The organism is Tsukamurella sputi, assembly GCF_007858445.1.
Taxonomy (GTDB): domain Bacteria; phylum Actinomycetota; class Actinomycetes; order Mycobacteriales; family Mycobacteriaceae; genus Tsukamurella; species Tsukamurella sputi.
This window is the reverse complement of record NZ_VIGV01000005.1, coordinates 1-111,398: the sequence shown is the minus strand read 5'-3', so window position 1 is coordinate 111,398 and position 111,398 is coordinate 1. Positions and strand designations below refer to the sequence as shown.

General features: G+C 70.8%; 110 protein-coding genes, 3 pseudogenes and 1 riboswitch (1 of these 114 running past the window's edge). Of the genes and pseudogenes, 67 read left to right on the top strand and 46 right to left on the bottom strand.

The features are described from left to right. The 5 genes and pseudogenes from rplL to FK268_RS16690 all read left to right on the top strand — a co-directional run. On the top strand, positions 1-333 hold the 3' portion of the coding sequence (rplL, locus tag FK268_RS16710) for a 50S ribosomal protein L7/L12 (protein WP_146436117.1). The gene continues 60 nt to the left of window position 1, outside the view; 333 of the gene's 393 nt are visible here — the last part of the coding sequence; the start codon falls outside the window, past its left edge; the stop codon is at positions 331-333. A 242-nt stretch (positions 334-575) separates the two neighbouring features. Next, the gene (locus tag FK268_RS16705; protein ID WP_231707117.1) at positions 576-1,736 is read left to right on the top strand and encodes an ABC transporter ATP-binding protein; all 1,161 of its coding nucleotides are present in this window, start codon (positions 576-578) and stop codon (positions 1,734-1,736) included. A 436-nt stretch (positions 1,737-2,172) separates the two neighbouring features. Then, a pseudogene (rpoB, locus tag FK268_RS16700) lies at positions 2,173-5,723 on the top strand (DNA-directed RNA polymerase subunit beta). 27 nt (positions 5,724-5,750) lie between these two features. Next, on the top strand, positions 5,751-9,707 hold the full coding sequence (locus FK268_RS16695) for a DNA-directed RNA polymerase subunit beta' (protein ID WP_146436111.1): 3,957 nt from the start codon (positions 5,751-5,753) through the stop codon (positions 9,705-9,707). Positions 9,708-10,112: 405 nt separating this feature from the next. Beyond that, positions 10,113-10,526, top strand: coding sequence for a DoxX family protein (locus FK268_RS16690; protein ID WP_146436109.1), 414 nt, complete (start codon positions 10,113-10,115; stop codon positions 10,524-10,526). Between the two features lie 13 nt (positions 10,527-10,539). On the opposite strand, the gene FK268_RS16685 is transcribed toward FK268_RS16690, so the two are convergent. Further along, complete coding sequence (locus FK268_RS16685; RefSeq protein WP_146436107.1) at positions 10,540-10,911, bottom strand: YccF domain-containing protein; 372 nt, start codon at positions 10,909-10,911, stop codon at positions 10,540-10,542. Between the two features lie 34 nt (positions 10,912-10,945). Between FK268_RS16685 and FK268_RS16680 the strand changes: the two genes are divergently transcribed. Further along, positions 10,946-11,281, top strand: coding sequence for a PNPOx family protein (locus tag FK268_RS16680; RefSeq protein ID WP_146436105.1), 336 nt, complete (start codon positions 10,946-10,948; stop codon positions 11,279-11,281). A gap of 16 nt (positions 11,282-11,297) precedes the next feature. After that, positions 11,298-12,014 carry a hypothetical protein gene (locus tag FK268_RS16675; RefSeq protein WP_146436103.1) on the top strand — a complete coding sequence of 239 codons (717 nt, stop codon included), beginning with the start codon at positions 11,298-11,300 and terminating at the stop codon, positions 12,012-12,014. 1 nt (position 12,015) lies between these two features. Here FK268_RS16675 and FK268_RS16670 read toward each other — a convergent pair whose 3' ends face one another. Beyond that, positions 12,016-12,930 carry a helix-turn-helix transcriptional regulator gene (locus tag FK268_RS16670; RefSeq protein WP_146436101.1) on the bottom strand — a complete coding sequence of 305 codons (915 nt, stop codon included), beginning with the start codon at positions 12,928-12,930 and terminating at the stop codon, positions 12,016-12,018. A gap of 62 nt (positions 12,931-12,992) precedes the next feature. Between FK268_RS16670 and FK268_RS16665 the strand changes: the two genes are divergently transcribed. The 3 genes from FK268_RS16665 to FK268_RS16655 are packed head-to-tail and all read left to right on the top strand — an operon-like array spanning position 12,993 to position 14,580. Further along, positions 12,993-13,577 (top strand): TIGR03086 family metal-binding protein, encoded by a 585-nt coding sequence (locus tag FK268_RS16665; protein WP_146436099.1) that lies wholly within the window; start codon positions 12,993-12,995, stop codon positions 13,575-13,577. Positions 13,578-13,579: 2 nt separating this feature from the next. After that, a complete protein-coding gene (locus tag FK268_RS16660; protein ID WP_205124495.1) occupies positions 13,580-14,158 on the top strand; it encodes a dienelactone hydrolase family protein in 579 nt (192 codons plus the stop codon). Positions 14,159-14,205: 47 nt separating this feature from the next. Next, positions 14,206-14,580 carry a VOC family protein gene (locus tag FK268_RS16655; protein ID WP_146436097.1) on the top strand — a complete coding sequence of 125 codons (375 nt, stop codon included), beginning with the start codon at positions 14,206-14,208 and terminating at the stop codon, positions 14,578-14,580. Positions 14,581-14,662: 82 nt separating this feature from the next. On the opposite strand, the gene FK268_RS16650 is transcribed toward FK268_RS16655, so the two are convergent. Together FK268_RS16650 and FK268_RS16645 are read right to left on the bottom strand one after the other, a co-directional pair. Beyond that, positions 14,663-17,905 (bottom strand): DEAD/DEAH box helicase, encoded by a 3,243-nt coding sequence (locus tag FK268_RS16650; protein ID WP_146436095.1) that lies wholly within the window; start codon positions 17,903-17,905, stop codon positions 14,663-14,665. A gap of 15 nt (positions 17,906-17,920) precedes the next feature. Beyond that, positions 17,921-18,862 carry a LysR family transcriptional regulator gene (locus FK268_RS16645; protein WP_146436093.1) on the bottom strand — a complete coding sequence of 314 codons (942 nt, stop codon included), beginning with the start codon at positions 18,860-18,862 and terminating at the stop codon, positions 17,921-17,923. A 121-nt stretch (positions 18,863-18,983) separates the two neighbouring features. Here FK268_RS16645 and FK268_RS16640 point away from each other — a divergent pair, with 121 nt between their 5' ends. From FK268_RS16640 to FK268_RS16630, 3 genes are all read left to right on the top strand, one after another. Beyond that, positions 18,984-20,354 (top strand): MFS transporter, encoded by a 1,371-nt coding sequence (locus tag FK268_RS16640; RefSeq protein WP_146436091.1) that lies wholly within the window; start codon positions 18,984-18,986, stop codon positions 20,352-20,354. A gap of 5 nt (positions 20,355-20,359) precedes the next feature. After that, positions 20,360-21,079, top strand: coding sequence for an SDR family oxidoreductase (locus FK268_RS16635; RefSeq protein ID WP_146436314.1), 720 nt, complete (start codon positions 20,360-20,362; stop codon positions 21,077-21,079). 183 nt (positions 21,080-21,262) lie between these two features. Next, positions 21,263-22,699 (top strand): acyltransferase, encoded by a 1,437-nt coding sequence (locus tag FK268_RS16630; protein ID WP_146436089.1) that lies wholly within the window; start codon positions 21,263-21,265, stop codon positions 22,697-22,699. An 11-nt stretch (positions 22,700-22,710) separates the two neighbouring features. On the opposite strand, the gene FK268_RS16625 is transcribed toward FK268_RS16630, so the two are convergent. From FK268_RS16625 to FK268_RS16615, 3 genes are read right to left on the bottom strand one after another with little or no spacing between them, the layout of a single operon-like run. Continuing rightward, positions 22,711-24,147 carry a phytoene desaturase family protein gene (locus tag FK268_RS16625; protein ID WP_146436087.1) on the bottom strand — a complete coding sequence of 479 codons (1,437 nt, stop codon included), beginning with the start codon at positions 24,145-24,147 and terminating at the stop codon, positions 22,711-22,713. Beyond that, complete coding sequence (locus FK268_RS16620; RefSeq protein WP_146436085.1) at positions 24,144-25,973, bottom strand: DUF3556 domain-containing protein; 1,830 nt, start codon at positions 25,971-25,973, stop codon at positions 24,144-24,146. Before FK268_RS16620 ends, FK268_RS16625 begins: the two co-directional genes overlap by 4 nt. Positions 25,974-26,018: 45 nt before the next feature. Beyond that, positions 26,019-27,494 (bottom strand): class I adenylate-forming enzyme family protein, encoded by a 1,476-nt coding sequence (locus FK268_RS16615; RefSeq protein WP_146436084.1) that lies wholly within the window; start codon positions 27,492-27,494, stop codon positions 26,019-26,021. A 176-nt stretch (positions 27,495-27,670) separates the two neighbouring features. Here FK268_RS16615 and FK268_RS16610 point away from each other — a divergent pair, with 176 nt between their 5' ends. Both FK268_RS16610 and FK268_RS16605 read left to right on the top strand, forming a co-directional pair. Continuing rightward, a complete protein-coding gene (locus FK268_RS16610; protein WP_146436082.1) occupies positions 27,671-28,948 on the top strand; it encodes a PucR family transcriptional regulator in 1,278 nt (425 codons plus the stop codon). A gap of 118 nt (positions 28,949-29,066) precedes the next feature. Further along, positions 29,067-29,930 carry an SDR family oxidoreductase gene (locus FK268_RS16605; protein ID WP_146436080.1) on the top strand — a complete coding sequence of 288 codons (864 nt, stop codon included), beginning with the start codon at positions 29,067-29,069 and terminating at the stop codon, positions 29,928-29,930. Between the two features lie 13 nt (positions 29,931-29,943). On the opposite strand, the gene FK268_RS16600 is transcribed toward FK268_RS16605, so the two are convergent. Then, the gene (locus FK268_RS16600) at positions 29,944-30,318 is read right to left on the bottom strand and encodes a DUF2255 family protein (RefSeq protein ID WP_146436078.1); all 375 of its coding nucleotides are present in this window, start codon (positions 30,316-30,318) and stop codon (positions 29,944-29,946) included. Positions 30,319-30,364: 46 nt separating this feature from the next. Then, the gene (locus tag FK268_RS16595; RefSeq protein ID WP_146436076.1) at positions 30,365-31,213 is read right to left on the bottom strand and encodes a helix-turn-helix domain-containing protein; all 849 of its coding nucleotides are present in this window, start codon (positions 31,211-31,213) and stop codon (positions 30,365-30,367) included. A 133-nt stretch (positions 31,214-31,346) separates the two neighbouring features. Here FK268_RS16595 and FK268_RS16590 point away from each other — a divergent pair, with 133 nt between their 5' ends. After that, positions 31,347-32,282: an alpha/beta hydrolase gene (locus FK268_RS16590; protein WP_146436074.1), complete on the top strand. Its 936-nt coding sequence runs from the start codon at positions 31,347-31,349 to the stop codon at positions 32,280-32,282. Here FK268_RS16590 and FK268_RS16585 read toward each other — a convergent pair. Genes FK268_RS16585 through FK268_RS16570 form a run of 4 tightly spaced genes read right to left on the bottom strand, consistent with a single transcriptional unit; the run spans position 32,279 to position 35,993 of the window. Continuing rightward, on the bottom strand, positions 32,279-33,457 hold the full coding sequence (locus FK268_RS16585; RefSeq protein ID WP_146436072.1) for an acyl-CoA dehydrogenase family protein: 1,179 nt from the start codon (positions 33,455-33,457) through the stop codon (positions 32,279-32,281). The genes FK268_RS16590 and FK268_RS16585 overlap by 4 nt on opposite strands. Beyond that, positions 33,454-35,088 (bottom strand): dihydroxyacetone kinase family protein, encoded by a 1,635-nt coding sequence (locus FK268_RS16580; RefSeq protein WP_146436071.1) that lies wholly within the window; start codon positions 35,086-35,088, stop codon positions 33,454-33,456. The genes FK268_RS16585 and FK268_RS16580 overlap by 4 nt, the downstream gene beginning before the upstream one ends. A 9-nt stretch (positions 35,089-35,097) precedes the next feature. Continuing rightward, positions 35,098-35,529 (bottom strand): SixA phosphatase family protein, encoded by a 432-nt coding sequence (locus FK268_RS16575; protein WP_146436069.1) that lies wholly within the window; start codon positions 35,527-35,529, stop codon positions 35,098-35,100. Between the two features lie 11 nt (positions 35,530-35,540). Beyond that, a complete protein-coding gene (locus tag FK268_RS16570) occupies positions 35,541-35,993 on the bottom strand; it encodes a SixA phosphatase family protein (protein WP_158636134.1) in 453 nt (150 codons plus the stop codon). Between the two features lie 40 nt (positions 35,994-36,033). On the opposite strand from FK268_RS16570, the gene FK268_RS16565 reads away from it, so the two are divergent. The 3 genes and pseudogenes from FK268_RS16565 to FK268_RS16555 all read left to right on the top strand — a co-directional run bounded on the left by FK268_RS16565 (position 36,034) and on the right by FK268_RS16555 (position 37,142). Continuing rightward, positions 36,034-36,246 (top strand): hypothetical protein, encoded by a 213-nt coding sequence (locus FK268_RS16565; protein WP_146436066.1) that lies wholly within the window; start codon positions 36,034-36,036, stop codon positions 36,244-36,246. Positions 36,247-36,249: 3 nt separating this feature from the next. Further along, positions 36,250-36,594 (top strand): annotated as a pseudogene (locus tag FK268_RS16560) (RNA-binding S4 domain-containing protein); the annotation flags it as partial. An 8-nt stretch (positions 36,595-36,602) separates the two neighbouring features. Then, positions 36,603-37,142, top strand: coding sequence for a GNAT family N-acetyltransferase (locus FK268_RS16555; RefSeq protein WP_146436062.1), 540 nt, complete (start codon positions 36,603-36,605; stop codon positions 37,140-37,142). On the opposite strand, the gene FK268_RS16550 is transcribed toward FK268_RS16555, so the two are convergent. Genes FK268_RS16550 through FK268_RS16535 form a run of 4 tightly spaced genes read right to left on the bottom strand, consistent with a single transcriptional unit; the run spans position 37,037 to position 40,314 of the window. Continuing rightward, positions 37,037-38,662 (bottom strand): adenylate/guanylate cyclase domain-containing protein, encoded by a 1,626-nt coding sequence (locus FK268_RS16550; protein ID WP_146436060.1) that lies wholly within the window; start codon positions 38,660-38,662, stop codon positions 37,037-37,039. The two genes, FK268_RS16555 and FK268_RS16550, sit on opposite strands and share 106 nt — an antisense overlap. Positions 38,663-38,679: 17 nt before the next feature. Next, positions 38,680-39,456 (bottom strand): enoyl-CoA hydratase, encoded by a 777-nt coding sequence (locus tag FK268_RS16545; protein ID WP_146436058.1) that lies wholly within the window; start codon positions 39,454-39,456, stop codon positions 38,680-38,682. 16 nt (positions 39,457-39,472) lie between these two features. Beyond that, positions 39,473-39,958, bottom strand: a complete 486-nt coding sequence (locus FK268_RS16540) for an SRPBCC family protein (RefSeq protein WP_146436056.1) — start codon at positions 39,956-39,958, stop codon at positions 39,473-39,475. Continuing rightward, positions 39,955-40,314, bottom strand: coding sequence for an ArsR/SmtB family transcription factor (locus FK268_RS16535; protein ID WP_146436054.1), 360 nt, complete (start codon positions 40,312-40,314; stop codon positions 39,955-39,957). Before FK268_RS16535 ends, FK268_RS16540 begins: the two co-directional genes overlap by 4 nt. A 222-nt stretch (positions 40,315-40,536) precedes the next feature. Here FK268_RS16535 and FK268_RS16530 point away from each other — a divergent pair, with 222 nt between their 5' ends. The 4 genes and pseudogenes from FK268_RS16530 to FK268_RS16515 all read left to right on the top strand — a co-directional run bounded on the left by FK268_RS16530 (position 40,537) and on the right by FK268_RS16515 (position 44,204). Beyond that, complete coding sequence (locus tag FK268_RS16530; protein ID WP_146436052.1) at positions 40,537-41,973, top strand: ABC transporter substrate-binding protein/permease; 1,437 nt, start codon at positions 40,537-40,539, stop codon at positions 41,971-41,973. Continuing rightward, positions 41,970-42,726: pseudogene (locus FK268_RS16525) on the top strand (amino acid ABC transporter ATP-binding protein). Before FK268_RS16530 ends, FK268_RS16525 begins: the two are co-directional and overlap by 4 nt. A 10-nt stretch (positions 42,727-42,736) precedes the next feature. Next, complete coding sequence (locus FK268_RS16520) at positions 42,737-43,369, top strand: MSMEG_1061 family FMN-dependent PPOX-type flavoprotein (RefSeq protein ID WP_146436050.1); 633 nt, start codon at positions 42,737-42,739, stop codon at positions 43,367-43,369. Positions 43,370-43,373: 4 nt separating this feature from the next. Further along, complete coding sequence (locus tag FK268_RS16515; protein WP_146436048.1) at positions 43,374-44,204, top strand: PhzF family phenazine biosynthesis protein; 831 nt, start codon at positions 43,374-43,376, stop codon at positions 44,202-44,204. Positions 44,205-44,214: 10 nt separating this feature from the next. On the opposite strand, the gene FK268_RS16510 is transcribed toward FK268_RS16515, so the two are convergent. Both FK268_RS16510 and FK268_RS16505 read right to left on the bottom strand, forming a co-directional pair. Continuing rightward, entirely contained in the window at positions 44,215-45,372 is a 1,158-nt protein-coding gene (locus FK268_RS16510; protein ID WP_146436046.1) for an N-acetylglucosamine-6-phosphate deacetylase, read from the bottom strand. Beyond that, positions 45,369-46,604, bottom strand: coding sequence for a PTS transporter subunit EIIC (locus FK268_RS16505; protein ID WP_146436043.1), 1,236 nt, complete (start codon positions 46,602-46,604; stop codon positions 45,369-45,371). Before FK268_RS16505 ends, FK268_RS16510 begins: the two co-directional genes overlap by 4 nt. A gap of 105 nt (positions 46,605-46,709) precedes the next feature. Between FK268_RS16505 and FK268_RS16500 the strand changes: the two genes are divergently transcribed. From FK268_RS16500 to murQ, 5 genes are all read left to right on the top strand, one after another. Then, positions 46,710-46,937: a PTS sugar transporter subunit IIB gene (locus FK268_RS16500; protein WP_146436041.1), complete on the top strand. Its 228-nt coding sequence runs from the start codon at positions 46,710-46,712 to the stop codon at positions 46,935-46,937. Continuing rightward, positions 46,934-47,389: a PTS sugar transporter subunit IIA gene (locus tag FK268_RS16495; RefSeq protein WP_146436039.1), complete on the top strand. Its 456-nt coding sequence runs from the start codon at positions 46,934-46,936 to the stop codon at positions 47,387-47,389. Before FK268_RS16500 ends, FK268_RS16495 begins: the two co-directional genes overlap by 4 nt. A gap of 205 nt (positions 47,390-47,594) precedes the next feature. Further along, positions 47,595-48,869: a DUF445 domain-containing protein gene (locus tag FK268_RS16490; protein WP_146436037.1), complete on the top strand. Its 1,275-nt coding sequence runs from the start codon at positions 47,595-47,597 to the stop codon at positions 48,867-48,869. Between the two features lie 5 nt (positions 48,870-48,874). After that, the gene (locus FK268_RS25055) at positions 48,875-49,699 is read left to right on the top strand and encodes an Abi-alpha family protein (protein WP_231707116.1); all 825 of its coding nucleotides are present in this window, start codon (positions 48,875-48,877) and stop codon (positions 49,697-49,699) included. Then, positions 49,696-50,607: an N-acetylmuramic acid 6-phosphate etherase gene (gene murQ / locus FK268_RS16480; RefSeq protein WP_146436036.1), complete on the top strand. Its 912-nt coding sequence runs from the start codon at positions 49,696-49,698 to the stop codon at positions 50,605-50,607. Before FK268_RS25055 ends, murQ begins: the two co-directional genes overlap by 4 nt. 32 nt (positions 50,608-50,639) lie before the next feature. On the opposite strand, the gene FK268_RS16475 is transcribed toward murQ, so the two are convergent. Next, positions 50,640-51,851: a DUF418 domain-containing protein gene (locus FK268_RS16475; protein WP_146436034.1), complete on the bottom strand. Its 1,212-nt coding sequence runs from the start codon at positions 51,849-51,851 to the stop codon at positions 50,640-50,642. 54 nt (positions 51,852-51,905) lie between these two features. On the opposite strand from FK268_RS16475, the gene FK268_RS16470 reads away from it, so the two are divergent. Together FK268_RS16470 and FK268_RS16465 are read left to right on the top strand one after the other, a co-directional pair. After that, entirely contained in the window at positions 51,906-52,613 is a 708-nt protein-coding gene (locus tag FK268_RS16470; RefSeq protein ID WP_146436033.1) for a MerR family transcriptional regulator, read from the top strand. A gap of 59 nt (positions 52,614-52,672) precedes the next feature. Further along, positions 52,673-53,677, top strand: a complete 1,005-nt coding sequence (locus FK268_RS16465; RefSeq protein ID WP_146436031.1) for an AurF N-oxygenase family protein — start codon at positions 52,673-52,675, stop codon at positions 53,675-53,677. A gap of 12 nt (positions 53,678-53,689) precedes the next feature. Here FK268_RS16465 and FK268_RS16460 read toward each other — a convergent pair whose 3' ends face one another. Both FK268_RS16460 and FK268_RS16455 read right to left on the bottom strand, forming a co-directional pair. Continuing rightward, positions 53,690-54,415 carry a GntR family transcriptional regulator gene (locus FK268_RS16460; protein ID WP_146436029.1) on the bottom strand — a complete coding sequence of 242 codons (726 nt, stop codon included), beginning with the start codon at positions 54,413-54,415 and terminating at the stop codon, positions 53,690-53,692. 67 nt (positions 54,416-54,482) lie between these two features. Then, a complete protein-coding gene (locus FK268_RS16455) occupies positions 54,483-55,076 on the bottom strand; it encodes an alpha-ketoglutarate-dependent dioxygenase AlkB (protein WP_146436027.1) in 594 nt (197 codons plus the stop codon). A 60-nt stretch (positions 55,077-55,136) separates the two neighbouring features. On the opposite strand from FK268_RS16455, the gene FK268_RS16450 reads away from it, so the two are divergent. Continuing rightward, positions 55,137-56,123 (top strand): LLM class F420-dependent oxidoreductase, encoded by a 987-nt coding sequence (locus FK268_RS16450; protein WP_146436025.1) that lies wholly within the window; start codon positions 55,137-55,139, stop codon positions 56,121-56,123. Here FK268_RS16450 and FK268_RS16445 read toward each other — a convergent pair. Next, positions 56,066-57,286, bottom strand: a complete 1,221-nt coding sequence (locus tag FK268_RS16445; RefSeq protein ID WP_146436023.1) for a pyridoxal phosphate-dependent aminotransferase — start codon at positions 57,284-57,286, stop codon at positions 56,066-56,068. The genes FK268_RS16450 and FK268_RS16445 overlap by 58 nt on opposite strands. A 38-nt stretch (positions 57,287-57,324) precedes the next feature. On the opposite strand from FK268_RS16445, the gene FK268_RS16440 reads away from it, so the two are divergent. Next, complete coding sequence (locus FK268_RS16440) at positions 57,325-58,632, top strand: phytoene desaturase family protein (RefSeq protein ID WP_146436021.1); 1,308 nt, start codon at positions 57,325-57,327, stop codon at positions 58,630-58,632. 1 nt (position 58,633) lies between these two features. Here the strand turns inward: FK268_RS16440 and FK268_RS16435 are convergent, their stop codons facing one another. Continuing rightward, positions 58,634-59,011, bottom strand: coding sequence for a hypothetical protein (locus FK268_RS16435; protein WP_146436019.1), 378 nt, complete (start codon positions 59,009-59,011; stop codon positions 58,634-58,636). Between the two features lie 173 nt (positions 59,012-59,184). Here FK268_RS16435 and FK268_RS16430 point away from each other — a divergent pair, with 173 nt between their 5' ends. The 4 genes from FK268_RS16430 to FK268_RS16415 all read left to right on the top strand — a co-directional run bounded on the left by FK268_RS16430 (position 59,185) and on the right by FK268_RS16415 (position 62,734). Further along, on the top strand, positions 59,185-59,457 hold the full coding sequence (locus tag FK268_RS16430; protein ID WP_146436017.1) for a hypothetical protein: 273 nt from the start codon (positions 59,185-59,187) through the stop codon (positions 59,455-59,457). A gap of 39 nt (positions 59,458-59,496) precedes the next feature. Next, the gene (locus tag FK268_RS16425; protein WP_231707115.1) at positions 59,497-60,096 is read left to right on the top strand and encodes a TetR/AcrR family transcriptional regulator; all 600 of its coding nucleotides are present in this window, start codon (positions 59,497-59,499) and stop codon (positions 60,094-60,096) included. Further along, positions 60,093-61,439 carry an MFS transporter gene (locus tag FK268_RS16420; RefSeq protein ID WP_146436015.1) on the top strand — a complete coding sequence of 449 codons (1,347 nt, stop codon included), beginning with the start codon at positions 60,093-60,095 and terminating at the stop codon, positions 61,437-61,439. The genes FK268_RS16425 and FK268_RS16420 overlap by 4 nt, the downstream gene beginning before the upstream one ends. Positions 61,440-61,513: 74 nt before the next feature. After that, positions 61,514-62,734: an HNH endonuclease gene (locus FK268_RS16415; RefSeq protein WP_146436013.1), complete on the top strand. Its 1,221-nt coding sequence runs from the start codon at positions 61,514-61,516 to the stop codon at positions 62,732-62,734. A 4-nt stretch (positions 62,735-62,738) separates the two neighbouring features. Here FK268_RS16415 and FK268_RS16410 read toward each other — a convergent pair whose 3' ends face one another. Further along, positions 62,739-64,406, bottom strand: coding sequence for a DNA repair helicase XPB (locus FK268_RS16410; protein WP_146436011.1), 1,668 nt, complete (start codon positions 64,404-64,406; stop codon positions 62,739-62,741). Positions 64,407-64,500: 94 nt separating this feature from the next. Next, positions 64,501-65,040, bottom strand: a complete 540-nt coding sequence (locus FK268_RS16405; protein ID WP_146436009.1) for a GNAT family N-acetyltransferase — start codon at positions 65,038-65,040, stop codon at positions 64,501-64,503. 78 nt (positions 65,041-65,118) lie between these two features. Between FK268_RS16405 and FK268_RS16400 the strand changes: the two genes are divergently transcribed. Beyond that, the gene (locus FK268_RS16400) at positions 65,119-65,397 is read left to right on the top strand and encodes a hypothetical protein (RefSeq protein ID WP_146436007.1); all 279 of its coding nucleotides are present in this window, start codon (positions 65,119-65,121) and stop codon (positions 65,395-65,397) included. A gap of 21 nt (positions 65,398-65,418) precedes the next feature. Here FK268_RS16400 and FK268_RS16395 read toward each other — a convergent pair whose 3' ends face one another. Continuing rightward, positions 65,419-65,838: a DUF6069 family protein gene (locus tag FK268_RS16395; RefSeq protein ID WP_146436005.1), complete on the bottom strand. Its 420-nt coding sequence runs from the start codon at positions 65,836-65,838 to the stop codon at positions 65,419-65,421. 189 nt (positions 65,839-66,027) lie between these two features. Between FK268_RS16395 and FK268_RS16390 the strand changes: the two genes are divergently transcribed. Together FK268_RS16390 and FK268_RS16385 are read left to right on the top strand one after the other, a co-directional pair. Then, on the top strand, positions 66,028-66,390 hold the full coding sequence (locus FK268_RS16390) for a YciI family protein (RefSeq protein WP_146436004.1): 363 nt from the start codon (positions 66,028-66,030) through the stop codon (positions 66,388-66,390). Next, positions 66,387-67,598 (top strand): RNA polymerase sigma factor, encoded by a 1,212-nt coding sequence (locus FK268_RS16385; protein ID WP_146436002.1) that lies wholly within the window; start codon positions 66,387-66,389, stop codon positions 67,596-67,598. The genes FK268_RS16390 and FK268_RS16385 overlap by 4 nt, the downstream gene beginning before the upstream one ends. A 1-nt stretch (position 67,599) precedes the next feature. Here the strand turns inward: FK268_RS16385 and FK268_RS16380 are convergent, their stop codons facing one another. Next, positions 67,600-69,777, bottom strand: a complete 2,178-nt coding sequence (locus FK268_RS16380) for a helicase-associated domain-containing protein (protein WP_146436000.1) — start codon at positions 69,775-69,777, stop codon at positions 67,600-67,602. A gap of 39 nt (positions 69,778-69,816) precedes the next feature. Here FK268_RS16380 and FK268_RS16375 point away from each other — a divergent pair, with 39 nt between their 5' ends. The 4 genes from FK268_RS16375 to FK268_RS16360 all read left to right on the top strand — a co-directional run bounded on the left by FK268_RS16375 (position 69,817) and on the right by FK268_RS16360 (position 71,452). Continuing rightward, positions 69,817-70,011 (top strand): hypothetical protein, encoded by a 195-nt coding sequence (locus FK268_RS16375; RefSeq protein ID WP_146435998.1) that lies wholly within the window; start codon positions 69,817-69,819, stop codon positions 70,009-70,011. Positions 70,012-70,109: 98 nt separating this feature from the next. Continuing rightward, positions 70,110-70,541 (top strand): cyclic pyranopterin monophosphate synthase MoaC, encoded by a 432-nt coding sequence (gene moaC / locus FK268_RS16370; RefSeq protein WP_205124496.1) that lies wholly within the window; start codon positions 70,110-70,112, stop codon positions 70,539-70,541. Next, positions 70,534-71,034 (top strand): MogA/MoaB family molybdenum cofactor biosynthesis protein, encoded by a 501-nt coding sequence (locus FK268_RS16365; RefSeq protein ID WP_146435995.1) that lies wholly within the window; start codon positions 70,534-70,536, stop codon positions 71,032-71,034. The genes moaC and FK268_RS16365 overlap by 8 nt, the downstream gene beginning before the upstream one ends. After that, entirely contained in the window at positions 71,027-71,452 is a 426-nt protein-coding gene (locus FK268_RS16360) for a molybdenum cofactor biosynthesis protein MoaE (protein WP_146435993.1), read from the top strand. Before FK268_RS16365 ends, FK268_RS16360 begins: the two co-directional genes overlap by 8 nt. 45 nt (positions 71,453-71,497) lie before the next feature. On the opposite strand, the gene FK268_RS16355 is transcribed toward FK268_RS16360, so the two are convergent. The 5 genes from FK268_RS16355 to FK268_RS16335 all read right to left on the bottom strand — a co-directional run bounded on the left by FK268_RS16355 (position 71,498) and on the right by FK268_RS16335 (position 75,134). Continuing rightward, on the bottom strand, positions 71,498-72,493 hold the full coding sequence (locus FK268_RS16355; RefSeq protein ID WP_146435991.1) for a hypothetical protein: 996 nt from the start codon (positions 72,491-72,493) through the stop codon (positions 71,498-71,500). 212 nt (positions 72,494-72,705) lie between these two features. Then, positions 72,706-73,368, bottom strand: coding sequence for a transglycosylase family protein (locus FK268_RS16350; protein WP_146435989.1), 663 nt, complete (start codon positions 73,366-73,368; stop codon positions 72,706-72,708). Between the two features lie 12 nt (positions 73,369-73,380). Beyond that, positions 73,381-73,542: riboswitch (cyclic di-AMP (ydaO/yuaA leader) on the bottom strand. A 141-nt stretch (positions 73,543-73,683) separates the two neighbouring features. Continuing rightward, positions 73,684-73,923, bottom strand: coding sequence for a MoaD/ThiS family protein (locus FK268_RS16345; RefSeq protein ID WP_146435987.1), 240 nt, complete (start codon positions 73,921-73,923; stop codon positions 73,684-73,686). Positions 73,924-73,926: 3 nt separating this feature from the next. After that, positions 73,927-74,916, bottom strand: coding sequence for a GTP 3',8-cyclase MoaA (gene moaA, locus FK268_RS16340; protein WP_146435986.1), 990 nt, complete (start codon positions 74,914-74,916; stop codon positions 73,927-73,929). Beyond that, positions 74,913-75,134, bottom strand: a complete 222-nt coding sequence (locus FK268_RS16335) for a hypothetical protein (protein ID WP_146435984.1) — start codon at positions 75,132-75,134, stop codon at positions 74,913-74,915. The genes moaA and FK268_RS16335 overlap by 4 nt, the downstream gene beginning before the upstream one ends. A 79-nt stretch (positions 75,135-75,213) precedes the next feature. Between FK268_RS16335 and FK268_RS25230 the strand changes: the two genes are divergently transcribed. Continuing rightward, the gene (locus tag FK268_RS25230) at positions 75,214-75,633 is read left to right on the top strand and encodes a cold-shock protein (protein ID WP_146435982.1); all 420 of its coding nucleotides are present in this window, start codon (positions 75,214-75,216) and stop codon (positions 75,631-75,633) included. A 123-nt stretch (positions 75,634-75,756) separates the two neighbouring features. On the opposite strand, the gene FK268_RS16325 is transcribed toward FK268_RS25230, so the two are convergent. The 3 genes from FK268_RS16325 to FK268_RS16315 form a co-directional block, all read right to left on the bottom strand. Continuing rightward, positions 75,757-76,677, bottom strand: coding sequence for a hypothetical protein (locus FK268_RS16325; RefSeq protein ID WP_146435980.1), 921 nt, complete (start codon positions 76,675-76,677; stop codon positions 75,757-75,759). A gap of 175 nt (positions 76,678-76,852) precedes the next feature. Next, positions 76,853-77,383 carry a DUF2771 family protein gene (locus FK268_RS16320; RefSeq protein WP_146435978.1) on the bottom strand — a complete coding sequence of 177 codons (531 nt, stop codon included), beginning with the start codon at positions 77,381-77,383 and terminating at the stop codon, positions 76,853-76,855. A 13-nt stretch (positions 77,384-77,396) separates the two neighbouring features. Continuing rightward, on the bottom strand, positions 77,397-79,112 hold the full coding sequence (locus FK268_RS16315) for an MFS transporter (protein WP_438695998.1): 1,716 nt from the start codon (positions 79,110-79,112) through the stop codon (positions 77,397-77,399). A gap of 96 nt (positions 79,113-79,208) precedes the next feature. On the opposite strand from FK268_RS16315, the gene FK268_RS16310 reads away from it, so the two are divergent. The 3 genes from FK268_RS16310 to FK268_RS16300 are packed head-to-tail and all read left to right on the top strand — an operon-like array spanning position 79,209 to position 83,084. After that, entirely contained in the window at positions 79,209-79,937 is a 729-nt protein-coding gene (locus tag FK268_RS16310; protein ID WP_146435974.1) for a DUF3027 domain-containing protein, read from the top strand. Position 79,938: 1 nt separating this feature from the next. Next, complete coding sequence (locus FK268_RS16305; protein WP_146435972.1) at positions 79,939-82,461, top strand: sacsin N-terminal ATP-binding-like domain-containing protein; 2,523 nt, start codon at positions 79,939-79,941, stop codon at positions 82,459-82,461. Then, positions 82,455-83,084, top strand: coding sequence for a phosphatase PAP2 family protein (locus FK268_RS16300; RefSeq protein ID WP_146435970.1), 630 nt, complete (start codon positions 82,455-82,457; stop codon positions 83,082-83,084). Before FK268_RS16305 ends, FK268_RS16300 begins: the two co-directional genes overlap by 7 nt. On the opposite strand, the gene FK268_RS16295 is transcribed toward FK268_RS16300, so the two are convergent. Continuing rightward, positions 83,023-83,292 carry a DUF2530 domain-containing protein gene (locus tag FK268_RS16295; protein ID WP_146435968.1) on the bottom strand — a complete coding sequence of 90 codons (270 nt, stop codon included), beginning with the start codon at positions 83,290-83,292 and terminating at the stop codon, positions 83,023-83,025. The two genes, FK268_RS16300 and FK268_RS16295, sit on opposite strands and share 62 nt — an antisense overlap. A 55-nt stretch (positions 83,293-83,347) precedes the next feature. Between FK268_RS16295 and FK268_RS16290 the strand changes: the two genes are divergently transcribed. Continuing rightward, the gene (locus FK268_RS16290) at positions 83,348-83,782 is read left to right on the top strand and encodes a MarR family winged helix-turn-helix transcriptional regulator (RefSeq protein ID WP_146435966.1); all 435 of its coding nucleotides are present in this window, start codon (positions 83,348-83,350) and stop codon (positions 83,780-83,782) included. Positions 83,783-83,892: 110 nt separating this feature from the next. Here the strand turns inward: FK268_RS16290 and FK268_RS16285 are convergent, their stop codons facing one another. Next, on the bottom strand, positions 83,893-85,044 hold the full coding sequence (locus FK268_RS16285) for a GNAT family N-acetyltransferase (RefSeq protein WP_146435964.1): 1,152 nt from the start codon (positions 85,042-85,044) through the stop codon (positions 83,893-83,895). 24 nt (positions 85,045-85,068) lie between these two features. On the opposite strand from FK268_RS16285, the gene FK268_RS16280 reads away from it, so the two are divergent. From FK268_RS16280 to FK268_RS16270, 3 genes are read left to right on the top strand one after another with little or no spacing between them, the layout of a single operon-like run. After that, on the top strand, positions 85,069-85,875 hold the full coding sequence (locus FK268_RS16280) for a TrmH family RNA methyltransferase (protein ID WP_193560297.1): 807 nt from the start codon (positions 85,069-85,071) through the stop codon (positions 85,873-85,875). After that, positions 85,872-86,153, top strand: a complete 282-nt coding sequence (locus FK268_RS16275; RefSeq protein ID WP_146435962.1) for a DUF2537 domain-containing protein — start codon at positions 85,872-85,874, stop codon at positions 86,151-86,153. Before FK268_RS16280 ends, FK268_RS16275 begins: the two co-directional genes overlap by 4 nt. Before the next feature lie 35 nt (positions 86,154-86,188). Further along, on the top strand, positions 86,189-87,475 hold the full coding sequence (locus tag FK268_RS16270; protein WP_146435960.1) for an MFS transporter: 1,287 nt from the start codon (positions 86,189-86,191) through the stop codon (positions 87,473-87,475). Positions 87,476-87,682: 207 nt separating this feature from the next. Here FK268_RS16270 and FK268_RS16265 read toward each other — a convergent pair whose 3' ends face one another. The 4 genes from FK268_RS16265 to FK268_RS16250 are packed head-to-tail and all read right to left on the bottom strand — an operon-like array spanning position 87,683 to position 91,496. Further along, positions 87,683-88,435: a DUF6928 family protein gene (locus tag FK268_RS16265; protein WP_146435958.1), complete on the bottom strand. Its 753-nt coding sequence runs from the start codon at positions 88,433-88,435 to the stop codon at positions 87,683-87,685. 3 nt (positions 88,436-88,438) lie between these two features. After that, a complete protein-coding gene (gene sepH / locus FK268_RS16260; RefSeq protein WP_146435956.1) occupies positions 88,439-89,239 on the bottom strand; it encodes a septation protein SepH in 801 nt (266 codons plus the stop codon). A gap of 25 nt (positions 89,240-89,264) precedes the next feature. After that, positions 89,265-90,389, bottom strand: a complete 1,125-nt coding sequence (serC, locus tag FK268_RS16255; protein ID WP_146435954.1) for a phosphoserine transaminase — start codon at positions 90,387-90,389, stop codon at positions 89,265-89,267. Positions 90,390-90,392: 3 nt separating this feature from the next. Further along, entirely contained in the window at positions 90,393-91,496 is a 1,104-nt protein-coding gene (locus FK268_RS16250; protein ID WP_146435952.1) for a citrate synthase 2, read from the bottom strand. A gap of 33 nt (positions 91,497-91,529) precedes the next feature. Between FK268_RS16250 and pdxH the strand changes: the two genes are divergently transcribed. From pdxH to FK268_RS16235, 3 genes are read left to right on the top strand one after another with little or no spacing between them, the layout of a single operon-like run. Further along, positions 91,530-92,162 (top strand): pyridoxamine 5'-phosphate oxidase, encoded by a 633-nt coding sequence (gene pdxH, locus FK268_RS16245; protein WP_146436307.1) that lies wholly within the window; start codon positions 91,530-91,532, stop codon positions 92,160-92,162. 55 nt (positions 92,163-92,217) lie between these two features. Further along, entirely contained in the window at positions 92,218-93,444 is a 1,227-nt protein-coding gene (locus FK268_RS16240) for an MFS transporter (protein ID WP_146435950.1), read from the top strand. A 20-nt stretch (positions 93,445-93,464) separates the two neighbouring features. Continuing rightward, entirely contained in the window at positions 93,465-94,130 is a 666-nt protein-coding gene (locus tag FK268_RS16235) for a DsbA family protein (protein WP_146435948.1), read from the top strand. A gap of 18 nt (positions 94,131-94,148) precedes the next feature. Here the strand turns inward: FK268_RS16235 and FK268_RS16230 are convergent, their stop codons facing one another. After that, complete coding sequence (locus tag FK268_RS16230; RefSeq protein ID WP_146435946.1) at positions 94,149-95,063, bottom strand: SDR family NAD(P)-dependent oxidoreductase; 915 nt, start codon at positions 95,061-95,063, stop codon at positions 94,149-94,151. A gap of 111 nt (positions 95,064-95,174) precedes the next feature. Here FK268_RS16230 and FK268_RS16225 point away from each other — a divergent pair, with 111 nt between their 5' ends. The 5 genes from FK268_RS16225 (at position 95,175) to FK268_RS16205 (ending at position 100,440) form a co-directional block, all read left to right on the top strand. Further along, entirely contained in the window at positions 95,175-95,837 is a 663-nt protein-coding gene (locus FK268_RS16225) for a TetR/AcrR family transcriptional regulator (RefSeq protein WP_146435944.1), read from the top strand. A 78-nt stretch (positions 95,838-95,915) separates the two neighbouring features. Then, positions 95,916-96,803 (top strand): aldose 1-epimerase family protein, encoded by an 888-nt coding sequence (locus FK268_RS16220; protein ID WP_146435942.1) that lies wholly within the window; start codon positions 95,916-95,918, stop codon positions 96,801-96,803. A gap of 87 nt (positions 96,804-96,890) precedes the next feature. Then, on the top strand, positions 96,891-98,183 hold the full coding sequence (locus FK268_RS16215; protein WP_146435940.1) for a citrate synthase: 1,293 nt from the start codon (positions 96,891-96,893) through the stop codon (positions 98,181-98,183). 51 nt (positions 98,184-98,234) lie between these two features. Then, entirely contained in the window at positions 98,235-98,594 is a 360-nt protein-coding gene (locus FK268_RS16210; protein WP_068574637.1) for an FKBP-type peptidyl-prolyl cis-trans isomerase, read from the top strand. 205 nt (positions 98,595-98,799) lie between these two features. After that, positions 98,800-100,440, top strand: a complete 1,641-nt coding sequence (locus FK268_RS16205) for a hypothetical protein (RefSeq protein ID WP_146435938.1) — start codon at positions 98,800-98,802, stop codon at positions 100,438-100,440. Between the two features lie 4 nt (positions 100,441-100,444). Here FK268_RS16205 and FK268_RS16200 read toward each other — a convergent pair whose 3' ends face one another. Next, the gene (locus FK268_RS16200; protein ID WP_146435937.1) at positions 100,445-101,248 is read right to left on the bottom strand and encodes a HugZ family pyridoxamine 5'-phosphate oxidase; all 804 of its coding nucleotides are present in this window, start codon (positions 101,246-101,248) and stop codon (positions 100,445-100,447) included. A 139-nt stretch (positions 101,249-101,387) separates the two neighbouring features. Between FK268_RS16200 and FK268_RS16195 the strand changes: the two genes are divergently transcribed. Continuing rightward, positions 101,388-102,584 carry an Nramp family divalent metal transporter gene (locus FK268_RS16195; RefSeq protein ID WP_146436305.1) on the top strand — a complete coding sequence of 399 codons (1,197 nt, stop codon included), beginning with the start codon at positions 101,388-101,390 and terminating at the stop codon, positions 102,582-102,584. Positions 102,585-102,711: 127 nt separating this feature from the next. Next, positions 102,712-103,236: a DUF4333 domain-containing protein gene (locus tag FK268_RS16190; protein WP_146435935.1), complete on the top strand. Its 525-nt coding sequence runs from the start codon at positions 102,712-102,714 to the stop codon at positions 103,234-103,236. Between the two features lie 3 nt (positions 103,237-103,239). On the opposite strand, the gene FK268_RS16185 is transcribed toward FK268_RS16190, so the two are convergent. Further along, positions 103,240-104,751: a carboxyl transferase domain-containing protein gene (locus FK268_RS16185; RefSeq protein WP_146435933.1), complete on the bottom strand. Its 1,512-nt coding sequence runs from the start codon at positions 104,749-104,751 to the stop codon at positions 103,240-103,242. 66 nt (positions 104,752-104,817) lie between these two features. On the opposite strand from FK268_RS16185, the gene FK268_RS16180 reads away from it, so the two are divergent. Then, the gene (locus FK268_RS16180; protein WP_146435932.1) at positions 104,818-105,627 is read left to right on the top strand and encodes an aldo/keto reductase; all 810 of its coding nucleotides are present in this window, start codon (positions 104,818-104,820) and stop codon (positions 105,625-105,627) included. Positions 105,628-105,691: 64 nt separating this feature from the next. On the opposite strand, the gene FK268_RS16175 is transcribed toward FK268_RS16180, so the two are convergent. Further along, positions 105,692-106,789, bottom strand: a complete 1,098-nt coding sequence (locus FK268_RS16175; RefSeq protein ID WP_146435930.1) for an NAD(P)-binding domain-containing protein — start codon at positions 106,787-106,789, stop codon at positions 105,692-105,694. 23 nt (positions 106,790-106,812) lie between these two features. On the opposite strand from FK268_RS16175, the gene FK268_RS16170 reads away from it, so the two are divergent. From FK268_RS16170 to FK268_RS16150, 5 genes are all read left to right on the top strand, one after another. Next, on the top strand, positions 106,813-107,547 hold the full coding sequence (locus FK268_RS16170) for an enoyl-CoA hydratase (protein WP_146435928.1): 735 nt from the start codon (positions 106,813-106,815) through the stop codon (positions 107,545-107,547). 1 nt (position 107,548) lies between these two features. Continuing rightward, positions 107,549-108,649 (top strand): MBL fold metallo-hydrolase, encoded by a 1,101-nt coding sequence (locus FK268_RS16165; protein WP_146435926.1) that lies wholly within the window; start codon positions 107,549-107,551, stop codon positions 108,647-108,649. Between the two features lie 9 nt (positions 108,650-108,658). Next, on the top strand, positions 108,659-108,874 hold the full coding sequence (locus FK268_RS16160) for an antitoxin (protein ID WP_146435924.1): 216 nt from the start codon (positions 108,659-108,661) through the stop codon (positions 108,872-108,874). Positions 108,875-108,904: 30 nt separating this feature from the next. Further along, a complete protein-coding gene (locus tag FK268_RS16155) occupies positions 108,905-110,482 on the top strand; it encodes a VWA domain-containing protein (protein WP_146435922.1) in 1,578 nt (525 codons plus the stop codon). A 217-nt stretch (positions 110,483-110,699) separates the two neighbouring features. Beyond that, positions 110,700-111,080 carry a hypothetical protein gene (locus FK268_RS16150; protein ID WP_146435920.1) on the top strand — a complete coding sequence of 127 codons (381 nt, stop codon included), beginning with the start codon at positions 110,700-110,702 and terminating at the stop codon, positions 111,078-111,080. Positions 111,081-111,398: the final 318 nt, after the last annotated feature.

Below are 111,398 nucleotides of genomic sequence, written 5' to 3'. Positions count from 1 at the left end.
CTCAGCGAGTTCGTGAAGGCTTTCGAGGAGACCTTCGAGGTCACCGCTGCTGCTCCGGTCGCCGTCGCGGCTGCCGGTGCCGCCCCCGCGGCCGGCGGCGCTGACGCCGCTGCCGAGCAGGACGAGTTCGATGTCATCATCGAGGCCGCCGGCGACAAGAAGATCCAGGTCATCAAGGTCGTCCGCGAGCTGGTTTCGGGCCTCGGCCTGAAGGAGGCCAAGGACCTCGTCGAGGGCGCCCCCAAGGCGATCCTGGAGAAGGTCGACAAGGAGGCCGCTGACGCCGCCAAGGCCAAGCTCGAGGAGGCCGGCGCCTCGGTTTCGGTCAAGTAAGACCGTTTCCTCACGCCCGAACGGCCCCGTCGCCCTGTGCGACGGGGCCGTTCGTCGTCCGCGGCACGCGTCGGGCCGGCGTGCGCAGGCGTTCGTCGCCGGGGCGGACCGTCGACGATGACCGGAGTGACCCGTCAGTAGTGACTACCGGGTCCGGTACCGCGACCAGCATGTACTGAGGTACTGTCCATGAAGCGGTCTGTGGTGCGAGCCACATCTCGATGCGACGAAAGGTCCCGACAGTGGGTGTCGAAGTAACTACCAAGAACCTGACGAAGTCGTTCGGCTCCCAGAACATCTGGTCCGACGTCTCGCTGACCCTGCCCGCGGGCGAGGTCTCGGTTCTGCTCGGCCCGTCGGGTACCGGTAAGTCGGTGTTCCTGAAGTCGCTGATCGGTCTGCTGCGCCCCGAGGAGGGCGAGATCATCATCGACGGCACGGACATCCTCACGTGTACGTCCTCGGAGCTGTACGAGATCCGCAAGATGTTCGGCGTGCTGTTCCAGGACGGCGCGCTGTTCGGCTCGATGAACCTGTACGACAACACGGCCTTCCCGCTTCGTGAGCACACGAAGAAGAAGGAGAGCGAGATCCGTCAGATCACGATGGAGAAGCTCGAGATGGTGGGTCTGATCGGCGCGGAGGACAAGCTCCCCGGTGAGATCTCCGGCGGTATGCGTAAGCGCGCCGGCCTGGCCCGCGCGCTGGTGATGGACCCGCAGATCATGCTCGTCGACGAGCCGGACTCGGGCCTGGATCCCGTGCGTACCACCTACACCAGCCAGCTGCTGATGGACATCAACGCGCAGATCGACTGCACCACGCTGATCGTCTCGCACAACATCAACATCGCCCGCACCGTGCCGGACAACATGGGCATGCTCTTCCTCAAGCACCTGGTCATGTTCGGCCCGCGCGAGGTGCTGCTCACCTCCGAGGAGCCGGTGGTCAAGCAGTTCCTCTCCGGTTCGATGATCGGCCCGATCGGTATGTCGGAGGAGAAGGACTCGGCGCAGATGGAGGCGGAGCTCGCCCGCGTCGCCGCCGGCCATTCCGACGGTGGCGTCGACGTGCCGGACGAGATCGCCCCGCAGATGCAGCCCACGCCCGGTATGCCGCCCCGTAAGGGTGAGGCCCGTCGTAAGGCGCGCGTCCGCCAGATCCTGCCGACGCTGCCGCCGAAGGCGCAGATCGCCATCCGCCGTGACCTGGGTGACGACGTGGACGAGTTCGCCACCACGGCGCCGGCCCCCGCCGCGCAGCAGGTCCAGGCGCCCGAGACGGCCCCCGTGGCGGTCCAGCAGGGCTACTCGGGCGATGAGGCCCCGACGGCCGCCTACGAGGTGACCCACGTCGACGAGAACCCCACCGACCACCTGCCGAAGGTGGACGACGGCCACTGACGCGCACCGTCGACGACACGCTCCGACACCGGCCCGGGATGCCCTCCCGGGCCGGTGTCGTCGTCTCCGACGGCCCGCGGCGCCCGGTATTCGAAGGAAATCGGCGGTTTCGCTTGACGTTCGCGCGGTTTCGGGCCAGAGTAATCGGCAGGACGCGGCAGGTGCTCGTGTCCACGTGAGAGCATCCTCGGGTGCCCGCGGACCGCACGGCAGCCAGCCCGCGGCCGGGGCGAACGGCAGAGCCGACCGGGATGCCGGTGTTCGAAGAACGGCGCGCGTCATGCTTGCGCGCAAGCCCGGTGGGGCTTAGTGTGGACTGCCCCTTGCGGGGTGGTCGTTCCTCTGTTAATGTTGGACGTTGCGCTGGCTGCCTCCTGCCCATCTGAATATTCGCCCTCAATGGGGCCGTACTCTGCGGGTTGCCGTCAGCACAGTTTTGGCAACGTTACTAGTCACAGCAGAGGACGCATCTTGGCAGTCTCCGTCTCCAGCCAGACTCAGAACGATCAGAACGACGCCGTGGTGCCCGGAGCGCCCAAGCGTGTGTCGTTCGCGAAGATCTCCGAGCCCCTTCCCGTTCCGGGCCTGCTCGACCTGCAGATCGATTCGTTCGACTGGCTCGTCGGCACGCCCGCTTGGCGGGAGAAGGCCGCTGCGCGCGGCGAGGCACAGCCCACCGGCGGTCTGGAGGACATCCTCGCTGAGCTGTCTCCGATCGAGGACTTCTCGGGCTCGATGTCTCTCTCCTTCTCCGATCCGCGCTTCGACGAGGTCAAGGCCTCGATCGAGGAGTGCAAGGACAAGGACATGACGTACGCGGCCCCGCTGTTCGTCACGGCTGAGTTCATCAACAACAACACCGGCGAGATCAAGTCGCAGACCGTCTTCATGGGGGATTTCCCGATGATGACGGACAAGGGCACGTTCATCATCAACGGCACCGAGCGCGTGGTCGTCTCGCAGCTGGTCCGTAGCCCGGGCGTGTACTTCGACGAGACCATCGACAAGTCGACCGAGAAGCCGCTGCACAGCGTCAAGGTCATCCCGGCCCGCGGCGCGTGGCTCGAGTTCGACGTGGACAAGCGCGACACCGTCGGCGTCCGCATCGATCGCAAGCGTCGCCAGCCCGTCACCGTGCTGCTCAAGGCCCTCGGTTGGACCAGCGAGCAGATCCTCGAGCGCTTCGGCTTCTCGGAGATCATGCGCTCCACCCTGGAGAAGGACAACACGGCCGGCACCGACGAGGCGCTGCTCGACATCTACCGCAAGCTGCGCCCGGGCGAGCCGCCCACGAAGGAGTCGGCGCAGACCCTGCTGGAGAACCTGTTCTTCAAGGAGAAGCGCTACGACCTGGCCCGCGTCGGCCGGTACAAGCTGAACAAGAAGCTCGGTCTCCCGGCGAACTCCGACGGCACGCAGCCGCTGGTGCTCACCGAGGAGGACATCGTCGCGACGATCGAGTACCTCGTGCGCCTGCACGAGGCACCGTCGGAGCAGCTGACCTACATGACGGTGCCGGACGGCGTCGAGGTCCCCGTCGAGGTCGACGACATCGACCACTTCGGCAACCGTCGCCTGCGCACCGTCGGCGAGCTGATCCAGAACCAGCTGCGTGTGGGCCTGTCCCGTATGGAGCGCGTCGTGCGTGAGCGCATGACCACGCAGGACGTCGAGGCGATCACCCCGCAGACCCTGATCAACATCCGCCCGGTCTCGGCGGCGATCAAGGAGTTCTTCGGAACCTCTCAGCTCTCGCAGTTCATGGATCAGAACAACCCGCTGTCGGGCCTGACCCACAAGCGTCGCCTCTCGGCGCTCGGCCCCGGCGGCCTGAGCCGTGAGCGCGCGGGCCTCGAGGTCCGCGACGTCCACCCGTCGCACTACGGCCGCATGTGCCCGATCGAGACCCCTGAGGGCCCGAACATCGGCCTGATCGGCTCGCTGTCGGTGTACGCGCGGGTCAACCCGTTCGGCTTCATCGAGACGCCGTACCGCAAGGTCGAGAACGGTCAGACCACCGACGAGATCGTCTACATGACGGCCGACGAGGAGGACCGCTACTACATCGCGCAGGCCAACGCGGCCACCGATGCGAGCGGTCGCCTCACCGACGAGAAGGTGCTCGTGCGTAAGCGCGGCTCCGAGGTGGAGTTCGTCCCCGTCTCCGCCGTGGAGTACATGGACATCTCGCCGCGCCAGATGGTCTCGGTCGCGACCGCGATGATCCCGTTCCTCGAGCACGACGACGCCAACCGCGCCCTCATGGGCGCGAACATGCAGCGTCAGGCCGTGCCGCTGGTCCGTTCCGAGTCGCCGCTGGTCGGCACCGGTATGGAGCTGCGCGCCGCGGTCGACGCCGGCGACGTCGTCATCACCGAGAAGCCGGGCGTCGTGGAGGAGGTCTCGGCCGACTTCATCACGGTCATGGCCGACGAGGGCACGCGCAAGACCTACAAGCTGCGCAAGTTCGCGCGCAGCAACCAGGGCACCTGCGCCAACCAGCGTCCGATCGTGAACGCCGGGCAGCGCGTCGAGGCGGGCCAGGTCCTGGCCGACGGCCCCTGCACCGACAACGGTGAGATGGCGCTCGGCAAGAACCTGCTCGTGGCGATCATGCCGTGGGAGGGCCACAACTACGAGGACGCGATCATCCTCTCGCAGCGCCTGGTGGAGGAGGACGTGCTCACGTCCATCCACATCGAGGAGCACGAGATCGATGCGCGTGACACGAAGCTGGGCGCCGAGGAGATCACCCGGGACATCCCGAACGTCTCCGACGAGGTGCTGGCCGATCTCGACGAGCGCGGCATCATCCGCATCGGCGCCGAGGTCCGCGACGGCGACATCCTGGTCGGCAAGGTCACGCCGAAGGGCGAGACCGAGCTGACCCCGGAGGAGCGGCTGCTCCGCGCGATCTTCGGTGAGAAGGCGCGCGAGGTCCGCGACACCTCGCTCAAGGTGCCCCACGGCGAGACCGGCAAGGTCATCGGCGTCCGCGTCTTCTCGCGCGACGACGACGACGAGCTGGCCCCCGGCGTGAACGAGCTGGTCCGCGTGTACGTGGCCCAGAAGCGCAAGGTCCAGGACGGCGACAAGCTCGCCGGCCGCCACGGCAACAAGGGCGTCATCGGCAAGATCCTGCCCGCCGAGGACATGCCCTTCCTGCCCGACGGCACCCCGGTCGACATCATCCTCAACACGCACGGCGTGCCCCGTCGTATGAACATCGGCCAGATCCTGGAGACCCACCTCGGGTGGGTCGCCAAGACCGGCTGGGACGTGCGCGACGAGAACGGGAACATCCCGGACTGGGCCTCGGCGCTGCCCGAGGAGATGTACAGCCAGCCCAAGGACACCAACACCGCCACCCCCGTCTTCGACGGTGCGCGGGACGAGGAGCTGGCCGGCCTGCTCGGCTCGACCCTCCCCAACCGCGACGGTGACGTGATGGTCCAGGCCGACGGCAAGGCGACGCTGTTCGACGGCCGCTCGGGCGAGCCCTTCCCGTACCCGGTGGCCATCGGCTACATGTACATCCTCAAGCTGCACCACCTGGTCGACGAGAAGATCCACGCTCGTTCCACCGGCCCGTACTCGATGATCACGCAGCAGCCGCTGGGTGGTAAGGCGCAGTTCGGTGGCCAGCGCTTCGGTGAGATGGAGTGCTGGGCCATGCAGGCCTACGGCGCCGCCTACACCCTGCAGGAGCTGCTCACCATCAAGTCGGACGACGTGGTCGGCCGCGTGAAGGTGTACGAGGCGATCGTCAAGGGCGAGAACATCCCCGAGCCGGGCATCCCCGAGTCGTTCAAGGTGCTCCTCAAGGAGCTCCAGTCGCTCTGCCTCAACGTGGAGGTGCTGTCGTCCGACGGTGCCGCCATCGAGATGGCCGACGGCGACGACGAGGACCTCGAGCGCGCTGCTGCCAACCTCGGCATCAACCTCTCGCGCAACGAGAACGCCTCCGCCGAAGACCTCGCCAACTAATCCGCCGACCGAACAACAAGGAGACAAGTGCTCGACGTCAACTTCTTCGACGAACTGAAGATCGGTCTGGCGACCGCCGATGACATCCGTAACTGGAGCTACGGCGAGGTCAAGAAGCCCGAGACCATCAACTACCGCACGCTCAAGCCCGAGAAGGACGGCCTGTTCTGCGAGAAGATCTTCGGACCTACTCGCGACTGGGAGTGCTACTGCGGTAAGTACAAGCGCGTCCGCTTCAAGGGCATCATCTGCGAGCGCTGCGGCGTCGAGGTCACTCGCGCCAAGGTGCGTCGTGAGCGGATGGGCCACATCGAGCTGGCCGCTCCCGTCACCCACATCTGGTACTTCAAGGGCGTCCCGTCGCGCCTGGGCTACCTGCTGGACCTGGCGCCCAAGGATCTCGAGAAGATCATCTACTTCGCGGCCTACGTGATCACCGAGGTCGACGAGGAGCAGCGCCACAACGAGCAGTCCACGCTCGAGGCCGAGATCACCTCCGAGAAGAAGGTCCTCGCCGATCAGCGCGACGTGGACCTGGAGAACCGCGCCAAGAAGCTCGAGGACGACCTGGCGGTCCTCGAGGCCGAGGGTGCCAAGGCCGACCAGCGCCGCAAGGTCAAGGACGGCGGCGAGCGGGAGATGCGGCAGATCCGCGACCGTGCGCAGCGCGCCATCGACGAGCTGGACGAGATCTGGACGACCTTCGTCAAGCTCGCTCCGAAGGACATGATCGTCGACGAGAAGCTCTACCGTGAGCTGCAGGATCGGTACGGCGAGTACTTCAAGGGCGCCATGGGTGCCGAGGCGATCAAGAAGCTCATCGAGAACTTCGACATCGACGCCGAGGCCGAGTCGCTCCGCGAGACCATCCGCTCGGGCAAGGGGCAGAAGAAGCTCCGCGCCCTCAAGCGGCTCAAGGTCGTCGCGGCGTTCCAGCAGTCGGGCAACTCGCCGCTGGGCATGGTCCTCGACGCGGTGCCGGTGATCCCGCCGGAGCTGCGACCGATGGTCCAGCTCGACGGTGGCCGTTTCGCCACGTCCGACCTGAACGACCTGTACCGCCGCGTGATCAACCGCAACAACCGCCTCAAGCGACTGATCGACCTCGGCGCGCCCGAGATCATCGTCAACAACGAGAAGCGGATGCTGCAGGAGTCGGTCGACGCGCTGTTCGACAACGGCCGTCGCGGCCGTCCGGTCACCGGACCGGGCAACCGCCCGCTCAAGTCGCTGTCCGATCTGCTCAAGGGCAAGCAGGGCCGCTTCCGTCAGAACCTGCTCGGCAAGCGCGTCGACTACTCGGGCCGTTCGGTCATCGTCGTGGGCCCGCAGCTCAAGCTGCACCAGTGCGGTCTGCCGAAGCTGATGGCGCTCGAGCTGTTCAAGCCCTTCGTGATGAAGCGCCTGGTGGATCTCAACCACGCGCAGAACATCAAGTCGGCCAAGCGCATGGTCGAGCGGCAGCGCCCGCAGGTGTGGGACGTCCTCGAAGAGGTCATCGCCGAGCACCCCGTGCTGCTCAACCGTGCTCCCACGCTGCACCGTCTGGGTATTCAGGCGTTCGAGCCGCAGCTCGTGGAGGGCAAGGCCATCCAGCTGCACCCGCTCGTCTGTGAGGCCTTCAACGCCGACTTCGACGGTGACCAGATGGCCGTGCACCTCCCGCTGTCCGCGGAGGCGCAGGCCGAGGCCCGCATCCTGATGCTGTCCTCGAACAACATCCTGTCGCCGGCGTCGGGCCGCCCGCTCGCCATGCCCCGTCTGGACATGGTGACCGGTCTGTTCCACCTGACCACGCTCAAGCCCGAGGCGAAGGGCGCGTACGCGCCCGCCGCCAAGGACCAGCCCGAGACCGGCGTGTACTCGTCCCCGGCCGAGGCCATCATGGCCGTCGACCTGGGCGAGCTGTCGATCCAGGCGCCGATCAAGGTGCGGCTCACGCAGCAGCGCCCGTCGGCCGAGGTCGAGGCGGAGCTCTTCGACGGTGCGTGGACCCGCGGTCAGGCCTGGACGGCCGAGACCACCCTGGGCCGTGTGCTGTTCAACGAGCTGCTGCCGGTGGACTACCCGTTCATCGACGAGCAGATGCCGAAGAAGCGCCAGGCCGTGATCATCAACGATCTGGCCGAGCGCTACCCGATGATCGTGGTCGCGCAGACCGTCGACAAGCTCAAGGACGCCGGCTTCTACTGGGCCACGCGTTCGGGCGTCACGGTCTCGATGTCCGACGTGCTCGTTCCGCCGAGCAAGAAGGGCATCCTCGATCACTACGAGGAGCGCGCCGACGGCATCGAGCGCAAGTACGCCCGCGGTGCCCTCACCTCCGGTGAGCGTCGCGACGCGCTGGTCGAGATCTGGAAGCAGGCCACGGACGAGGTCGGTAAGGCCATCGAGGACTTCTACCCCGATGACAACCCGATCACGATGATCCCGAAGTCGGGTGCTACCGGCAACATGACCCAGGTGCGGAACCTGGCCGGCATGAAGGGCCTGGTGACGAACCCGAAGGGTGAGTTCATCCCGCGCCCGATCAAGTCGTCCTTCCGCGAGGGCCTGACGGTGCTCGAGTACTTCATCAACACCCACGGTGCTCGTAAGGGTCTGGCCGATACCGCGCTGCGTACCGCCGACTCGGGTTACCTGACCCGTCGTCTGGTGGACGTCTCGCAGGACGTCATCGTCCGCGAGACCGACTGTGGCACCAGCCGCGGCATCGTCGTGCCGCTGGCCGAGGTGCAGGCCGATGGCTCGCTCATCCGCGATGCGCACGTCGAGACCTCGGCGTACGCCCGCACCCTGGCCGAGGACGCGAAGGACTCCGGCGGCAACGTCATCGTCGAGCGTGGTCACGACCTGGGCGATCCGCAGATCGAGGCGCTGCTCGCCGCCGGCGTCGCCGAGGTGAAGGTGCGCTCCGTGCTCACCTGCACCACCGGCACCGGCGTCTGCGCCACCTGCTACGGCCGTTCGATGGCGACGGGCCAGCTCGTCGACATCGGCGAGGCCGTCGGTATCGTCGCCGCGCAGTCGATCGGTGAGCCCGGTACCCAGCTGACCATGCGTACCTTCCACCAGGGTGGCGTCGGTGACGACATCACCGGCGGTCTGCCGCGAGTCACCGAGCTGTTCGAGGCCCGTGTCCCCAAGGGCAAGGCCCCGATCGCCGAGGTCTCCGGCCGCATCCGCCTGGAGGACGACGACCGGTTCTACACGATCACCATCACGCCGGACGACGGCGGCGAAGAGGTCGTGTACGACAAGATCAGCAAGCGCCAGCGTCTCCGCGTGTTCAAGCACGAGGACGGCAGCGAGCGTCTGCTGGCCGACGGTGACCACGTGCAGGTGGGCCAGCAGCTCCTCGAGGGCGCTGCCGATCCGCACGAGGTGCTGCGCGTCATGGGCCCGCGTCAGGTGCAGGTGCACCTGGTCAACGAGGTCCAGGAGGTGTACCGGTCGCAGGGTGTGTCGATCCACGACAAGCACATCGAGACGATCGTCCGTCAGATGCTGCGTCGCGTGACGATCATCGACTCGGGTTCGACGGAGTTCCTGCCCGGCTCGCTCACCGAGCGCGCCGAGTTCGAGGCCGCGAACCGTCGTGTCGTGGCCGAGGGCGGCGAGCCCGCGGCCGGCCGTCCGGTGCTCATGGGCATCACCAAGGCCTCGCTCGCGACCGATTCGTGGCTGTCGGCGGCCTCCTTCCAGGAGACCACCCGCGTGCTCACGGACGCCGCGATCAACACCCGCTCCGACAAGCTGGTGGGCCTCAAGGAGAACGTCATCATCGGTAAGCTCATCCCGGCCGGTACGGGCATCAACAAGTACCGGAACATCCAGGTGCAGCCGACCGAGGAGGCCCGCGCGGCCGCGTACTCGGTGCCGACCTTCGACGACCAGTACTACGGTCCGGAGGGTGCCTTCGGCGCCCCGTCCGGTGCCGCGGTGCCGCTCGACGACTACGGCTTCTCCGACGGTTACCGGTGAGCTGAGTAGCTGACAACGGCCCCCGCCCTGCGCAAGCAGGTCGGGGGCCGTTCTCATGTCCGACGGTGACTGCAACCGGGCCGGGCAGTCGGGGCGCTGCCGCCGAACAGGTCGCAGCGACGGCCTGCCCGCCCCACACCCGCGCTTCGTCCCGCGCGCCGCACCGATCCGCGGCCTTCGCGTTCGAGCCCCCATGAGACGCCGGTCGTGGGGTGGGGGAGGCGCCGTCCCCCACGCGGCGCCGTTCCCGCACGAGACGACGAGCTCTCCCACGCCGAACGCCGACTCCCTCACGGAGACGCCGTCCGCAGCGCTGATCCTTACCTGTTGACGTGCCCAACGGGGTGTGTGTACGGTGTGAACATTGTGATGTTCACACCGTGAACACCGAGCTGAGGAGTAGCCATGACCGCCACCGATGTCACCGTCGAACCCCGAATCGCCCGCTCGAAGTCGTGGATCGCTGGCATGGTACTCACCGTGCTGATCTGGGCGTTCCTCGCCTTCGACGTCGTGGGGAAGCTGACCAAGCCGCAGGCGGTCATCGACGGCACGCTGAACCTGGGCTTCCAGGAGAAGCACATCGTGGTGATCGGGCTGGTGCTGCTGGTCGGCGTCGTGCTGTGGACGATCCCGCGCACCGCGGTGATCGGAGCCATCTACCTCACCGGGTACCTCGGGGGTGCGGTGGCGATCAACCTGCGGGCCGAGCAGCCGATCGCCGGCTTCGTACTCTCGGGCGCGTACGTCGGCATCCTGATCTGGGTCGCGATGATCCTGCGCCGCCCCGACCTGCGCCGCGCGATCCTCGGCCGCTGACCCGGGGCCACGTCTACGTCGGCACGATCTCCGAGCCCAGTGGCAGCAGTGACAGTCGGATCATCTTGAAGTTCGCGATGGCCATGGGGATGCCGATGATGGTCAGGCACAGCGCGATCCCGGTGAGGATGTGGCCGATGGCCAGCCAGATCCCGGCGACGAGCAGCCAGATGACGTTCCCCACCGCCGACGCGGCGCCCGCCGAAGGCCGATCCACGACGGTCCGCCCGAACGGCCACAGCGCGTAATTGGCGATGCGGAACGAGGCCAGCCCGAACGGGATGGTCACGATCAGCAGGCAGCAGATGATCCCGGCGACCGCATACCCGACGGCCATCCAGAACCCGCAGAACACCAGCCAGATGACGTTGAGGATCAGCTTCACCACTCCAGTATGCCGACGCGGCTACCGTGGTGGCATGAACCTCTTCCAGCGCTCGGCCAAGCTGTTCAACACCGCGTTCACGCCGCTGCTGTCCCTCCCCGTCATCGGTCCGGCACTGGGGAAGTCGATGGTCACCATCAGCTATACCGGACGCAAGTCCGGCAAGCCGTTCTCCCTGCCGGTCGCCTACCAGCGCCGCGGCGACGAGGTCGTCATCGGTGTCGCCATGCCGGAGCAGAAGCAGTGGTGGCGCAACTTCCAGGGCGAGGGCGCCGACCTCACGCTCCATTTCCCCGACGGTGACCGCACCGGCCGCGCCGTCGCCTCCACCGGCCCCCAGGGCACGTCGATCACGGTGACCCTCGCCTGACGGTATCTTCGATGACGTGAAGCAGTGGTTCATCGGAATCTTCTTCGTGCTCGTGGGCGGGGGAGTCCTCGCAGTCTGGGTAGTGGACGCACTCTCACGCGTCGGCGCCGACGCGTGGCTCGGGCCTTCCGTCGTGGCCGGCCAGCTGTTGGCTATCGGGTCGTGGCTCGCGCTCCTTGCGCTCGGGGGAGCCATGCTCTGGCGTGCAGCTCGGTTCACGGCGCTGTTCCGTAGCGGTGCGACGCTGCGCACCCGCGCGCACCCCGTCGTGGTCGGGGGCTACGTGCTCGCCGCCGTGGGATTCACCGCGGCAGCGGTGGGCATCACCTTCGGCTACTTCTGGGGCGACGGTGACGCGCCGCTCCTCGCCGTAGCCCTCGGTCCGGTGATGCTCGCGTTCTGGGCGCTGGTCGCGATGAGCGCGCTCGCCGGTCGTCTGTGGTGGCCGGCCATCGAGGCCGATGAGGAGTGGATCGTCGTCTCCGGCTTCTTCGAGCGCACCAGGTTCCGCAGGGCGCAGGCTGAGGTTCTCGCGGACAACGGCGGCACCGCCGTTCTGGGCATCCCGCATCAGCGGGAGCGATCCCCCTTGTCCGTCGTGTTCCGATACCGCGGGAGCACCGTCATGCTGCCGACCGTACGGCTGAATCCGCGAGCACTCGCGGCCGTGAACGCGCCCGGAGCGGCGCCCTCTGGCCTTGCGGATCCGCGCATCGTCGTCCCGCCCCGCTGACCTACCGAGCCAGCGCTCGCGCAGCCGTAGAGAGCTTGTCCCGCAGCGCCTCCCGGATTTCCGGTGGGTCGAGCACCGTCAGGTCCGGTAGGCCCGCCCACAGTGCCCAGACCGCGCGTTCGCGGTCGCGGAAGCCGAGCGTGCCGGCACCGTCGGGCCCGGGAGACGTGATCGTGGTGGCGAACATGCCCAGCTTCTCCCAGACCCACGGGTCCGCGCGGACGCGCACCGCGATCTCGGGGGCGGTGCCACGGAAGGACGTGCGGGAAGCCTCGAACTCGGCGGCGAGGTCCACCTCGTCGGGCCGCTGGGCCGGCTCGGTGAGCACCGTCACCGCGGAGAAGCGCGACGTCCGGTAGGTCCGCCGCTCGCCGTCGCGGAGCGCCATCAGATACCAGGCCCGCCCCGCGTGCACCAGGCCGACGGGGTCCAGCACCCGTTCCGTCGCGGCCTTCCCGCGCGGCTGGTAGACGGCCCGCAGGCGCAGCCCGTCGATGACGGCGCGCTGCAGTTCTCCGAGGAACGGGTCCGGTTCGGGCGCGCGGGCGAAACCGTCGGGGCGCACGTGGATCCGCTGGGCGGCGGCCGCCGCTTCTCGACGGTGCGCTTCCGGCACCGCCGCGGCGACCTTGCGCATCGCGCTCGCGAACGCCGCCGACGACGGTGCGCCCGCGAGCAGGGCCTTCGCTTCGTCGAGGGTGAGCCCGGTGAGGTCGGTGCGGTAGCCGGGGAGCAGGCTGATGCCGCCGCCGCGCCCGCGATCGGTGTACACGGGGACGCCCGCGGTCGACAGTGCCTCGACATCGCGCAGCACCGTGCGCGTGGACACCTCGAGCTCGTCGGCGAGCTGCGCGGCGGTCATGGTGCCGCGGTGGCGCAGCAGCATGAGGACGGAGAGGAGGCGATCGGCGCGCATGTTCCCAGACTGTCAGAGAAATATGACAGAAGGTGTCATGTTCACGCTGTTGACTGGCCGACATGACCAACACAGCCACTGACCCCCGCCCCTCCTACGCCGCCGTCTCCGCCTGGATGCAGTCCCTGCTCGCGGGCATCACGGTGGACCAGCTCGACAAGCCCACCCCGTGCGACGAGTTCGACGTCCGCACCCTCGCCCAGCACATCGGTGCCGTCGGCCTGCGCTCCGTCGCGCTCGCCGAGGTCGCCACCGTCGAGGGGCAGCCCTTCCTCGCGGACGACTTCAGCGCCGAGGCCTACGGAGCCACGCGCGAGCGCGCCCTCGCGGCGTGGGACGCCGCCCCGCTCGAGCGGGAGGTCACCGTCCCGTGGGGTGTCGTCCCCGGGTTCGCCGCGCTCGGCATGTACATCAACGAGACCCTCGTCCACGGCTGGGATCTCGCCGTCGCCACCGGCCAGAATTCCGAGTTCCCCGAGGCCGCGCTGCCGGAGGGGGTGCTGGCGGTGGTGAAGAACGTACTGCCCGCCGACTTCCGCGGCGACGAGGTCCCCTTCGGCCCGGTCGTCGAGCCGCGCGAGGGTGCCGGCCCCACCGAGCGTCTCGCCAACTGGAGCGGCCGCACCTCCGTGGGCTGGATCGGCTGATCATGATCGCGCTGTTCCACTCGGTCCTCGGCGTGCGTGAGGGCGTCCTCCTCGCCGCGGAGCGGCTCCGGTCCGCCGGGCACACGGTGCACGTGGTCGACCAGTACGACGGTCGCGTCTTCGACGACTACGACGAAGCGGCCGCGTACGCCGAGGGCATCGGCTATCCCGCGCTCATGGCGTCCGCGCTCGACGCCGTGTCCGGCCTCCCGGACGACCTGACCGTCATGGGCTTCTCCAACGGCGGCGGCATGTCCACCTACGTGGCGTGCAACCGGCCCGTGCGTCGCGCGGTGCTCTGCTCGGGCGCCCTCCCGTTGGAGATGATCGGCCAGGAGCGCTGGCCGCAGGGCGTTCCGGCGCAGCTGCATTACGCGCTGGACGATCCGTTCCTGCAGCCCGGCTCCGTCGAGTCGGTGCTGCGCTCGGTGGGTGAGGCGGGCGCCGTCGGCGAGTTCGTCCAGTACCCGGGTGCCGGTCACCTGTTCACCGATCCGTCCCTCCCGGACGAGTTCGACGGTGCCTCAGCCGAGGTCTTCTGGGATGCGGTCCTGCGGTTCGTGGGCCCGGCGGATTCCTGACCGTTAGCCATTGACATGAACACCGGTTGAGGTCCTAGCGTTCGGGTATGAGCATCGAACTGAACCACACCATCGTCGCCGCCACCGACAACCTCGAGACCGCGCGGTTCCTCACCGAATTGCTCGGTCTCGAGGCGCCGACGGACGTCGGGGGAGGCCACTTCCAACAGGTGCGCCTCGCCAACGACGTCGTCCTCGACGTCATGACGGTCCCCGCGCCGATCCACCCGCAGCACTACGCCTTCCTCGTCTCCGAGCAGGAGTTCGACGAGATCTTCGCGCGGATCACCGAGCGCGGCCTCGACTTCTGGGCGCAGCCCGACGGTTCCGGTGCCGGGGAGATCAACCACCGGTTCGGCGGCCGCGGGGTCTACTTCCGCTCGCCCGACGGTCACGCCCTCGAGGCGCTCACCGCAGCCTGAGCAGCCCGCCTGAGCGCGCCATGCATCCCGCGCGTGACGTCTCGGACGACCACCGTGCCGGGGCCGGACCCGACCGAGGGCCTCAGTCCTCGAACAGCGCCCGGATGTCGGAGGCCGCCAGCCGCGCGTCGAAGCCGCCCTCGCCACCCACCACGGACTCGAACAGCGCGGCCTTGCGCTCCTTGAGCGCCATCACCTTGTCCTCGATCGTGTCCGCGGAGACCAGCCTGTAGACCATGACGCTGCGCGTCTGGCCGATGCGATGCGCACGGTCGATGGCCTGCGCCTCGGCGGCGGGGTTCCACCACGGGTCCAGCAGGAAGCAGTAGTCGGCCTGCACCAGGTTGAGGCCGAAGCCGCCGGCCTTGAGCGAGATCAGGAAGACCTGCACGTCGCCGGAGGTGAACTTCTCGATCGCCGCGGCCCGGTCCGTCGTCGAACCGTCGAGGTAGGCGTACTCGACGCCCTCCTCGTCGAGCCGCTCGGCGGCCTTGCGCAGGAAACCGGTGAACTGGCTGAACACCAGCACCGCGTGCTTCTCCTCGAGCAGCTCGTCCAGCTTGTCGGTCAGGTAGTCGAGCTTCGCCACGTCCTCGACGGCCAGCTCCTCGTCGACCAGCGACGGGTCGAGCGCGAGCCGCCGCAGCATCGTCAGCGACCGCAGGATCTCGAACCGGTTGCCCTCGAAGTCGTCCAGCAGGCCCAGCAGCTTCGCCCGCTGATCGGCGAGCACGCGGTCGTACGTGTGCCGGTGCTCCTCCGAGAGCTCCACCTGCACTACGGATTCCGTCTTCTCGGGGAGATCCTTGGCGACGAGGTCCTTGGTGCGGCGCAGCATGAACGGCCGTACGCGGCGGCGCAGCCGCGCGAGGCGGTCGTCGTCGCCGCCGCGCTCGATGGGGCGCCGGTACTCCTCGGCGAACCACGACCGCCCCGGGAACAGCCCCGGCACCGTCAGCGCGGTGAGGGCCCAGAGCTCTTCGAGGTGGTTCTCCATCGGCGTGCCGGTCACGGCGAGGGTGAACGGCCGGTCCAGCAGCGAGACCGCCGCGAAGGCCTTCGACCGCGGGTTCTTCACGAACTGCGCCTCGTCCAGGATCACACCGGCCCAGGTCACGGCCGCGTACTCCTCGGCGTCCAGGCGCAGCAGGGTGTACGAGGTGAGCACCACGTCCGCGCCGCGCACGACCGACGCGATCGACGCCCCCGACTTCCGGGAGGTCTCCGAGACCACCGCCACCGACAGGTGCGGCGCGAACCGCTTGCACTCCGCGGCCCAGTTGCCGACGACGGACGTCGGCGCGACCACGAGGAAGGGGCGGGGGCGCTCGGCGGCGCGCTCGTGCGCCCGGCAGATCAGCGCCAGCGTCTGCACCGTCTTACCGAGACCCATGTCGTCGGCGAGGATGCCGCCGAAGTCGTTGTCGTACAGGAAGGAGAGCCAGTCGAGGCCGTCGCGCTGGTACGGGCGGAGCTCGGCCTTCAGCGTCGACGGTGCCTCCTGCCGCGCCAGGTCGCCCGCGGTGAGGGCACCGACCCGCCGGGACCAGTCACCGTCGAAATCGGTGGTGTCCGCGAGGCCGGCGAGGTCGTCCACGAGGCCCGCCTGGAACCGGCTGATCCGCAGCCCGTCGCGATCCGCCGCGGGTCCGGCGCCGGCCGCCCGCGCCGCGCGCCGGGCCCCGCGGGCGGGGAGATCGCGGGCCTCGCCGATCAGTTCACGCAGCCGGTCGAAGCGCTCGCCGTCGATGCGCGCGAGCACGCCGCCGGGCGTGACGAGGGTGTCGTGGCCCGCGGCGACGGCGGTGAAGACGTCCCGGAAGGGCACCTCCTCGCCGTCGACCTCCACGGCCACCTCGAGGTCGAACCAGTCCGTCGACAGGTTGTCCGCATCGCCCCGCACGCGCACGGACACCGATGCCGAGCTCTCCGCCCAGCGGAACCCGGGATCGTCGGTCACCTCCACCAGAACGGACGGCACCGAACGCAGGACGGGCGCGACCTCGGCGAGCCAGACGGCGGCCTCGGTGCCCCGGTAGAGCCCCTGGGAATGATCGACGCCGACGGCGGCCTCGCGCAGCGCCACCGCCATCGAGCGGGTGATCCGCTGCTGGCCCACGGCGTCCGAGAGGCCGGCCGGCTCGCGCCCCAGCGCGAAGTCGCGCACCTCGCCGCCCACCGTGTACCGCCACTTCCAGTCGACCTCGAGCTCTGCGGTCTCGGGGAAGTAGCGGGCGCTGCACAGCAGTTCGGGACCGAGCACCTCGACCTCTCCGACCAGCTGCTCAGGATCGCGGACCGGCGCGACGGCGGCCAGGTAGGGCAGGTACTTCTCGCGCAGTTCGGGCACCGCGGCCGCGGGCACCCGGACGGGCGTGAAACGGCGCAGGGCGGCGGTGTGCGCGGCCGAGAGGGCCGGGTCGAGCGGCGCCAGCCGCAGCACCTCGCCGTCCTGCTGGAAGACGCCGAGGGCGCGGTGCGCGCCGAGCAACCCGCCGGTGAAGGGCCGCGGACCGTCGCCGAAATCGACCTCCCGATCGAGCTCGACGGTCCCGTCGACCGCGCGGGTGACGAGGCCGAGGCGCGTGGGCGGCCCGAGGAGCACGGTGCCGCGCGCCTTCTTGGTCAGCAGCGGCACGCCGGCGTCACGGACGGCGCGCAGCTGGTCCCACAGCAGCGGTGTGTCGACCATGCCGAGATCGGCCCAGGCGTCCACGCCGTACAGCGACCAGGTGATGAGCTGTGCGAGCGGCGCGAGGGCGTCCCGCTGCGCGGGGGCGACACGCGGCGCCGTGGCGATGGTGCGCCAGCGCACGTCGCCGGCCACCCACGAGCCGTCGCGCATGCCGGGCGTCGCGAGCCGGACCTGCAGGCGCTGGCCGGAGACGACGCCGCGCTCGTCGACGTCGAACTGCAGCGCGACGGGTAGTACGGCGGCGCTGGTGCGCGGGGCCTCCGGGAGGAGTGCGGCGAGCTGCCGCTCCCACGGATCCGGCTGCTCGACGGTGCTCTCCTCGACGTCCTCGGCGGTGAGTTCGAGGAGCAGGGCGGCGCCGTGCTTGCAGTTGAGGGCCACGGGGCAGGTGCACAGGCTCCGGACGGGCCGCCACCCGGAACCGCCCGGCTCGACCCACACCCGGGTGTCGTACTCGCGGCTCCCGGCCACGGCGCCGGTGACGAGCCGCTTCTCGTCGTCCCATTCGAGGTCGCCGATGAGGCCCGTGCCGACGTACTCGCCCGCGCGACGGACGGTCGGACCCCCGAAGAAGCCGATCAGGTCCTCGGGGGTGAACGAGGGCCCTCCGCCGGCAGTCGATGCGCTCATGGTCAAGCGGACAGTCTAGCGCGGATCGGTGAACTCCCGCAGTGCCGTCCGGTGGGGGAGCGGAAGTCCCAGGAGGGCCGGGCGCATCGCGTCGACCTGGGTGCGGAGTGCGGCGACGACGGCGGCCACCTCGCGCCGCTGCGCCGCCTCGGGCCGCACCACCATCCAGTACTCGAGCTGCACCGCGACATCGTCGGGCAGCACCCGCACCAGGTCGGGCCGGGTGTCGGCGAGGAAGCAGGGGAGCAGGCCCAGTCCGGCGCCGGCGCACGTCGCCTCGACGTGCACGAGCACGTTCGTCGAGCTGAGGCGGTCGGTCATGTCGGGCACGAGCACTCGGGCGAGGTCCAGGTCGTCGACGGTGAGCATCGAGTCGATGAAGTAGACGAGCGGCCGTCCGGCCAGGTCGCGCGGGCGCTGCGGCGTCCCCTCGGCGTCGAGGTAGTCGCGGGAGCCGTACAGACCGAGCCGGTACGGAGCGAGGAGTTCGGGTTCCACCCGGTAGGTGTCGGGGCGGCCCACCACGATCTCGATGTCCACGCCGGACCGGGTCGACGGTGCGCGGCGCGTCACCGTCAGCAGGTCGACGGACAGCCGCGGGTGTGCGCGCCCGAGCTGCGCGATCGCCGGCGCCACGACGCGGGCGCTGAAGCCGTCGGTGGCGGCGATGCGGACCTTGCCGTGCAGGTCGTGGTCGGTGTCGGCGTCCAGGCCGTGCAGCACCGCCTCGATCCGCTCGGCCGCGACGACCCCCGCCCGGCCCAGCTCGGTGAGCTCCCAGCCGGCCGCACCGCGGGCGAGCAGCGGGCCGCCGAGTGCCTGCTCCAGGGCCGCGACCCGGCGGGAGGCGGTGGTGTGGTTGATCCCGAGCACATCGGCCGCCGCGGTGTAGCGGCCCGTCCGCGCGACGGCCAGCAGGGTGAGCAGGCCGTCGGCGCTCGGCTCAGGGGTGTGCATGGATGCAGATCCGATCCGCGGTGATGGGCATTGTGTGTGCGAATTTATCCATACATACTGCGGTGAGCATGACGCACATCACATCCGAGAGTCGTCGTGATCCATCGCACAAGGAGTGGGTATGACGCAGACCGATCAGCAGGAATCCCTCGAACGCCCCGGGGGCCTGCGCAAGATCGTGGCCGCGTCGATGGCCGGCACGGTCGTCGAGTGGTACGAGTTCTTCCTCTACGGCATCGCCGCCACGGTGGTCTTCAACAAGATCTTCTTCAAGGCCGGCGCGAGCGAGTACGACGCGATCATCGCGGCCTTCGTCACCTACGCGGTGGGCTTCGCCGCCCGCCCGGTCGGCGGTATCGTCTTCGGCCACCTCGGCGACAAACTCGGTCGCAAGAAGCTGCTGCAGGTCTCGATCCTGATGGTCGGCGTCGCCACCTTCCTCATGGGGTGCCTGCCCACGTTCGACCAGATCGGCTACTGGGCGCCCTTCCTGTTGGTGGTGCTGCGCTTCATCCAGGGCTTCGCGGTGGGCGGCGAGTGGGGCGGGGCGGTGCTGCTCGTCGCCGAGCACAGCCCGAACGCCCGTCGCGGCTTCTGGGCGTCCTGGCCGCAGGCCGGCGTCCCGGGCGGCAACCTGGCCGCCACCGTCGTGCTGCTGATCCTGACCAACGTGCTCTCCGACGCGGACTTCCTGGCCTGGGGCTGGCGCGTCGCCTTCTGGCTGTCCGCGGTGATCGTTCTGGTGGGCTACTACATCCGCACCCAGGTCGACGAGTCGCCGCTGTTCAAGGAGGCCCAGCAGCAGATCGAGAAGGAGAAGGCGGTCTCCTACGGCGTCGTCGAGGTGGTCAAGCGCTACCCGCGCGGCGTGCTCTCGGCGATGGGCCTGCGTTTCGGCGAGAACATCTTCTACTACCTGGTGGTCACGTTCTCGATCACGTACCTCAAGACCGTGGTCAAGATGGACACCTCCGACATCCTGATGTGGCTGCTCATCGCGCACGCCGTGCACTTCGCGGTGATGCCGCTCGCGGGCGCTCTCACGGATCGCGTCGGCCGCCGTCCCGTGTACTGGGCGGGCGCCGCGCTCGCCGCGACCTGGGGCTTCTTCGCCTTCCCGATGTTCGACACGGGCCACGGCGTGGTGGTCGTCGCCGCGGTGACGATCGGCCTGGTCTTCCACGCGCTGATGTACGCGCCGCAGCCCGCGATCATGGCGGAGTCCTTCCCGACCCGTATGCGCTACTCGGGCGTCTCGGTCGCCGCGCAGGTCACCTCGGTCGTCGCCGGCTCGCTGGCGCCGATCATCGCGACCAAGCTGCTCAAGGACTTCCACTCGTCGGTCCCCGTCGCGGTGTACCTGGCGATCGCGTGCGGCATCACCTTCGCCGCGGTCTTCTTCGTCCGCGAGACCAAGGGCATCGACCTCGCGACGATCGACGCCCAGGACCGCGCGGCCATGCAGGCGGAGCAGGCCGGGGCACGCGCGTGAAGGCGATGGTGACGGGCGGCGCCGCCGGGATCGGGGCCGCCGTCGCGCGCCGCCTCGCCGCCGACGGTGCCGTCGTCACCGTCGTCGACCGGGACGGCGCCGCGGCCGCGGACCTGGCCGCGGAGATCGGAGGTTCCGCCCTCGAACTCGACCTCACCGACACCGCCGCCCTGGCCGATCTCCGGCTCGACGTCGACGTCCTGGTGAACAACGCCGGGGTGCAGCACGTCGCGCCGATCGAGGACTTCGACCCGGCGTGGTTCCACCGCATCCTGACGCTCATGCTCGAGGCGCCCTTCCTGCTCACCCGCGCCGCCCTGCCCGGCATGTACGAGCGCGGCTTCGGGCGGATCGTGCACCTGTCGTCGGTGCACGGGCTGCGCGCCTCGAAGTACAAAGCGGCCTACGTCGCCGCGAAACACGGCGTGGAGGGCCTGTCCAAGGTGACCGCGCTGGAGGGTGGCGAGCACGGCGTCACGTCGAACTGCGTGAATCCCGGCTATGTGCGCACCGCGCTGGTCGCGAAGCAGATCGCCGAGCAGGCCGCCGCGCACGGCATCACCGAGCAGCAGGTCACCGACGAGGTCTTCCTCGCCCGCCCGGCCATCAAGCGCCTCATCGAGCCCGACGAGGTCGCGGGCCTGGTCGCCTGGCTGTGCAGCCCGGCCGCGGCGATGGTCACCGGCGCCTCGTACACGATGGACGGTGGGTGGACGGCGAACTGAGCGGTCCGACGGTGCTCGGTGGCAGTGCGTACGCATCGCCGTTCGTGCTCCTGGCAGTCTCCTGGGGAGGTGCGCGGCGGAGTTGTCGCCCCGCAGCGCCAGCGGCTACGGTACGAAGCGGCCTGTGACCAGGTATTGCTGTGCTGTAGTTGGGATTGTTGATCAGTGGGTGTGGACCAGACGATGAGCGAACGCGGCGTCGAGCCGATTCCTGAGGCCGCGACGCCCGCGTCGGAGCCGGACCCTCCGGCCGGCGAGGCCCCGGCACCGTCGAAACCCAAGCGCGGCGGCGGCCACCTCTACGAGCTCGACATCGTCCGGATCGTGACCTTCGCCGGCGTCATCTTCGACCACTGCGTCTCCGGCACGACCTTCCCGTTCAGCGTCGCCTCCAACGCGGTCCAGACGATCTTCCACTACACCCGCAACGCCTTCTTCGCGCTCACCGGTTTCGTGCTGGTCTACCAGTACCGCGACCGCAAGCTCGACCCGATCGACTTCTGGCGGCGCCGCTACAAGGCGGTGGGCCTGCCCTTCCTGACCTGGAGCGTCTTCTACTGGCTCTATCACATGTACGTGATGTGGCCGCCGGCGTTCTCCAACGTCACCCGCACCTTCGAGACCTGGGAGTCGACGAAGGCCGCACTCAAGGTCCTCGGCTACGACCTGCTCACCGGAGACGCCTGGTACCACCTCTATTTCGTCTTCGTGACGATGCAGGTGTACCTGATCTTCCCGTTCCTGCTGAAGTTCCTCCGCTGGACGATGGGCTACCACAAGTACCTGCTGGCGGCGAGCTTCGTCTTCCATCTGGTCCTGCTGCACTACATGACCAACGCGCGCCCCGAGATGTTCAACTACGGCCTGCTCGCGAAGCTGTGGAACCACCTCCCGGCGACGATCTTCCCGTACCAGTTCTTCACGCTGCTCGGTTGCATCGCCGCCATGCACCTCGGCGAGGTGCGGGCCTGGATGTCCCGGTTCCGCGGGCGGGTCATCACCGTCGCGATCGGCGTCGTGATCGCCACCCTGATCATGTACGGCTACAAGACCAGCATGGTAGGCATGTTCCCGACGGACGCCGCGAACGTCTTCCATCCCTACGCCGCGGTGATGTTCGTGATGATCATCCTGGCCCTCTACGCGGCGGGCACCTACTGGTCGGACTACCGCACGGCGGGCTCGTTCTGGGACAGGTTCCTCAAGACCGCGTCCGACCGGTCCTTCGGCATCTTCCTCGTGCACGCCTTCGCGCTGCAGGAGCTGGCGCCCACCATCCAGCGGTTCCGGTTCGACGTCTACGCCCCGATCCTCACGATCTGCACCTTCGTCGTGACCGCCTTCTTTACCGTCGCGATCAGTGAGGTGCTGCGCCGCACGCCGGTGAGCCTGTGGACGACCGGACGCACGATGATCCCGATGGCGCAGCAGAGCCTGCGCGTCTCGCTGGCCATCGGCGCCGCGATGATCGTGATCGGCGCGCTCTGCTACTGGCCGCTGGACGTCCCCGCCGGCGCCGTCTCGCTGACCCTCGGCATCGTCCTGCTGGTGTGGCAGGGCCTGGGCCGGACGGTCTTCGCCGGCCCCGCCGGCGCGCGGCCCCTGCCCGTCAAGGCGTAGTCCCCGAAGTCTCAGACCCGCGCTGCCGCGATCTCCGGCCGCAGCCGCGCGAGCGCGCGCTCTGCGGCGTTCGCTCCGCACATCCCGTGCGCGCCGGGCCCGGGCGGGGTGGCGGCGGAGCACAGGTACATGCCCTGCGTGCCCAAGTCGTACGGGGTGAGGGTGAGACGAGGCCCGGCCATGAGCTGGAGCGCGTCCTTCGAGCCGGTGCAGATGTCGCCGCCCACGTAGTTCGCGTTGTAGCGCGACATCTCGGTGGTGGAGCGGACAGCGGTTCCGATGATGCGCTCGCGGAACCCGGGGGCGAAGCGCTCGATCTGCGCGATGATCGCCTCGGTGGCGTCGCCGGTGTAGCCGTGGGGGACGTGTGCGTAGGTGTAGACGGGGTGGACGTCCCCGGCGCTGCGCGTCGGATCCGCCAGGTACTGCTGGCCGAGGAGGACGAAGGGCCGCGCGGGCATCCGGCCCCGCGCGATCGCGGCCTCGCCCGCGGCGAGCTCGTCGAAGGTCCCGCCCAGGTGGACGGTGCCCGCCCGCCCGACCTCGGGGTCCTTCCACGGGATGCCGTCCTGCACGGCGAAGTCCACCTTGAACGCGCCGGGACCGTACCGGAACCGGCGGAAGGCGCGGGAGACCCGCCCCGGGAGGCGGTCGCTGAGGATGTCGGCGACCGCCGTCGGCGCGAGGTCGAACATGGTGATATCGGTGTCGGGAAGCTGTGCGGCGCTGGTGATCCGCTGCCCGGTCTCGATCGAGGCGCCCAGATCGTGGAGTTCGGCGACGAGCGCATCGGTCAGCCGTCCGGTGCCGCCCTCCACCACGGGCCATCCCCGACGGTGCCCCGCGGTCACGATCCCGAGGCCGATCGCCGAGGTGAGCGGCTGATGCAGCGGACGGAAGGTGTGCACCGCGACGCCGCCCCACAGGCTCCGCCCCTGCGGCGTGCGGAAGGCCTTCGCCAGCAACGATGCGGGCAGGACCGTCGGGGCGCCGAACCTGGCGAGCCGCAGCGGATGCCGCGGCACGCCCAGCAGCGGGCCCAAGATGTCCTCGCTGAGCGCGTCGAACGCCTCCGACGGTCCGCGGAACAGTCCGGACCACGTCCGGCCGTCCTCCCACAGGCCGGCCGCGGTCTCGTCGACCGACCGGTGGAGCAGGCCGGCGGGACCGTGATCGAGCGGGTGGGCGCAGTCGATGTCGGCCCAGCGCCAGCGCACACCGCGGGCCTCGAGGTCGACGGTGCCGAGGAAGGGGGAGCCGACGGCCATCGGATGGAAGGCGGCGCAGTGGTCGTGGATCAGGCCGGGGACGATGCCCTCGGAGGAGCGGGTGCCACCGCCGACGGTGTCGGCAGCCTCGAGGACGGTCACGTCCACACCCTCGCGGGCCAGGGTGATCGCCGCGGCGAGGCCATTGGGGCCGGCGCCGACGACGGTGGCGGTGCTCATGCGCCGACCGCCGGGCGATCGTTCGCGGGCCGGGTGCCGCGGATGGTCGACCAGGTGGGGGTGTGCGGTGCAGGGCCGTCGGGCAGCCAGGGCTGGGTCTCGGTGACCTCGTGCACGTTCCAGGTGCCCTCCTCGACGACGCCGAGGGCGGCGTCGATCACCTTGTACGCCTGGGTCTTCTTGTGGACGGGCTGCGACTCGACCCACACGATGACGCATTCGCCGGGCTCGAACCGCGCCTCGTCCTGCACGGCCTTGATCATCTCCTCGTTGTGCATGTGCCCGTCGCCGAAGTTGAATCCGAGGATCGAGTTGCAGAGGAACTCCGCTTCGCGAACGGTGCGGCTGTCGATGTCGGGCAGCGTCGCGAGAAGCACGGAGAACAGCCCGCGACCCTGGCTGTGCAGCGAACGCCAGCCGATGGTCATCTGCAGGGTGATCTCGGCCCAGAGCGGCGGGTAGCCGGCGGCGATGAACTGGTCGATCTGGTTGGGTGCGGAGCGGGTGACCCGGTTGAGCTTCTCCTCCGCGCCGGGCTGGAAGGTCCAGACCGCGGTGGCCCAGTTGCCGGCGTACTGGCGCATCGACGGCAGGAAGGAGACCTTGTCGGGCCGGAAGTTGCCGAGGATCGGGAAGAAGGCCAGCGCGGCGGCGATGATGATCGCCAGCCAGGCGGGGTTCATGTCCCACAGCGCGTAGCCGCTGTCGGCGGGGAAGCCGACGAACAGGAAGATCGCGGTGTAGCCGAACAGCAGGTTCCACTCCAGCGGCACAGCCAGCGGGAAGGTGGAGATGATGAACAGGTGGTAGGCGCACATGAACACGGCCGCCACCACGGTGACGGTGCGGTTGGTCGAGAAGAGCAGGATCAGCGGTGCGATGATCTCGACGACCACGCCGGGGCCGTGCGCCATGAACCGCGCGACGCCCGACGGACGCATATCGCTGCCGAAGTCCTTGTACTGCAGCTTCTTGAACCAGCTACCGGGCACGAGCGGGCTGTTGGAGACCATGGGCGGGATGACCATGGTGAAGTGGTGGTTGCACTTGGACAGGCCGGCGCCGACCCAGACCACGCCGATCACGAGCTTGAGCGCGATGATCATGTTCTCGAAGCCGTGGTCGCCGAAGAGCAGTGGCAGTATCGCGAAGGCCAGCATCGGCGGCAGGTACTGCTCGCCGCGGGCGGCGAGGAAGATCGTCTTGTCGCGCAGGCCGATCAGGATCAACAGGACGATCGGCGCGATCAGCAGTTCGGGGCGCAGCAGGCCGTGCGAGGCGTCGATGCCCAGGGTGGTCATCGCCGTGCCGAAGCCGCCGAGGTCCACGCCGCCGGGGAGCACGATCGCCACCAGGAGCGAGGCGAGCAGCGCCAGGTAGACGATGACGTCGAAGACGGTGCGCCGGTCGCCGTTCGTGCCGGGCATCCACTTCCAGGGCCGGAGCCGGATGGTGCCGGGCTTGGCCCAGAACAGGATTCCGCCCGTCATCGGCTTGGCCTTACCGGCGAGCGGCCCCCAGGAGCCGGCGACGCCGATGGCCTCGAGGAGCACCGTCCAGAGCACGAGCTTCTCGTAGACGATGGGCTGGTTCCACCACTCGCCGAGGGCGAAGGGCTGCATGCCCGAGGTCAGCGTCGCGAGGCTGACGCCGCCCAGACCGTAGAAGACGAACAGCTTGAGCACGTAGATGACGTGGATCATGTACGGAGTGCCGAAACCGAATTCGGCCCACTGCGTGCTGAGGACGCGGATGCGCTCCATGAGGGGGCGCTGGAGGAATTCCTCGGGTTCCACTGCGGGGAACACCGGATCCTTGAATCCCATGATGAATCTCCTTGTTCGGGTGGTGCGGTGGGTGATGCGAGACGGCTAGGACGCGGCGACCGGGGGTGAGGTGCGCCTCCGCATGGTCGGCTTGTCGAGCTTGCCGACGGCGTTCTTGGGGAGGCTCGGGAGAGTCGTGATCTCCACGGGCAGTTTGTACTTGGCGAGCCTCCCCGCGGCGTGCGCGAGGATCTCGGTGGTCGGGAGGGTCGCGCCCTCGGTGAAGGCGACGAACAGGACGGGCACCTCGCCGAACTTCGGGTCCGGCCGACCCACGACCGCCGCCTCGGCGACCTCGGGCAGCTGGTAGATCACGGACTCGATCTCCTTGGGGTAGATGTTCTCCCCGCCGCGGATGATCAGGTCCTTCGCCCGGTCGACGAGGGTGAGGTAGCCGTCCTCGTCGAGGAAGCCGATGTCCCCGGTGCGAAGCATGCCGTCCACGAGCGTGGAGGCGGTGTCCTCGGGTCGGTTGAGGTAGCCGCGCATGACGTTCGGGCCCGAGATCACCACGTCGCCGGGCTCGCCGGTGGGGAGGTCGGCACCGTCGGCGCCGAGGACCCGGACGGTGACGCCGGGCAGGGCCGGGCCGACGGTGCCGGCCTTGCGGACCCCGTCGTAGGGGTTCACGGTGGCGACGCACGTGCATTCGGACAGGCCGTAGCCCTCGACCAGTGGGAAGCCGAAGCGCTTCTCGGCCTTGGCGAGCAGCTCGACGCTGGCGGGTGCGGCGCCGCAGATCCCGTACCGGATCGACGAGGTGTCGGGCCGAACGTCGGTGGGCAGGTCCACGAGCATCTGATAGATCGTGGGCACGGCGGAGAAGTACGTGGGGCGCGCCTGCTCGACCCGGGCGAAGAAGGTCTCCGGTGTGAACCGGCCGGCCACCGTCGTCCGTCCGCCCGCGAGCAGCGGGGAGAGCGTGCCCGCGATGATGCCGTTCGCGTGGAAGAGCGGCAGGATCAGCAGGCTGTGATCGGCGGAGGTCAAGCCGAGGGCCTCCACGAGCGAGCGGCACTGCGCACTGAGGTTGGCGTGATCGAGGTGCACGCCCTTGGGGCGGCCCGTGGTGCCGGAGGTGTAGATGAGCAGCGCGCGGTCGTCGTCACGGGGCTCGATGGCCGGGAGCGCGCCGTCGGACGCGCCGACCGCGTACAGATCGGCGACGAGTAGGAGGGGTGCCCCGAGATCGTCGTCGCGGTCGTTGTCCGTCACCAACACCGCCGATCCGGCGTCGGTGGTCTGGTAGCGCACCTCGTCGGCCGTCAAGGCGGGGTTGATCGGGGTGACGGCGGCACCGAGCCGCCAGGCGGCGAAGAGCGTCACGATGAGGTCGGTGGTATTGGGCAGCAGCACCGCGACGACGTCTCCTCGGCCCACGCCGCGCTCGGCGAGGGTCGCCGCCGCACGGCCGATGAACTGGTCGAACGTCGTGTTGTCGAGGGTGCGGCGATCGTCCGCGATCGCGACCGCTGACGGCGCGGTACGGGCCCGGTGTGCGGGGAGGAGTGCGAAGTGCATCGGAGGCCCTCTCAAGGGATTGTGTGGTGTGGCTCACGGAGAAATCTACGAGGACGTGACTGCGGTCACATCGTCCGCGACGGCCAACGAATCACTCCGCGTTGTCCTCGGCGAACAAAGGCCGATCTCGCCGATCGCCGGTTCCCGACGGCCGTTCGTGGCTACGCTTGCGAGCCATGCCGGGATTCGAGGACACGGGCGCCACCGCGGCCGCCGCCGTGATCGTGCGGATGGAACCGCGGACCGCGGCGGTGACCGATGCGGTGCGGGACGTGATCCTTGCTCAGATCCCGGAGTTGCGCGGCGACGCTCAGCTGGTGGAACTGCTCCGGGCCAGCGTCGAGGGCAACATCACGACGATCTTCGCCGCGATCCGGCACGGCATCGACGTGGCCGGCGTGACGGCCCCCGTCGCGGCGCTGGAGTACGCCCGCCGGCTCGCACAGCATGACGTCACGCCCAACGCGCTGGTCCGCGCGTACCGGCTGGGGCAGCAGGAACTGCTCCGACTCGTCTTCGCGGAGGTGCGGGCCGGCGGCCTTGATCCGGACACCGCACTCGAGGTCTTCGAGGCCACCTTCACCGCGACGTCCCAGTACATCGACTGGATCTCGGAGCAGGTGATCGAGGTGTACCGGCAGGAGTTGGAACGGTGGAAGGAGAGCCGCGAACGGATCCGGGGCGAGCAGATCCGCCGGATCCTCGCGGGCGCGAAGGAGACGCGCGGCGTCGACGAGTTGAGTTCGGCAGTGCGCTATCCGCTGCGCGAGCACAGTCTCGCTGTGATCATGTGGTACCCGGCCCCCGTGCTGGAGCGTGGCGAACTCATCGGCATGGAGCGGTTCCTGCATCTGGCGGCGAAACAGGTCGGCGCCGTCTCGACCCCGCTGTTCATGGCCCACGACCGACAGACCGCGTGGGGATGGATCCCCCTGTCCAGTGCCTCGGTCGACGGTGCCGTGGAGTCTCTCCGGCGGCTCGGCGCCGCCGACGCACAGGCGCCGTCGCTGGCGATCGGCTCACCCCGGCGCGGTGTCGAGGGCTTCGTCCGTTCGCACGAGCTGGCCGTCGACGCCCGCGCGGTGGCGCTGCGCGCGGCGGGCGACGACCGGGTATCGGTGGCGAGCGACGACACCGGGGTGGTGATCGCGGCGATGCTGGGCGGAGACCTCTCCACGGCCGACGTCTGGGTGCGTGAGGTGTTGGGTCCGCTCGCCGAGGACACCGACGCGGATGCGCACCTGCGGCATTCGCTCCAGGTCTTCCTCGATGCCGGATCCAGCTTCACGGCGGCGGCTCCGCTGCTGCACCTCCACACGAACACCGTGAAGTACCGCGTACGCAAGGCGATCGAGCGCCGCGGCCGTCCCCTCGAGGACGGCCGTCTCGATGTGGAGATCGCACTGCTGCTCTGCCGCCGGTTTCCGGCGATCCTGGGTCCGCACTGGCGCTGAGCTTTCGTCGCCGCCGACAACGGTCCGGCCGGATTCGGTCCGCCGAGGACATGGCTCTGCGCTCGCGTCGCTCGTAGCGTCAGCCGCAGAACCGATCCCACGGCGTAAGGACACCTTGATGCAGGCCACTCTCCTCACCGAACCCGGCCCGGAGGCGTTCGCGGGCCGCACCGTCGTCATGTCGGGCGGGAGCCGGGGGATCGGCCTCGCGATCGCGGTCGCACTGGCAACGCGCGGCGCGAACATCGTGCTGCTGGCCAAGACCGACGATCCGGATCCACGGTTGCCCGGCACGATCCACACGGCGGTGGCGGAGATCGACGCCGCCGCGGGCCGCGAGGACGCCGCCGTGGGCGTGGTCGGCGATCTGCGTTCGGACGAGGACATCGCCCGGCTGGTGGCGACCGCCGTGGACCGGTTCGGCGGGATCGACGTGTGCGTCAACAATGCGAGTGTGCTGAGCACGATCTCCACCGCCGAGATCTCGATGAAGCGCTACGACCTGACGCAGCAAGTGAACACCCGCGGCACCTTCGCGTTGACGAAGGCGTGCCTTCCGCACCTCGAGCGTGCCGACGAGGGCAGGGTGGTGACACTGTCGCCGCCGCTGAACCTCTCGCCGGACTGGTTGGGCCGTTATCCGGCATACATGCTCGGCAAGTACGGGATGTCCCTGCTCACGATGGGTTTCGCTGCGGAGTTCGCGGAACTGGGGATCGCGGCGAACTGTCTGTGGCCGGAGACGACGATCGCCACGGCGGCGGTGCAGAATCTGCTCGGCGGTGACGAGGCGACGGCGCACGCTCGGAATCCGCAGATCATGGCGGACGCGGCGGCAGTGCTGCTCGCCCAGCCGCTGTCGGTCACGGGCCGGTGCTTCCTCGATGCGGAGCTGGTACGCAAGGCCGGGGTGACGGATCTGCGTCCCTACGGCGGTGCGGATCCGATCGACTACGACCTGTTCGTCGACCCGCCCGCGTAGGCCCTCCCGGCCGTCAGGCCGCTGGATCCAGGCGCACCGTCGCCGACCGGGCGGGCTCGGTGACCATGATCTGCAACGCTTCCCCACCGCCTCGGTACTTGGTCTCGAACGCCGTATCCACCTGCGCCTGCAGTTCCGGGCCGGTGTACGGCACGAGCGTCACGTCGGCCTCGGTGCCGGCGACCCGGACGCGGCCGACGCCCTTGATCTTCGCCCACTTGTACCAGCCGCCGTCGACGCCGAAGGCGGAGCGCAGGTAGATCTCGTCGCCCACGCGGACGGACCAGATGGGCACCCAGCGGCGCAGTGTCCCGTCCTTGCGGTAGCTGCTGATCTCGATCTCTGGGGCGTCGCCGAGTGCTGTCATGAGGTCCGGTGTGAGGGGCATGGTCGGTCTCCTGGCGGATTCGGTGGTGGTCAGTGGTATTCGGCGCTCATTGCATGAGACGGCGGAGTCGTTCGCGCGTCGGGGAATCGGCGTCGGCGGAGTTGAGTACCAACTGCTGATCCGGCGCTCCGGCGTAGCGGAAGATCTCCCAGTCCAGTACGAGCTCGCCGACCTGCGGGTGGTGCAGGGTCTTCGTGCCGAAGTCCTGGCGGGTGACGTTGCGGGCGGCCCACCACTGCCTGAACTGCTCGTCGGCGATCGTCAGTTCCCCGACGAGGGCCGAGAGAGCGGGGTCGGCGGGGTTGGCGGCGGCCTCACGGCGGAGGATCGCGACGCAGGAGCGGGCGACCGTGGACCAGTCGTCGAACAGCGCCCGCATCGCGGGATCGGTGAAGATGAGCCGGACGTAGTTCAGCTCGCGCGGCGCGAGGGCATCGAAGTCCACGTAGACCCTGGCTGCCAACGGGTTCCACGCCAGGATGTCCATCCGCGGCCCGAGTACGAGCGCGGGTGTCTCGGTGAGCTGATCGAGCAGCCGGCGGATCTGCGGCCGGACTCTGGTGGGGCGGCGCCCGCCCCGGACAGCCGGTGCCTGCGCGGCGTGATCGAGCAGGCTGCCGGCGTACTCGGTCTGGTCCGGATCAAGGCGCAGCGCCCGCGCGACCGCGTCGAGCACGTGCGCGGTGGGGCTCAGGCGTCCCTGCTCGATCCGGGTGTAGTAGTCGGTGCTGATCGCCGCCAGCTGCGCGACCTCCTCGCGGCGCAGCCCGCTGACCCGCCGTTGCCCGTCGATCGCGGTGAGACCGACATCCGCCGGGGAGAGCTTCCCGCGGCATGTGCGCAGGAAGTCGCCGAGCTCCTTCAGATGCGGCGCGGTGCGGGCGGTCGTGGCCATGACGCCAGGCTAGCCGCGGATGCTCCGGTCCTGCCTGGGAAGAATCCTTCCCAGGCAGGAATCCGGCCTGCCGCCCGAGCCGGATCCTTCCTAGCGTGGTGGTCACAGCCAAGGCACTGAGAAAGGAAATCCCATGGCGGAGAACATCACGACGGTGGCGGTCAAGGGATGGGCGTGGGACATCGCCACGGACATCCACTACCCGCCGGACTTCGACGCGTCGAAGACCTATCCCACGATCATCGCGGCGCACCCGACAGGCAGCTGCAAGGCGCAGACCTCCGGCACCGTCTATGGCAAGGCGCTGGCCGAGGCGGGCTTCGTGGTCGCGGCCTTCGATGCGAGCTTCCAGGGCGAGAGCGGCGGCGAGCCCCGCTCCGTCGAGGACCCGGCCTTCCGGGTGAGCGACTTCAGCTTCGTCATCGACCACCTGGTCACGCTGCCCTACGTGGACGCCGACAACATCGGCGTGCTCGCGATCTGCGGCGGCGCCGGGTACGCGGTGGCCGCCACCAAGATCGACCGGCGGATCAAGGCATTGGGCACCGTCGCGGGCAGCAATGTGGGCCGGCTCATGCGGGAGGGCTTCACCGAGTACCACCCGATCGCCATGCTCGAGGCCGTCGCCGCGCAGCGCACCGCGGAGGCCCGCGGCGCCGCCGAACAGATCAACGATCTACTGCCGCCGTCGGTGGACGCCGCGCAGCAGGCGGGCGTCACGGACATCGACGTGCTCGAGGCGACCGATTACTACAAGACCGACCGCGCGAAGAACCCCGGCGCCCTGACCAGTTTCAACTTCGCCCGACAGGCGGCGCTGGCCGACTGGGACGCCTACGACCGCGTCGAGGTGCTGCTCACCCAGCCGCTGATGGTCGTGATCGGCGACAAGGCAGGCGCTTTCGCCTCGCAGCGGCTGAGCATGGAGCTGTACGGCCGCGCCGCGTCGAGGGACAAGCAACTCGTGGTCGTCGAGGGAGCCTCACACTACGACCTGTACGACCAGCCGCAGCCGACTTCCGTCGCGCTGGAGAACCTGGTGCCCTTCTATCGCACGCACCTGGGCTAGCGCGGCGGGCCCAACTCCTTCGTGGCCTGCCGCACGAGGCCGCCGCCGATGATCAGGCGCTGGATCTCCGAGGTGCCCTCGTAGAGGCGCAGCAGGCGGACGTCGCGGTAGATCCGCTCGACCGGCGTCTCCCGCATGTACCCGGCGCCGCCGTGGATCTGCACGGCGCGGTCCGCGACGTCACCCACCATCTCGGTGCAGTACAGCTTCGCGGCCGACGGTGCGATGCGGCGGTCCTCGCCGGACACCCACTTCGCAGCGGCGTCCCGCGCCAGTGCGCGGCCCGCCATGACGCCGGTCTGCATGTCGGCCAGATGGGCTTGCACGAGCTGGAAGTCGCCGATCGGGACACCGCCCTGCGTTGCGACGGCGGCGTGCCGCAGGGACTCGTCGAGAGCGCGCTGCGCCGCTCCGACGGCCAGGCCCGCGATGTGGACCCGGCCCCGGGCCAGGGAGGTCATCGCGGCGCGGTAGCCGGTGTCCTCGTCGCCGCCCACCAGGGCGGAGGCGGGGACCCGGACACCGGTGAAGGCGACGTTCGAGGTCCAGGCACCCTGCTGGCCCATCTTCTCGTCGTGCGGGGCCACCGCGAGGCCGGGGGAGTCGGCGGGGATCAGGAAGACGGCGATCCCCTGCCCCCTGTCGTCCGCCGGGCGCGTGCGGGCGAAGGTCACGAACAGGTCCGCCGACTGGGCGTTGGTGATGAAGCACTTCTCCCCGTCGATCACCCACTCGTCGCCGTCGCGGACGGCCCGGGTGCGCAGGCCGGCGGGATTCGATCCGGCGCCCGGCTCGGTCAGCGCGAAGGAGGCGACGATCTCACCGGCCGCGATCCGTTCCAGCCACTGCGCCTTCTGTTCGTCGGTGCCGAAGCCCACCAGGACCTGCCCGGCGATCCCGTTGTTCGTGCCGAACATCGACCGGACGGCGAGCGAGGTGTACCCGAGTTCCATCGCCAGTTCGACGTCCTGCGTGAGGTCGAGGCCGAGTCCACCCCACTCCTGCGGGATGGCGAAACCGAAGAGCCCCATGTCCTTCGCCTGCCGGCGCAGGTCGTCGGGTATCGCGTCGGCGTCCGCGATCTCCCGCTCCCGCGGCACGACCCGGTCGCGGACCCACTGGCGCACCTGGTCGCGGATCTGCGCGAAGTCCTCGGGGTCGACCGCGGGTGTCATCGGCTCGCCGCCGCGGCCTCGAACAGCCAGGACGTCACCAGCGCACCGGGATCCGGGACGCCCTTGACCGCGTCACCGAGGTAGCTGGCGCGACCGCGCGAGGCCGCGCTGTCGGCGGTCGCCGCGACTCCCCGCGCGGCGGCCGCGGCCGCGTCCGCGAGGGATCCGCCGCCGTCGAGCACGTCGGCGGCGGGGGAGAGCGCGTCCACGACGGTCTTGTCGCCCACCTTCGCCCCACCCAGTTCGACCACCGCGTCGAGACTGGCGCGCACGCCGGCGGCGAAGCCGGCACCGTCGGGCTGCAGGGCCCGGCCGAGCTCGGTGAAGAAGGTCCCGAAGACGGCGCCGGAGGTGCCGCCGGCACGTACCAGGTACGACGTGGCGATCGCCTCCAGTACGTCGGAGTCGGTGCCGCGCAGGGGCAGTGGGAAGTGGCCGAGCGCGGCGGCCATGTTGGTGCCGAAGTCGCCGTCGCCGGCCCGGCGGTCGAGCTCGGTGAGCTCGTCCACGGAGCGCTGTACGCGCCCCACGAAGTCGGAGAGCCAGACGTTCGCCTCGCCGGTGTCCGTGGCATCGTCGGGGGCGGCGTGCGCGAGCGGGTCCAGGTGCGACGGTGCCGTGGCCGCGTGCGGCCAGGCGGGAGCCGAGGTCGGGGCGTCCCACAGTTCGATCAGCTCGTCGTCCAGGGGGACGACGGTGACCGACGCACCGGCCATGTCGAGGGCCGTCACGAACCGGCCGACCAGCGACCGCGTGACCTCGATCCCTCGTTCGGCCAGCTGCTTGACGGTCTCTGCGAAGAGCACACCGGTCTCGAGATCGGTGACGGCGCCGAGGTTGTTGACCACCACCAGGGCGCGGTCACCGGCGCCGAGGCCGGTGCCCGGCAGGATCCGCGCCAGCAGATCGGTGACGATCTCCTCCGCCGCCGTCACCGGTCGCTCGTCACGGGCACGCTCGCCGTGGATGCCGACGCCGAAGGCCATCCGGCCCGCGGGCAAATCGAACGACGGGGTGTCGGCGCCGGGTACGTTGCACGCCGAGACGGAGACGGCCATGGAGCGGGCGCGCTCCGCGGTGCGTCGGCCCACCGCCGCGACCTCCGCCAGCGGGAGTCCGCGATCGGCCGCGGCGCCGCAGATCTTCTCCACCACGATCGTGGCGGCGGTCCCGCGGCGGCCCGGGCCCGAGGTGTCCTCGGTGGCGACGTCGTCGTCGACCAGCACGACCTCGGTGGCGGCGGCGCGCGCGTCCGCGTCCGGCGCGGCCACGAGGCGGCGGGCGACGGCGAAGTTCATCACGTCGCCGGTGTAGTTCTTCACGACGTGCAGCACGCCGGCGCCGGTGTCCACCGCGCGCGTCGCCGCGGCGACCTGAACGGCGTTGGGAGAGGTGAAGATCAGGCCCGGGCATGCCGCGTCGAGCAGGCCTGCGCCGACGAGCCCGACGTGCATGGGCTCGTGACCGGAGCCGCCGCCCGAGATCACGGCGACGCCGCTGGAACGCGGCGTGCGGCGGGCGACGAAGCCCGCGTCGTGCCAGACGGCGTCGGGGTGGGCCGCGAGGACGCCCCGCAACCCGTCGGTGAACAGTGAGCCGGAGGAGTTCTCGAACCGTGCGCGTGGAGTCACGGCCCCACGTTAGCGAGGGATGTGCAGCTCCGCGTGGCCTTCCTGCACCACGGCGAACGCCGAGGTGGGGAACTTGGCGAAGGTGAAGGTGGGGTCCAGGATCTGGGCCGCCTCGGCCAGGCCCGGGTCGTGCCCGACGACCAGCACCGTGGCCGCGTCGCCCCGCTCGGACTCCACGAGCTTCAGGATTTCGTCACCGCTCGCGCCGTACAGCGCCGGGAGGTGCCGTACCGGGGCGTCGACCGACGCCTGCTCGAGCGTCGCCCGGGCGCGCACCGCGGTCGAGCACAGCACCAGGTCCACGTCGTGCCCGAACCGGCGGATCGCCTTGCCGGCGAGGCCGGCCTGCCGGACGCCGCGCGGCGCGAGCGGCCGGTCGTGATCCTTCACCTTGTCGGGGTACGCGGACTTTCCGTGCCGCAGCAGGATCAGGGTGTCCATAAAAGGACATCCTACGGGGTGAACCACGACCGCAGCCGCCCCGAACCGGGGGCCGCCGGGCCGTCGTCGAGGTCCAGCAGGACGACGGTGCCGGGCGCGAAGCCCGGCAGCTCCGCGGACGGGTCCAGCTGGGCGGCCGCCTCCGGCAGGCAGGGGAAGTGCGCGACCACCAGCAGCACGGCGATGTCGCCGGGCACGCCGTTGATCTCGTCCAGCACGCGGCGGCCGGGACACTCGTACAGTTCCTCGGTGGCCGTCATCGGGCAGCGCAGATCCATCGCGTGGAAGGTCTCGACGGTGCGCCGGGCGAAGGAGACCAGTGCGTGATCCGGTTCGAGCCCGTGCTCGGCGAGCCATTGCGCGGACCGTCGGGCCTGGTGGCGACCGTTCTCGGTGATCGGACGGGCCTCGTCGGGGATCGACATCCCCGCCTCGCCGTGTCGCATGAGAGCCAGCACCGTCATGCCCCGATCTTGCCCTGCCGGGAATGCGTACATTGGTGACATGGCAGGAAAAGAACTCGATCCGGCGCGCAAGCAGGCCGCGCTGGACGTCGTGAAGCAGCACCCCGGCATGGTCGCGGCGATGGCGGCCCCGGCAGTGGTGATCGTCGCGGTCGGTTGGCTCCTCGGCGGAGCGGGCGTCGGCCTGCTCCTGCTCATCGCGTTCGGCGTCCTCGGCGCGGTCGGGCTGTCGCGGCTGCTCCGCGCGCGCTGAGCCGTGCGCGTCGACGCCTGGCTGTGGGCCGTGCGGCTGACCAAGACGCGGTCGGCCGCCGCCACGGCGTGCCGGGGCGGCCACGTCAGGGTCAACGGCGCCACCGCCAAACCCGCGCAGCACATCGTCGTGGGCGACGAGGTGCGGCTGCGGCTCGGCGGCCGGGAGCGGATCGTCGAGGTCACCACCCTGATCCCCAAGCGCGTCGGAGCGCCCGTCGCCGCCACCTGCTACATCGACAACAGCCCGCCCCCGCCGCCGCGCGAGATCGTGCTGTCCATGCCGCAGCGCGACCGCGGCGCGGGCCGGCCCACGAAGCGCGAACGCCGCGAGACGGACCGACTCCTGGGACGCGAATGACGATCTCGACCGAATCCGCGGTGCGGCGCGCAGGTCCCGAGGACGCCGCCGCCGTCGCGGCGCTCGCGGCCCGCACCTTCCCGCTGGCCTGCCCGCCCACGTTGGCCCGCGACCACATCGCCCACTTCATCGCGACGCACCTGTCCGAGGCAGAGTTCGCCCGGCACCTGGCCGATCCCGCGCACCACGTCCTCGTCGTCGACGGTGAGGACGGCCCCGTCGGCTACGCCCTGGTGCTGCACGGCGCGCACGACGAAGGGCCCACCGCGCTGCGCGGCGCACCGTCGGCCTACCTCTCCAAGCTCTACGTCGACCCGGATCACCACGGCGGCGGGGTCGCCCGTGCCCTGCTCGACGCGGTGCGCGCCGGCGCCGCGGGCCTGCCGGTGTGGCTGGGCGTGAACGCCGACAACGCCCGCGCGAAGCGCTTCTACGCCAAGTCGGGGTTCGTGACGGCGGGGGTGCGGGAATTCACCGTCGGCGGCACGACCTTCGTCGACGACGTGCTCGTCCTGGACGACGCCGTCGGCGCATAGAGGCGGGTCAGCTCGTCGCGGCCGCGCAGCTCCAGCTCGTCGGTGAACCGCCAGTGCTGCGATTCGGCCTCACGGGCGCCCATGATGGCGGGTTCGGAGGCCACCGGCAGCGAGGTGTCGCGCTTGGCCACCTCGGACAGCCGCGCCGACTCGTTGACCGGGTCACCGATCACGGTGAACTCGTAGCGTTCGATGGCGCCCACGTTGCCCGCGACCACCACGCCGTAGGAGACGCCGATCCCGGCGCGCAGGTCCGGCACGGCGGAGGGCAGACGGTCGGCGATGAGCCGGGCGGCGCGCAGCGCACCGCCGGCCGGGTCCGGGTGGGGGAGCGGCGCGCCGAAGACCGCGAGCACCGCGTCGCCCTCGAACTTGTTGACCAGGCCGTCGTTCTCCTCGACGGCGGTCACGATCACCTCGAAGAAGCGGTTGAGCAGATCGACGACCTCGGTGGCCGGGCGCTGCCGTGCGAGCGTCGTGGAACCCACGACGTCGACGAAGAGCACGCCCACGACCTGCTCGGAGCCGCCGAGCTGCACGCCCAGACCCAGTGCCGTCTCGGCGACATCGCGGCCGACGTGCCGGCCAAACAGGTCGCGTAGCCGCTCGCGCTCGGCGAGGCCGCCCGTCATCTCGTTGAAGCCGGCTTGCAGCTCTCCCATGTCCGAGCCGTCGAAGATCCGCACGGCCACGTCGGTTTCGCCGTCGCGGACCCGGCGGATCGCGTTCCCGAGCACGCGCAGCGGCGCGACCAGGGTGTCCACGTTGAGCAGCGTGAGCAGCGGGCCCGTGAGCAGCGCGATCGCCGCGAGCGCGGTGACGGCGACGAAGATGTCGAGCTTGCTGGTCTCGTCGCGGAAGGTGCCGAAGAGCACCACGAGGAAGATCCCCAGGATCGGCACACCCGAGCCGATCGACCACGCGGTCGCGGCCCGCATCCGCAGCCGCCCCTTGCGCGGCGCGCGGAACCCCGCCTCCAGCGCGGCGGCGGCAGCGGGCCGCAGCGCGAACTCCGTGATCTGGTACGAGATCGCGCACACCACCACGCCCGAGAGCCCGATCACCAGCGCGGTCTTCGGGATGAGTTCGGGGTTGATGATGCCGTATCCCACCGTCATGACGACGGTGCCGACGCCCCAGAGCAGTGCCTGCAGGGCCGTCAGGCGCCAGGGCCCGACGATGGCCGCCTTCGCCTGCGCGGCGTTCGGCTCCTCCCGCCGGATCGACCAGCGCAACGACCGGACCAGCCGGACGGTGCCGATCGTCGCGCCGAGGACGAAGGCGATCGCGATGTAGAGGGGGACCACCAGGTAGTTCATCCACCAGGCGTCCCAGGGGATCGAGGGTTCGGGGATGCCGACGGTGGCGAGCGCGATCGCCAGGCCCACGCCGATGAGGTTCGCGACGATCACGCCGATCGTGATGACCAGCTGTACCCGTACCCGAGTGAGCCGCGAGCTGTCGTCGGTGGACCCTAGCAGGATCGACCCGTAGTCCGCGCGGAGCCGAGGCAGCTTCATGCCGCTAAGTTACCGGGTCATCGCGACCAGACGGGGGCCCGTTTCTCCAGGAAGGCCGTCATCCCTTCCTGCGCATCCGGGATCATCGCGTTGGTCGCCATCACCTCGGCCATCGCCGCGTAGGCATCGGGTTCGGTGCGGTCGATCTGGTCGTAGAAGGCGCGTTTGCCGATCGCCAGCGTCTCGCCGCTGGATTCGGCGACGCGGTGCGCGAGATCCGCGACGGTCGTCTCGAGTACGTCCGCGGGGACGGCGGCGTTGATCAGGCCCCACTCGACCGCGGTCTCGGCGTTGATCATCTCCCCGGTGAGCAGCATCTGCATCGCGCGCTTGCGGCCGACGGCGCGCGTGAGCGGGATCATCGGCGTCGAGCAGAACAGGCCGATCTTCACGCCCGGCGTCGAGAACCGCGCGTCGGACGAGGCGATCGCCAGGTCGCAGGTCGCGACGAGCTGGCACCCCGCCGCCAGCGCCATCCCCTGCACCCGCGCGATGACCGGCTGTCGCGTGCGGTGCACCGCGGCCATGAGATCGGTACAGGCGGCGAAGATCTCCCGCTCCTCGTCGAGGGTGCGGCCCACCATTTCGCTCAGGTCGTGGCCCGCCGAGAACGCCGGCCCCTCGGCGCGGATCACGATGACCCGCACCGCGGGGTCGGCGTCGAAGCTCTCGAGCGCTGCGGTGGCGGCCCGCATGGTGGCGAGCGAGAGGGGATTGCGCCGACCGGGGGCACCGAGGGTGAGCACCCCCAGGCCGTCGGCGACGTGTGTACGAATCGGTGCGGCGTCCGTCATGTTCCGACGGTAACCACTACACCTCGCCGGACGCGAGGAGTTCGTCGAGCTTCGCGTAGCCGTCGACGATGCCGGTCTCCATGCCGCTGGCGAGCATCCCGTCGCGGCTCTCGAAGCTGTCCAGGAGCGAGACGGCGCGCAGCAGAGTGCGGCCGTCGCCCAGGTCCTCGAAGGTCATGGTCTCGAGCGAGACCCCGTCGGGCATGTCGTCGTAGGTGAAGGTCTGCACGATGCGGTCCTCGCGGACGTCGTGGAAGCTGCCGTGGAAGGCGTAGCGCTCGTCGCCGCGCGTGCTGACGTACGCCCAGCTGCCGCCCGTACGTGCGTCCCAGTGCACGATCTCGGTGTCGATGTCCGACGGTCCCACCCACCGCGCGTACAACTCGGGGTCGGTGTGGGCGCGGAACAGCTGCGCCGGTGTCGCCCGGAACTCGCGTGTGATGGTGACGGTGGGGAGGGCGGTGGAGGCCTCGATGCCGGCCTCGGCGTTGACGGTGGTCATGATGCGGCTCCTTCGGTGCGGGTGGTGTTCGGGTTCTCTGCGGCGTTCATATCGGCCAGGACCGCGTCGAGGCGTTGGTAGCGCTGCTCCGCGCGGCGCCGGTACCGCTCGATCCACCCGTTCATGAGGTCGAAGACCTCGGCCTCCAGGTGGGCGGGCCGGGCCTGGGCACGGCGGGTCCTGCTGATCAGGCCGGCGTTCTCGAGCACGCTCAGGTGCTTCGAGACGGCCTGGATGCTCACGTCGTACGGCTCGGCGATCTCCGTGAGCGTGGCGTCGCCGTCGGCGAGGCGGGCGACGATGTCGCGGCGGGTGGAGTCCGCCAGTGCGGCGAACGCCTTGGACAGGTCGTCGATGTCGTCGTTCGTGGTCCACCTCCTCTGAGTTCAACCGTTCTGTTGAATACGACGGTACGCCCCCGTTCGTGTTTGTTCAACCCTTTGGTTGAAAAGGTCGGGACCGGACCGTCGGGCCGCGCCGGGCGCGCCGCGGTGCTAAGAACGACGCATGGATACGGCCGCCCTCCCCGACCCCGCCCGCGCCGCCAGCCACGACGATCGGGTCGCGGAGGAGGCCCGGTGACCGCGGTACGGCGCCTCCTCCTCGCGTTGCTCGCGACGGTCCTCGTCGCGGCACCGCTGCCCGCGCACGCCGATCCGGTGCCGGCCGGGGGAGTGCTGCGGGTGGGCACCGAGGGCGTCTACCAGGTGTACAGCTATCACGACGAGACCGGGAAGCTCACCGGCTACGACGTGGAGATGATCACCGCGATCGCCGCGAAGATCGGAAAGCGCGTCGAGTTCGTCGAGACGCCGTGGGACTCGATGATGGCGGGCCTGGAGGCGGGCCGGTTCGACCTGGTCGCCAACCAGGTCACGGCCAGTCCGGAGCGTGCGGCGAAGTACGACCTCTCGGTGGCGTACCTGCAGACCGGCGGCTCGATCCTCGTGCGCAAGGGCGACGATTCCGTGCACTCGCTGGCCGACATCCGCGGCAAGACCGCAGCGCAGAGCATCACCAGTAGCTGGTCCGGGGTCGCCGAGAAGGCGGGCGCCAAGATCGAGGCGGTCAACAGCTTCACCGACGCCGTCAACGTACTGGCGCAGGGCCGGGTCGATGTGGTGGTCAACGACACCGGCGTCGTCCGCAACTACCTGAAGGTGACCCCCGGTGCCCCGGTGGAGATCGCCGCGGAGACACCCGACAAGTCCGAATCGGTGTTCGCGGCCCGCAAGAACTCGGGGCTCATGCCCGAGATCGACCGGGGGCTGGCCGAGATCCGGGCCGACGGGACGGCGCAGCGCATCTCCGACCGCTTCTTCGGCTCCGGGGCGCAGGAGGAACGGCGCGGCTCCAGCACCTGGGACATGGTGCGCCGCAACCTGGCTCCGATGCTCAAGGCGACCGTCACCAAGACCATCCCGCTGACCGCCATCAGCTTCGTGATCGGCCTGGCGATCGCGCTCGGCGTGGCGCTGGCGCGAATGTCGAAGCGGCGCATGGTCAGCGGGATCGCCCGCGCCTACATCTCGATCATCCGCGGCACGCCGCTGCTGGTGCAGCTCGTGATCATCTTCTACGGGCTCCCCCTCGCAGGTGTGGTGTTCGATCCGTTCCTCGCCGCCGTGATCGCCTTCTCGCTCAACGTGGGCGGGTACGCGGCGGAGATCATCCGTTCCGCGATCGGCGCGGTCCCGCAGGGGCAGTGGGAGGCGGCCACCACGATCGGCATGGACTACCGCACCTCGTTGCGGCGGATCATCCTGCCGCAGGCGGCCCGCACCGCCACTCCGCCGCTCGCGAACACCCTGGTCTCCCTGGTCAAGGACACGTCGCTGGCATCGGCGATCCTCGTGACCGAGCTCTTCCGGCAGGCGCAGATCGCCGCGGCCCCGACGTACGACTTCTTCGTGATGTACGTGGTCGCCGCCTGTTACTACTGGGTGGTCTGCCAGGCGCTGAGCCTGGTGCAGTCCCACCTCGAGAACCGCTTCGAAAGGTACGTGGCGCGATGACCGACCTGATCTCGGTGAGCGGCCTCACCAAGTCCTTCGGCGACGTGGACGTCCTGCGGGGGCATCGACTTCGCCGTTCCGGAGGGCACGGTCACCGTCATCATCGGGCCGTCCGGTTCGGGCAAGACGACGGTGCTCCGCTCGCTCAACGCACTCGAGCTGCCCGACGGTGGCGTCGTCACCGTCGGCGAGGCGACCGTGGACTTCGGTACCGGGGCGCCGCGAAAGGCGGAGCTGGCGCACTATCGCGCGCAGAGCGCGATGGTCTTCCAGTCGCACAACCTCTTCCCGCACTTCACGGCGCTGCGGAACGTGACCGAGGGGCCCACCGTCGTGCAGAAGCGGGCGCCGGCGGAGGTGGAGGCGGAGGCGCGTGAGCTGCTCGCGCGCGTCGGGCTGGCCGAGCACGCCGACAAGTACCCGCATCAGCTCTCGGGCGGGCAGCAGCAGCGCGTGGGGATCGCGCGGGCGCTGGCGCTGCGTCCGCGTGTCGTGCTGTTCGACGAGCCGACCTCCGCTCTCGATCCCGAACTGGTCGGCGACGTGCTGACCGTGATGCGCGACCTGGCCACCGAGGGCCGCACGATGGTGGTCGTGACCCACGAGATGGCCTTCGCCCGCGAGGTCGCCGACCAGGTGCTCTTCGTCGACCGGGGCACCGTGCTCGAGGCGGGGCGCCCGGCCGAGGTGATCGGTGCTCCGCAGCACGAGCGCACGCGGGAGTTCCTCGACCGCATCCTGCGCCCCCTCTAGAGTCGTCGGCATGGGCCACGAGCGCACGCCGGTGACGACGATCGACCAGCTGCGAGCGGTGGTGCCCGAGCCGATCCCGCGGATCCGCGACAAGGCACTGCCGGAGCTGCACGAGGTGCACCGGCTCTTCCTCGCCGCGGCGCGGCTCTATTTCGTCGCGACGACGGGCACCGGTGGCCTCGACGTCTCCCCGAAGGGCGATCCCGCCGGCGCCGTCCTCGTGCTGGACGACCGCACTCTCGCGCTACCGGACCGGCCCGGTAACCGCCGTGTCGACGGTCTGCGGAACCTGCTCGAGGACCCGCGCATCGCCATCGACTTCGTCATCCCCGGGCGCGGTGACACGTTGCGGGTCAACGGGGCCGCGACGGTCCTGGCGGACGCGCCGTACGCGCCGCGGATGGCGGTGGGCGACCGACTGCCCCAGCTCATCGTCGAGGTCGCGATCGACGAGGTCTTCTTCCACTGCAGCAAGGCCTTCCTGCGCTCCGAGGCGTGGGATCCGTCGACCTGGCCGACGCAGGACGACGACCGCGGCGTGCCCCGGCGGGCCGTCATCGCGAAATCCCTGGAACGCCCTGACGACTCGCTCGAGGAGCTGGACCGCTACTACGGCGACGGTTACGGGCGTGAGCTTTACTAGGAGCATGTACCGCTTCCGCCAGGTCGACGTCTTCTCCTCGGAACCCCTGCGAGGCAACCCGGTGGCGGTGGTGCACGGCGCCGACGGCCTCTCCGACGAGCGGATGGCGGCGTTCGCGCGCTGGACGAACCTCAGCGAGACCACCTTCCTACTGCGCCCGACCGATCCAGGGGCGGACTACCGGCTGCGGATCTTCACTCCCGGCGGCGAGTTGCCCTTCGCGGGACATCCGACGCTGGGGAGCGCGCACGCCTGGCTCGAGGACGGCGGCGTCCCGGCGTCGCCCGGGACGGTGGTGCAGGAGTGCGCCGCCGGCCTGGTCCGGCTGCGCCGCGGGGACGAACTCGCCTTCGCGGCACCGCCGCTGCGTCGGAGCGGCCCGGCGGATGCCGGCACCGTCAGCCGGATCGCCGCGGGCCTGCGTCTCCCCGCCGCGGAGATCCTCGCCGCCGAATGGGTGGACAACGGCCCCGGCTGGGTGGCGGCGCGGCTGCGGGACGCGGATGCGGTACTCGCCCTGGACCCGGACTTCGGGGCGATGGGGGACCTGAACATCGGCGTCGTCGGGACGTATCCGCCCGGCGGCGACGCCGACGTCGAGGTGCGCGCCTTCTGCCCGGACCTCGCGGTGCCGGAGGATCCGGTCACCGGCTCGCTCAACGCGGGCCTCGCGCAGTGGCTCATCGGAACCGGTGCCCTGCCCGCGCGGTACGTCGCCTCTCAGGGGACCGCGCTCGGCCGCCGCGGTCGCGTGCACGTCGAGTCCGCGGACGGCGAGATCTGGATCGGCGGCGCGACCGGCACCACCATCACCGGGAACGTCGCGCTCGGCTGAGCGCTGCGTTTCAGCCGGCCTCGGCGCCGCCACGGATCACGCGCAGCAGCTCCAGGTCGGCGGAGAGTTCCAGCACGTCGGCGCGCAGGCCGGCGGAGAGCTCGCCGCGGTCCTTCAGGCCCAGGAGCCGGGCGGGCGTGGTGGCGCCGGCCCGCGTCGCGTCCGCGAGCGGCACGCCCGAGTGCTGGACGGCGCGCACCACCACGTCGAGCACCGACGAGGTGCCGCCCGCGATGGCGCCCGGCGTTCCGTCGGGCGTGGTCAGGCGAGCGACGCCACCCCCGACGGTGACGTCGAGCGGCCCCAGCGTGTACTCGCCGTCGGGCATGCCGGCGGCCTGCATAGCGTCGGAGACCAGGGCGATGTGATCGGGTCCGACGGTGGCGAAGACCATCGCGACCGTGCCCGCGGCGAGGTGCACCCCGTCGCCGATGATCTCGGCGACGGCGCGGCCCTCGCCCGCGACCTTCAGCGCGGCGCCCACGGCGCCCGGGTGCCGGTGGTGCATCGGATGCATGCCGTTGAACAGGTGCGTGATGCTCACCGGCCCGGTCGGCGCGGTGAGCCCTGCGACGACGGTGTCGTAATCGCCCGCGGTGTGGCCCACGGAGACGACGGCGCCCGCGTCGGAGAGTTGCCGGGCGAGCACCGGGAAGTGGGCGGTCTCCGCGGCCACCGTCATCGACCGGATCCGCCCGCCGGCGGCGTCGAGGAGCGTCGCCAGGAGCGCGGGGTCGCCGTCGACGATGTACCGCGGGTCCTGTGCGCCGCACACCTCCTGCGCGAGGAACGGGCCCTCGAGGTGCAGGCCCGCGACGGTGCCGTCGTCGACGAGCGGCGCGAGGGTGGCGATCCGCTCGAGCAGCTTCTCCGCCGCCGCGGACACCAGTGAGGCGAGCAGCGTCGTGGTGCCGCGGCCGAGGTGGTGTGCGGCGGCCGCGCGGGCACCGGCGGCGTCGGAATCGGGGAAGCCGAAGCCGCCCCCGCCGTGGCAGTGCACGTCGATCATGCCGGGCAGGTACACCCGGTCCGACGCTGCCGGCAGCGTCGCGGACGGGAAGGCGGACGCCGGTCCGACCTCGGCGATCAGGCCGTCGGCGAGCACCACGACACCGTCGTCGATCGCCCCGGAGGGCGTGACGACGGTGCCGCGCAGAACATCGGTCACGCAGTGGCCTCGGCTTCCTCGTCCTCGTCCTCGCGACCCGGGGTCTTGAGGTTCCAGCGTTTGATGATGAACGTGAACGAGAAGTAGTAGATCACGGCGTACATGAGCCCGATCGGGATGAGCAGCAGCGGTTTGGTCGCCAGCCCGAAGTTGAGGACGTAGTCGATCGCCCCCGCGGAGAAGGTGAAGCCGTGGTGGATGTCGAGCCAGTTGACCAGCATGTGCGAGGTGCCGGTCAGCACCGCGTGCACGAGCAGCAGCGGCCAGGCCACGAAGATGAACGAGAACTCGAGCGGCTCGGTGATGCCGGTGAGGAAGCTGGTGAGGCCCACCGAGAGCATGATGCCGCCGACGACCTTGCGGTTCTCGGGCTTCGCACAGCGGTAGATCGCGAGCGCCGCGGCGGGCAGCGCGAACATCATGATCGGGAAGAAGCCGGTCATGAAGTTGCCCGCAGTCGGGTCGCCCTGCATGAAGCGGGCGATGTCGCCGTGCACGACGGTGCCGTTGGCGCCCTTGTAGTCGCCGAGGACGAACCAGACCACCGAGTTGATGATGTGGTGCAGGCCCAGCGGGAGCAGCAGCCGGTTGATGGTGCCGTAGACGCCGCCACCGACGACGGCGTGCTCGGCGACCCAGTTCGCGAGTCCGGTGAGTGCCCAGTTGAAGGCGGGGTAGAGGAAGGACATGAGTACGCCGACGACGATGGCCCCGGATGCGGTGAGGATGGGTACCAGGCGGCGGCCGGAGAAGAAGCCGATGTAGTCGGGCAGCTTCGTCTTGTAGTACCGCTGCCACAGCACGGCCGACATGATGCCGATGACGATGCCGCCGAGCACGCCGTACTCGACGACCGCGGCGGCCCCGTCCTTGTCGGTCTTGCCGGCGAGCACCACGGGCGACATCGCCTTCTCGACGGCCTGGAAGGAGAGGTAGCCGACCAGGGCGGCGAGTGCCGTGGAACCGTCGGCCTTCTTGGCCCAGCCGATCGCGATGCCGACGGCGAAGAGCATGCCGAGGTTCGCGAAGAGCGCGTTGCCGGCGCCGCCGATCACCGCGGCGACGGTCTTCATCGACGAGAATCTGCCGAGGAGATCGTCCTGGCCGAGTCGCAGGAGGATGCCCGCCGCGGGGAGGACCGCGATGGGCAGCATCAGGCTGCGGCCGAGTTTCTGGAGACCGCTCAGATCGAGCCGCCGTGCTGATATACCGGATCCGGATGAGGAACTCATTTTTCGCTCCTGTCGAGGGACGAGTCCACTAGGGTGACGACAGGTTATAACCAGTTCGGTCCGGCGGGAGCCGGTTTCCCCGAACCTCTCCGAAAGGCGGCAGGAATGTCGAAGGCGCAGGACATCGTGAACGGGCTCGGTGGGGCCGACAACATCGAGGAGGTGGAGGGCTGTATCACCCGCCTCCGGTGCGAGGTCAAGGACACCGGTCTCGTCGATCAGGCCGCGCTGAAGAAGCTCTCGCACGGCGTGATGATCGCGGGCTCGGCGGTGCAGGTCGTTGTCGGCCCGACCGCGGACGCGCTCGCGGAGGAAGTGCAGGACCTCCTGTGACGGACGTGTTGGCACCCGTCGCCGGGCGGCTGCTCCCGCTCTCGGCCGTGCCCGATCAGGTCTTCGCCGGGGAGATGGTGGGGTCGGGTGTCGCCATCGAGCCGTCGGTCCCCGCCGACGGTGCTGACGCCGTCGTCACCGCGCCGGTGGCCGGCACGGTGCTCAAGTTGCATCCGCACGCCGTGATCGTCCTGTCGGGCGACGGCGTGGGTGTCCTGGTGCATATCGGAATCGACACGGTGAACCTGAATGGTGAAGGCTTCACGGTGATAGCTACCGAGAAAGCTGCAGTGGAGGCCGGGGATCCGTTGATCGCGTTCTCCCCGTCGGGTATTCGCGACCGCGGGCTCAGTGCGATCTGCCCCGTCGTGATCATGGATTCCAAACCCGGGTCGATCACTGGTCTGCAGGAGCGCGACGTGGCGGCGGGGGACTTCGTCTTTGCTGTATGAACGGCGCCGGGGCTGCCGCGTGTTCATCTGGTCACAGTGATCGAATCAAGGAGTAATCCTCTCATTTCGTTGAGTACTGTGGGCGCGAATGATGTCGAGGCGGTTCCTGTGAAGCATTCGTAGGACGAATGTTTCGGCCAACTCGTGGGAACGATGGAGGGGCAGTGGAGAGCTCGACGAGAAACGTCGACGAGGGGTGTGTGTCATGGATCCGCACCTGATCGAACAGCTCATCACGATCCCGTTGTTCACCGGCATCATCGGCTACATCACCAACTGGACCGGCATCCTCATGCTGTTCGAACCCAAGCGCTTCTACGGCGTCAAGGTTCCCGGCATGGCCACGCTGTACCCGCTGCTGCCGCGCCGTGTCCAGGTGATCCCGGCGATCCAGCCCGACGGTCGCGTCGGCTGGCAGGGGATCGTCCCGTCGCGCGCGGAGAAGATGGCGAGTATCGCCGTCGACAAATCGCTCAACAAAGTGGGCAGCATCGCCGAGTTCTACGAGGTGATGGATCCGGAGCACGTTTCCGAGGTGCTCACCCGCGCGTCGCTGCCGATGATCCCGTCCATCGTCGAATCGGTGATGCAGCGGGAGAATCCGCGACTGTGGTATTCGCTGCCCGAGGACGTGAAGCTGCTGGTCTACCGTCGCGTCTCGGCGTCGCTGCCGAAGGACGTCCGGAAGATCACGTCGACCATCGGCGAGAACATCGACGACTACATCGACGCCAAACTCCTGGTGATCCGGTACCTGACGAACAACCCGTCGGTGCTCAAGGACATCTTCTACAACATGGGCCGTAAGGAACTGAAGTTCATGCAGAACTTCGGCTTCTACTTCGGTTTCCCCATGGGCTTCCTCCTGGTCGCGCTGCTGCACTTCTTCCCCTACTGGTGGCTGCTGCCGCTCGGCGGGATCGTGATCGGCTACGTGGTCAATTACATCGGGATCCTGATGATCTTCGAGCCGATCAACCCCACGTGGTGGGTGCCGTGGAAGCAGGGGCTGTTCCTCAAGCGGAAGAAGGAGATCGGCGAGGAGTACGCCAAGGTGATGGCCGACAAAGTGATCACCATCGAGAACATCTGCGACGAGCTCCTGCACGGCCCGCGCTCCGACCGGACCCGGGCCACCGTCGAGACGGTGTTGCGCGACTCGATCGACAACGCGGCCGGCTGGGCGCGCGGCTTCGTCAAGCTCTCCGTCGGCAGCGAGGCCTACGACCGGGTGCCGCAGCTCGTCGGCGCCGAGGCGCTCAAGGTCGCCGAGGCCACCGTCAGCCAGCCCGAGTTCGTGGCCGAGCAGCAGACCAAGGTGCGCCAGTTCGTCATCGAGCGGATGAGCAAACTCAGCTCGGAGGACCTCAGTGAGCTGCTCCGGTCGGCGATCAAGCAGGATGAGTGGCTGCTGTTCCTGCACGGCGCGGTGCTCGGCTCGTTCGCCGGGTTCCTCCATCTAGCGATTTTCGGGGTGTGACAGACGTGAGCGAGAAGTCCCGTTCCTCAGCGGGTGCGAGCGACCAGGGCGCCGACGAGACCCGTGATCTCGCGGTCCGCGACGGGGGAGAGGTGGCCGCGTCGGAGAAGCAGGAGTCCGGGGGACTCCTCGGCCGGCTCGGCCGGGTGTCGAACTCCGCGTTCAGCGTCACCCGCGAGCTCGGGGGCTCCGCACAGCGCCTGACTCAGCAGTTCGTGAGCGAGGCGGGGCACCTCGTGGACGTCGCGCTCACCACCGAGGTCGCGCCGCGCATCGTCGTGCACGGCGAGGTCGTCGATGAGGTCGAGGAGCGCGAACCGGAACCCGTCGCCACCCCCGACGAGTTGCGCAAGATGGGCGATCGGCTGCTCGCGCAGTCCGCCGAGCCCGCCGGCGCCCAGACGCCTCACCCGGCCTACGAGCACATCCTCGCGCAGCTGTGCCCCGACGAGGCGCGCATCCTGCGGCTCCTGTTCAACGACGGTGCGCAGCCCGCCATCGACGTGCGCACCAACCGCCCGTTCGGCGTGGGCGCCGAAACGGTGGCGGCGGGAGTCTCGATGATCCCCGAGGTCGCCGGCTGCCGGAATCCCGACCGGATCGCCTCGTATCTGGGCAACCTGCACCGGCTCGGCCTGATCTGGTTCTCCAAGGAGCAGGTCGACGTGCGGCGCTACGAGCTGCTGCAGGTGCAGCCCCAGCTCATCGACGCCATCAGTAAGGCCGGGCGTTACGCCAAGACGATCCGCCGCCGGATCGAGATCACGCCCTTCGGCCGGGACTTCTACAGCACCTGCTTCAGCCCGTCATCGGTCTTTCCCGCCGGGTGACGCTCCCTGTGCAGGAGATCGGTACGACGGAGCGCCGCAATCCCCGGACCATGGAGTTCGACGCGCTCACCGTCGAGGAGCTGTTGGTCGCGATGAACGCGGAGGATCAGGGGGTTCCGCACGCGGTGGGCCGGGTGATTCCCCGTATCGCCGAGGCGGTCGAGCTCGCGGTCGGGGCGATCCGCGCGGGTGGCCGGCTGATCTATCTGGGCGCGGGGGCGAGTGGCCGTCTCGGCATGCTCGACGCCACGGAGTGCGCGCCGACCTTCGGGCTCCAGCGCGGACGCGTGGTCGGTGTGCTCGCCGGCGGCGACGCGGCCATGTTCCGCGCCGAGGTGGACACCGAGGACCACGCGGAGCGTGGCCGCGATGACCTGGCGAGCATCGGCCTCAAGCCCGCCGACGTCGTGGTCGGCATCGCCGCCTCGGGCCGGACGCCCTACGTGATCGGCGGCCTCGATCACGCGCGCTCGGTCGGTGCCTCGACGGTGGCGCTCACTTGCACGCCCGGCGCCGAGATCTCGGCGCACGCGCAGGTGGCGATCGAGGTCGACACCGGTCCGGAGGTGCTCGCCGGTTCGACCCGATTGAAGGCGGGCACCAGCCAGAAGCTGGTCCTGAACATGATCTCCACGGCGACGATGGTGCGGCTCGGCAAGGCGTACTCGAACCTGATGGTCGACGTGACCCCGGGCAACGCCAAGCTCGAGCGACGCGTGCTGCGCATCGTGTGCGAGGCGACCGGCTGCGACGAGGAGACCGCCCGCACGGCCGTCGGCGCCGCCGACGGCCACGCCAAGACCGCGATCGTGATGCTCCTCGCGGACATCGACGCCGCGACTGCGCGAGAGCGGCTCGCCGCGTCGGACGGCTTCGTCCGCGCGGCGCTCCGGTCGACGGTGTCCTGAGGCCCGGTCGCCTCGCCTGTGCGTCGATGGCGCTACCGCGGGTAGGCGAGGCGTCGGAGCAGGATTTCGGCCGGCCCCCGGCGACCCGCACGTTCGAGCCGCACGGCGATCGCGACGGATGCGGCCCAGACGGCGATCGCCAGTACAGCCGCCGACCAGCTGGACAGGTACTGACCGAGACCCAGACCCCACGCCGCGAGCAGCGGCGAGAACACCACCGATTGCGCGAGGTAGCCGCTCATCGAGCGTTTGCCCAGCGCCTGCACCGCGCCCGAGAACGCCCCGCCGCCGGTGCGCTCGAGCCGGGTCGCGAGCAGCCCGAATACGGCCACGTACCCGAGGCCGCCGAACAGGCCGCCCAGCACGCCCAGGGGCAGTAGGGCCCAGTCCACCGTCGACCCGAAGGGCAGCGCGCCCAGGTTCTGCAGGGCGAGAAGGAGACCCGTGCCCCACCCGAACGCGAGGCCGATCACGGCACAGCGCCGGAGGAGGGGCACGTGAGCGTCGGGCGCGTCCAGGACACGGTGCCGGGCGGCGAGCATGCCGAGCAGGACCGCAACGGGGACGATCAGCTCGAGCACCACCGTCGGAATCATCGCGGAGGCCCAGATCGTGATGCGCTCGACCATCGCCTCCCCATACCCGGGAAGGGCGTTCGCGTCGGTCACCGCCGGCGCCGCGCCTTCCGTGGCGACGGAACCGGCGCCCACGAGAGTGAGTACCGCGAAGGTGGCGGACATGAGGGCCAGGATCGCGGCCCAGATCGCGATCGCCCGGTCCGATCGCCGGAGGAACAGCCGGACGAGGACCAGCCCGGTGATCGCGTAGGCGCCGAGGATGTCGCCGTACCAGAGGAGCGCGGCGTGGGCGAAGCCGAAGACCAGCATCCACCAGTGCCGGCGGCGCAGAACACGCCTGGCCTCGGAGGGCTCGGTGCCCGCAGCCACCTGGCGGCCGTACAGCTGGACGATGCCGTAGCCGAAGAGGAAGGCGAACATCGGATAGATCCGGCTGTCGACCCCGATCACGGAGAGCGTCTGAACCACCCGATCGGCGAGCGAACCGTCGGCGCTGTGTGCGCCGGTGCCCGCCGGACGCCCCCACACGAAGTACGGGACGTTCGCGATCGCGATCAGCGCGAGCATCCCTCCGCGGGCGAGATCGGGGGCGACGCTGCGTCGCCCGGTGACCGACGTCGGAGCGGCGACTGCCGGGCGTGCGTCGCCCGTCGGGGTGGAAGTCATGCGGCGACGGTAAAGGGTGTCCCAAGGGCACGGTCAAGCCCGTAGGCTCTGCCCATGGCCTGGAGTACACGCGAGTTGGCGGAAATGGCCGGGACCACGGTCAAGGCCGTCCGGCACTACCACGCACTCGGCCTGCTCGATGAGCCGGACCGGAAGTCCAACGGCTACAAGCAATACGGCGTTCCGCACCTCGTGCGGTTACTGCGGATCACGAGGATGAAGGAGCTCGGGGTTCCGCTCGCGGCCATGCGCGCCGACGCTCCGGAACAGGACTTGCCCGCCGCGGTCCGCCGCCTGGACGGCGAGCTCGCCGAGCGGATCGAGCGGCTGCAGCGCATCCGGGCGGAGCTGGCGACCGCGATCGAGCACAACGCCCCGCTCGACACTCCGGCGGCCTTCCATGCCGTCGTCGACTCGCTCTCCGAGCGCGACCGCGCTCTGGCGACCGTCTTCGGCGGGGTCTTCGACGACGCCGCGCTCGGAGATATCAGCGCGCTCATGGCGGAGCCCTCCGCCGCCGACGAGCTGTTCGACGCCCTGCCCGCCGACGCCGGCGAGGCCGAGATCGACTCCCTCGCGCTGCGGCTCGTCGCATCGGTCCGGGCGCAGCATGCGCGGTTCCCGTGGATGTCCGACTCCGATGCCACGTCGGCACGGGGACGTCGCGTCGCGGAGCGGGCTCTCGGTGCCGCGTTCCTCGAGCTCTACAACCCCGCCCAGGTGAGGGTGCTGGCCCGGGTGTCGGAGCTGCTGTCGGAATGAGACGCCAGGCCTCATGTGGTAGACAGTTGTCAATAGATTGTCTATTTCACGAGGTGATCATGGTTGACATCGCTCACACCAGCGTTGACGGCGCGCGCATCAGCGACGCACGCGCCGAATTCCACCGCACTCTGACGGACCTGTCGAGCGCGTCGGTCGCACGCAACTTCGACCCGTACTTGGACATCGCCTGGGACTCGCCCGAGCTCGCGATCGACCCGGCGGACCCGCGCTGGGTGCTCCATCCCGAACTCGACTACATCGGCCGGAGCGCCTGGTACCAGGCGCAGCCGTTGGAGAAGCGGATCGCCATGGGGATCTGGCGTCAGGCGAACCTGGTCAAAGCCGGACTGCAGTTCGAGCAGGTGCTGATCGCCGCCCTCATGCAGTACTCCTTCGTGCAGCGCAACGGGTCTCCGGAGTTCCGCTACGCCACCCACGAGGCACGTGAGGAGTGCAACCACACCCTCATGTTCCAGGAGTTCGTGAACCGTACCGGCCAGAAGGTGCCGGGGGCGCCGCGCTGGTTCCGTGCGGTGATGCCGCGGCTGACCCGCGCTGCGGTCTGGGCGCCGCCGGGCTTCTTCGTCGGCGTGCTCGCCGGCGAGGAGCCGATCGACCACATGCAGAAGCACCAGCTGCGCGCCGCCGAGACGCAGCACCCCGCCATGACTGCGATCATCGCCATCCACGTGGCGGAGGAGGCTCGTCACATCTCCTTCGCGCACCAGTTCCTCGAGTACCAGGTGCCGAAGATGAGCCGCGTGCAGCGCGGAATCCTGTCGGTCGTCGCGCCGCTGGTGATGTGGTCGCTCAACAACGTGATCATGGTGCCGCCCAAGCAGTTCTGGGAGACCTTCGACGTGCCCGACGAGGTGCGCAAGGAGATCTTCTGGCGCGATCCGGCCACCCGCCGCATGCGCGCCGAGGTCTTCGGTGACGTGCGTGCGCTCGCGGAGCGGATCGGCCTGATGAACCCGGTCTCGCGGCGCGTCTGGTCGGCCCTGGGCATCGGCGGCCGCGCCTCCCGGTTCCGGGGCGAGCCGCAGTACGAGGCGATCTGATGCCGCCGGCGGTCAGTGCGCCTCGGCGGACTCGGTGACCGTCATCTGCACCTGGTAGCGGTCGGAGCGGTACCAGGAGTAACTGTGTTCCACCCTCGTCGGGCCGGCGAAGGCCACCCGGTCGAAGGCGAGCAACGGCGTGCCCGAGGGCACGCCGAGGACCCGCCCCAGCTCGCCGTCGGAGGCGATGGCTCCGATCGACTGTTCGGCCCGGTCGATGGACTGCCCGTACTCGGAGCGCAGCAGGGTGTAGATCGACTGGGTCAGGTCGTGGGTATCCAAGCCCGGGGCGATGGCTTGCGGGTACCAGGCGTCGTCAACGGAGATCGGCACGCCGTCGGCCAGGCGCAGCCGCTTGACGCGGTAGGCCTTGTCGGCCGCGCGGATCTGCAGCGCCGAGGTGGTCGACGGGGGCGGCACCCGCAACTCGGTCTGCAGGACCAGGGTGGACGGGGTGCGGCCCAGGCGACGCATGTCCTCGTGGAAGGACGCGAGGTGCAGCCGCGACCGGGCCGGACGGTCCGCCACGAACGTGCCCTTGCCACGGATCCGCACCAGCGTGCCTTCGGCGACGAGCTGGCGCAGCGCCTCGCGGACGGTGATCCGGGAGACGCCGTACTCCTCGCACAGTTGGCGCTCGCTGGGCAGCGCCGCACCGGGTTCGAGGTCGTCGATGCAGCGCTGCTCGAGGAGCGCCCGCAGCTGCTCGTGTTTCGGAATCGGGCCGTCCGCGATCATGGGGTCATCCTGTCACACCAGGTCATGACCAGTCTGCGATTACGAAGGTTGTACAACGAACCGCGTGTCAGCGGACTCCCGCCACCCGGAACTGCACGCTGATCCGCGGCCCGGCGTGCGGCACCTTGGGCACCGCGTGCTCCCACGTGCGTTGCGCGGAGCCGCCCATCGCCAGCAGGTCGCCGTGGCCGATCGACAGTCGCGTGCTGGCACCGCCGCCGCGCGGTCGCATCAGGAACGGGCGGGTGGCGCCCAGGGAGACGATGGCCACGATCGTGTCGTGCGTCGATCCGCGGCCGATGGTGTCGCCGTGCCAGGCCACCGAATCCGTGCCGTCGCGGTACAGGCACAGCCCGACCGACGTGAAGGGCTCGCGCAGATCGTCCCAGTACAGCTCGGTGAGACGGTCCCGGGCGCGCGCGAGCTCGGGGTGCGGGAGGGCGGCGCCCGTGTCGTAATAGCGCAGCAGCCTGGGAACCGGGAGCGTGCGGTCGTACATCGTGCGGCGCTCCTCGACCCACGGCACGTCCCGGCTCAGCGCCTCGAACAACTCGTCCGCCCCGGACTGCCACGCTGCGCGCACGTCGAGCCACGCACCGTCGGACAGATCCCGGCGGTGCGGCGCGAGGGGGACGGCCCCGTCGAACAGTGAATCCTGCATCGCGGGCGACGATACGAGGTCCGACTGACAAGTTCCGCGCGTCCTCCGTAGGGTTGAGGCGTGCGATTCGGACTCTTCCTCCCGCAAGGCTGGCGCTTCGACCTCGTCGGCATCGACCCCGCGGACCACTGGTCCGTCATGAACGGCCTCGCGCAGCGGGCCGACGCCGGCCCCTGGGACTCGGTGTGGGTGTACGACCACTTCCACACGACCCCGGTGCCCAGCCGCGAGGCCACGCACGAGGCGTGGACGCTGATGTCGGCCCTCGCGGCGACCACGAGCCGCGTGAAGCTCGGTCAGATGTGCACCGCCATGAGCTATCGCAACCCCGCCTACCTGGCGAAGGTGGCGGCCACCGTCGACCTGATCTCCGGCGGCCGCACGCAGATGGGCATCGGCGGCGGCTGGTACGAGCACGAGTGGCGGGCGTACGGCTACGGATTCCCGTCGGCGGGGGAGCGACTCGGCCGACTCGATGAGGGCGTGCAGATCATGCGGCAGGCCTGGACCGAGGGGTCCGCCACGCTCGACGGCACGTACTACCAGGTCGACGGTGCCATCTGCGAGCCCCGGCCGTTGCAGGACGGCGGCATCCCGCTGTGGGTCGCGGGCGGCGGAGAGAAGAAGACGCTGCGCATCGCCGCGCAGTACGCCGACTACACCAACTTCGACGGCACCTTCGAGGGCTTCGCCCACAAGTCCGAGGTCCTGCGCAAGCACTGTGCGGACGTGGGCCGCGACTTCGACGCCATCACCCGGTCCTCGAATTACAACATCGCGATCGGCGAGGCGGCCCGCGACGTGCAGACCCGGCTCGACGAGACCCGCAACCGGCTGCTCGAGCACGCGCCGGAGGAGGCCGTCGACGCCACCATGGGCAGCTTCCTCGGCATGCCCGGCGTCGGCACCCCGGGCGACATCATCGCGAACCTCAAGCGGCTCGAGGAGGAGGGCATGACCTACGCGATCTGCTACTTCCCCGAGATCGCTTACGACACCTCGGGGCTCGAGCTGTTCGAGCGCGAGGTGATCCCGGCGTTGCGCTGACCGCCGTCGCGCAGCCGAGCGAGCCGCTGCGCGCCCTCGGTGAGCACCTCGTCGCGCTTGGCGAAGGCGAAGCGCAGCAGGTGTCCCCACCGCGCCTGATCGTCGGCGAGCGCGCTGACCGGGACCGCGGCCACGCCGATCCGCGCCGGCATCTCGCGGCACAGGGCGCCCGCGTCGTCGTAGCCGAGCCCACGGGCGTCGGCCACGACGAAGTAGGTGCCCTCGGACGGGTGCACGGTGAAGCCGGTCTCGCGCAGCGCGGTGGTCAGCAGGTCGCGCTTGGCCTGCAGCTCGGGCGCGAGCTTCTCGAGCCACGAGGTCTCGTTCTCGAGGGCGTGCGCGACCGCCTGCTGCAGCGGCGTCGCGCCCGTGAACGTGAGCCACTGCTTCGCGGCGCGGCAGGCGTCGGCGAGTTCGCGCGGCGCGGTGATCCAGCCGACCTTCCAGCCCGTGACGTTGAAGGCCTTGGCAGCGCCCGAGATCCGGACCGTGCGCTCCCGCATGCCCTCGAAGGCGGCGAGCGGACGATGCACGCGGCCGTCGAAGAGCAGGTACTCGTAGACCTCGTCGGTGAAGCACAGCAGGTCGCGCTCGACGCACAGGTCCGCGATCGACTGCAGGTCCGCGTCGGAGAGCGCCGTGCCGGTGGGGTTGTGCGGCGAGTTCACGATGATCGCGGCGGTCCTGTCGGTGACGGCGGCGCGGAGCATCACGGGGTCGAGTACGTACCGGCCATCGGCCTCGACCAGCGGCACCACGACGCGCTGCGCGCCCGCGAGCGCGACCGTCGCGGCGTAGGAGTCGTAGAAGGGCTCGATGAGGATGACCTCCTGCCCGGGTTCGACGAGGCCCAGCACCGCCGCCGCGATCCCCTCGGAGGCGCCGACGGTGACCAGTACCTCGCCGTCCGGGTCGTAGCGCAGGCTGTACTCGCGCTCGACCTGCGCGGACACGGCGCGCCGCAGCTCGGGCAGGCCGTCGCCCGGCGGGTACTGGTTCATCCCGTCGTCGATCGCGCGCTTCGCGGCCTCCAGCATCCCGGCCGGCCCGTCGGTGTCGGGGAAGCCCTGGCCGAGGTTGACGGCGCCGGTCGCCGTGGCGAGGGACGAGATCTCCGCGAAGATCGTCGACGTGAAGGGCTGCAGGCGACGGACGGTGCGCATGCCCGCAGCCTAGTGGCCCGCGGCGCTACCGTGGGGGCATGACCTCCGCTGTCGTCGTCGGATCCGGCCCCAACGGGCTCACCGCTGCCGCGTGCCTGGCCCGCGCCGGCCTGGAGGTGACGGTGCTGGAGGCCTCGGCGACCATCGGTGGCGCCTGCCGGTCGGACACGCTCGGTGGCACCGTCGTCGACCGGTTCTCGACGGGGCATCCCCTCGCCTACGCCTCTCCGGCGCTGCGCGACGTGGGCGTGGACATCCCGTGGGGTACGGCCGAGATCGATGTTTCGCACCCGCTCTCGCCCGACCCGCACGACGCCGTGGGCACCCTCGGCGACGTCCCGGACTGCGGGCCCCACGTGATGCCGGCCTTCTTCGGGCCGCTGACCGACATGCCGCGGCATCCCGCGGCCGCCCTGCGCTGGGGCCCGCGTTTCCTGCTGCCGGCCTCGGTCACGGCTGCCGCGCTGGGCCGGGTCGGCGGCGCCGTCTTCGCCGGGGTCGCGGCGCATTCGATCACCCCGCAGCACCTCCCGATGACCAGCTCGATCGGCTACCTGCTCTCCGGGGTGCGGCCCTGGCCGGTGCCCATCGGTGGCTCGCAGCGGATCTCGGACGCGCTCGCCGGAGAAGTCACCGCGCACGGCGGGAGCGTCCGGGCGGGGGAGCGGGTGACCGCGCTGCCCGACGCCGACCTCGTCATGCTCGACACGGGGCTGCCCGCCGCGTGCGAGCTGCTCGGTGAGCGCGCGCCCCGATGGCTGCGGCGTCGCGTGCGGCAGTGGAGGTTCGGTCCCGCGGCGTTCAAGGTCGATCTGGTACTGGACGGCGGAATCCCCTGGGTGCATGAGGAACTCCGACGGTCCGCCTTCGTCCACCTGGGCGGCACTGCGCGCGAGATCGCTCAGAAGGAGCTGATGGTCAACCGTCGCCGAATGCCCGAACGGCCCGTGATCATCCTCTCGCAGCAGTACCTCGCCGATCCGTCCCGCTGTCACGGCGATCTCGTGCCCGTGTCGATGTACGCACACTGCCCCAACGGATTCCCCGGCGACCTCACCGAGTCGATCGTCGCCGAGGTCGAGCGGCACGCACCGGGCGTGCGCGAGCGGATCGTGGAGACGCGGTCGGTGGGCCCGGCCGGCCTGCAGGAGGCCGACGCGAATCTCGTCGGCGGTGACATCGCCGCCGGGGCCGCGCTCCCCGCGCAGCTCGTGCGCAGGCCCACCCTCGTGAACCCCTACCGGCTCACCGACCGGGTCTTCCTGTGCTCCTCCGCCGCCGGAGCGCCCGGCGTGCACGGCATGGTGGGATGGCACGCCGCGAGATCCGCGCTGCGGGCGTTGTAGATCAGCGAGCTTTCGACGGCGTCGGAGCCGCGGTACCGGTGCCGTAGGGGTCGTCGCCCGCGCCGTGGTTCGGATTGGTGCAGATGGTGCCCTGGTCCGGGCCGCCGGTGCACGGGACGTCGTACTCGCTGCCCGGGCCGGTGGGCTTGGTCGGGCGCGGCTTCACAGTGGGGACGGGGTTCGTCGGCCGGACGGTGACCGTGCCCGGACTTGTGGTGTGCGGCGGTGGAACCGGTTGCGTCGCCTGTGATCCGGTGACCGTGACCGTCGACGGTGCCGGGCTTTGGGTGGGCTTGTCGGTGTCGGAACAGCCCATGGTCAGAACGAGGATCGCGGCACCCGTGGCTGCGGCGGCGATCGATGTGGTGCGTGTTCTCATGCGTCTTCTCCGTTCTGGGGGGGCCCGATCGGGTGGACGCTCCTCACCCTAGGGCATAGGGCGATCGTTCAGTAGCGCCACCGGATGGCGGTAGAAATACTCGCTGGACCGGTCGCCGGTCCTCCCGCAGGATCGTGGTGAGAGTTCGCGATCGACGGAAAAGGCGGGTGACCATGCGATTCGACGACCACCTCCGGGTGCTTGCGGCACGACTGCGCGAGTTCCGTCGGAACCACATCGAGATGTACGAGCGGCACCAGATCCTGCTCGAGCCGTGGACGCACGAGATCCTCCACTGGGGTGCCGACGGGACCCTGCACGGCAGCATCGTCGCCGGGCGGGCGCGCCCGCCGGTGAGTCGTGGCGGTTGGTGCCCCTGTCGGTCGATCGACGCGGTCGCCGGCGACGCCGATGACCTCACCGATATTGGTGGCCGCTGCGCCTGAGGCTTGTGGTTTGTAGTTAGTAACTACTAATCTAACGGGGTGGCCACCCGGATGAGCGGAATCGAGCGCAGGGCGCAGGTGCTTCAGATCGCGGCGCGCGAGTTCGGCGAGCACGGACTGCACGGCGCCTCGGTCGAGGAGGTCGCCCGCGAGGCCGGGATCACGCAGGCCTACGTCTTCCGGATGTTCGGCACGAAGAAGGCGCTGTTCCTCGAGCTCGTCACCGGTGCCTTCGACCGGCTCGTCGAGGCCATGGCCCAGGCGGGCGACGGCACGGTCGGGATCGAGGCGCTCGCACGGATGGGGGCCGAGTACTACGAGAACCTCGCCGACGACACCGGGCTCCGCCTCCAGCTTCAGGGCTTCGCCGCGTGCGGCGACCCCGAGGTTCGCGATGTCGTCCGCGGCTGCTTCGCGCGCCTGTGGGACACCACCGCGGACGGCACAGGGCTCGATCCCGTCACCGTCAAGACCTTCCTCGCCTTCGGCATGCTGCTCAACGCGGGCGCCGCGCTCGGCGTCGCCGAGGTCGACGCGCCGTGGGCCGACGGGGTCCGCACGCTCGTCCGTCCCGGGCTGTTCGAGCACATCACGACCGCGACGAACGGACCGGCCACGGACGGTCCGGAGACGCCGTGAGCCGGCTGTCCGGCGCGTTGGTCACGGTCGCCCTCTGCGCGGCGGTGGTCGGGAGCGTCGGCGCGCCGCTCATCACCGCGGTGGCGCGGACCGCCCACGTCTCGCTCGGTGCAGCGCAGTGGACCCTGACGATCACCCTGTTCACCGGTGCGATCGCCGGGCCGGTGCTCGGCCGCCTCGGCGCCGGGCCGTTGCGCCGCAGGACCATCCTCGCCACCCTCGGCCTGGTCGCCACGGGCGGCGTGCTGACGGTGCTGCCCGTGTCGTTCGGCGTGCTGCTCGTCGGGCGCGCGCTGCAGGGCGTCGGCGTAGCACTCGTTCCGTTGCTGGTCAGCGTGGCGCGCAGCGCGTTGCCGCCGGAGCGGGCGACGAGCACCATCGCGTCGTTGTCCGTCGCGTCGACAGTCGGGATCGGTGTGGGCTATCCGCTGATCGGCCTCGTCGAGCAGGTGTTCGGCCTTCGCGCCGCCTACGGGACCGGGCTCGGGATCACCCTCGTGGCCCTCGCGATCGCGTGGCGGACGGTTCCCGTCGACGAGCCCGGGCCGCGCCTACGGATCGACGTGCCCGGAGCGTTTCTACTCGGAGCCGGCACGCTCGGCGCCCTGTTCCTGGTCGCGGAGCCCGCTCTGTGGGGCGCACCGGCCGCGGCCCTCGGCGTGCTCGCCGGCACCGTGGTACTGCTCGGGGCGTGGGTGGCGGTCGAGCTGCGCGTGGCCTCGCCGTTGGTGGATCTGCGGCTCGTAGCGCGCCCGACGGTGTCCGCGGCGAACCTCGCGATGCTCGTCGCCGGGGTCGGGATGTACCTGCTGTTCAGCGATCTCACGAGGTACGTCCAGGTGCCAGCGGGTGCCGGGTACGGTTTCGCGTTGCCCGCCGTCGCGGCCGGCGCAGCCCTCATCCCGTTCTCGGTGTTGGGCTTCGTCGCGGGTAGGGGAGCGCCGCGCGTCGCGTCGGGGCTCGGCCCGCGCGGGGCGTTCGGGGTGTCGGCGGGCATGGTCGTCGTGGCCGCGGGGGTGTTCGCGGTCGGCCGGGACAGCCTCGTCGCCGTGCTGGTGGCACTGGCCGTGCTGGGGCTGGGCGTCGGCGGCGCCTCCGCCGTGATGCCGCGCCTGGTGCTCGACGGTACGCCGCAGTCCGAGACCGCGAGCGTCATGGCGGTCAACCAGATCGCCCGGGCTGTGGGCTTCTCCATCGGCAGCGCGCTCGCCGGATTCCTCCTCGCGCGCGCCACGCCCGACGGTGCGCTCCTTCCCGCGCAGGGCGGGTACGTCGCTGTTGCGCTGTGGTCGACGGTGCCCGCCGTGCTGAGCGTGGTGATGCTGATGGGTGCACGACGATAGTCCGGCTGGCAGCGGTATTCGATCAAGTATTGCGATCTCGAAAACTTGTCAGTGGGGCGGCGTAGCGTTCAGGTATGGAAGAAAACGTTGCAGTGGAGGAGGACCCGCCTTCTGACGTGCGGGTGGCGGAGCGGTTGCGTTCGAGTCATGTGCGACGGTGTCGGCTCACTCTCGAACAGTACGAGCTGGCGGCGGATCTGCTGCGGGAGCGGGTGTGTGAGCGTGTCGCCGCGGGGTTGCCGCAGGATCGGTGGCAGCAGGGCGTCGCGGCGGAGGTCGGGCTGGCACTGCATCTGTCGCCGAACACGGCGGCCCGGTTCGTGGCGCGGGCGGTGGAGTTGGAACGCCACATGCCGCACACCCGCGCCCGGCTCTATGCGGGTGACATCTCGCCGGAGGCGATTCCCACTCTGGTCGCCGGGTTGTCGCATTTGGATCCCGGGCAGCGTCGGACAGCGGATGAGCAACTCTGCTCGGATCCTGCCGTGTTGGCGGGGTTGGGGCTCAAGCAGGTCGCGGGGCGGGTGGAGCAGGTCGCGTACCGGCTGGATGCGCAGGCGACGGTTGATCGGAACGCGAAGGCGGAGAAGGACCGCACGGTGACTCTACGGCCGTTGCCGGAGGGCATGGCCCGGGTGTCACTGCTGTTGCCGATGGCCCAGGCTGTGGGCGCGTACGCGGCGTTACGTGCTCATGCCGACGCGGTGGCGGGGCACGATCAGGAGATGCGTAGCCGCGGGCAGCTGATGGCCGACACCGCGTTCGCCCGCCTGACCGGCCGGGAGGCTGCCGCGGGGCAGCCGGTCACCGTGAACCTCACGATCTCGGCGACCGTGTTGCTGGGGGATCGGCCCGGGACGGGGCATCTCGACGGTGGTGGGACGATGCCGGCGGAGATCGCTCGCAACATGATCGGCAAGGCCACTGCCGCGGGCGTCGCGTGGGTCAAACGCCTCTTCATCGCCCCAGAAACCGGGGCAGTGGTGGCGATGGACTCACGGCAGCGGTGCTTCCCCGATGGGCTCGCGGAGATGATCCGGGCCCGGGATCGGTACTGCCGCACCCCGTACTGTGATGCGCCGATCGCGCACACCGACCACGTCGTCCCCCACGCCACTGGAGGTCCCACCGAGTTCGACAACGGGCAAGGTCTGTGCGCAGCATGCAATTACGCCAAGGAAGCCGTCGGCTGGCACAGCACCGTCACCCCCGACCCGAGCGGGAGGCACACCGTCGAAACGCGAACTCCCACCGGGCATGTGCATCGGTCCACGGCTCCGCCGCAGGCGGCGTGAGGTGTCAGCTGGCGTCGCCGATCGCGGGGCCGAGGATGTCGTCGGCGTCAACGATGCGGTAGGCGTAGCCCTGCTCGGCGAGGAAGCGCTGACGGTGCGCGGCGTAGTCGGCGTCCAGGGTGTCGCGCGAGACCACCGAGTAGAAGTGCGCCGTGCCGCCGTCGTGCTTGGGTCGCAGGAGACGGCCGAGGCGCTGCGCCTCCTCCTGCCGCGAGCCGAACGTGCCCGAGACCTGCACGGCAACGGACGCTTCCGGAAGATCGATGGAGAAGTTCGCGACCTTGCTCACCACCAGTGTGGAGATCTCGCCCGCACGGAACCGGTCGAACAGGGCCTCGCGCTCCTTGTTCTTCACGGCGCCGGTGATGACGGGGGCGTCGAGCTCGCGGCCCAACTCCTCGAGTTGATCGAGGTATGCGCCGATGACGAGGGTCGGGGCGCCCTTGTGTCGCTCCAGGATCGACTTCACCACGGCGATCTTGGTGTGCGCAGTGGAGCACATCTGATAGCGCTCGTCGGGCTCGGCCGTCGCGTACTGCATGCGCTGGTTCTCGGTGAGCGTGACCCGCACCTCGACGCAGTCGGCGGGTGCGATCCAGCCCTGCGCCTCGATGTCCTTCCACGGGGCGTCGTAGCGCTTCGGGCCGATGAGGGAGAAGACGTCACCCTCGCGGCCGTCCTCCCGCACCAGGGTGGCGGTGAGTCCCAATCGCCTGCGGGACTGCAGGTCCGCCGTCATCCGGAAGACCGGCGCGGGGAGCAGGTGCACCTCGTCGTAGATCATCAGGCCCCAGTCGCGCGAGTCGAACAGGTCGAGATTCTTGTACTCGCCCTTCGACTTCCGCGTGAGCACCTGGTACGTGGCGATGGTGACCGGGCGGATCTCCTTCTTCTCGCCCGAGTACTCACCGATCTCCTCCTCGGTGAGCGACGTGCGCGCGAGCAGTTCGCGCTTCCACTGCCGCCCCGCGACGGTGTTCGTCACCAGGATGAGCGTCGTGGCCTGCGCCCGCGCCATCGCGGCGGCGCCCACCATCGTCTTGCCCGCGCCGCAGGGGAGTACCACCACGCCGGACCCGCCCAGCCAGAACGAGTCCGCCGCGATCTTCTGGTAGTCCCGCAGCTCCCACGGGTCGGTCTCGGTGTCGAGGGAGATCGGGTGGGACTCACCGTCGACGTAGCCGGCCAGATCCTCCGCGGGCCAGCCCACCTTGAGCAGCAACTGCTTGAGGTGGCCGCGCTCCGATGGGTGCACCACGACGGTGTCGTCGTCGATGCGAGCGCCCACCATCGGGGCGATCTTCTTGTGCCGGAGCACCTCCTCCAACACGGCTCGATCGAGGCTCACCAGCGTGAGTCCGTGGGCCGGATGCTTGACCAGCTGCAGCCGGCCGTAGCGACTCATCGTGTCCACGACATCCACCAGCAGCGGCTGCGGCACCGGGTACCGCGAGTAGTTCACCAGCGCATCGACCACCTGCTCGGCGTCGTGGCCCGCGGCGCGCGCGTTCCACAGCGCCAGCGGAGTGACGCGATAGGTGTGCACGTGCTCGGGCGCACGCTCCAACTCGGCGAAGGGCGCGATCGCGGCGCGCGCGGCGTCCGCCAGCTCGTGGTCGACCTCGAGGAGGAGAGTCTTGTCGGACTGGACGATGAGAGGTCCGTCGGTCATCCCTCCATTGTGCCGCGTTGCGTGCCTGCGGGGCGCGCCCGTTCCTGTGACGTGATGCGACCTACGCCCAGATTCAACCGCGAGGGTGATGACCTCATGTCAGTTCCGGCCGCGGGATGCGGAACATCCGACTCGTGCGGACGGTGCCGTCCTTCCTGATCTTTTCGGGTTCGAGGCGCGGTGACAGCTCGACAGCTCCCGGAAGTTTGAGAATCGCGGCGGCGGAGCGACCGTTGCGCTCGTCCGTGCGGAACTGGACCCACTGTGCGCCGGCCTCGAATGACGCATCGATCATCGCGCTCTTGACCACCGCGTTCACGCCCGAACCCCAGGCATTCGGTGTGAACAGCGTGGCACCGATCTCCACGCCCTGCGGGGCGAGAGGGTCCAGATAGTACGAGGTCGTCCCGATCGCTCTACCGTGCGCGCGGATCACGAGAACCTGCCGGATAGTGCTATCGCCACTGAGCTTGGAAACGAGGGCGGTGGGACTCGTAGGTTGCGGACCCGGGATGTGCGCCCACACCTGTTCGTGGTCGAGCGCCGCGAACAGTTCGTCGGATATCGCGATGAAGAACGCGGTGACCTCGACGCCCGACGAGGGGACAGCCGGCACATCGATCGGCAACCTCATGAGCTCAGACGGTACGTGCGCTGAATACTCCGGTAAACCATTTCGCTCACCTACCGGTTCGGTTGGTACCGTCCAGATGTGGAATGGCTCCTGGGCGTAGCACTGATTCCGCTGCTCTTCATGGCAGGTAAGCGGTCTGAGAGCGGTCGGCAGAACCTGGTGTCGGTCTTCGGCGGCACCGAACGCGACGCGCTCCGTGAGGCGACCGCGTGGGCGCGGGTTCTCGTCGCGGAGCGCGGTCTCGACGTGGCGGACACACCGATCCTGGTGATGCGGGAACTACGCCGCGAACGGCGCGCGCTGTCGCTGCTGGGCGCGAAGACCATCGTGGACACCATGACCGCCGGAACCGCGTAGCGCCTGATCCCTGCGTGCTCGTCAGCTGCGGCTCGGGGCCAGTCGGCGCGCGAGCACGGGCACCACGATCGCAGCGGCGACCACGTGCGTGAGGATGAGGACCGCGGCGGAGGCACCGTCGAAGCCGAAGGTCAGGTCGGGCACGAAGGACACCACCAGCAGTGCCGCGCACGTGCGGACGAAGGTGGAGCGCGGGCGCCGGGCGCGACGCGCCATCACCGCTGCGATTCCCACGGCGATCAGCGAGAAGATCACCGTGAGCTGCGCGAAACCGAGCAAGGGGATGGAGGCACCGTCGGGCCCGGCGAAGGTGACGCCGGCGGCGGAGGCGACCGCGGCGACGGCCGTGGTGGCGACGGCCGCGGTGACGGCGGCGGCCACGCCGTGCTTCCAGACGGACATGCGGTCGGTGCGGGCGGGGGCGGCGAGGGTGGCGGTCATGGCGTACTCCTTCGAGAGGTGGCGGCACCCGGGGCGGGCGCGTCCTACCCACTCCACGAACGGCAGGCGACGGATTCGACATCGGCGCTGCGAAAGATCTCCGGGGATGGTGTCGTATCCGTGTCGACCCGTTCGTAGTGAGGGTGAAGGGAGGCCGCCCGGGCCCCCTCGACCGGAAGGAACACGATCATGACGCACTACCTGCTCTCCGTGCACGGCCCCGTCGAGCGTGCCGAGTTCGGCGACTACGGCACCAAGGAGGAGATGGAGGCCGCCTTCGCGCGGACCGACGCCTTCAACCAGGAGCTCAAGAACGACGGCTACTGGGTCTTCGCCGGCGGGCTCGCCGAGGGGACCACGGCCACCGTCGTCGACGGCCGCGGCGACAAGCCGATCATCACCGACGGCCCCTACCTGGAGTCCAAGGAGCTGATCGGCGGCTTCTGGGTGATCGACGCGCCCGACCTGGACGTGGCGTTGAAGCTGGCGGCCGACGGCTCCAAGGCGTGCGGCGGCGTCGTCGAGGTGCGCGCCTTCGAAGGGCTGGCGTGACCGACGCCCGGACCGAGCTCGACCGGGTCTTCCGCGAGGAGTACGGCCGGGTCGTCGCCTCGCTCGTCCGCCGCTTCGGCGACATCACGATCGCCGAGGAGGCGGCGGGCGAGGCGATTCTCGCCGCCGCCGAGAAGTGGCCCGCATCCGGCATCCCGCCGAACCCCGGCGCCTGGCTCACCACTACCGCCGGCAACCGCGCGATCGACCGGATCCGCCGCGAGAACCAGCGCGACGCGAAGCACAGGGCGGCCGAGATGATCCACGACGACTCCGATCCCGAGCCCACCGGCGCGGTCGAGGACGACCGGTTGCGCCTCATCTTCACCTGTTGCCATCCGGCGCTCGCACCGGAAGCGCGGATCGCGCTGACGCTGCGCCTGCTCGGCGGCCTGACGGTGCCCGAGATCGCCCGCGCTTTCCTCGTCGCCGAGACCACCATGGGGCAGCGCATCACCCGCGCCAAGAAGAAGATCGCCGCTGCGCGGATCCCCTATCGGGTGCCGGACGCCGCGGACCTGCCCGACCGCGTCGACGCGGTGCTGACGGTGCTCTACCTCGTCTTCAACGAGGGGTACCTGGCCAGCGGCGACGGCGCACCGATCCGGGAGGAACTGAGCGCCGAGGCGATCCGGTTGACGCGGCTCGTCCGCGCGCTCCTACCCGGCGATCCGGAGGTCACCGGCCTCCTCGCCCTGATGCTGCTCACCGACGCCCGCCGCGCGGCGCGGGTGCGGGGCGGCCAGCTGGTGCCGCTCGACGAGCAGGACCGCGCCGGCTGGGACCGCACGGCGATCGCGGAGGGGCACCGTCTGGTCCGGGAGTGCCTCGCGGTGAACCGGCCCGGCCGCTACCAGATCCTGGCCGCGATCGGCGCGGTGCACACGGACGCGCCGAGCGCCGACACCGTCGACTACGCGCAGGTGGTGGCGCTCTACGACCAGCTGCTCGCGATCGACCCGTCGCCGATCGTGCGACTGAACCGGGCGATCGCCGTCGCCGAGCTCGACGGGCCCGCAGTGGCACTGGCCCTCGTCGACCCGCTACCGCTGGACGGTTACCACCCCTGGCACGCCGTCCGGGCGCACCTGCTCCGCCGCCTCGGCCGCACCGACGAGGCCAAGGTCGCGTACGACGCCGCCCTCGCCGCGACCGGCAACTCCGCCGAACGCGCCTACCTCACCCGCAAGCGCGGCGAGCTGGTCTGAGCTACTCGACCGGTTCCGCGGTGGTCACGCGGTGCAGGGCGAACCGGCGGGTCGCGTCACCGTCGAGGGCGGCGAGTTGGCCGTGCCGCACCGACTCGGGCACCACGACGTGCCGGGTGAAGACCCCGTTCGCGTCCACGTAGCCCAGCCGGACGGGGCGGCCCTCGCCCGCGGCCGACTGCAGCAACGCCATCAGCTCCGGGCCCGACGCGCGGGGGCCGTCGTCCGACGGGACGTCTTGGCGGCGGATCTGCACGGCCGCGTCGGCGAGCTGCTCGAGCGTCGGCTGCGCGGCCGGGGGACGGGGGCGCGGCGACGGCAGGCGGATCGCCGCCGGGCGCAGATCGACGACGACGCCCCGCGAATCCTCGGCTGCCGCGGTGAAGCCCGCGGCGTTCAGGCCCGCCACCAGGTCGGACAGCGGGACCTGGGCGATGAGCACCGTCGGCGCGACGGCCCGGAGCGCGAGCGCCTCGGCCGCGGGGGAGGAGAGGACCGCGGCGATGAGCGCCGGATCGTCGGAGCGGAGGAAGGAGCCGGCGACGCCCGCGCGCAGCGCCCCGTGCCGTCGTGCGACGTCGTCGACCAGGTAGGTCAGGCCCTGTGGCACCGGCGTCACCGAGTGCGCGACGAAGAAGGCGTGCACCTCCGCGGACGTACGGCCGGCGTCCAGCGCGCGGCGCACCGAGGCGTCGGTCACCCGGTAGACGGCGGCGCCGCCCGCGGACTCGAGATCGGCGACCAGGCCGACCGCCGCCGCGAAGTCGTGCGTCGTGGGACCGGGGATGGTCAGCGTGAGGTCGGCCTGGAGGAGGAACTCCTCGACGGGCTTCGGCAGCGCGGACGCCATCGCCTGCGCGGGGTCGGTGGTGAGGGCGGCGCGGCCGGCCGTCGTCAGGGCGCCGCCCGCGACGAGGCCTACGACCTGCGCCTGCTCGACGATGCCACCGATCGCGTCCAGCGTGAGCCGCCGGTACCAGGACGGATGCGTGAAGCGGACCGCGGCGTGCAGTTCCGGCAGCGCCGGGGCGACGCCCTTCGGCGCGAGGGCGAGCGCCTCCAGGACGGCCGCCCGGTCCTGCGGGGCGACGGTGCTGCGCGCCGCCCGGTGCAGCGGCCCGACGATGCCCTCCTCACCGCGGGTGCCGATCAGGGTGGGCTGGCGCCGCAGCTCCAGCCAGGTGCGGGCCAACAGCGCCCAGCGGTCGGCGGGCGCGGACCGCTGCCACTCGTCGACGGCCACCGTCGGGGCGAAGACGGAGTCCTCCTCGCCGTCGAGCTCGCCCTCGGCGATGAGGCCCGCCGCGGCGAGCAACTCGAGCACGAGCGCCGCCCGCTCCTCGGTCAGCGTGGCCGCCTTGGCCACGCGGCGCAGCTCGCGGACACCGATGCCGCCGGCCTTCACCCGCTGCGCCGGGACGGAACCGAGGACGTCGAGCACGTCGTCGGCGTGACGCAGCAGCTCCAACGCCGCGACCGCCCCGGCCCCGTCGGCGCCGGGCACGGGCGGACCGTCGAGCACGGGAGGCTTGAGCGAGGCACCCAGGGGGAGCTCGCCGCGCAGCCGGGCCCGCACCTCCCAGGGCAGCTCGACGGTCTGGTGATCGACGCGGGCGAGCAGTCCGGAAGCGAGCATGCGCTGCACCGGGTGGTCGGGGGAGGTGCCGGGGCCCGCGGCCGCCGTGCGGCCCAGCGGCGAGCCCTCGGCGAGGCGATCCAGTAGGGCGCGCTCGTCGGGGCCGGCGGCGGCGAGCGCGGCGTCGATCGCGTCGAGGTCGGGCGGCGTCGTCAGCTGGATCGAGCGCCAGGGGAGGGCCTCACGGACGGCGGCGGTGGCGTGCAGGACGTCGTCGCCCCAGGCGAGCGCGAGGACGCGGAGCTTCTCGGCGGACGCGAGCACCTGCTTCTTCAGTGCGCGGCCGCGGAGCCGCCGGGCGAGGGCGTCGGGCTCGAGCGGCTCGGCCAGGAGTGACTCCAGCACCGCCAGGTCGAGCAGGGTGAGGCGCTCCGCGACCCGGCCCAGCGACGAGGGGGTGTTCAGGCGGCTCGCGAGAACGCCGAAGCCGGCGGGGACGGGGGTCGCGACGTCGCGCCGGGCGTCGAGCAGCGCCGCGATCTCGGCGTCGCTGCGGCTGCGCAGCCACGCCGCGGGCCCCGTCGACGACGTATTACTGCTCACCGATACAGCCTAGAGGTCGGGGCATGTCAGAATAGCGGCGTGTCTGAGACCTCGAATGCGAAGAAGGCCGAGTACGTCGACAACGGCTGGCCCGGTGCCGACCAGGGCACGGCCGATCACGCCGTGACCGAGCTGGTGGCCCCGGTGGTCGGTGCGCTGTCGCCGTTCGGCGAGCTGGAGTTCCCGCAGGAGCACATCCCGTACGTGCACCCGTCGACCCGGATCAACCGCTGACTCCGAGTCCGGTACCCCGCGACCACGACGCGGCGGTCACCCCGGACGGCGTGCAGGAGAACGGTCTCTCGCACGTCGACGCGACGGGTGCCGCCCGCATGGTCGACGTGTCCGACAAGGCCGTCACCGCCCGCACGGCGGTCGCGGCCGGGACCTTCCGTACCACGGACGCCGTCGTCGCGGCCATCGCCGACGGTGCGGTCCCCAAGGGCGACGTGCTCGCCACCGCCCGCATCGCGGGCATCATGGCGGTCAAGCGCACGGCGGACCTGATCCCGCTGTGCCACCCGCTGCCGATCTCCGGCGTCACCGTCGACCTGGCACCGTCGGGCGCGGAGATCGCCGTCACCGCCACGGTGCGGTGCACCGGCAGGACGGGCGTCGAGATGGAGGCGCTCACCGCCGTCACCGTGGCCGGACTGACCCTGCACGACATGGTCAAGGCACTCGACCCCGCCGCCGTCATGACGGACGTCCGCGTGCTGTCCAAGGACGGCGGTAAGACCGGCCATTGGAAGAGACATGACTGAACCACTCCGTCCGTCCCGCGACCGCTGCGCCACCGTCGTCGTCGCGTCCACCCGCGCTTCGCTCGGCGAGCGGGAGGACACCACCGGCCCCGTCATCGCCGCCTGGCTCGGCGAGCGGGGCTTCGAGGTCTACGGCCCCGTCGTCGTGCCCGACGGCGAGGAGGTGGGCGCCGCCATCCGCTCGGCCGTCCGTCGCGGCGACGCCGTGGTGCTCACCACCGGCGGCACCGGCCTCACCCCGTCGGACCGCACCCCCGAGGAGACGCGCGGTGCGCTGACCTTCGAGATCCCCGGGCTCGCCAACGCCATCCGCTCCGCCGGCCTCCCCGACATCCCGACCACCGTGCTCAGCCGAGGCCTCGCGGGCGTCGCCGGCACTTCGCTGGTCGTGAACCTGCCCGGCTCGTCGGGCGGGGTCCGCGACGGCCTGGCGGTGCTCGACGGGGTCCTGGAACACGCCCTGGACCAGGTCCGCGGCGGCGACCATGGCTGACGTCGTCCTGGCGCGCGTCACGGAGGAGCCGATCGACCTGGCTTCGCACGAGGTCGCGGTGACGCGTCCCGAGGCGGGCGCCGTGGTGGGCTTCATCGGGGCGGTACGCGATCATGACGGCGGCCGCGGGGTGACCCGGCTGGAGTACTCGGCGCACCCGACCGCGGAGCGCGTCGTCGCGGAGGTCGTGCAGGCCGTCGCGGACGCCGCCGAGGGAGTGCGCGCGGTGGCCGTCTCGCACCGCGTGGGCCCGCTGGAGATCGGCGACGCCGCGCTCGTCGTCGCCGTTTCGGCCGATCACCGCGCGGCGGCCTTCGCGACGTGCGCGCGCATCGTCGACGCGGTCAAGGAAGCGCTCCCCGTCTGGAAGCACCAGCTGTTCCGGGACGGAACAGACGAGTGGGTCGGCAGCGCGTAGCCGCCGACCCACCCTTTCGCCGGTACGTCTAGGAGGTGACCGGTACTACGCGCACGTGGTGACCTTCGTGGGGTCGCACGGGCGCGGAGTGAACAGGGGGACACCGAGGTGTCCGGGGACGACGGGCGCGCCGAGCACGCCGTCGGGGATGGTGACGCCGGGGTTCGCGGGGCGCTGCGGCACGTTCGCGGTGGCCGGGACGACCGGGCGGACAGGCTGTGCACCGGTACCGATACCGGGAACGCCGACCGCCGCGCCCACGCCGCGCGCGCCGATCCCCTCGGTGCCGACGCCCGCCGCGCTACCCACGCCGCGCGCGCCCGCACCGTTCGTGCCGACGCCGGCGGTGCTGCCCACGCCGTTCGCGGTGGAGATCGGGAGGCCGGCGCCACCGACGCCCGCCGGGATAGCGGCGCCACCGACGCCCGCCGGGAGCGCTGCGCCGCCGATGCCGGCGGGCAGGGCCGCGCCGAGGCCCGCGGGCAGTGCCGCGCCGAGGCCGGCCGGGAGGGCCGCGCCGCCGATGCCGGCTGGGATCTGAGCGCCACCGGCGCCGACGCCCGTGCCGACACCCGCGGGTGCTGCCGCGCCACCGACACCCGCGGGAACCGGGACGCCGACGGGAACCGGCACACCGACGGGGACAGCAGTACCGCCGGGCGCGCCGGCGCCGACACCTGCGGGCTTCGCGCCGGTGCCGTTGCCGCTCACGCCCAGGGCGGGCACGGGGACGGGGACTGCGCCGACGCCGGGCGCGGTGACGCCGCCGTTGCCGCCCTGCGCACCGGCGGGACGCGACGGAGCCGCGGCCGCGGGCCGAGCCGCACCGGGCGCACCGGGTGCACCGGGTGCGGGCGTCGCAGCGCCGGGCTTGGCCGGGGCGGGGGCCCCCGGCGTCGTCGGCACCGGGTTGACGGGGTTGCAGGGGCAGCCCGGCACGGCGGCGGCGGGTGCGACGACGACGAGGCCCGCGGCGGCGATCAGTGCGCTGAGTGCGGCGACCTTGCCTGCGGTGCGCGACGTGCGATGGCGAGTGATCATCGGGGGCTCTCTTCCTGCCGAGCTTTGCAGTCGCGAACAACGACCGCAACGAACCTAGCAGACTGTGTGCGACCGCAAAACGTTACCTCTCCGTTATCCGGTCGGAGTGTCGCGGTTCACACGCCCGGGGGCCGCCGCGCCCGAGAACGACGAAGGGGCCGACGGCGTGATGCCGTCGGCCCCTCCGGGACGTGATGGTGCAGGAGCTGGGCTCAGTAGCCCTTCGCCGCAGCCTGCTGCAGCATGGCGAGCACGGCCGGGTCGACCTGCTTGCCGCCGTTCTGAGCCTGCGAGATGACCTGATCGATGTACTGCGAGTTGACCGACTGACCGGGCTTCGCAGCCGGCTTGGCAGCGGGCTTCGCGGCCGGCTTGGCGGCGGCCGGAGCAGCCGGCTTCGCGGCGGGCTTGGCAGCCGGCTTGGCGGCGGCGGGCTGCGCGACGGGCTTCGTGACCGGCTTGGAACCGGTGGAGGTGTCCGTGTCCGTCGGGGACACGGTGCGCGGGGTCGCGGAGCCGAGGCCGACGCCGCAGGACGGCCAGGCGCCCTTGCCCTGGCCGGCGAGGACCTTCTCGCCGATCGCGATCTGCTGCGCGCGGGTGGCCTGGTTGGCGGTGGGCGCGTACTGGGTGCCGCCGTAGGCGGCCCACGTGGACGGGCTGAACTGCAGACCGCCGTGGTAGCCGTTGCCCGTGTTGATGGCCCAGTTGCCGCCCGACTCGCACGCGGCGACCTGATCCCACTGGGAATCGGGAGCGGCGTTGGCGGCGGGCGCGGCGAGCGCGAGGCCTGCGCCACCGAGCATCGCTCCGGCGGCCGCGACCTTGGCCGCGCTCAGGCTGGTGGTGGACTGCTTGCGGTGACGACCGGTCATCGTGTGAAGTCTTTTCCCTCTCTACGCGCGTGCGAAGTTAGCTGTCGGGTTCGAGCGAGAGGCTGCTCGGCCGGTTTCCCGGCTTGACCCCTAGGGCGTGCGCCCAGCGGCCGTGCGGCCGCGGATGGTTCCTCCGCCTTCGTCCAGGTGTAGATCGTGGTGCATTTCCCGATTCGGACACTGGACGAAGCTCTGCGCTGCGACCGGATCGGGTGGCCACTGCTGCGGCCCTCAGCGACGGTAACAGACCCCGCCCTGTGGCCCAACCGTTACCGGACCGTGATTTTGCAGAGTGTGACTGACATCACGCGAGGATCACCCGCCGGCGAAAGGCGGCAGCACGTCGAGCATCGCGCCCGTCGCGGGGGCCGAGACGTCCCGGACGGCCACCTCGTCGAGCAGGAAACTGCAGCGCGTGAGCACCCGGTCGAGCCCGGGGTGCCGCGCGGCCAGGAGCGCGGCGACATCGGCGACCGCGGCACCGTCGGGCACGGCGACGGTCTCCTCGGCGATCCCGGCGGCGCCGCGGGCGGCGGCGAAGTAGCGGATCAGCACGTCTCAGCCCCCGATCGCGCTCATCGGGCGCGCGGGCTGGAGGAACGTCGGATCGTCGATGCCGTGACCGGCCTGCTTGCCGAGCATCGCCGTGAGCCACGCCTCGGCGATCTGCTCGTCGCTGGCGCCGCCGCGCAACAGCGGCTTGAGATCCGTCTCCTCGGCCGCGAACAGGCACGTGCGGATCTGGCCGTCGGCGGTGAGGCGGACACGGTCGCAGTCGCCGCAGAAGGGGCGCGTGACCGACGCGATGACGCCCACCGTCGACGGGCCGCCGTCGACCAGGAAGCGTTCCGCGGGTGCGCTGCCGCGCGGCTCGCCGTCGGGCGTGATCGTGAACTCGCGTCGCAACTCGGCCAGGATCTGCTCGGCGGTGATCATGGTGGTGCGCTCCCAGGTGTGGTCCGCATCGAGCGGCATGTGCTCGATGATCCGCAGCTCGTAGCCCGCCTCGAGGCACAGGCGCAGTAGCGGTCGAGCGTCGCCGAGCCGTCCCGGCCCGAGCACGGCGTTGACCTTCACCGGCGTGAGCCCGGCGTCCGCGGCGGCGCGCAGGCCCGCCAGGGCGTCGTCGAGGCGGTCGCGACGGGTGACCTTCGCGTATTCGTCCCGGTCGACGGTGTCGAGCGAGACGTTGACGCGGTCGAGTCCGGCGCCGGCGAGCTTGGCCGCGTGGCGCGCCAGGGACAGTCCGTTCGTGGTCAGTGAGATCTCGGGCCGCGGTTCCAGCGAGGCGGCGTGCGCGACGATCCGAGAGAGGTCGGCGCGCAGCAGCGGCTCACCGCCGGTGAATCGGATCTCGGTGATTCCGAGGTCGCGGACGCCGATGGTGATGAGTCGGTCGATCTCCGGGCCGGTCAGTACGTGGTCGTCGGCCAGCCAGGGCAGTCCGTCGGCGGGCATGCAGTACGTGCACCGCAGGTTGCACCGGTCGGTGAGGGAGACCCGCAAGTCGCGTGCGACGCGCCCGTAGCGGTCGACCAGCGGCTTCATGGCCGCGTCTCGCTTTTCCCGGGCCGCCCGCCGAGGACCACTCCGATCACGCCCACGAGGAAGCCGACGGGGGCGAGCGGGGTCAGCACGTACACCCAGGTGGGGGCGGTGGTGCCGCCGGTGATGAGCGGCGTGAGGAACAGGGCGGCGATCGCGATCAGTCCGATCGCGAAGAGTGCGATCGAGACAGTGACGGCGCCGGAAACGAACTTGCCCATTCCTCTAGACTAGTCCCAGTGCGTCTCGCCGTTCGCGGGGCGCGTTTTGTTGTTCTTAGTGCAGAGCGGGTGACGAGAAGTGCCTACCGGCAAGGTCAAGTGGTACGACACGGACAAGGGTTTCGGCTTCCTCTCCCAGGAGGGCGGGGAGGACGTCTACGTCCGCTCCTCGGCGCTGCCCGACGGTGCCGAAGGGCTCAAGCAGGGGCAGCGGGTCGAGTTCAGCATGGCCGCGGGACGTCGCGGCCCGCAGGCGCTGACGGTGACCGTGCTCGAGCCCGCGCCCAGCGTCTCGCGCGGCGCGGGTACCCAGCGCGGCCGCCGGCCGGCGGCGGACCGTCGGCCCGCCGAGGACCTGAACGTGCTGATCGAGGACATGATCCAGCTGCTCGACACGGGCGTGCAGCCCGAGCTGCGCAAGGGCCGCTACCCGGACCGCAAGGCGTCCGAGCAGATCGCCAAGGTGCTCCGCGAGATCGCCCGCGAGCTGGACTCCTAGGTCCGACGGGCACGTCGGGTGCGGGAACGAATCCGCACCTGACATGCGCGAGCGCACCCGGCGTACCGGGTGCGCTCGCGCGGAAGGGGTGCGGACATCGAAACGCATCCGGAACGACCGGTGTCAGCCGGCGTCGAGGAGGCCGTGCCGCTTCAGTGAGGGCGCCAGTAGGGCGCGCAGAGCACCCTCACGCTGGAGAACCCGCCAGCCGAAGCGGACGACTTCGAAACCCGCCGTCTCGAACTCCTGCTGGCGACACCTCTCCCGATCGAGAGCGTCGTCCTTCTCCTCGTCGGTGTCGCCGTACTTACCGCGGCCGTCGAACTCACCGATGAGCGCAGGACCGAAGGTGAAGTCGGCGTAGTAGGTGGACGCGCCCAAGTCGTACCTGACCTGCAGATCCGGCGCGGGGATTCCCCAGGTGAGCATCTGCATCCGCGCCCACGATTCACCTGCGGATTCGCTCTTCTCCACCGACAGCGCGAGTCCCTTGCGAGCGACATCACAACCCCGTCGCCGTCCGAGCCGTGCCATGCAGGCCTCGATCTCGGCGACAGGAGTCGGCGTCGGGTCCTGCGGCCGTGGATACCTCCGCACGAGCCGGATCGCGTCGAACGCGATCACCGCGCGGACGAGGTTTCCGGTCATCGCCGCGTCGACCGCGGTCCGCGCTCTCGATGTCACGGCGACCCCTGCGGATTCGACGACGTCCGTCATTGGGAGTGGCCGTGCGTGAAGGAAGACTCTGCCGCGCTCGCCGCCGCCGCCCGCTTGATCGACTGTGACGTGCACGAGTGCCCGGTCCGCCGCGAAATAGGGGATGTCGTGGAGCTCCGCTGCGCTCTGGTGGCTGGCCGCCCCACGTCGTCGTTGCATGGTCGCGACGACTTCGGTCCGATACAGCTCGGCGGAGTCCTGACCGCCCGCGACGACGTACAGGCCCCGCGCCGAGCGGATCAGCGTCCGATCCCTGACGGCGCTCGTGATCCGGTTACTGCTCCAGCCGTTGGCCCGCAGGTGCGCCCGCGGAAGAATCTCCCCCATACGGTGATTCAATCGCAGTCGACGCTGCCGAAACGGCGTCGCAGACCGGTTATCCACAGGCATGAAGCTCATCCACAGGGCACCCGCACCTGCAATGCGCGAGCGCACCCGGCACACCGGGTGTGCTCGGGCGGAACGGGTGCGGGCGCACACCCGCACCCGGAATGCGCGGCGACTAGGGCTTCTGGACCAGTGCGTAGTCCTTCGGCGTCGTGTCGATGCCCCAGACGGCCTGGGCGATGAGATTGCCCGACGCGTCCTGGTACTGCGAGGGCACGTTGATCTCGATGGCGGCGACCCACAGGTCCTCGGTCGACTTGAGCACCAGCGTCGCCGATGCGGGATCGACGTGGGTGATCGTGTCGAGCTTCGCCTGGCCGCTTTTCGCGTCGTAGCGTTGGACCGTGAGGAACCACGGGCGCTCGGTGATGTAGTCGGGCAGCGAGATCACGATCGCCTGTCCGAATTCGACGGGCAGTTTGACGGGGCGCTGCGCGACATCGCACTGCGACGCCTGGACGTTGGTGCAGAACTGCATCGGCGCGACGTCCAGCATCGTCTTCCCGACGGTGGCCTGCAGCGCCGGCCGGGGCTTCGGCTCGTCGCGCTTGTTCAGGGCGGCGACGAAGGTGAACGCGAACAGGACGGCCACCGCGACGACGAAGGCCGCTCCGGCGAGGAGCAGCTTCGGGCTGGGCTTGATCATCGAGGGACCCCGTTCATCGTGAGTGCGCGTTCATCGTGGGTGGGACGTGTTCCGGGCGCTTGCCGCCGAAGTTCGGGATCAGCGAGCCGCCGCGGTAGGTGAGGACGGTCTGCACGGTGCCGGCGACCATGATCGCGGCGACGGTCGCAAAGCCGATCCAGAGCGTCGGCGGGAGCAGCACGCCGAGGGCCGCGCCGCCGACCCAGCCGAGCTGGAGCGCGGTCTCGGAGCGGCCGAAGGCGGAGGCGCGCGATTCGTCGGGCAGATCGTCCTGGATGGACGCGTCGAGCGAGACCTTGCCGAGCGCGGAGACGCCGGACGCGAGGAAGGTGACGGCCGCGATCACGACGAGGTTGCCGAAGACGGCCGCGATGATCGCGCCGACGGTGGCCGCGACGGTCGCCTGCACGACGATGCGCGCCGGCCGCGGCAGCTGCAGCCGGGCGCCGATGCCGTTGCCGATGAAGTTGCCGACGCCCGCCGCGGCGCCGACCGCGCCGATCATCATGAGCGACTCCGTGGCGGAGCCGCCGGTCGCCTGCTGCGCCTTGCTGTAGAAGGCGATGTAGAGGGTGAGGAATCCCGTGAGCACCCGGATGGTGGTGTTGCCCCACAGTCCGGTCACGACGCTGCGGCCGAGTGGCACTCGGAGGTTCTTGAACGCCGCGCCCAGCTTCGCGCGCCCGCTCTCGTCCGGCCCGCTGCCCGATCCGCCGGCGGCCCCGCGGGCGGATTCACGCGCGGCGTCGCGCGCCATCGCTCCGGTGTAGGAGAGCGTGGTGGGCACCTCGCCCGACGTGTTCTCCACCCACTTCGGGATCCGCATGCACGCTGCGGCGCCCGCGATGGCGAAGATCATCAGCGCGTACATGCCGCCGGGGATGTGCAGCATCCGGCTGAGCCCGAACTCGGCGCCGGAGGCGATCGCGCCGCCCACGCCCGAGCCCACGACCAGCCCGAACAGTGTGAGCCGCGAGTTCACGCGGGCCAGATCGATCGACGGTGGCAGGACGCGCGGCACCACCGCCGATTTGAGCACCGAGAAGGATTTGCTCATCACCATCATCCCCAGCGCACAGGGATAGAGCACCCACGGATCGAAGTTGACGGTGTTCGCGACCGGGTCGTAGGAGCAGTTCGTGATCAGCAGGATCGCCAGCGCCACCCGGATCACGAAGGATGCGGCGAGGGCCATCCGCCGGCCGTGCTGGATCCGATCCAGCAGGGGACCCATGAAGGGCGCGATGATCGCGAAGGGCGCGATGTTCACCAGCAGGTACAGCGCGACCTTCGATTTGGACTCGGCCTGCGCGGCCGCGAAGAACAGGGTGTTGGCGAGCGCGACCATCATCGCCGCGTCGACGGCGTTGTTCAGGATCACCGGGTAGGTGAGCGCGGTCAGGCCGGACTTGTCGGCACCGTCGGCCGTGGTGGCCTGCCGCCACTTCGCGATCCCCGCCTCGGTGATCTCGCGGCTGCGCATGGCCGCCACCCGGGTGACGGTGATCTTGCGCGGCATCCGCCGCTGCTCGTCCTCGGCCGCGCGCCGCTCGGAGGCGGTCGGGGTCTCCTCGAGGGGTGGGAGATGGTGGTTCGACGTGTACTGCGGGCGCGCCTCGTCGCCCGCTCCCTGCCGCACGGACTGCCCGCTGTGGGCACGCGGCAGCGACCCCGGGCGGCGCCGGGGCTCGTCGGGGGGATACTGCTGCTGCCCCGGATGACTGCTCACGCGAACCATTGTTCCGCATCCGTCGCGGTGCCGTCGTCAGGGGCGTGTGCCGCCCCGTTGTACCGCGGCGCCCCGGCATCCGGCACAATCGGACGGGTGAGTTCCGCATTGCAGACAGCCGCCGCGGTCGACCTCGCGCGCGCTGTACTGGAGGCCGAGGAGGGCGCCCGGGTGGGCGCGCACGTCGCCACGGTCGTCGAGGACGAGTTCGCCGTGGCGCACTACTTCGAGGCGGACCTGCCCGCGTACCGCGGCTGGCAGTGGTGCGCCGTGATCGCCGCCACGCCCGGCGGCGAGCTGACGGTCTCCGAGACCGCGCTGCTGCCCGGCCCCGATTCCCTGACCGCGCCCGAGTGGGTGCCGTGGGAGGAGCGCATCCGCGCGGGCGATCTCGCCCCCGGTGACGTGCTGCCGCCCCGCGAGCAGGACGCGCGGATCGAGCCCGGCCACGTCCTGTCCGGCGATCCGGCGGTCGACGATGTCGCCGGTGAGATCGGCGTGAACCTCGAGCGCGTGATGTCGCGCCTCGGCCGGATCGACGCGGCCGAGCGCTGGCTGGCCGGGGACTACGGCCCCGAGGCCGAGATGGCCCGCGCCACCCGCTACCACTGCGGTGACTGCGCCTTCTTCCTCCCGCTGGCGGGCGCGCTCGGCGCGGCCTTCGGGGTGTGCGGCAACGAGTACTCCGCCGACGGCCACGTCGTGCACGCGCACTACGGCTGCGGCGCGCACTCCTCGGTGCCGGCACCGTCGGGCCAGGGGAGCCCCGCGTACGAGCCCTATGACGACGGCGCCGTCGAGAAGGTGCCCGTCGAGCAGGCCTGACGTGGCCGCCGACCCCTTCGGTACCGCCGCGCTGCGCAGCGCGACCCTCGCCGCCTGGCGCGACTCGCCCACCAGGGCCGCCGAGGATCTCGCCGCCGAGCGTGATCTGGTCACCGTGGGCTACCGCGACCGGGTCGCGGTCGAGCTGGCGCAGAACGCCGCCGACGCCGCCTCCGCCGCGGGGGTGGCCGGGGAGCTGGCCGTCTGGGCCGAGGCCGACGGTGTGCACGTCGCCAACACCGGCGCCCCGCTGTCGAAGGCGGGCGTCGCCTCCCTCGCCGCGCTGCGGGTCTCACCGAAATCGAGTGGGGGTTCCGTCGGCCGGTTCGGCGTGGGTTTCGCCGCCGTCCTGACGGTGACCGAGCACGTCGAGATCCGTTCGACGGGCGGCGGTATCGAGTTCTCGGCGGAGCGCTCGCGCGCTGACTCCGGGCGGGGCGAGGTCGCGGCGATGCGGCTGCCCTACCCGGTGGATACCCCGCCGCGGGCGGGCTTCGCCACGGAGGTCGTCCTCGTCGGCGCCGATCCCGCGCTGCTGGCCGAGTTCGCCGCACAGGCCGCGGACCTGCTGCTCGACCTGCCGGCGCTGGTCGCGATCACCGTCGACGACGACCGTTTCACGGCGCCCGATCTCGTGACCGGGCACGGCCCGCACGCGCGGTGGGTGATCGGCGCGGACGCGCGGTTCCTGCATGCGCCGACGCGAACCGACGAGCCCCTGTCGCTGCCCGTGCGCGTCATCGCGGACCTTCCGACGACGCCCGACCGCCGCCGCCTGCACCCCGCCGCCGATGTCGCGCTCGCGGCGCGGGGCTACGCGGCCTTCGTCGCCGCGCAGCCCGACCCGCTGCGCCTGCTGCCGCCGCGCCGTCCGCCCGCGGGCCCCGTCGACGCGCTGCTCCGCGAGGCGATCGAGGACGAGCTGCGCGGGCACGCCTGGGTACCCGGGCCCGACGGTGCGCGGCTGCGCCCGGACCGCGCGGCGGTGCTGCCGGGGCTGACAGCGGACCTCGCCGCGCTGCTCTCCGAGTACCTGCCGCTGGTCCCGCCGGAGCTGTCCTCGGCGCCCGCTGCCGCCGCACTGGTGGCGCTGGGGGTGCGCGAGCTGTCGGCCGCCGACCTCGCCGACGCCGCACCGCGCGATCGCGAACCCGCCTGGTACGCGGCGCTCTACGCCGCGCTCGACCAGGCGCGCCTGCCCGCGGACGATCTCGGGGCGCTGCCGGTGCCGCTCGCCGACGGCCGCGTGGTGACGGGTGCCCGTGGGGCATCGCTGGTCGCGGGCGAGGCCGCGGCGCTCGCGCTCGTCACGTGGGCGCGCATCGTGCATCCCGCGGCGCAGCACCCGCTCCTGGAACGGGCGGGCGCGCGGAGGCTGAGCCCCGTCGACCTGCTGGGCGACCCGGCGCTGCGCGAGGAGGTGGGCCGCATCGACTGGGAGTCCGGACCCACCGACGAGGACCTCGAGCTCACCGAGGCCGTACTGGGCCTGCTCGGCGAGGGCGGCACCGTCGGCCCGAACTTCCTGGGCCTGCTCCCCGTCCCGGGCGACGACGGCGCGCTCTACCCCGCGGACGAGCTGCTGGCGGCCGCCGCGCCCCTGCGGGAAGCACTGGGGGAGGATCACCCGTACGGCACCGTCGACCCGGATTTCGAGGCGCGGTTCCCGGCGGAGGCGCTGGGCGCGATCGGCGTCGGCTGGTCCTTCGGCGTACTCCGCGAGCCGCTCCCGACCGACCCGGATCCGACGCTGGACGGTGCCGACGAGTGGTGGGCGCAGCTGCCGGGGGAGCCCGACGAGCTGATCGCGGTCCGCGACCTGGACCTCGTGGAGCACTGGGAGCCCGCGTACGCGCTGCTCGCGGAACTTCCCGGCGTGCTGGACGATCCGGACGGCTACACGGCGTGGTGGCTGCACACCCGCACGGAACTCGGCCGCCTGCGGTCCCCGGACGATCCGACCTTCGCGGGCCTGCTCGACCCGTGCACGCACCCGTCGGCTCCGGGCCTGCGCGCCGCTCTGCTGCACGCCGTGCGCACCGATGCCGACGCCCAGGTGCTCGCCGACGCCCTCGCCGATCCGGCGCGCACGCCCGCACCGGCGGTCGTGATCGCCGCGCACCGGGCTATCGCGGGCCACCGCCTGGCTGAACTGCCCGCCCGGGTCCGGGGTATCGACGGGCAAGTCCTCGACGCGGAGTCCGCGGCCGTGCTCGATGTGGAGCACGCGCGGTTCACCGCGGACGCGCTGGTCTTCGGCGGGCTGGACGTGGCGGCGGACCTCGCCGACACCCTGGACCTGCCGCTGGCGGGATCCGAGCCGGTGGAGATCCTCGGGTCCGGTGCGCGCTTCGCGCGCGGCGCGCACCCCGGTGTCACCCTCGCACAGGCGCTCGGTGAGCTGCCCGACGCGGCGGAGGTCGAGGTCCACGATCCGCTCGAGGTCGCGGTCGGCGGAACCGAGCGGCGCGTCCCGTACGTCGTCGTCGACGATGTCCTGCACGTACAGTCGGGCGGATGGTGATGCAAGACGGTGCCTGGCCCAATCCGTTCGATCAGGCGGTTCTGGACTGGATGGTGTCGATCCGCACGGAGACCCTGAGCACGCTGGTGCGCGCGGTCACGACCGTGGGCAATACCGTCTCGCTGTTCGCGATCGGGATCGTGGGCTTCCTTTACCTGCTCTACCGCCGCCGCACCGGATGGGCGCTGTACTGCGGGCTGACCCAGCTGTTCGGGCTCGGACTGATGGTCGTGGTGAAGAACGTCTTCGGCCGTGAGCGCCCGACGATCCCGCCGCGGATGCTCGAGATCGACAGCCTCAGTTTCCCGTCCGGGCACGCCCTGAACTCGATGGTGGTGTTCACCACCTTCGCGGTCGCGGCGTACGCACTCACGGGCCGACGGTGGCCGCTCGTCGCCGCGGCGCTGGGCTCGGTCGCCATCGGCCTGACCAGGGTGTACCTGGCCGCGCACTGGATGACGGACGTGCTGGCGGGCTGGACGATCGGGCTCGCGGTGACCGCGCTGGGGCTGGCGGTGCGAGCGCTGGTGCTGCGGGCGGTGGCCGCGCGGGCACAGGTGATCACACCAGGCCGCGCTGCGCCCCCCGATCGCCCCGGAGGGCCGCCCGCCGCTGCAGAGTGAGGACGGTGGCGCCGAGGACGCCGACGCCGACGCCGCAGGCGCACACGACCCACGCCTGGCCGAAAGTCTCCCGCGCGAGCAGCGTGATCACGAAGACGATTGCGAACAAAGCCGTTCCGGCGATCACGACCGGTCGCGGTTCGGTGAGCGCACGCGGAAGAGCGGGCGCCGTCACCGCGTGGTCGGGTTCGTTCGCTTGAAGGCTCACGGGTACTCCCGGGGTTCATGCGCGGAAAACAATCTGACGGATGTAGTCTAGCGCCGTGACTGAGAATGACGATCGGCTGGCGGGAGAACTCGCTCTGGCCACCGTGCGGTTCGCCCGCCACTTGCGTGGGCGGCGGCGTGATTCGCTCGTCTCCCTGACGCAGCTCTCCGCGCTGAACGCCCTCGCGAACGACGGGCCGCTCACGCCCGGGCAGCTCGCGGCCCGTGAGCGCGTGCAACCGCCGTCGATGACGCGGGTGATCGCCTCCCTCGCGGACCTCGGTCTGGTGCGCCGCGCGCCGCATCCCACCGACGGCCGCCAGGTGATCGTCAGCCTCTCCGACGAGGGCGAACAGGTCATCACGGGCGAGGCGGCGGCGCGGGAGGCATGGCTGCGCGGCAAGCTCGATGAGCTCGCACCGGAGCAGCGCGCCACGCTGGGTGCAGCGGTCGATATTCTCAACGGATTGATCGCCTCCGAGGAGAAGTAGACCCGATTCACGAATACGCCATCGAACGGCCCTATCGGATTGATTCCGATAGGGCCGTTCTTCTTTTCCCGTCTATTACCTATTCATGGGACGAATCGTGCGGACCGGATTTAGAAGGACGTGCCCAGTTCCGGTTGCCGCGGTGTCGCGAAAATCCGCAACGAGGTGCTTTCTCCGGCGAATCGTCCGGCGCGGGCCAGCGTGCTCTCCGAGACGGCCCCGAGGTACAGGCCCGCCAGCGTCGGGCCCGTCATCGTGACCGACGGTGTCTCGTCCGTCGCCCGGCAGCGCGCGACGCCGCCGGCGACGGCGAGCCGGTAGGCCTGCCCGTCGACGCCGAGCACGAGGTCGCCGTCGGACTCGTAGGTCCGCGCCTCGAGCGCGGCCGGCACGTCGAGGAACTTCAGCCACAGCCGGTCCTTGTGGTCGGTGACCTTCACCGACCGGGGATCGACGAGCATCTCCCGCAGCGGGTGATCCGACGGCAGGTCCGCGGTCACCTCGTCGAAGATGTCCAGGCCGAGCACCGTCTGCCACAGGTCGGCGGCCGCGTCGTCGGTCAGCGCCTTGACGTCGTCGAGCTGTGCGCGGTCCTTCTCGTCCACCCGGTACGTGACGTAGCCCTCGGGGTGCAGCAGGTACCGGCGGGCCGATCCGCCCCAGCGCGCCCACTCGGGATCGGCGTGGAAGAGCTCCCAGAACTGCTCCGCCGAGGCCGATCCCGGGGTGGCGGCGTGCCAGCGGCGGTACAGGTCCTCGACGGCGTCCTTCGCCGCCGCGCCTTCGACGGCGCGGGTGCGCAGCGGACCCGGTCGCGGGTCGCGCAACCGGGCGGTGCGCCGCGCGATGGTCACCTCGTCGACCGAGGTCGCGACGCCATAGCCGAAGCGCTCGTAGATGGTGCCCTCACTGGCGGTGAGGATCGCGACGGCGGCGCCCTCGGCGCGGTAGCGGGCGTGCAGCTCGTCGAGCATGCTGCGCAGCACGCCGAGCCGGCGGTGGCTGGGCGCCACGGACACCCAGGTGACGCCGGGCGCGTCCAGCTGCGCGCCGCCGGGCACCGTCAGCGTCAGGGCGAAGGAGCCCGCCACACCGACGAGCGCGCCGTCCGTGGTGTCGCGCGCGATGACGAACCGGTCCAGGTCGAGGGTGCGCCGGATCAGCGGTTGCGCTTCGGCTTCGAAGGGGGAGCCGAAGGCGCGCACGTCCTGCGCGAACATCTCCGGCCAATCGGACTCGGTGGCGGTACGGATCTCGATCACGTAGTTCGATATTAGGCTGGTGGGGTGCAGGCGCAACCGATTTATCCGATTCGCGGCGCGGATGACCCGCGGCTGAGCGACTTCCGCGATCTGTCGGCCGCCGACAAGCGGCCCGACCTGGCCCGCGGCGTGGTCCTCGCCGAGGGGGTACCCGTCGTGGAGCGGATGCTCGCCTCCCGCTTCGTTCCGCACGCGATCATGGGCGTCGAGTCGAAGCTCGCGCGGCTCGAGGGCCTCGCCCCCGAGGTGCCGCGTTACCTCGTGACCGCGGAGCTCATGGCGCAGGTGGTGGGCTTCCACCTCAACCGTGGGGTGCTCGCGGCCGCGCGCCGGCCCGACCCGCTCGACGCGGGGGAGCTGCTCGACGGTGCGCGCACCGTCGTCGTGCTCGAGGGGGTCAACGACCACGAGAACCTGGGCTCGATCTTCCGCAACGGCGCGGGCCTGAGCGCCGATGCGGTGCTCTTCGGGCCGCGCTGCTCGGATCCGCTGTACCGCAGGGCGGTCCGCGTATCGATGGGGCACGTGCTACTGGTGCCGTTCGCGCACCTGCCGCCAACCGGGTGGCCCGCGTCGGGCCTCGGGGTGCTGGGGGAGCACGGCTTCCGGACGGTGGCGCTGACTCCGTCGGGGGAGGCGACGGTGGCGGAGGCGGTCGCGGGCGGCCCCGACCGGGTGGCCTATCTGGTGGGCGCCGAAGGGCCGGGGCTGGCACCGGAGACGATGGCCGCAGCGGATGTGCGCGCACGGATCCCGATGTCGCGGGGGACGGATTCCCTCAACGTGGCGACGGCCGCCGCGCTGGCGCTCTACGAGCGCGCACGCACGTGAGCCCGCCGCGGTACACCCCGTGGATCACCGGCACCGCGGTCGCGGTGGTGGTGGCGCTGCTCGCCGGGGGCGTGCTCTCCGGTCTGTTCGTGGCGGTGATGTCGGTCAACCGGTGGCTGGGGCTGTTCCTGCTCGCGCTGGGTACCGCCGGCGCGGTACCGGTGCTGTCGGCGTACCGTCGGCGACCGGTGGCCCGGTGGTTCTGCGCGGGCTTCGCCGGCGCGCTCCTGTTCGCCTGGCTCGGAGCGATCGCCGCGGTGTCCAACGGGCTGGTCTGAGACCCTTCGGAAAACTCAGGTCTACTATCGGATGAGTGCCGAGCGTCTTCGTTTCCCTGCGAACGAGGAACTACCGGCTCTGGGCCGGCGGCCAGGCGGTCAGCCTGGTGGGCACGTGGATGCAGCGCGTCGCCGAGGACTGGCTGGTGCTGGAACTCGCGCACGGGCGCGGCTGGGTGCTCGGCGTGGTGATGGCCCTCCAGTTCGGCCCCACGCTCTTTCTGTCCGCGTGGGCGGGCCTGCTCGCGGATCGTTACGACAAGCGCCGCGTGCTCATGATCACGCAGACCGCGGCGGCCCTGTGCGCGGCGGTGCTGGCCGTGCTGACGCTCACCGGCGTGGTCGCGCTGTGGCACGTCTTCGTGCTCGCCTTCGTCTTCGGCTGCGTGACGGCCGTCGCCGGGCCCTTCCGGCAGGCCTTCACCATCGAGATGGTGGGGCCCGAGCTGCTGCCGAACGCGATCGGCCTGAACTCCATGGTGTTCAACGCCGCTCGTATCGTGGGGCCGGCGATCGCGGGCCTGCTCATCGCCGGGCTGGGGACGGGCTGGGTGTTCGCGGTGAACGCGGTCTTCACCGGCGCGATCGTCGCGGCGCTGCTCGCGATGCGGCCGGACGAGTTGTTCCCCGCGCCGCCCGTGCCGCGCGCGAAGGGACAGCTGCGGGCCGGCTTCGCCTACGTCCGGCGGCGGCGCGAACTGCTGCTGGTGATCGTCGCGGTGTTCTTCGTCTCCACCTTCGGCATCAACTTCCCGCTGGCGCTCTCGCTGCTCGCGCGGCAGGGCTTCGGCCTCGGCGCCGACGCCTACGGCCTGCTCTCGACGATGCTCGCCGTCGGCACCCTCGGGGGCGCACTGATGGCCGCGCGGCGCACGGGCATCGCGTCGCTGCGGACCGCGCTGATCGGAGGTTGCGCCTTCGGCGTGGTGCAGCTGATCGCGGGTCTGGTGCCGTGGTTCTGGCTCGTGGCGGTGCTGCTGGTTGTCGTCGGGCTGCTGCAGATGTCCTTCACCACGTCGGCGATGAGCATCATGCAGTTGTCGGTCGACCCCGAGTTCCGCGGCCGTGTGATGGGCATCTACATGCTGGCCTTCCTCGGCGGCACGCCGCTGGGCGCACCGTTGCTCGGCGCGATCGCCGACGTCACCACTCCCGCCGCGCCGCTGCTGGTGGGCGGCGTGGTCTCCGCCCTCACCTGTGGCCTCTGCGGCCTGTACGCGCTGCGACGGTCCGCCGCCGTCGCGGCGGTGCGTTCCGGAGACGGTGCGGGCGCGTCGGCCGATGCTGCGGGCGAGGAAGCGGCGCCGCGCGGGCAGCAGTAGTCGCGCAGAAGGCGATGCGGGGCACACATACACGCAGTTCAGATGCTGCTCGTAGGTGAACCGGCCGCGACCTCGCCTGCGCCGACGCGAGCGTGCGGCGGCATGTCGGGTGCGGATGGCTGACCGCGCCGGATCCGGCCTCGTGTTGAGCCGAACCGCGGATTCGGAGCCGCTCCCGCGCGAGCCGACGGCGGACCGTCGACGACCCTAGAAACCGAAGAAGCTGCGGACCTTGCCGCGGTCCTCGTAGCCCTGCTCGCGCTGCTCGACCGGGGGCTGCGGCGTACCGTCGGGACCGTAGGCCTGCGCCTGCTGCGGGACCTCCCCGGGGACGCCCGAGGCGGGGACGAAGTCGATCACCTGGATCCGGGCGGGATCGAGGTCCGTCGGCGCGAGCGGGTGCGTGAACCGGAAGCCCAGGGTCTCGCGATTGGCCTGCTCCGCGAACTCCATCGGGTGGAAGGGCAGGGCCCGCGGGTCGGGGGTCACGCCCTCGGCGTAGGTGAGCGGGTGCTCGCCGGCCCAGAACGGACCCTCGAAACGTTCGGGCAGGCCCTCGTTCTCGAGGATGTCGACGGGGTGCGCCGCGAACGACCGCTTGGGGGCACCGTCGGTGCGCAGCGCGAAACCGCCGACGGCACGCTCCGGATCCGCGACGAGGAGGAACGCGCGGTGCGCGGGGACCAGGTTCCACCAGGACTCGTCGAGTGCGCTCGGCCGGTCCACGCGCAGGCCCTCATGGGTCACGACCGTCAGCCCGCCCCAGGCGGCGACGTAGACGTGCCCGGGCAGCGGATCCGCTGCCCGCGCAAGGGATTCGGGACGACCCATGACCGGGCCGCCGAGCACCTGCTCGGCGATCACCCGGGACGCCGCCTCGTCGGGACGCCCGACGATCGCCAGGAGGCCCTTCGGCTCGGCTACGTCGATGAACCAGAGCGTCGCAGCTGTAGCGCCCACGCCCTACCCGTTCTTCCCGCCGCGGACACCGAGGAGCACGTCCTCCCAGGACGGCATCTCCGGATGGCGACGACCGTGCTGGCCGACCGCGGCGGCGGGCGCCTGCGCGGGCCGCCGCTCCTCGACGCTGCCCTCCACGACGGGACCCGGGGCGACGGGGCCCGGGGCGACGGGGCCGGGGACGGCGCGCAGCGGCTCGTCGCCCGATCGGTCGATGCTGCGCAGGCCCTGCCGCGCATCGGGATCCAGCAGGCCGCGCGCCGTGTCGTCGACGGGGCTCGCGGTGCCGCCGTGCGCGCCCGGCGCGTACTTGAAGTGCGCCTGGTTGCGCGACTTGCCGACGCTCCAGCTGATCGAGACGACCCACCGGTTGTCGGCGCCCTTGAAGGCGTCCCACTCGGTGGTGTCGGCGTGGCCGCGCTCGGCCAGGGCGGTACGGATCACCTCGGCGAGCGTGGCGTGCATCGGGCCGTCACCGCGTACGGGATGGGCGAGCTGCGCCATCTCCGCCGCGCGGGAACGCTCCAGCAGCACCGGGCCGGCGAAGCGCTTGATCCGGTGGTTCGGGGCGCCCGTGAACTCCGCGATCTCCTCGATCGTGGCGCCGGCGCGGATGCGGGCCTGGATCTCCCGCGGCGAGAGGTCGGCACCCAGCTCGAGTTCCGTCTGGGTACCGCTTCCGAGTTCACCGCTCACGGCTGCCTTCAATGTGTCGTCGATCGGCAGGCGGAACCGTCCCGCGGGGCCCTCGCAGACCACCGACGTCCCGTCGTCGTCCAGTCCCACAACCCGCAGCTCCTGCATGGTGCAAGGGTAGTTCTTCGATTCGCTACGCGTCGGCCGACACGCGCTCGACCACGAAATCGATGCACTTGGTCAAAGCGGTGACGTCCTCGGGATCGATCGCGGGGAACATGCCGATGCGGAGCTGGTTGCGTCCCAGCTTGCGGTACGGCTCGGTGTCGACGATGCCGTTCGCGCGGAGCGTCTTGGCCACGGCGGCGGCGTCGATCTTCTCGTCGAAGTCGATGGTGCCGACGACCTGGCTGCGCAGCGCGGGGTCGGTGACGAAGGGCGTCGCGAACTCGCTGGCCTCGGCCCAGCCGTACAGGCGGTCGCTGGAATCCTTGGTGCGCGCGACGGCCCAGTCCAGGCCGCCGTTGCCGTTGATCCACTCGATCTGGTTCGCGAACAGCAGCAGCGTGGCCAGGGCGGGGGTGTTGTAGGTCTGGTTCTTGCTCGAGTTGTCCACCGCGATGGGCAGCGAGAGGAACTCGGGGGTGTAGCGGCCCGAGGCCTTGATCTCCTCGACGCGCGCCAGGGCGGCGGGGCTCATCAGAGCGACCCAGAGGCCGCCGTCGGCGGCGAAGCTCTTCTGCGGCGCGAAGTAGTAGACGTCGGTGTCGGCGACGTTCACCGGCAGGCCGCCGGCGCCCGACGTGGCGTCGATCGCGATCAGCGCGTTCTCGCTGCCCGCGAGGCGGCTGACCGGCACCGCGACACCCGTCGAGGTCTCGTTGTGGGCCCAGCCGATGAGGTCGGCGGAACCATCGGCCACGAGCTCGGGAGCCGAGCCGGGGTCGCTCGAGACGACGATCGGATCACCGATGAACGGGTTGCCCTTGGCGACCGAGGCGAACTTGTTGCTGAACTCGCCGTAGGTGAAGTGCTGGCTGCGCTCGCGGATGAGGCCGAAGGCCGCGGCGTCCCAGAAGGCGGTGGTGCCGCCGTTGCCCAGCACGACCTCGTAGCCCTCGGGAAGGCTGAACAGATCCTTCAGGCCCTCGCGCACGCGGCCGACCACGTTCTTCACGGGCGCCTGGCGGTGGCTGGTGCCGAACACCGAGGCACCGGTGTCGACGAGCGACTGCAGCTGCTCGGGGCGGACCTTGGACGGGCCGCAGCCGAAGCGACCGTCGACGGGCTTGAGCGCGGCGGGGATCTCGATCGTCATGCCCTAAAGCCTAATGGTGTCCCATCCGGGCACGTCCTCCGGCTGCCGCGGGCCGTGGCCGGTGTACTGGGCGGACGGGCGGATCAGCTTGTTCGCGCGCTTCTGCTCGAGGATGTGCGCGCACCAGCCGGCGGTCCGGGCGCAGGTGAACATGGCCGGCATCATGCGCGGGGGCACGCCCGCGTAGTCGAGGATCACGGCCGCCCAGAACTCGACGTTCGTCGAGATCGCCCGGTCCGGCCGCCGCTCGGCGAACAGGGCGTTCGCCTCCCGCTCCAGGGCTGCGGCCGCCTCGTACCGGGGCGCGTGCAGATCGCGCGCGACCGAGCGGAGCACGTCGGCGCGTGGATCCTCGGCGCGGTAGATGCGGTGGCCGAAGCCCATGATCCGCTCGCCGCGGTCGAGCCGGGACGTGACCACGCCGCGGGGATCGTCGGTGCGGACCACCTCGTCGAGCATGGGCAGCACGCGCGACGGTGCGCCGCCGTGCAGCGGGCCGGACAGTGCGCCGACCGCGCCCGAGAGCGCCGTCGAGACGTCGGCCCCCGTCGAGGCGATGACCCGCGCCGTGAGCGTCGACGTGTTGAGCCCGTGTTCCGCGGCCGCGACCCAGTAGGCGTCGATGGCGCGCACGTGGTCGGGGTCCGGCTCGCCGTGCCAGCGCGTCATGAACCGGTGCGTGATGGTGGGGGACTGGTCGATGATCCGCTGCGGCACCGCGGGGCGCTCCAGCCCGCGGGCGGACTGGGCGACGAAGCTCAGCGTCATCACCGAGGCGCGGGCGAGGTTCTCGCGCGCGGTGGCGTCGTCGATGTCGAGCAGCGGCTCGAAGCCCCACAGCGGGCCCAGCATCGCGAGCCCGGCCTGTGCGTCCACGCGCACGTCGCCACTGTGGATGGGCAGGGGGAAGGGCTCCGCCGCGGGCAGTGGGTTGCCGAACTCGCCGTCCACGAGCAGGCCCCAGACCTCGCCGTAGGTGACCCGGTCACGCACCAGGTCGGCCACGTCGACCCCGCGGTACCGCAGCACCCCGCCCTGCTTGTCCGGCTCCGCGATCTCGGTGGAGAACGCGACGACGCCTTCGAGCCCGCCGGGAATCTCAGTCATGGTCGCTACCCTAGTGCGGTGGACCTGTCTGCGATGCGCGAGAAGTACGACGGCGACTCCTTCGACCTGCAGCCCGAGGATCTGATCGGGGACGGGGGCGCCGCCTGGGTGGCTCTCTGGCGCTCCTGGTTCGACGAGGCCGTCGCCGCCGGTGCGCCCGAGCCCAACGCGATGGTGCTGGCCACCGTCGACGGGAGCGGACTCCCCGCCACGCGCACCGTCTTGTGCAAGGGCCTCGACGAGCGGGGCGTGGTCTTCTACACCAACTACGGCTCCGACAAGGCCCGCGCCGTGGAGGCGAATCCCGTCGCGGCCGTGACCTTCCCGTGGATCGCGATCCACCGTCAGGTGCACGTGCGGGGGTCGGTCACGAAAGTCACGCCGGGCGAGACCGCCGCCTACTGGGCGCAGCGGCCGCGCGGCTCGCAGCTCGGGGCGTGGGCGTCGGACCAGTCGCGGCCGGTGGGCTCCCGGGCCGAGATGGCGGAGCGCTTCGCCGAGGTCGAAGCGCGGTTCGAGGGGCAGGACGTGCCCGTGCCGCCCGAGTGGGGCGGCTACCGGATCGCGCCGCAGGTCGTCGAGTTCTGGCAGGGACGGGAGAACCGGGTGCACAACCGGGTGCGGCTCGTCGCACCCGAGTACGCGCCGGTGCGCCTGCAGCCCTGACCTGTTTCCTCCCGCGGAGTCGCGAAGGATCCTGAGGAAGTCGTAGGATCTTTCGGTGCCGAGACTCCTGGCCGACACCCGGCCGTTGCAGAACCCCGACTACCGGCGCCTCTGGTGGACGGGCGTCGTCACCGTCATCGGGGCGCAGCTCACGGCCGTCGCCGTGCCCGCGCAGATCTACGCCATCACCGGATCGTCGGCGTACGTCGGCCTGACCGGCGTCTTCGGCCTGGTCCCGCTCGTGATCTTCGGCCTGTGGGGCGGCGCGATCGCCGACGCGCTCGACCGCCGCCTGGTGATCATCGGCACCACCCTGGGGCTCGCGGGCACCGCCCTGCTGCTGGCGGTGCTGCCGGACAACGTCTGGCTGATCCTGTGCGCCTTCGCTCTGCAGCAGGCCTTCTTCGGTGTGAATCAGCCGACCCGCTCGGCGATCTACGCGCGCCTCGTGCCGCCCGAGCAACTGCCGGCGGCGAATTCGCTCAACATGACCGTGATGCAGTTCGGTGCGATCGCCGGCCCGATGCTCGGCGCCCCGCTGATCCCCGTCATCGGCGTGCACTGGCTGTACACGCTCGACGCGGCGTCGCTCATGCTCACCCTGTGGGCGGTGTGGAAGCTGCCGTCGATCAAGGCCGAGGACAAGGGGCAGTCGCTGGGGTTGCGCTCCGTGATCGACGGCTTCCGGTACCTCGCGGGCCACAAGGTGCTGCTCATGAGCTTCGTGGTGGACATCATCGCGATGGTCTTCGGCATGCCCCGCGCCCTGTTCCCCCAGATCGCGCACGAGAACTTCGGCGATCCGATGGAGGGCGGCTGGGTGTTCGGTGCGCTCTTCGCGGCGATGTCCGTCGGCGCGGTCCTCGGCGGGGTGCTCTCGGGTTGGACGTCGCGCGTCTCCCGGCAGGGCTTCGCCGTGATCGTGATGATCGTGCTGTGGGGCGCGGCGATGGCGGGCTTCGGCCTGGCCGCGCACTTCGGCTGGCTGTGGGCGGCGCTGGTGCTGCTCGCGCTGGGCGGCGCGGCCGACATGTTCTCCGCGGCCTTCCGCACGACGATGCTGCAGGAGGCTGCGACCGACGACGTCCGGGGCCGGCTGCAGGGCGTCTTCACCGTCGTCGTCGCCGGCGGCCCGCGCATCGGCGACGCGCTGCACGGCGCGGCCGCCGCCACCGCCGGAGCGGCCATGGCCGCCGCGGGCGGCGGCGTGCTGGTGATCGTCTTCACCGTGCTCGCGGCGCTGGCCGTGCCCGCCTTCGTCCGCTACCGCGTCACCCGCTGACCACCCGTATCCTTCGCGGTATGAGAACGCAACGGATGCTCTCCGTCGTCGCGGCCGTGCTCGTCGCGCTGTTCGCGCTGTCCGGCTGTGCGCGCACCGTCGCGGGCACGGCCGTCGCGGCACCGTCGGGCGAGGCGGGCACGAGCAGCGGGTCGTCCGACGGTGCGGTGAAGGTCGGGACGGGCGGGCCGACGATCACCGTCTACCTCGACTTCCTGTGCCCCGCCTGCAAGAACTTCGAGACGAGGTACGGCGCGGATATCACGGCGGCCGTCCGGACCGGGAAACTCACCGTCGAGTACCGGCCCGTGAGCTTCCTCGACCGGCTCTCGGCGAGCGGCGACTACTCCTCGCGGGCGCTGCAGGCCTTCCTCGAGGTGGGGCGCAGCAGCGGGACCGATGCGACGCTCGGCTTCCTCACCTCGATGTTCCTCTCGCAGCCCGAGGAGAGCGGGTCCAGCGATCTCACCAATGCCGAGATCGCCACCATCGCGGGCGCGTCCGGCAGCGCCGATGCGGTGACCACGAAGATCCGCACCGGCACGACCGGCATCGACGGCAAGGCCGTGGGCGCCGCGAACCTCAAGCTCCTGGCCGCGGCCGACGGCACCGGCACCCCGACGGTGCTGCGGGGCGGTGCACAGGTCGAGATCCGCGGCGATTGGCTGGCGACGATCATCGGCTGAGCGCGGACATCCCGCCCGCTACACGGGGAAGGACACTCCGGTGAGCTCCTCGGACACCGCCCACAGGCGACGCTGCAGGTCCAGGTCGTAGGACTGCGCGCTCGACGTCACGACCTTCGGCGCTCCGCGGCGCTCGCCGACGGCGTCGGGACCGTAGTACTGGCCGCCGAGGGCGGACGGATCGGTCGCGGCGCGCAGTTGCGCGAGGGCGCCGTGCGCGGCATCGTGCGAGAACAGGGGAGCGACGACCTGAGCCTTCTGCAGGACGGCCGGGAGATTGCGGATCAATTCGGTGTCGGCGATGCCCGGGTGCGCCGCGATCGCCACGGTGCCCCGCTCGGCGGCACGGGCCTGCAGGCGGCGCTGCAACTCGTAGTGGAAGAGCAGGTTCGCGAGCTTGCTCTGCCCGTACGCCGCGACCCGCTCGTAGGAGCGCTCCCACTGCAGGTCGTCGAAGTGGATGGCCGCGCGGATGCGGTGCGCGAGGCTGGCGACGGTGACCACGCGCGAGTCGGGCACGTCCAGCAGCAGGTCGAGCACCTGCGCCGTCCACGCGAAGTGGCCGAGGTGGTTGGTGCCGAACTGCAGCTCGAAGCCGTCGGTGGTGGTCTGCTTCGGCGGGTACATCACGCCGGCGTTGTTGATCAGCAGGTCCACCTTCGGGGTGGATTCCCGCAGTTCCGCGGCCGCGTCGCGCACCGAGGCGAGCGAGCCGAGGTCGAGGCGCTGCACGCGCACCGTCGAGCCCGGGGCGGCGGCGGTGATCCGCCGGGCCGCCTCGGCGCCCTTGTCGGTGTTGCGCACGGCGAGCACCACCTCGGCGCCCTTCTGCGCGAGCACGCGGGCGGTCTCGAAGCCGAGCCCGGTGTTGGCGCCGGTGACGACGGCGACCCGTCCGGCCTGGGTGGGAACGTCGTTCTCGGTCCAGCTCATGCGTACTCCTCGGGTGTCCACGGCGATTAAAAGACCGCCGGTCTGTTGTGGCTCCACGCTAAGAGACCGCCGTTCTGCTGTCAAGAGACCGACGGTCTGTAAAATCGATCCGTGGGATTCCAGCGGGCGCGCAGTGCGGAGCAGCGGCGGGAGCGCCGGGAGGCGATTCTGGCCGCCGCCACGGGCATGCTCGGCGAGATGCCCGTCGCGGCGCTGACGCTCAGTGAGCTCAGCCGCCGCGTGGGCCTCGCCAAGTCGAACGTCTTGCGCTACTTCGAATCCCGCGAGGAAGTGCTCCTCGAGGTGCTGATGCGCTCCGCCGCGGGCTGCATCCACGAGCTCGACGAGGCCTGGCGGGCGGAGGGGCTCGACGCCGCCCCGCTCGCCGAGCGGATCGAGGGCTTCGCCGCGGTCTACGCCCGCGTCGCGGCCGCGCGGCCGGACCTTCTCGACCTGATCTCGGCGCAGGCCGCCGTGCTCGAACGCAACGTCTCCACCGAGGCGATCGTCCGGTTCAAGCGCGCTGCGCTCGCCGGCATCGAGATGATGGCGGGCGTGCTCACCCGCGCGGTGCCCGAGCTCGGCGATCGTGCTCCCGCCGTGTGCTCGACGATCCTCACCCTGTCGGGCGCCCTCTACGTGCAGTCCGAGCAGTCGCGGATCTGCGAATCCGCGTACCTGGTGGCCCCGGAACTCGCGGTCTTCCGGACCGAGCTCGTGCCCGCGCTGCACGCGGCCGTCGCGACCGTCGTCGCGGGGACGCTCGCCCGCTGAGGTTGCGCGGGGTTGCAACCGGCACCGGACGACGGGACGCCGCTCGCGGCACCGTCGACCGCCCGTAGGATTGCGGCCATGTCGGTGCAACCGGGCTTCACGATCGCGGCCGGCGGCTACGTCGCGGAGATCGCACGGACCGGCGCGGGGCTGCGCGGCCTGCGCCGCGACGGCGTCGCGCTCACGGAGGAGTGGCCGCTCGGCGAGAAGCCGCCCCTGTCCGCGGGCCTGGTCCTCGCGCCCTGGCCGGGCCGCACCGAGGACGGCATCTACACCTGGGACGACGAGGTGCACCACCTCGAGGTCACCAGCGATGTCACCGGTACCGCCGATCACGGGCTGGTGCGCCGCGTCGACTGGGACGACGTCGAGATCGCGGCCGACGCGGTGACGTTGGTCCTCGACGTCGGGCGGCACCCCGGCTGGCCCTTCGACCTGCACCTGCGGATCCGCTACGGCGTCGGCGATAACGGGCTGACCTGCACCTTCGAGGCGCGGAACGCCGGCACGCGGGACCTGCCCCTCGCCGTGGGCTTCCACACCTACCTGCGGGTCGGCGACGCCCCCGTCGACGCCTGCACCCTCGAGCTCGGGGCGGGGTTCTGGCAGCCCCTCGACGGGCGCCTGCTGCCCGACGGTCCGCCGCGCACCGTCGACGGGACGCCGTACGACTACCGCGCGCCGCGCGCCCTCGAGGGTGTGCAGATCGACACCCCGTTCACGGACCTCGTGGGCCGCTACGTCGTGCGCGGCCCGGACGGGCAGGCGGAGCTGTGGACCGCACCGTCGTTGCCCTGGGCCCAGGTCTTCATCGCCGACCCCGCCAACGGCAAGGGATACCCCGGCCGCGGCCGGGCCCTGGCGGTGGAGCCGATGTCCGCCCCGGGCAACGCCCTCCACACCGGCACCGACGTGATCCGGCTCGTTCCCGGCGCCGTGTGGCGCACCGAATGGGGCATCCGGTGACGGCCCGATTTCCGCGGGGAACCGCGATACCGCTAGGTTCTAGCCAGGTAGCTTTTATCCGCCGACTACAGCGAGGGGATACGAACATTGTCCACCGATGACAACACCGCGAACGCGACGGTCGCCTACCCTGGCGGCCAGATCGAGCTGCCGATCGTCAAGGCGACCGAGGGTGCAGACGGCATCGCGCTCGGTAAATTCCTCGCGCAGTCCGGCTACAGCACGTTCGACAACGGCTTCGTGAACACGGCGTCGTGCAAGTCGGCCATCACCTACATCGACGGCAACGCGGGGATCCTGCGCTACCGCGGGTACCCCATCGAGCAGCTCGCGGAGAAGTCGACCTTCATCGAGGTCAGCTACCTGCTGATCCACGGTGAGCTGCCGACCCCGGAGCAGCTGGCGGAGTTCACGGCGAAGATCCAGCGGCACACCCTGCTGCACGAGGATCTCAAGCTGTTCTTCAACGGCTTCCCCCGCAACGCGCACCCGATGCCCGTCGTCTCCTCGGCGGTCAACGCGCTGTCGGCGTACTACCCCGACTCGCTGGACCACAACGACCCGGCGCAGGTCGAGCTCTCGACCATCCGCCTGCTCGCCAAGTTCCCGACGATCTGCGCCTACGCCTACAAGAAGTCCGTCGGCCAGCCGATGCTGTACCCGGACAACTCGCTGTCGCTGGTGGAGAACTTCCTCCGGATGACCTTCGGTTTCCCGGCCGAGCCCTACGAGGTGGACCCGGAGATCGTCAAGGCGCTCGACATGCTGCTCATCCTGCACGCCGACCACGAGCAGAACTGCTCCACGTCGACGGTGCGCCTGGTGGGCTCATCGAACGCCAACCTGTTCACGTCGATCTCGGGTGGCATCAACGCCCTGTGGGGCCCGCTGCACGGCGGCGCCAACCAGGCCGTCCTCGAGATGCTCGACGACATCAAGGCTTCCGGTGGCGACACCACGGCCTTCATGAACAAGGTCAAGAACAAGGAAGACGGCGTGAAGCTCATGGGCTTCGGGCACCGCGTCTACAAGAACTACGACCCGCGTGCGGCGATCGTGAAGCAGACCGCGGACCGCATCTTCGAGCTGCTCGGCGTGTCCGACGAGCTGCTCGACATCGCCAAGGGCCTGGAGGACGTCGCGCTGCACGACGACTACTTCATCGAGCGCAAGCTCTACCCGAACGTGGACTTCTACACCGGTCTGATCTACCGCGCGATGGGCTTCCCGACGCGCATGTTCACGGTGCTGTTCGCGCTCGGCCGGCTGCCCGGCTGGATCGCCCACTGGCGCGAGATGCACGAGGACCCGACCACCAAGATCGGCCGTCCTCAGCAGATCTACACGGGCTCGACCGCCCGTGACTACCCCGGCGCGTAGATGCCGCCCATCCGGCGCGACAACCTGCACCGCCTGATCAAAGGAGTGTCAATGACCAAGCCCGAGATCGAGTTCATCGAGGGCCCCGCGCCCACCGAGCTCGTCATCAAGGACATCGTCGTGGGGGACGGCGCCGAGGCTCAGCCCGGCAGCGTCGTCGACGTGCACTACCTCGGTGTCGAGTTCGAGTCGGGCGAGGAGTTCGACTCCTCGTGGAGCCGTGGCGAGTCGATCAACTTCCCGCTGCGCAGCCTCATCGCGGGCTGGCAGGAGGGCATCCCCGGCATGAAGGTCGGCGGCCGCCGGCAGCTGATCTGCCCGCCCGCCCTGGCCTACGGCCCGGCCGGCGGCGGTCACCGTCTGTCGGGCAAGACGCTCGTCTTCGTGATCGACCTGCTCGGCGTCAAGTAGTCGAAGCCTGCTCAGGGCCCCGTACCGTCGTTCGACGGTGCGGGGCTCTCGCGTTTGCCACGCCTCGGGCGGCCCGCGTTCCACGGGGCGCTGTCTGTCTCGAATTGGTCCCGATCTCGTCCCGACGATGGTGTGCGCGGCGTCACCCGATAAGAATGTGGGTATATCGCCGCGATCCACGCCGGCGAGCGGGGTCGGAGGACAGATGAACAGGGTGAGGGTCTCAGCTGCAGCGGTCGCGGTCCTGTCGGTGGCGGGACTCGTCGCGGGGTGCGGGAAGGACTCGTCGAAGGAGGACTCGCCGGTCGCCTTCAGTCCGATCACGGGTGATCAGTTCACGTCGAACCCCGGCGCCTTCCAGACCGACGGCGTTGTGCCCCCGCCCAAGGACGTGATGATGGTCGGCGACCCGGTCGCCGCCCAGGCCGCCGTGAACGCGGGCCTGCCGCAGGGCACCATCACGTCCACCAGCAACAACACCACCGTCTACTACCCGCCGGCGCCGGTGATCCCGGGCGTCGTGGTGCCGCCGCAGCCCGCGCCGCCCGCGCCCATGTCGCGCCCGGCGAACACCCGCCCGTGGCAGTACACGCAGCCGCAGATCGACATCTACCGCTCCGTCTGCGAGACGGGGCGCTGGGGCTCCTGGATCGCGGGTATCGAGGTGCAGACGCAGACCTGCTGGTCGCTCTACGGGCGCCAGCTGGGCGTGCGGCCGTGGACGCCCGATCAGCCCCGCCCGTGGCTTCGGCCGGGCTACCCGAAGCCCTGGTTCGATCCGGGTTTCCGCGCCGACGTGCCCGTGTTCTGGGTGTACCCGCGGGACTGGACGCGTCCTCGGCCGCAGCCGATCATCTCCGTCTCGATCACGATCAACATCGGCACCAACCCGTACCGCCGGGTCAACCCCCGCTACACCGACCCGTTCTACCCGGTCTGGGCGGTCACGCCGGGCCGCGTGGTCGACGTCCGCGACCAGGGGCGGATCGTCGCGCCGGTGTACACCGTCACCTCGACCACCTCGACCACCACCACGACCACGGTGACCGCGCCGGTCGCGCCCGGTGTGGTGCTGCAGCCGCTGCCGACCTCCCCGAAGGTGACTCCGGTGCTCGCCCTGCCCGGCCAGGCCGTCGCCGGCAACGTGAACACGGACGCCGCGGTGACGGTGCCCGTCGCCGCCGCGCTGCAGGGGGCCACCGTGCAGGCGGGGAGCCGCTCGGGCGTCGAGTCCGCGATCGGCACCAGCGTCTCCGTCGCCGTCGCCACGCCGAGCACCACGGCCCGCGCCGAGACCCCCACCGGCACGACGACCACGGGGGCCGCGACCACCGGCGGCGCCGGCACGTCGGCCGCCGTCGCGCCCTCGGGCGCCCCGGCGCCGTCGGGTGGCGCCGCGCCGTCGGGCGCTCCGCAGGCGTCGACGGCGGCGCCCGCGGGCGCTCCCGAGGTGACCCCGCCGACGACGGCCGTGGTGCCCACGGGCACCGTCGCGCCCACGCAGGCGCCGGCCCCGTCCGTCGCGCCCGCGCCGACCACGACGGTCGCGCCGCCCGTCATCGTCGCGCCGACGACGGTGGCTCCGGTTCCGCAGACCACCGTCGCACCGGCGCCGACCACGGTCGCGCCGCCGCGGGTGACTACGACGCAGCCGCCGGTCACGCAGGCCCCGGTCGTCACGCAGGCGCCGACCACGCAGGCGCCGGTGGTGGTCCCGCCGAAGGTCACGACCACGGTCGCGCCGGTGCCGACCACGACCGTCGCGCCGAAGCCGGTCGCGCCCGCCCCGAAGCCGACGGTCGCGAAGCCCGTCACGACCACGACGGTGCCGCCCGCCGCCGAGTGACGGCCTATTCGGCGGGCGCTGCGAGTCGCGCGAGGGCGACGGTGGCCTGCCGGAGTTCGGCGGGTGCGCTGAGCGGCGCGAGGTAGCCGACCCGCGTGACGGCCCAGCCGCGCGGGGTGTCCACGCGCAGGTCGAGGCCGTAGCGGTCGGCGCGCTCGCACCGGGCCGTGGTCGCGTCGGGGTAGCCGCCGAGCTTCCGGGCCATGTTCAGTAAGGCCTCGGCGTGGTCGTCGTTGAGGTGCCGCACCGCCCCGGCGGCCTGCGGGATCACCGGATCCGGCTCGGCCGCGGCGTACTCGGCGCTCGACGCCGAGTCCATCCGCCCGTAGCCGCCCACCCAGCGCACCCGCTCGACCTCGAGCAGCCAGACGGTGAAGTCGCTGTAGTCGATGTAGTACCTCGCGGCCGGGACCGCGGCGAGGTGCGCCGCGCGGGCCGCCGCGAGTTCCTCGCCCTCGGGGCGGCGGGCAGTGCCCGCCAGGGTGATCCGCGCGTTCGCGAGCGGGTCCGACGGTGCGTCGGGCGCGACGATCGACAGGCTCGCGCGCGGATCGCGCTGCAGGTTCCGGCCGTGCTCGGCCATGTGCGAGACGCACAGCACCGGAGCGCCGCCGAGCAGGCCGTAGGTGACCAGCGAGGCCCACGGCCCGCCGTCGGCGGAGAGGCTCCCGAGCGTCGCGACGTTGGTGGCCGCGGCGACGGTGCGGGCCTCCTCGGCGGCGGACGGGCGCCGGGGCTCGGCGACATCCGTCAGGGGCGGGGCGATGGTGGGGGCGTCGCCGGGATCGCCGTGGTCGCGAGTCGTCATGGGTGCAGCGTAGGGCCGCACAGGTTCTCACTGCCCGCGACGCATGGTTTCGGTTGACCGAAATCATGTTTTCGCATAGCCTCGCAGCGTGCTGACCGACACCGTCGTACCGAGCAAACGGCCCCCGCTGCGCGCGCTGATGCTGCTGGGGCCGGCCTTCGTCGCCGCGATCGCCTACGTCGATCCGGGGAACGTGGCCGCCAACGTCACCGCGGGTGCGAAGTACGGCTACCTGCTGGTGTGGGTCCTGGTGCTGGCCAACGCGATGGCCGTGATGATCCAGTACCAGTCCGCGAAGCTCGGAGTCGTCACGGGTCGTTCGCTACCGCAGGTGCTCGGGGACCGGCTGTCGCGTCGGGCCCGCCTCGCCTTCTGGGGGCAGGCTGAGCTCGTCGCGGCCGCGACCGACATCGCCGAGGTGATCGGCGGCGCGCTGGCGCTCAACCTCCTCTTCGGACTGCCGCTGGTCTGGGGCGGGCTCATCGTCGGCGTGATCTCGACGCTGGTGCTGACCCTGGCCGACGGCCGGCGGCAATACCGCTTCGAGCTCGTGATCATCACGATGCTCGGCGTCATCGTGATCGGCTTCCTCGCGGGGCTGATCGTTGCCCCGCCCGACGGTGCCGCCTTCCTCGGCGGGCTCGTCCCGCGCCTGCACGGCACCGAGACGGTACTGCTCGCGGCGTCGATGCTCGGCGCGACCGTCATGCCGCACGCCATCTACCTGCACTCCTCGCTCGTCGTCGACCGACACGGCGCTCCGCCGGCGGAGGGGCGCGCCGAGCGCGCACGCCGGTTGCTCAAGGTCACCCGGATCGACGTGGTCCTCGCGCTGATCATCGCGGGCGCCGTGAACATCGCCCTGCTCGTGCTGGCGGCGTCGAGCCTCTACGGCGTCGAGGGCACCGACTCGATAGAAGGTGCGCACGCCGCGGTCCGGGACGCCTTGGGGCCGATCGTCGCCGGGCTGTTCGCGGTCGGGCTGCTCGCGTCGGGGCTCGCCTCCACGTCGGTCGGCAGCTACGCCGGCGGCACCATCATGGCGGGGCTGTTGCACAAGCGGATCCCGGTGCTGGTCCGCCGCCTGGTGACGATGGTCCCGGCGATCGGCGTCCTCGCGATCGGTGTGCCGCCCACGCAGGCGCTGATCATCTCGCAGGTGGTGCTGAGCTTCGGCATCCCGTTCGCGCTGCTGCCGCTGCGGCGCTACACGTCCGACCGGGCGCTGATGGGGGAGTTCGTCGACCGGCCGCCCCTGCGGTGGGCGTCCGCGCTGGCGGGGGCGCTGATCGTTGTGCTCAACGCGGTACTCGTGGTGCTGACCCTGGCCGGCTGACGCCCGGCGCGTCCGGTGGGCGTAGCGACACGACATGTCTTCGTGTTGAGATCGCAACCCGTCCGTGATTCAATACACTCAATTCACGCATGGTGAAGACGGAGTTTAGTCACGGAAACGAGTGGTCATGGGTCTGCGTGCTGCGGCGGTGGTCGTCGGCGGTGCCGGCGTCGCGGTGGCCGCGTGCTGGACGATGTTCGCGCCCGCGGAGATCGACCGGTCGCAGGTCGAGTCCGGCACGCTCGCGCAGGTCGCCGCGGCACCGTCGGACGCCCTGCACTGCGAAGGCGGTCTCAAGGCCCAGGTCGGCGCGGCGCAGTCCTGCACGCTCAGCCGCGGTGGTGAGAACTTCGCCGTCGCGCTGAAGGTCACCGATGTCGACGGCGAGCGGGTGAACTGGAACTCGGTCGTCTCGGGCGTGCCCGAGTCGGGGCAGCGCGTGCCCGTCGCCGAGCTCGAGCAGCGCACGCGCGAGGTTCTCGCACGGCAGCACCCGGTCGATCGCGTCCGGTGCGACGGGGCGCTTCCCGGCGTCGTCGGGGCGCGCCAGAGCTGCGTGATGATCGCCCACGGCATCCGCCACCCGGTCACCGTGACCGCGACGACGGTGGACGCCACCCGCGTGCAGTGGGGCGTCACCGTCGCCGGGTGAGGGTCAGGCCCGTCCGCCGAGGAACCGGTAACGGTCCAGCCGCCGGCTGATCCGGATCGAGTCGGGAATGAGTGAGAGCTCCGCGAGGGATTCACTGACCGCGAGCCCGACTCGGCGGGAGAACTCCGTCGGTTCCTCGGCCGCGTCCGGACGCTCGGGGATCACCCGGTCGACGATGCCGTCGGCGAGCAGGTCGGCGGAGCGGATCCGCTGGCGCTCCGCCATCTCGGCGGCGTGGTCCGCGTCCCGGTACATCACCGCACTCGCGCCCTCGGGCGGCAGCGGGGCGAGCCAGGCGTGCTGCGCGCACAGCACCCGGTCGGCGGGCAGCATCGCGAGCGCGCCGCCGCCCGTGCCCTGGCCGAGCAGGACCGACACCGTCGGGACCTTCAAGGTGACCAGGTCGGACAGGCTCCGCGCGACCTCGCCGGCCAGGCCGCCCTCCTCCGCCTCGGGCGACAGCGCAGCGCCCCAGGTGTCGATGACGAGCACGAGCGGCAGGTTCAGCTCGGCGGCCAGCCGCATGCCGCGCCGGGCCGCGCGCAGCGCCGCCGGGCCGAGCAGGGGGAGCGCGCCGCCCTCGGCGCGGGTCGTGTCCTGGCCGACGACGACGCACGGATAGCCCTGGACCCGGGCCAGCGAGAGCAGCAGTGTGTGGTCGGTCTCGCCCTCGCCCGTGCCGGACAGGGGCAGCCGGTCCGTCGCCGAGTGCCGCAGGAAGGCGCGCACGCCGGGGCGGTCGGGCTCGCGGCTGATCCGCACCGATTCCCACGCGGGGGTGTCGTCGTCGGCGGCGTCGAGTTCCTCGCGCACGCCCAGGTGCGGCGCCAGCGGATCGGCGTCTTTCGCGCCGGCGAGGACCCGCAGCGTGCGGTGCGCCAGCAGCCGGACGAACCGCAGCGGTACGACTCCGTCGATCAGGCCGCGCTCGAAGAGGTGCTCGGCGGTCTGCACCCCGTCGGGGAAGGGCTCGCCGCGCAGGGCCCCGTAGACCCGCGGGCCGAGGAAACCGATCCGCGCGCCCGGCTCCGCGATCGTCACATGGCCGAGGGAGCCCCACGACGCGAAGACGCCGCCCATCGTGGGATCGCGCAGGTAGACGAGGTACGGCAGGCCCGACTGCTTGTGCAGCGTGACGGCCGCCGAGATCTTGACCATCTGCAGGAAGGCGACGGTGCCCTCCTGCATCCGTGTGCCGCCGGAGGTGGGCGTCGCCAGCAGCGGCAGCCGCAGGGCGGTGGCGCGCTCGACGGCGGTGACGATCCGCTCCGCCGCGGCCACGCCGATGGAGCCGCCGAGGAAGGCGAAGTCGCACGCGATGAGCGCGACGCGCTGGCCGCGGATGCGTCCCTCGCCGGTGATCACCGCCTCGTCGTGGTGGGATCGTTCCCGCGCGCGCTCCAGGGCGGCGGCGTACTCCGCGTCGGGCATGACGTCCGGGAGGGGGCCGTCCCAACTGGTGAAGGTGCCGCGGTCGAGGATCGCATCGATGAGGTCCTGCGCCGTGATCGCCATGGATTTCAGGTTACTGGGAACACCGAGCGTCGCGGACGCGTTGTTCGGGCCATGACCGTACCGAACGTGAAGCTCAATAACGGAACCTCGATCCCTCAGCTCGGCTTCGGCGTGTGGCAGGTGCCGGACGACGGTGCCCGCGACGCCGTGGCGGAGGCCCTGCGGGTCGGATACCGGTCCATCGACACGGCCAAGGTCTACGAGAACGAGGCGGGCACGGGCCGCGCGATCGCGGAGAGCGGTCTCGCCCGCGACGAGGTCTTCCTCACCACCAAGCTGTGGAACTCGGACCAGGGATTCGACGAGACGCTGCGCGCCTTCGACGGCTCGCTCGAGCGGCTCGGCACCGACTACGTGGACCTCTACCTCATCCACTGGCCCGTGCCCGAGTACGACCGCTTCGTCGACACCTTCAAGGCCTTCCAGCGGATCCGCGACGAGGGGCGGGCCAAGGCCATCGGCGTCAGCAACTTCCGCGTCGAGGACCTGCGCCGCGTGATCGACGAGACCGGCGAGACCCCGGCCGTCAACCAGATCGAGCTGCACCCGGGGCTCCCGCAGGACGAGCTGCGCGCCTTCCACGCCGAGCACGGCATCGCCACCGAGGCGTGGTCGCCGCTGGGGCAGGGCGAGTCGCTCACCGACGCCGCCGTCGTCGAGGTGGCCACCGCCCACGGCGTGACCCCGGCGCAGGCGATCCTGCGTTGGCACCTGCAGCTGGGCAACGTCGTGATCCCGAAGTCGGTGACCCCCGCGCGCATCGCCGAGAACTTCGACGTCTTCGGTTTCTCACTGTCGGACGACGAGGTCGCCCGCATCAGCGCGATCTCCGGCAAGCGGATCGGCCCGAACCCCGCGGAGTTCAACCTGCGCTGATCGCCGTTGCCCCGGGGCCGCTCCGCGGTTCCCGGGGTTCGACGGTCGGGGAGCCGCCCGCACGTCAGTTCTCCCCCCGGCGCGGTCCAGGCCCGCCGGACTCGCCAACAACCTCCGCGATCGCCCGCGCCGCTTCGCGCCCCGCTCGGTTCGCCCCGATCGTCGACGCGGAGGGGCCGTACCCCAGCAGGTGCAGCCGCGGCTCGCCGGCGACCTCAGTGGCGAGGCGGCCGGTCATGACGATGCCGCCGCCGGGGGAGCGCAGGTTCAGCGGCGCCAGGTGATCCATCGAGTAGCGGAAGCCGGTGCACCACAGGATCACGTCCGCGGCCACCTGCGTGCCGTCGGCCAGCAGCGGACCGTCGGGCGTGAGCTCGCGGAACATGGGCTGCCGGACCAGGATCCCCGCGTCGATGCCGGCGCGCATCGCGGGTGTCAGCGGCAGGCCGGTCACCGAGACCACCGACCCGGGCGGCAGGCCCGCCCGCACCCGCTCCTCGACGCGCGCGACCGCCCGGCGGCCCTTCGACGGGTCGAACGGGGTGTCGTCCCACTGCACCTCGCGGCGGGTGAACCACAGCGTGTCCGCGACCTCGGCGATCTCCAGTAGCAGCTGCACCGCCGTGATGCCCGCGCCGACCACGGCCACCGTCTTCCCGGCGAAGGGCTCCGCGGTGCGGTAGTCGTGCGCGTGCAGCTGCGTCCCGCGGAACGACGAGGCGCCGCGCACGGTCGGCCAGAACGGGCTGTCCCACGTGCCGGTGCTGTTGATGACCGCGCGGGTGCGGTACTCGAAGGGGCCCTCCGCGCCGTGCCCGGCGACGAGGAAGCCGCCGTCGGTCCGCGAGACCGAGGCGACGTGGGCGGGCCGGTGCACGTCGATCCCGAACCGCTTCTCGTACTCGCCGAAGTACTGCGCGACGCCGGTGGAGGCCGGAATGTCATCGCAGTCGGTGCCGAGCGCGTCCTGCAGACCCCACCCGGGCAGGTCGTGCACGCGGTTCGCCGCGCGGAGCGTCAGCGAGGGCCAGCGCTGCCGCCAGGCGCCGCCCGGACCCGAGTTGTGATCAAGCACAATCGAGTTGTCGATCCCGAACCTGGGAAGGAAATAGGCGGCCGACAACCCGGCCTGGCCAGCACCGACCACGACGACATCCTTCACCCCCGTAGCGTAGATTGCGGGCCATGATTGGTTACACGCTGGAGGAGAAGGTCGCCGTCATCGAGTTCCAGCGCCCCGAAGCGCGGAACGCTCTGAACCCCGAGATCATGGACGGCCTGGAGGCGGCGTTCGATCGCGCGGAGGCCGACGGGGTCTTCGTCATCGTGCTCACCGGTCAGGGCACCGTCTTCTCCGCGGGGGCGGATCTGCGGTCCGGGGCGGTGCTCGACAAGGGCTTCATGGAGCGGGTCATCCGGTTCTACCGCCGGGTGGAGGCGATGAAGCAGATCGTGGTCGCGGCGCTCAACGGCCCGGCGGTGGGGGCGGGCGTGCAGATGGCGATGGTCGCCGACCTGCGCGTGCTCGACCCCAGCGCGACGATCGCCATCCCCGCGGCCAAACTGGGCGTCACGATCGACAAGTGGACGCTGCGCCGCCTGGAGGATCTCGTCGGCGGCGGCCACGCCCGCGGCGTGCTCATGGCCGCGCAGAAGATCGACGCCGAGAAGCTCGCCGAGCTGGGCTTCGCCAACGCGATCGGCGACCGCGAGGCGGCGCTGGAGTTCGCGCGCGGCATCGCGGGCCTCGCGCCGCTGTCGCTGCAGAACTACAAGGCGCTGTTCAAGTCCGACGTCGCCGTCGAACCGCTGACCGAGGCCGAGGAGGCCCGTCTGCACGCGGTCTGGGACTCCGAGGACCTCAAGGAGGCCATCATGGCCCGGATCGAGAAGCGCGAGCCGCGCTTTCAGGGGCGCTGACATGCGGCTGAGCACCGCCGCGACCTTCGTCGCGGGTGCGGCCGCCGGGATCGCCGGCGCCGCCGGGCTCCGCGCCGCCAACGGCCTCAAGCGGTCGATGGGCGCGCAGGTCGACACCGTCTACACCAACACCGACCCGGACAGCCCGCACCAGCGCTTCGACGCGGCCAAGATCGCGCGCGGCGTAGTGGGGCGCGCCCGGCACGGCCTGGGCGCACCGTCGGGCCCGATCCCGCTGGCCGCGGACCCGAGCCCCGAGCAGGCCTCCGACCTCGCCGTCACCTGGTACGGGCACTCGTCCGTGCTCATCGAGGTCGACGGTTTCCGCATCCTCGCCGATCCGGTCTGGGGCGAGCGGGTCTCCCCGTCGCCGACCATCGGCCCGGCGCGGCTGCACCCGGTCCCGGTCGCGCTGAGTGCGCTCCCCGAGATCGATGCGGTGATCATCAGCCACGACCATTACGACCACCTCGACCTGCCCACGATCGACGAGCTCACCCGCGACCGCGACGTGCCCTTCTGCGTGCCGATCGGCGTGGGCGGGCACCTGCGCGCCTGGGGCGTGCCGGAGGAGCGCATCGTCGAACTGGACTGGGACCAGGCCCACGTGCTGCAGCGCGGCGGGAAGAGCCTCAAGGTGGTGTGCACCGAGGCCCGGCACTTCTCCGGCCGCGGCCTCACCCGCAACTCCACGCAGTGGGCGTCGTGGTCGCTCGTGGGCCCGGAGCACGCCGTCTTCTTCGGCGGCGACACCGGCTTCACCGAGCGGTTCAAGCTGGTCGGCGACCACTTCGGGCCCTTCGACCTCACGCTGCTGCCGATCGGCGCCTACGACCCGCTGTGGCCCGACGTGCACACCAATCCGGAGGAGGCCGTCGCGATCCACGCGATGATCGCTAAGCCGGGCGCCCCGCTGGTGCCGGTGCACTGGGCCACCTTCAACCTGGCCTTCCACGACTGGTCCGAGCCCGTCGAACGGCTTCTCGCCGCCGCCGAGGAGGCCGGGGTCGCCACGATCATCCCCATGCCGGGCGGCCGGGTCGACGGTGCCGATGGTCCCGTCGTCGCTGGTCCGCCCGACTGGTGGTCCACCGTCCGCTAGCCTGGCTGCATGGATTTCACGAGCCTCATCACCAAGGTCAAGGAACTGCTGGGCAAGAACCCGGGCGTCATCGACAAGGCCGGCGACTTCATCGACGACAAGACCGGCGGCAAGTACGCCTCGCAGGTGGACAAGGCGCAGGACGCCGCGAAGAAGTTCGCCGGCGGTCAGCAGGGCCAGCAGGGGCCCCAGGACCAGCAGGGTCCTCAGGGTCAGCAGCAGTAACACACCTTCAGAAAGGGCGACACTGCTCTCATGGGTCGTCATTACGCGCCGGGTGACTCGGCGCCGGAGAAGCCGCGCGGGCGCAACCTCGCGCGGCTTCTGCTCGGGGCAGGCCTGGTCGCGGTCCTCGTCGCCGGGATCGTCGCCATCGTCGGTGGCCGGTTCGACAGCTGCGGAGAGAAGCACGCCCTCACCGTGATGGCCGACCCGGCGCTCGCCCCGGCCGCGCGCGCACAGGCCGCGCTCGCGTCCGACAAGTGCTCGACGATCGCGGTCGCCGAGGCACCGGACCGCGAGGCTGCCGGCAGGCTCACGAGCGGCACTGCGGACCTGTGGCTCGCCCCGTCGCGCGCCCGCGCCGACGCGGTCTCCGCGCAGCTCGGCCGCGAGCTGCCGACCACCCCCGTGGCGGGCTCGCCCATCGTGCTCGCCGGCGCGTCGATCCCGCAGCCCGCGAGCTGGCTCGAGGCCATGTCGCAGGCCACCATCCGCGCGGTTCCCGCCGACTCCGCGTACGCGGTCACGCCCGTCATCGCGGGCGTCTCCGAGGCCTCGCGTCCCGGCGCGGACCAGCAGGCGCTGACGGCGGCGCTGGCCGGCTACGCGCAGGCCGCCAAGCGGGTGAGCGACGAGCCCGTCCGCGCCGCGGCCGCCGAGGGCGGCGTCGTGGTGGTCCCGGAGTACGCCTATCTCGCCGCGAAGAAGGACAAGGGCGACCTCGCCGCGGTGGTCCCGAAGACCGGCGCCCCGCGCGACGAGCTGCTGCTGGCCGTCACCGCCACGGGCGACCGGCAGCCCGCCGCGACCGAGGCCGGCAAGCGCCTCGCCTCGGCCTTCACCTCGTCCGACGGTCTCGCCGCGCTCGCCCGGGAAGGGCTGCGCGGCACCGGGCTGGCGGAGGCGCCGTCGGGCGGCGTGGGCGCGGTGACGAAGCTCCCCGACCCCGACCGCGCGCAGCTCGCACGCGCCGAGCAGGCCTACACCACGCTGGCGGTGCCGCTGAAGGCGCTCGTCGTGGTGGACACCTCGGGTTCGATGGAGGAGAAGGTCGGCAACACCACCCGCATCGGGATGCTCGCCTCGGGCTTCACCAAAGTCGTCACCCAGATCCCCGACGCGAACGCCGTCGGCCTGTGGACCTTCGCGCTCGCGACGAACGGCGGCAAGGACTGGACCGAGGTCGTGCCCACCGCGCGGCTGTCCGACAAGCGCGGCGACAAGACGCAGCGGCAGGCGCTGCTCGACGGTGTGAACTCGCTGCCCGGCCGTGTGCGCGGCGGCACGGGTCTCTACGACACGACGCTCGCCGCGTACCGGCAGGCGGTGAAGGATTTCGACCCCGCGTACTCGAACTCGCTGATCCTGCTCACCGACGGCGGCAACGAGAAGAACGGCGGCACCACGCTCGACACGCTCGTCGCCGAGCTGAAGAAGCTGGTGGACCCGGCGCGGCCGGTGAACATCCACACCGTCGGCATCAGCAAGGACGCCGACCTGCCGGCGCTGAAGAAGATCGCGGACGCCACGGGTGGGACCGCTCAGTCGGCCGATACGGAGGAGCAGATGCTCACCGACTTCGTCACGGCCGTCGCCAAACGCGCGAAGTAGGAGTGCCCCCGACAGGAATCGAACCTGCGGCCTGATCTTTCTGAGACAACGTGTTCCAGTGGGTGCCGAGACTGCGTCATAGATGTTGCGGGATAACCGGTTTCGACTCGAGATGCATTCGGCTAGGCGGCTCGGTATGGCGGCAGATTCCGGGCAATTGCGTCGAATAAGCGCAGAGCTGGAACAGCCTTGCGCGCGTGCTGCATGATCTAGACCCATGCATCTCCTCGTCGGCTCCATGTACCTCGCTGCAGGGATACTGCAGCTCCTCGGTGTCACGTGGGTGATATGGGACGTCAACACGCTCTCGGGGAACCGAGCAGCCCTTGCCAGGCATTGGGAGATGATCGACGATGCCGCCGCTCGAGCACACCGGCATGTCCAAGAGTCGTACGCCGAAAGCGAGCTCAAGGCGCTTGCGGTGCCGTTCGCGACGATCGAGGTCCGCCTGTCCGAGATCGAGAACAGGATCGACGGCTTCTACAGGTACGACGAGGCGAACCAGGAGCCGTCACACAGCGCGCGGATGACGATCTCGGTACTCGGCGGAGGTGTCGTGCTCGCAGCCGCAGCCTCGGTGCTCAGCCTCACTCTGTAGGCCCCATGCCGTTGTCGCGGATGACGTGACATAGGTACCGCGCGGACGCGACAGGACCCGGCCGGCGGATCAACTTCCCGACGGCGGGAAAGTAGGGCCGGAACCATGTTGTCGGAGCCGCCAAAGTGGCAGGTCAGGGCCGGAATCGCCGTAGCTCTGAGCGCCCTGTAAAAAAAAGATCCCTGACTACCGGCCAGTCAGGTCGTTGGCCCCCTCGAAGATTTCGGGTGGGGGTGGGGTGAGCCACCCCGTGGTGGGGCCGTACGGGCTGTGGGCGGTCGTTCGGGTGGTGGCTGGTGTGCGCACGCGGGGAAGCCC

Bases quoted from the DNA above. Each gene is read 5' to 3' on its own strand.
- FK268_RS16335 (WP_146435984.1), bottom strand. From the start codon at position 75,134: ATGGGCAAGTTCGTTTCCGGCGCCGTCACTGTCTCGATCGCACTCTTC.
- FK268_RS16160 (WP_146435924.1), top strand. From the start codon at position 108,659: ATGGATTTCACGAGCCTCATCACCAAGGTCAAGGAACTGCTGGGCAAG.
- FK268_RS16610 (WP_146436082.1), top strand. From the start codon at position 27,671: ATGCCGGGATTCGAGGACACGGGCGCCACCGCGGCCGCCGCCGTGATC.
- FK268_RS16440 (WP_146436021.1), top strand. From the start codon at position 57,325: ATGACCTCCGCTGTCGTCGTCGGATCCGGCCCCAACGGGCTCACCGCT.
- FK268_RS16205 (WP_146435938.1), top strand. From the start codon at position 98,800: ATGAACAGGGTGAGGGTCTCAGCTGCAGCGGTCGCGGTCCTGTCGGTG.
- FK268_RS16200 (WP_146435937.1), bottom strand. From the start codon at position 101,248: ATGACGACTCGCGACCACGGCGATCCCGGCGACGCCCCCACCATCGCC.
- FK268_RS16570 (WP_158636134.1), bottom strand. From the start codon at position 35,993: ATGACGGTGCTGGCTCTCATGCGACACGGCGAGGCGGGGATGTCGATC.
- FK268_RS16220 (WP_146435942.1), top strand. From the start codon at position 95,916: ATGTCGGTGCAACCGGGCTTCACGATCGCGGCCGGCGGCTACGTCGCG.
- pdxH (WP_146436307.1), top strand. From the start codon at position 91,530: ATGCGCGAGAAGTACGACGGCGACTCCTTCGACCTGCAGCCCGAGGAT.
- FK268_RS16545 (WP_146436058.1), bottom strand. From the start codon at position 39,456: ATGACGGACGCCGCACCGATTCGTACACACGTCGCCGACGGCCTGGGG.
- FK268_RS16505 (WP_146436043.1), bottom strand. From the start codon at position 46,604: ATGAGTTCCTCATCCGGATCCGGTATATCAGCACGGCGGCTCGATCTG.
- FK268_RS16165 (WP_146435926.1), top strand. From the start codon at position 107,549: ATGCGGCTGAGCACCGCCGCGACCTTCGTCGCGGGTGCGGCCGCCGGG.
- FK268_RS16415 (WP_146436013.1), top strand. From the start codon at position 61,514: ATGGAAGAAAACGTTGCAGTGGAGGAGGACCCGCCTTCTGACGTGCGG.
- FK268_RS16625 (WP_146436087.1), bottom strand. From the start codon at position 24,147: ATGAGCACCGCCACCGTCGTCGGCGCCGGCCCCAATGGCCTCGCCGCG.
- FK268_RS16395 (WP_146436005.1), bottom strand. From the start codon at position 65,838: ATGACCGCCACCCTCGCCGCCCCCGCCCGCACCGACCGCATGTCCGTC.
- FK268_RS16645 (WP_146436093.1), bottom strand. From the start codon at position 18,862: ATGCACACCCCTGAGCCGAGCGCCGACGGCCTGCTCACCCTGCTGGCC.
- FK268_RS16430 (WP_146436017.1), top strand. From the start codon at position 59,185: ATGCGATTCGACGACCACCTCCGGGTGCTTGCGGCACGACTGCGCGAG.
- FK268_RS16690 (WP_146436109.1), top strand. From the start codon at position 10,113: ATGACCGCCACCGATGTCACCGTCGAACCCCGAATCGCCCGCTCGAAG.
- FK268_RS16410 (WP_146436011.1), bottom strand. From the start codon at position 64,406: ATGACCGACGGACCTCTCATCGTCCAGTCCGACAAGACTCTCCTCCTC.
- FK268_RS16595 (WP_146436076.1), bottom strand. From the start codon at position 31,213: ATGGCCACGACCGCCCGCACCGCGCCGCATCTGAAGGAGCTCGGCGAC.
- FK268_RS16390 (WP_146436004.1), top strand. From the start codon at position 66,028: ATGACGCACTACCTGCTCTCCGTGCACGGCCCCGTCGAGCGTGCCGAG.
- FK268_RS16235 (WP_146435948.1), top strand. From the start codon at position 93,465: ATGAGAACGCAACGGATGCTCTCCGTCGTCGCGGCCGTGCTCGTCGCG.
- moaA (WP_146435986.1), bottom strand. From the start codon at position 74,916: ATGAAGCCGCTGGTCGACCGCTACGGGCGCGTCGCACGCGACTTGCGG.
- moaC (WP_205124496.1), top strand. From the start codon at position 70,110: ATGGTCGACGTGTCCGACAAGGCCGTCACCGCCCGCACGGCGGTCGCG.
- FK268_RS16500 (WP_146436041.1), top strand. From the start codon at position 46,710: ATGTCGAAGGCGCAGGACATCGTGAACGGGCTCGGTGGGGCCGACAAC.
- FK268_RS16350 (WP_146435989.1), bottom strand. From the start codon at position 73,368: ATGACCGGTCGTCACCGCAAGCAGTCCACCACCAGCCTGAGCGCGGCC.
- FK268_RS16455 (WP_146436027.1), bottom strand. From the start codon at position 55,076: ATGCAGGATTCACTGTTCGACGGGGCCGTCCCCCTCGCGCCGCACCGC.
- FK268_RS16635 (WP_146436314.1), top strand. From the start codon at position 20,360: ATGGTGACGGGCGGCGCCGCCGGGATCGGGGCCGCCGTCGCGCGCCGC.
- FK268_RS16170 (WP_146435928.1), top strand. From the start codon at position 106,813: ATGATTGGTTACACGCTGGAGGAGAAGGTCGCCGTCATCGAGTTCCAG.
- FK268_RS16355 (WP_146435991.1), bottom strand. From the start codon at position 72,493: ATGATCACTCGCCATCGCACGTCGCGCACCGCAGGCAAGGTCGCCGCA.
- FK268_RS16150 (WP_146435920.1), top strand. From the start codon at position 110,700: ATGCATCTCCTCGTCGGCTCCATGTACCTCGCTGCAGGGATACTGCAG.
- FK268_RS16680 (WP_146436105.1), top strand. From the start codon at position 10,946: ATGAACCTCTTCCAGCGCTCGGCCAAGCTGTTCAACACCGCGTTCACG.
- FK268_RS16445 (WP_146436023.1), bottom strand. From the start codon at position 57,286: ATGCGCACCGTCCGTCGCCTGCAGCCCTTCACGTCGACGATCTTCGCG.
- FK268_RS16325 (WP_146435980.1), bottom strand. From the start codon at position 76,677: ATGGGGGAGATTCTTCCGCGGGCGCACCTGCGGGCCAACGGCTGGAGC.
- FK268_RS16195 (WP_146436305.1), top strand. From the start codon at position 101,388: ATGCTGCTGGGGCCGGCCTTCGTCGCCGCGATCGCCTACGTCGATCCG.
- FK268_RS16565 (WP_146436066.1), top strand. From the start codon at position 36,034: ATGGCAGGAAAAGAACTCGATCCGGCGCGCAAGCAGGCCGCGCTGGAC.
- FK268_RS16520 (WP_146436050.1), top strand. From the start codon at position 42,737: ATGGGCCACGAGCGCACGCCGGTGACGACGATCGACCAGCTGCGAGCG.
- FK268_RS16155 (WP_146435922.1), top strand. From the start codon at position 108,905: ATGGGTCGTCATTACGCGCCGGGTGACTCGGCGCCGGAGAAGCCGCGC.
- FK268_RS16460 (WP_146436029.1), bottom strand. From the start codon at position 54,415: ATGATCGCGGACGGCCCGATTCCGAAACACGAGCAGCTGCGGGCGCTC.
- FK268_RS16630 (WP_146436089.1), top strand. From the start codon at position 21,263: ATGAGCGAACGCGGCGTCGAGCCGATTCCTGAGGCCGCGACGCCCGCG.
- FK268_RS16435 (WP_146436019.1), bottom strand. From the start codon at position 59,011: ATGAGAACACGCACCACATCGATCGCCGCCGCAGCCACGGGTGCCGCG.
- FK268_RS16585 (WP_146436072.1), bottom strand. From the start codon at position 33,457: ATGACACCCGCGGTCGACCCCGAGGACTTCGCGCAGATCCGCGACCAG.
- FK268_RS16540 (WP_146436056.1), bottom strand. From the start codon at position 39,958: ATGACCACCGTCAACGCCGAGGCCGGCATCGAGGCCTCCACCGCCCTC.
- FK268_RS16655 (WP_146436097.1), top strand. From the start codon at position 14,206: ATGAGCATCGAACTGAACCACACCATCGTCGCCGCCACCGACAACCTC.
- FK268_RS16490 (WP_146436037.1), top strand. From the start codon at position 47,595: ATGGATCCGCACCTGATCGAACAGCTCATCACGATCCCGTTGTTCACC.
- FK268_RS16470 (WP_146436033.1), top strand. From the start codon at position 51,906: ATGGCCTGGAGTACACGCGAGTTGGCGGAAATGGCCGGGACCACGGTC.
- FK268_RS16650 (WP_146436095.1), bottom strand. From the start codon at position 17,905: ATGAGCGCATCGACTGCCGGCGGAGGGCCCTCGTTCACCCCCGAGGAC.
- FK268_RS16320 (WP_146435978.1), bottom strand. From the start codon at position 77,383: ATGATCAAGCCCAGCCCGAAGCTGCTCCTCGCCGGAGCGGCCTTCGTC.
- serC (WP_146435954.1), bottom strand. From the start codon at position 90,389: ATGACGATCGAGATCCCCGCCGCGCTCAAGCCCGTCGACGGTCGCTTC.
- FK268_RS16250 (WP_146435952.1), bottom strand. From the start codon at position 91,496: ATGACTGAGATTCCCGGCGGGCTCGAAGGCGTCGTCGCGTTCTCCACC.
- FK268_RS16640 (WP_146436091.1), top strand. From the start codon at position 18,984: ATGACGCAGACCGATCAGCAGGAATCCCTCGAACGCCCCGGGGGCCTG.
- FK268_RS16230 (WP_146435946.1), bottom strand. From the start codon at position 95,063: ATGAGCTGGACCGAGAACGACGTTCCCACCCAGGCCGGACGGGTCGCC.
- FK268_RS16665 (WP_146436099.1), top strand. From the start codon at position 12,993: ATGACCAACACAGCCACTGACCCCCGCCCCTCCTACGCCGCCGTCTCC.
- FK268_RS16405 (WP_146436009.1), bottom strand. From the start codon at position 65,040: ATGAGGTTGCCGATCGATGTGCCGGCTGTCCCCTCGTCGGGCGTCGAG.
- FK268_RS16550 (WP_146436060.1), bottom strand. From the start codon at position 38,662: ATGAAGCTGCCTCGGCTCCGCGCGGACTACGGGTCGATCCTGCTAGGG.
- FK268_RS16190 (WP_146435935.1), top strand. From the start codon at position 102,712: ATGGGTCTGCGTGCTGCGGCGGTGGTCGTCGGCGGTGCCGGCGTCGCG.
- FK268_RS16620 (WP_146436085.1), bottom strand. From the start codon at position 25,973: ATGGGATTCAAGGATCCGGTGTTCCCCGCAGTGGAACCCGAGGAATTC.
- sepH (WP_146435956.1), bottom strand. From the start codon at position 89,239: ATGCAGGAGCTGCGGGTTGTGGGACTGGACGACGACGGGACGTCGGTG.
- FK268_RS16590 (WP_146436074.1), top strand. From the start codon at position 31,347: ATGGCGGAGAACATCACGACGGTGGCGGTCAAGGGATGGGCGTGGGAC.
- FK268_RS16465 (WP_146436031.1), top strand. From the start codon at position 52,673: ATGGTTGACATCGCTCACACCAGCGTTGACGGCGCGCGCATCAGCGAC.
- FK268_RS16605 (WP_146436080.1), top strand. From the start codon at position 29,067: ATGCAGGCCACTCTCCTCACCGAACCCGGCCCGGAGGCGTTCGCGGGC.
- FK268_RS16185 (WP_146435933.1), bottom strand. From the start codon at position 104,751: ATGGCGATCACGGCGCAGGACCTCATCGATGCGATCCTCGACCGCGGC.
- FK268_RS16670 (WP_146436101.1), bottom strand. From the start codon at position 12,930: ATGCGCGCCGATCGCCTCCTCTCCGTCCTCATGCTGCTGCGCCACCGC.
- FK268_RS16575 (WP_146436069.1), bottom strand. From the start codon at position 35,529: ATGGACACCCTGATCCTGCTGCGGCACGGAAAGTCCGCGTACCCCGAC.
- FK268_RS16555 (WP_146436062.1), top strand. From the start codon at position 36,603: ATGACGATCTCGACCGAATCCGCGGTGCGGCGCGCAGGTCCCGAGGAC.
- FK268_RS16660 (WP_205124495.1), top strand. From the start codon at position 13,580: ATGATCGCGCTGTTCCACTCGGTCCTCGGCGTGCGTGAGGGCGTCCTC.
- FK268_RS16300 (WP_146435970.1), top strand. From the start codon at position 82,455: ATGGTGATGCAAGACGGTGCCTGGCCCAATCCGTTCGATCAGGCGGTT.
- FK268_RS16360 (WP_146435993.1), top strand. From the start codon at position 71,027: ATGGCTGACGTCGTCCTGGCGCGCGTCACGGAGGAGCCGATCGACCTG.
- FK268_RS16210 (WP_068574637.1), top strand. From the start codon at position 98,235: ATGACCAAGCCCGAGATCGAGTTCATCGAGGGCCCCGCGCCCACCGAG.
- FK268_RS16600 (WP_146436078.1), bottom strand. From the start codon at position 30,318: ATGCCCCTCACACCGGACCTCATGACAGCACTCGGCGACGCCCCAGAG.
- FK268_RS16475 (WP_146436034.1), bottom strand. From the start codon at position 51,851: ATGACTTCCACCCCGACGGGCGACGCACGCCCGGCAGTCGCCGCTCCG.
- FK268_RS16615 (WP_146436084.1), bottom strand. From the start codon at position 27,494: ATGCACTTCGCACTCCTCCCCGCACACCGGGCCCGTACCGCGCCGTCA.
- FK268_RS16365 (WP_146435995.1), top strand. From the start codon at position 70,534: ATGACTGAACCACTCCGTCCGTCCCGCGACCGCTGCGCCACCGTCGTC.
- FK268_RS16515 (WP_146436048.1), top strand. From the start codon at position 43,374: ATGTACCGCTTCCGCCAGGTCGACGTCTTCTCCTCGGAACCCCTGCGA.